Annotated in this window: 59 protein-coding genes; 38 read left to right on the plus strand and 21 right to left on the minus strand. The window is 34.7% G+C overall.

The features are described 5' to 3' along the window. The 12 genes from ACRDEC_RS09080 to ACRDEC_RS09135 form a co-directional block, all read left to right on the plus strand. Nucleotides 1-1,387: non-ribosomal peptide synthetase (locus ACRDEC_RS09080; protein ID WP_431498020.1), on the plus strand; the 1,387-nt coding region annotated here is incomplete at its 5' end. 10 nt (nt 1,388-1,397) lie between these two features. Continuing rightward, complete coding sequence (locus tag ACRDEC_RS09085) at nt 1,398-7,043, plus strand: amino acid adenylation domain-containing protein (protein WP_431498021.1); 5,646 nt, start codon at nt 1,398-1,400, stop codon at nt 7,041-7,043. A 9-nt stretch (nt 7,044-7,052) separates the two neighbouring features. Beyond that, nucleotides 7,053-13,226 carry an amino acid adenylation domain-containing protein gene (locus ACRDEC_RS09090; RefSeq protein WP_431498022.1) on the plus strand — a complete coding sequence of 2,058 codons (6,174 nt, stop codon included), beginning with the start codon at nt 7,053-7,055 and terminating at the stop codon, nt 13,224-13,226. Next, nucleotides 13,227-14,195 carry a hypothetical protein gene (locus ACRDEC_RS09095; RefSeq protein ID WP_431498023.1) on the plus strand — a complete coding sequence of 323 codons (969 nt, stop codon included), beginning with the start codon at nt 13,227-13,229 and terminating at the stop codon, nt 14,193-14,195. A gap of 31 nt (nt 14,196-14,226) precedes the next feature. Continuing rightward, on the plus strand, nt 14,227-14,925 hold the full coding sequence (locus tag ACRDEC_RS09100; protein ID WP_431498024.1) for a thioesterase II family protein: 699 nt from the start codon (nt 14,227-14,229) through the stop codon (nt 14,923-14,925). Nucleotides 14,926-14,947: 22 nt separating this feature from the next. After that, on the plus strand, nt 14,948-16,603 hold the full coding sequence (locus tag ACRDEC_RS09105) for an ATP-binding cassette domain-containing protein (RefSeq protein WP_431498025.1): 1,656 nt from the start codon (nt 14,948-14,950) through the stop codon (nt 16,601-16,603). Nucleotides 16,604-16,615: 12 nt separating this feature from the next. After that, nucleotides 16,616-18,985, plus strand: a complete 2,370-nt coding sequence (locus ACRDEC_RS09110) for a TonB-dependent receptor domain-containing protein (RefSeq protein ID WP_431498026.1) — start codon at nt 16,616-16,618, stop codon at nt 18,983-18,985. A 35-nt stretch (nt 18,986-19,020) separates the two neighbouring features. Next, nucleotides 19,021-23,454, plus strand: a complete 4,434-nt coding sequence (locus ACRDEC_RS09115; protein WP_431498027.1) for an amino acid adenylation domain-containing protein — start codon at nt 19,021-19,023, stop codon at nt 23,452-23,454. Nucleotides 23,455-23,465: 11 nt separating this feature from the next. Next, on the plus strand, nt 23,466-24,101 hold the full coding sequence (locus ACRDEC_RS09120; protein ID WP_431498028.1) for a 4'-phosphopantetheinyl transferase family protein: 636 nt from the start codon (nt 23,466-23,468) through the stop codon (nt 24,099-24,101). A gap of 6 nt (nt 24,102-24,107) precedes the next feature. Then, nucleotides 24,108-26,057 carry an alpha/beta fold hydrolase gene (locus tag ACRDEC_RS09125; RefSeq protein ID WP_431498029.1) on the plus strand — a complete coding sequence of 650 codons (1,950 nt, stop codon included), beginning with the start codon at nt 24,108-24,110 and terminating at the stop codon, nt 26,055-26,057. Between the two features lie 83 nt (nt 26,058-26,140). Then, on the plus strand, nt 26,141-26,326 hold the full coding sequence (locus ACRDEC_RS09130) for a hypothetical protein (protein ID WP_431498030.1): 186 nt from the start codon (nt 26,141-26,143) through the stop codon (nt 26,324-26,326). A 34-nt stretch (nt 26,327-26,360) separates the two neighbouring features. Further along, nucleotides 26,361-27,647 carry an amidohydrolase family protein gene (locus tag ACRDEC_RS09135; RefSeq protein ID WP_431498031.1) on the plus strand — a complete coding sequence of 429 codons (1,287 nt, stop codon included), beginning with the start codon at nt 26,361-26,363 and terminating at the stop codon, nt 27,645-27,647. A gap of 244 nt (nt 27,648-27,891) precedes the next feature. Here the strand turns inward: ACRDEC_RS09135 and ACRDEC_RS09140 are convergent, their stop codons facing one another. Beyond that, on the minus strand, nt 27,892-28,653 hold the full coding sequence (locus tag ACRDEC_RS09140) for a response regulator transcription factor (RefSeq protein ID WP_431498032.1): 762 nt from the start codon (nt 28,651-28,653) through the stop codon (nt 27,892-27,894). A 93-nt stretch (nt 28,654-28,746) separates the two neighbouring features. Here ACRDEC_RS09140 and ACRDEC_RS09145 point away from each other — a divergent pair, with 93 nt between their 5' ends. After that, complete coding sequence (locus ACRDEC_RS09145) at nt 28,747-28,965, plus strand: hypothetical protein (RefSeq protein ID WP_431498033.1); 219 nt, start codon at nt 28,747-28,749, stop codon at nt 28,963-28,965. An 81-nt stretch (nt 28,966-29,046) separates the two neighbouring features. Next, nucleotides 29,047-29,736, plus strand: coding sequence for a DUF3667 domain-containing protein (locus tag ACRDEC_RS09150; protein ID WP_431498034.1), 690 nt, complete (start codon nt 29,047-29,049; stop codon nt 29,734-29,736). An 88-nt stretch (nt 29,737-29,824) separates the two neighbouring features. Here the strand turns inward: ACRDEC_RS09150 and lepB are convergent, their stop codons facing one another. From lepB to ACRDEC_RS09175, 5 genes are all read right to left on the minus strand, one after another. Further along, the gene (gene lepB, locus ACRDEC_RS09155; RefSeq protein WP_431498035.1) at nt 29,825-31,402 is read right to left on the minus strand and encodes a signal peptidase I; all 1,578 of its coding nucleotides are present in this window, start codon (nt 31,400-31,402) and stop codon (nt 29,825-29,827) included. A gap of 244 nt (nt 31,403-31,646) precedes the next feature. Continuing rightward, nucleotides 31,647-31,865 carry a hypothetical protein gene (locus ACRDEC_RS09160; RefSeq protein WP_431498036.1) on the minus strand — a complete coding sequence of 73 codons (219 nt, stop codon included), beginning with the start codon at nt 31,863-31,865 and terminating at the stop codon, nt 31,647-31,649. 35 nt (nt 31,866-31,900) lie between these two features. Then, the gene (locus tag ACRDEC_RS09165) at nt 31,901-33,265 is read right to left on the minus strand and encodes an efflux RND transporter periplasmic adaptor subunit (protein ID WP_431498037.1); all 1,365 of its coding nucleotides are present in this window, start codon (nt 33,263-33,265) and stop codon (nt 31,901-31,903) included. Between the two features lie 23 nt (nt 33,266-33,288). Further along, nucleotides 33,289-37,620, minus strand: coding sequence for a CusA/CzcA family heavy metal efflux RND transporter (locus tag ACRDEC_RS09170; RefSeq protein WP_431498038.1), 4,332 nt, complete (start codon nt 37,618-37,620; stop codon nt 33,289-33,291). 95 nt (nt 37,621-37,715) lie between these two features. Continuing rightward, the gene (locus tag ACRDEC_RS09175; protein ID WP_431498039.1) at nt 37,716-38,042 is read right to left on the minus strand and encodes a DUF6660 family protein; all 327 of its coding nucleotides are present in this window, start codon (nt 38,040-38,042) and stop codon (nt 37,716-37,718) included. Between the two features lie 329 nt (nt 38,043-38,371). Here ACRDEC_RS09175 and ACRDEC_RS09180 point away from each other — a divergent pair, with 329 nt between their 5' ends. Next, nucleotides 38,372-39,247, plus strand: coding sequence for a hypothetical protein (locus tag ACRDEC_RS09180; protein WP_431498040.1), 876 nt, complete (start codon nt 38,372-38,374; stop codon nt 39,245-39,247). 71 nt (nt 39,248-39,318) lie between these two features. On the opposite strand, the gene hutI is transcribed toward ACRDEC_RS09180, so the two are convergent. After that, complete coding sequence (gene hutI, locus ACRDEC_RS09185) at nt 39,319-40,554, minus strand: imidazolonepropionase (protein ID WP_431498041.1); 1,236 nt, start codon at nt 40,552-40,554, stop codon at nt 39,319-39,321. A gap of 69 nt (nt 40,555-40,623) precedes the next feature. Between hutI and corA the strand changes: the two genes are divergently transcribed. From corA to ACRDEC_RS09235, 10 genes are all read left to right on the plus strand, one after another. Then, entirely contained in the window at nt 40,624-41,694 is a 1,071-nt protein-coding gene (gene corA / locus ACRDEC_RS09190) for a magnesium/cobalt transporter CorA (protein WP_431498078.1), read from the plus strand. 17 nt (nt 41,695-41,711) lie between these two features. Beyond that, nucleotides 41,712-42,410 (plus strand): DUF1003 domain-containing protein, encoded by a 699-nt coding sequence (locus tag ACRDEC_RS09195; protein WP_431498042.1) that lies wholly within the window; start codon nt 41,712-41,714, stop codon nt 42,408-42,410. Nucleotides 42,411-42,596: 186 nt separating this feature from the next. Further along, complete coding sequence (locus ACRDEC_RS09200) at nt 42,597-43,082, plus strand: hypothetical protein (protein WP_431498043.1); 486 nt, start codon at nt 42,597-42,599, stop codon at nt 43,080-43,082. Between the two features lie 27 nt (nt 43,083-43,109). Next, nucleotides 43,110-43,451 carry a hypothetical protein gene (locus ACRDEC_RS09205; RefSeq protein WP_431498044.1) on the plus strand — a complete coding sequence of 114 codons (342 nt, stop codon included), beginning with the start codon at nt 43,110-43,112 and terminating at the stop codon, nt 43,449-43,451. A gap of 21 nt (nt 43,452-43,472) precedes the next feature. Next, entirely contained in the window at nt 43,473-44,063 is a 591-nt protein-coding gene (locus ACRDEC_RS09210; protein ID WP_431498045.1) for a Crp/Fnr family transcriptional regulator, read from the plus strand. Between the two features lie 53 nt (nt 44,064-44,116). Then, nucleotides 44,117-44,566 carry a DMT family transporter gene (locus ACRDEC_RS09215; RefSeq protein ID WP_431498046.1) on the plus strand — a complete coding sequence of 150 codons (450 nt, stop codon included), beginning with the start codon at nt 44,117-44,119 and terminating at the stop codon, nt 44,564-44,566. A gap of 7 nt (nt 44,567-44,573) precedes the next feature. Beyond that, nucleotides 44,574-45,308: a GNAT family N-acetyltransferase gene (locus tag ACRDEC_RS09220; RefSeq protein WP_431498047.1), complete on the plus strand. Its 735-nt coding sequence runs from the start codon at nt 44,574-44,576 to the stop codon at nt 45,306-45,308. Between the two features lie 82 nt (nt 45,309-45,390). Beyond that, nucleotides 45,391-46,104: an endonuclease/exonuclease/phosphatase family protein gene (locus ACRDEC_RS09225; protein ID WP_431498048.1), complete on the plus strand. Its 714-nt coding sequence runs from the start codon at nt 45,391-45,393 to the stop codon at nt 46,102-46,104. Nucleotides 46,105-46,225: 121 nt separating this feature from the next. Continuing rightward, nucleotides 46,226-47,164 carry a ketopantoate reductase family protein gene (locus tag ACRDEC_RS09230; protein ID WP_431498049.1) on the plus strand — a complete coding sequence of 313 codons (939 nt, stop codon included), beginning with the start codon at nt 46,226-46,228 and terminating at the stop codon, nt 47,162-47,164. A 27-nt stretch (nt 47,165-47,191) separates the two neighbouring features. After that, nucleotides 47,192-47,704 (plus strand): MepB family protein, encoded by a 513-nt coding sequence (locus tag ACRDEC_RS09235; RefSeq protein WP_431498050.1) that lies wholly within the window; start codon nt 47,192-47,194, stop codon nt 47,702-47,704. Nucleotides 47,705-47,924: 220 nt separating this feature from the next. Here the strand turns inward: ACRDEC_RS09235 and fumC are convergent, their stop codons facing one another. Further along, nucleotides 47,925-49,322 (minus strand): class II fumarate hydratase, encoded by a 1,398-nt coding sequence (fumC, locus tag ACRDEC_RS09240; RefSeq protein ID WP_431498051.1) that lies wholly within the window; start codon nt 49,320-49,322, stop codon nt 47,925-47,927. A gap of 214 nt (nt 49,323-49,536) precedes the next feature. Here fumC and ACRDEC_RS09245 point away from each other — a divergent pair, with 214 nt between their 5' ends. Further along, nucleotides 49,537-49,704 carry a hypothetical protein gene (locus ACRDEC_RS09245; protein ID WP_431498052.1) on the plus strand — a complete coding sequence of 56 codons (168 nt, stop codon included), beginning with the start codon at nt 49,537-49,539 and terminating at the stop codon, nt 49,702-49,704. A gap of 48 nt (nt 49,705-49,752) precedes the next feature. Here the strand turns inward: ACRDEC_RS09245 and ACRDEC_RS09250 are convergent, their stop codons facing one another. Continuing rightward, a complete protein-coding gene (locus tag ACRDEC_RS09250) occupies nt 49,753-52,230 on the minus strand; it encodes a TonB-dependent receptor domain-containing protein (RefSeq protein ID WP_431498053.1) in 2,478 nt (825 codons plus the stop codon). Between the two features lie 74 nt (nt 52,231-52,304). Beyond that, nucleotides 52,305-52,646 carry an arsenate reductase (glutaredoxin) gene (gene arsC / locus ACRDEC_RS09255; RefSeq protein WP_431498054.1) on the minus strand — a complete coding sequence of 114 codons (342 nt, stop codon included), beginning with the start codon at nt 52,644-52,646 and terminating at the stop codon, nt 52,305-52,307. Nucleotides 52,647-52,739: 93 nt separating this feature from the next. On the opposite strand from arsC, the gene ACRDEC_RS09260 reads away from it, so the two are divergent. Next, nucleotides 52,740-53,669: a CPBP family intramembrane glutamic endopeptidase gene (locus ACRDEC_RS09260; protein ID WP_431498055.1), complete on the plus strand. Its 930-nt coding sequence runs from the start codon at nt 52,740-52,742 to the stop codon at nt 53,667-53,669. Nucleotides 53,670-53,676: 7 nt separating this feature from the next. After that, nucleotides 53,677-54,693, plus strand: coding sequence for an AMP-binding protein (locus ACRDEC_RS09265; RefSeq protein ID WP_431498056.1), 1,017 nt, complete (start codon nt 53,677-53,679; stop codon nt 54,691-54,693). Between the two features lie 50 nt (nt 54,694-54,743). Here the strand turns inward: ACRDEC_RS09265 and ACRDEC_RS09270 are convergent, their stop codons facing one another. After that, nucleotides 54,744-56,090, minus strand: a complete 1,347-nt coding sequence (locus ACRDEC_RS09270; protein ID WP_431498057.1) for an inorganic phosphate transporter — start codon at nt 56,088-56,090, stop codon at nt 54,744-54,746. A gap of 30 nt (nt 56,091-56,120) precedes the next feature. Beyond that, nucleotides 56,121-56,765, minus strand: a complete 645-nt coding sequence (locus ACRDEC_RS09275; RefSeq protein WP_431498058.1) for a DUF47 domain-containing protein — start codon at nt 56,763-56,765, stop codon at nt 56,121-56,123. A 178-nt stretch (nt 56,766-56,943) separates the two neighbouring features. Here ACRDEC_RS09275 and ACRDEC_RS09280 point away from each other — a divergent pair, with 178 nt between their 5' ends. From ACRDEC_RS09280 to ACRDEC_RS09300, 5 genes are all read left to right on the plus strand, one after another. Next, entirely contained in the window at nt 56,944-58,572 is a 1,629-nt protein-coding gene (locus ACRDEC_RS09280) for an acyl-CoA carboxylase subunit beta (RefSeq protein ID WP_431498059.1), read from the plus strand. Nucleotides 58,573-58,615: 43 nt separating this feature from the next. Further along, a complete protein-coding gene (locus ACRDEC_RS09285) occupies nt 58,616-60,154 on the plus strand; it encodes a S41 family peptidase (RefSeq protein ID WP_431498060.1) in 1,539 nt (512 codons plus the stop codon). A gap of 190 nt (nt 60,155-60,344) precedes the next feature. Continuing rightward, nucleotides 60,345-60,869 carry a hypothetical protein gene (locus ACRDEC_RS09290; RefSeq protein WP_431498061.1) on the plus strand — a complete coding sequence of 175 codons (525 nt, stop codon included), beginning with the start codon at nt 60,345-60,347 and terminating at the stop codon, nt 60,867-60,869. Nucleotides 60,870-61,081: 212 nt separating this feature from the next. Next, a complete protein-coding gene (locus ACRDEC_RS09295; RefSeq protein ID WP_431498062.1) occupies nt 61,082-62,692 on the plus strand; it encodes a M1 family metallopeptidase in 1,611 nt (536 codons plus the stop codon). A 63-nt stretch (nt 62,693-62,755) separates the two neighbouring features. Continuing rightward, nucleotides 62,756-63,178: a DoxX family protein gene (locus tag ACRDEC_RS09300; RefSeq protein ID WP_431498063.1), complete on the plus strand. Its 423-nt coding sequence runs from the start codon at nt 62,756-62,758 to the stop codon at nt 63,176-63,178. Nucleotides 63,179-63,231: 53 nt separating this feature from the next. Here the strand turns inward: ACRDEC_RS09300 and prfB are convergent. Continuing rightward, nucleotides 63,232-64,330 (minus strand): peptide chain release factor 2 gene (gene prfB, locus ACRDEC_RS09305; protein ID WP_431498064.1). Its coding sequence is split into 2 segments (ribosomal slippage): nt 63,232-64,266 and nt 64,268-64,330, totalling 1,098 coding nucleotides; the frame shifts between segments, so codons are not numbered across the junction. Nucleotides 64,331-64,478: 148 nt separating this feature from the next. Between prfB and ACRDEC_RS09310 the strand changes: the two genes are divergently transcribed. Then, nucleotides 64,479-65,504 (plus strand): threonine aldolase family protein, encoded by a 1,026-nt coding sequence (locus ACRDEC_RS09310; protein ID WP_431498065.1) that lies wholly within the window; start codon nt 64,479-64,481, stop codon nt 65,502-65,504. A 54-nt stretch (nt 65,505-65,558) separates the two neighbouring features. Here the strand turns inward: ACRDEC_RS09310 and ACRDEC_RS09315 are convergent, their stop codons facing one another. Further along, nucleotides 65,559-65,882, minus strand: coding sequence for a YbaB/EbfC family nucleoid-associated protein (locus ACRDEC_RS09315; protein WP_431498066.1), 324 nt, complete (start codon nt 65,880-65,882; stop codon nt 65,559-65,561). Nucleotides 65,883-66,022: 140 nt separating this feature from the next. On the opposite strand from ACRDEC_RS09315, the gene ACRDEC_RS09320 reads away from it, so the two are divergent. Next, complete coding sequence (locus tag ACRDEC_RS09320; RefSeq protein WP_431498067.1) at nt 66,023-68,080, plus strand: S9 family peptidase; 2,058 nt, start codon at nt 66,023-66,025, stop codon at nt 68,078-68,080. Nucleotides 68,081-68,157: 77 nt separating this feature from the next. Further along, the gene (locus ACRDEC_RS09325) at nt 68,158-69,198 is read left to right on the plus strand and encodes a PLP-dependent cysteine synthase family protein (protein WP_431498068.1); all 1,041 of its coding nucleotides are present in this window, start codon (nt 68,158-68,160) and stop codon (nt 69,196-69,198) included. A 65-nt stretch (nt 69,199-69,263) separates the two neighbouring features. Here the strand turns inward: ACRDEC_RS09325 and ACRDEC_RS09330 are convergent, their stop codons facing one another. From ACRDEC_RS09330 to thrA, 6 genes are all read right to left on the minus strand, one after another. After that, on the minus strand, nt 69,264-71,051 hold the full coding sequence (locus tag ACRDEC_RS09330) for an ABC transporter ATP-binding protein (protein WP_431498069.1): 1,788 nt from the start codon (nt 71,049-71,051) through the stop codon (nt 69,264-69,266). A 113-nt stretch (nt 71,052-71,164) separates the two neighbouring features. Next, nucleotides 71,165-71,878 carry a YebC/PmpR family DNA-binding transcriptional regulator gene (locus tag ACRDEC_RS09335; protein WP_431498070.1) on the minus strand — a complete coding sequence of 238 codons (714 nt, stop codon included), beginning with the start codon at nt 71,876-71,878 and terminating at the stop codon, nt 71,165-71,167. A 129-nt stretch (nt 71,879-72,007) separates the two neighbouring features. Then, on the minus strand, nt 72,008-73,093 hold the full coding sequence (gene gcvT, locus ACRDEC_RS09340; protein WP_431498071.1) for a glycine cleavage system aminomethyltransferase GcvT: 1,086 nt from the start codon (nt 73,091-73,093) through the stop codon (nt 72,008-72,010). Between the two features lie 96 nt (nt 73,094-73,189). Then, nucleotides 73,190-74,479, minus strand: a complete 1,290-nt coding sequence (gene thrC, locus ACRDEC_RS09345; protein WP_431498072.1) for a threonine synthase — start codon at nt 74,477-74,479, stop codon at nt 73,190-73,192. Nucleotides 74,480-74,494: 15 nt separating this feature from the next. Next, a complete protein-coding gene (locus ACRDEC_RS09350) occupies nt 74,495-75,418 on the minus strand; it encodes a homoserine kinase (protein ID WP_431498073.1) in 924 nt (307 codons plus the stop codon). A gap of 10 nt (nt 75,419-75,428) precedes the next feature. Beyond that, nucleotides 75,429-77,873, minus strand: a complete 2,445-nt coding sequence (gene thrA / locus ACRDEC_RS09355; RefSeq protein WP_431498074.1) for a bifunctional aspartate kinase/homoserine dehydrogenase I — start codon at nt 77,871-77,873, stop codon at nt 75,429-75,431. Nucleotides 77,874-78,264: 391 nt separating this feature from the next. Between thrA and ACRDEC_RS09360 the strand changes: the two genes are divergently transcribed. Continuing rightward, on the plus strand, nt 78,265-79,116 hold the full coding sequence (locus ACRDEC_RS09360) for an NAD(P)H-hydrate dehydratase (protein WP_431498075.1): 852 nt from the start codon (nt 78,265-78,267) through the stop codon (nt 79,114-79,116). A 54-nt stretch (nt 79,117-79,170) separates the two neighbouring features. Here ACRDEC_RS09360 and ACRDEC_RS09365 read toward each other — a convergent pair whose 3' ends face one another. Next, nucleotides 79,171-80,526 carry a TlpA family protein disulfide reductase gene (locus ACRDEC_RS09365; RefSeq protein ID WP_431498076.1) on the minus strand — a complete coding sequence of 452 codons (1,356 nt, stop codon included), beginning with the start codon at nt 80,524-80,526 and terminating at the stop codon, nt 79,171-79,173. Between the two features lie 124 nt (nt 80,527-80,650). On the opposite strand from ACRDEC_RS09365, the gene hutH reads away from it, so the two are divergent. Continuing rightward, nucleotides 80,651-82,153, plus strand: a complete 1,503-nt coding sequence (hutH, locus tag ACRDEC_RS09370; protein ID WP_431498077.1) for a histidine ammonia-lyase — start codon at nt 80,651-80,653, stop codon at nt 82,151-82,153. Nucleotides 82,154-82,591 lie beyond the last annotated feature (438 nt).

Raw genomic sequence — 82,591 nt, forward strand, 5'->3', positions numbered from 1 at the left:
ACACAATCTTGAAAAAACCAATCAGCCGCAGGATTTAGCCTATGTGATATACACTTCAGGAACTACGGGACATCCTAAAGGTGTAATGGTGGAGCATAGGAATCTTGTAATAAAACTTACAGCGGAAAAGCAAGTAATGAATCTTTCCAACAGTATGAAAAGCTGTTTAATTACTAACTATGTGTTTGATGTATCTATTTTAGAAATTTTATTGCCATTAATGACTGGTGGATGTATTGCTATTCCAAAAACGGATATAATACTGAATTCCAATGAAATAATACAATTTATAAAAGCAAACCAAGTAACAATATTACAAGGAACACCTACCTATTTTAGAAATATATTATTAAGTGGCAATTTAATTGATGCGATTAATTGTGTTGATACCATTTGTTTGGGTGGAGAATCTTTGGATGAAAAAATTGTATTAAAACTTAATCAGGTATTTCCAAACGCAAGTATAAACAACCATTATGGACCTACCGAGACGGTAATTGATGCAACCAGCTATTTAAATATTAAAAGTTTCCCAAAAAACATCATAGGAAAACCAATAGGCAATACCAAAGTTTACATACTTGATAGTCTTAAAAAACTGCAAGCTTCCGGGGTTGTTGGAGAATTATATATCGGAGGAGATTCATTAGCTAAAGGGTATTTAAACAAAAATAATCTGACTCAAGACAGTTTCGTATTTAATCCATACGATTCCGGCAAAAAAATGTATAAAACCGGAGATTTGGGAAGATGGTTGCCTGATGGGAATATAGAGTTTATAGGCCGAAAGGATAATCAAGTCAAAATAAGAGGAAATCGAATCGAATTAGGAGAGATTGAAAAAACAATTTTAAAAAATGCCGCGACTCTAAAGCAAGCAATTGTAGATGTAGTGTATGTAAAAGAAGAAAAATTTTTAGTTGTTTATTTTACTGCGCCTACTTCAATTGACTTTTTTGAGATAAAAAATTCGGTTAGCAGCTACTTGCCTGACTATATGATTCCAACGTATTATGTTCAAGTAAATGAGTTTGTCCTGAATTCCAATGGTAAAATAGATAAAACAAAATTTCCTGAAGTATCGGAGAGAAATCTGATTAAGAATGTTTTAGTACTGCCTGAAAATCCTTTAGAAGAACAGTTATTAAACTTTTGGAAAAAGATATTGGACATAAACGAAATAAGTGTAACAGACAATTTTTTTGATATAGGAGGGAATTCGATTCTGGTTACAAAACTTTACGAATTAATTAAAAAGGAAATAACGGAAGATAGCAGTATCACTCATTTATTTTCTATGACCTCAATCCGTCTTCAGGCGGAACATTTGTCCCAATATATAAATAAGACTATAGACACTAAAGAAATTATAGAAATTGATTTTTAAAAATAAAATAATGAAAGATATTGCTATCATTGGTATTTCAGGTGTTTTTCCTGAAGCAGAGTCAGTAAATGAGTTTTCGAAAAACCTATTGAACGGAAAGTGTTCAATTAATGAGATACACGAAAAAAGGTTATTTGATACTTCTATTTCTGATGATATAAGTTTTTACAAAGCGGGGTATTTAGATGAAATAACCCTTTTTGACAATAATTTTTTTAATATTTCTTTGGGTGAAGCCGAAGAAATGTCTCCAAATCAAAGATTGATTTTACAGGAAGCTTACAAAACATTTGAAAATGCCGGATATCGATTAAAAGATTTAAAAGGTTCCGATACTTCAGTGTATGTTGCTGATACGGAAACTGATTATTACCTGCTTGGTGAAGAATCAACACCTACATTAATTGCCGGAAATACCAGTTCAATAATCGGAAGCAGAATTTCAAGATTCTTCGATTTAAGAGGTTTGTCATTAAATGTGGACACGACCTGTTCTTCTTCATTAACAGCAATAACAATTGCATGTAAAGATTTACTATTAGGAGAAACAAACCTTGCTTTAGTTTGTGGTGTAAACATAAATGTGATACCTCCGCAAAAGGATTCTAAAATAGTGCTTGGAGTTGAATCAGAAAACGGAAGTTGTAATCCTTTTTCTGAAAATGCACAAGGCGCTTTACCAGGTGAAGCAGTAACTTGTGTTTTACTTAAATCTCTGGAACAGGCAGAAATTGATAACGACCAGATTTATGGTGTAATTAAAGGGTTTGCATTAAATCAAGATGGAAATCAATCCTCAAGTATCATGGCACCAAGTAGTGATGCTCAGGCAGATGTAATTCGTCAGGCATTAAAAAAAGCCGGATTGAATCCGGATGATATTACCTTTATAGAAGCGCATGGTACTGGTACAAAGCTTGGAGATCCTATTGAGATTGATGGAATTTCTCAAGTTTTTAAAGACAAGATTGAAAGTGATGAGAAAGTATACATTTCATCTGTAAAGTCTAATATTGGACATGCTGACAGTGCTGCCGGTCTTGTCAGCCTGATTAAAGTAATAGCATCATTTAAGAATAATATTATTTATCCGTCAGTTAATGCACTTCCTCTAAATTCGTATATAGATTTTGTAAAATCGAAGGTTGAAGTAGTTACAGCTCCAATTCATTGGAATGACGTAATGAAAAATAACAGAAAAATTGCTGGAATAAGTTCATTTGGATTAATGGGTACCAATGTGCATTTGATTCTAGAATCATATGAAAAAACAGCATTGCCTGCTGATGAAAATCCAGATGAAGAACATCTTTTTTGTTTCAGCGCAAAGAGTGTAATAAGCTTAGGAAATTATTTAAAAAAGTTCACAAAATATTTGTCTGATACAACAGATACTATATCTGACATCTCTTATACATTGAATAATTGCAGAGAGATATTTCAATATAGATTTGTGGTAAGTGCAAAAAGTAAGGCACAATTATCGGAAATTTTAGCCAATACAAACAGCGATTCGTTTACTGACAGCAGTATGGATAATTTTAATACTAAAATATTATTATTTGATGATTCCATAGCCGTTGATGACTTCGAATTAAAAAGTATTCCGGAGTATACTATTTACAAAACACGCCTTTTAAGCAATGCTCAGAAATCATTATTTATACAATATTCGAGTTACCAATTACTGCTTGGTTCAGGAGTAGTTATTAATGAGATGATTGGGGTTGGTATTGGAAAAACCCTTCTTAAAGTATTAAAAAATGAAATGTCTCTGGATAATGCTCTAGAACTTATAGATACGATTGCTGAACCGGAAAGTACTGTACAGGATTTAGAAGCCCGTACTGAAAAACTATTGGATAAATATTCAGAAGGGCTAAGAATCATTAGCGTTGGATACGAAGGCAAATTAGGAAGTATACTGAGAAAAATTAATAATAGTAAATTATGCTATAATTCAATTGGATGCTGTTTGCCAAAAAATAATAATTTAAAAGTACTCTTTGATTTTAATCACACAATTGATCCTAAAGGGTTTTATTACAACCAGGAATTTACCAAAGTTGAACTGCCTTCTTATTCTTTTGATCTTAAAAGATGCTGGATTAGATTGACAAGTAATCCATATCATCCATTGCACCATCAAGTAGCAGGGTTTACAAAAAGCAATGATATAGAAAATCATGACAATGTGCCCATCCTGGTTCAGCTGACAAAAATGTGGAATGAAATTCTAAAAACCGATGTAGAAAGCAATGGTGATTTTTTTGAATTGGGCGGACACTCTTTAAATGGATCACAGTTGATTAATAAAATTAACGAACGTTTTACAATCGACTTAAACATTGATGATTTATTTGAGAATGGAACACCACTGGAAATGGCTGAATTAGTGGAATCTATTTTAGCAAAAAATACTACACCTGTGATTGGACTGAATGAAATTAAAGTTGTTGATAAACAGGAGCTTTATGACGTTTCATTTGCTCAGAAAAGATTATGGCTGCTGGCAAAAATGTCTAATAATACATCCAGTCTTAATATTCCGGCATCTATTGTTATTGAAGGCGAGCTTAATTTTGTAATGCTGCTTAAAGCCTATAAAATTCTTATTGAAAGACATGAATCTCTAAGAACTACATTTGTTTTTCAGGATGGTAAATTGAAACAAAAGATCCATGAAGCTGATGATCTGGATAATTCTATAAAATTCGAATTAAAAGAAAACATTTCCGAAAATGCCTTAAACGATTATGTGATAAAGTTAGAAGAAATGCCTTTTAATTTAGATAATGAATCATTAATGCGCGCAGTTTTGATTAAAATTCCGGATAATAAGCACGTATTGAATATTACATTACATCATTTAATTTGTGATGGATGGTCAATTGAAATACTTCAAAAAGAACTTTTTTATATTTATAATTCAATTTGTTCAGGAGAAAATCCTGAGTTGAAGGAATTGAAAATTCAATACAAAGATTTCTCTTCGTGGCAGTTGGAAAGATCTCAAACCATTTCTTTTAGCGAAAGTGAGTCGTTTTGGCTCAATCAATTCAAAGAATCACCTAAAACACTGAATCTTCAACTGCAAAAGAGCAGGCCGGAAATAAAAACGTATAACGGAAATATTACCACTTTTACAATTCCGCAGGAATTAACAGATAAGGTAAAAGAATTCCTGAAAGGGGAGGATGCTACTTTAACAATGTTCTTTGGAACAATTTTGAATTTATTTTTGTCTAAATTATCGGGAGAATCCGATATAACTATTGGAATGCCTATTTCAGACAGAAACCATAGAGAATTAGAAAATCAAATAGGTTTGTACCTAAACACAATAGCAATCCGATCAAAATTTGGTGAGAATGCTACTTTTAATTCTTTAATTAAAGAGGTGTCAAACAATTTCAGATCAGCGTATAAGCACCAGATATATCCTTTCGAACTTTTGGTTGAAAACTTACATCTGGAAAAAGATTATAGCCGTTCCCCTTTATTTGACGTTGTATTTACGGTTCAAAATTATTTAAACATAAATATTTTAGATGAGCTGGAAAATTTTGAAAATTCGAGTTTGAAATTGAACTACTTAAAGTTAAATAATTATTCAAGTGCTCAATTCGATTTGGTTTTCAGGTTTGTAGATTTAGAAGACAAATTATTTTACGAATTAGAATATAATACTGATTTATTTTCAAAGGAAACAATAAACAGCTACAATAGTTTTCTGCTTAATTTAATAGAGCAATGCCTTGACCATAAGGAATTGCAGGTTGATGAAATATCATTGTTATCGGATAAAGAAATAACGAATCAAATTCAAATACTTAGCGGTACAGACCAAAAAGTGGAGATTGAGAACAATATAGTGGAACATTTATCCTCGGTTTTTGCATCCTATAAAAACAATACGGCAGTAGCTTACGAAGATGAATCCTATACTTACGAGCAGCTGGACATTATTTCATCAAAATTAGCACATTATCTACTCGTTAATAACAATTTAAATTCGGAGGATAAAGTAATTGTCTCGTGTGAAATTTCACCTCTGCTGATAGCCGCCATATTAGGAGTTTTAAAAGCCGGTTTAGTATATGTTCCGCTGGATAAAAAAATACCAAGTCAGCGTCAGTCTTATATTTTTGATGATGTACAGGCAAAACTAACCATCAATGATCAATGGCTTGCTGAGTTTGTTGCTAATTTAGAGAATATTCCAGTAATCGAATCGAATATTGAAATAAGAAAAGAGCAACTGGCTTATATCATTTATACTTCCGGCTCAACAGGAAAGCCAAAAGGCGTAATGATAACACATCAAAACTTGATGGAGCTTATGTTAAATTGTAAAAACGCTCATTTTGATTTGTCTGATAATGACGTGTGGACATTATATCATAATTATTCTTTTGATTTTTCGATTTGGGAAATTTTCGGGCCTTTATTTTTTGGAGGGAAATTGATTCTTATTGACAGAACTAAAATATTAGATTTTACAGAATATTTTAAAATTATCAAAAAACATAAAGTAACTGTTCTGAATTTTACACCAAAGGTTTTCGCCGAATTTGATAATTTAAGGATTAAAAGAAATGAGCATTTTGAGAGTTTAAGGTATTTGATTTTTGGAGGAGATACTTTATATCCAGGCACTTTCAAAGATTGGTACAACCAGCATCCTTCCTGTAAGATTATAAATATGTATGGAATTACTGAAATTACCGTACATGGCACATTCAAAGAAATCACGCAGGCTGATATTTTTGAAACAGGTGGTGTTAGTAATATAGGAAAGCCTCTTCAAGGATTTAAGTTTTATATTTTAGATGAAAAAGGAAAATTAATTCCTGAAGGCTTTATTGGTGAAATTTTTATAAACGGAAATCAGGTTTCAAAAGGCTATTTCAATAAAACGGAATTAACAGAAGAACGTTTCAAGGAAAGCGATCGATATGAGTTAGGTACCTTATATAGAACAGGAGATTTGGCCCGTTGGCTGCCAAATGCAGAATTGGAGTATATCGGAAGGATAGACAGTCAAATAAAAATTAACGGTTTTAGAATTGAGTTAAATGAAATTGGGAATGTATTGTTAGAACATCAATCGGTTCAGCAAGCTTATGTTACTTCTGTAAGCGAAGAAAACAAAATATATTTATTGGCGTATTATACTTCTGTTATAGAAATTAATTCAGAAGAGTTAAAAAATTTCCTTAAAAAACACCTTCCTCATTACATGATACCGGACTTTATTGTTCCAGTAGATCGTATTGCATTGGATTCAAATGGGAAGATTGACAAATCTAAATTTCCAGATTTGCAGACCATGAAAAAAAGCAATGAAAAGACAGAATCTGCCGTAGAATTTGATGTTGAAGATGATACTCTGGCAAAAATTCACACGCTATTTTGTAAAATTTTAAATTACGAAGAAGTTTCAATCAGTGAAAACTTTTTTGACTTGGGAGGCTCTTCGTTACAGTTGATTCAGCTGCACAGTGAAATTGACTCTTATTGGCCGGGCAAAATGCTGATTTCCGATTTGTTTGAGTTACATACAATCGAAAAAATAGCTTCTTTCCTTGATAGTGAGGCTATCAAATTGTCTTCAGTTGAAGAAAAAAACAAAATTGATTTTTTTGAAATTTAAAGAAATATTATGAATACCGCAATTATTGGGTTAAGTGTACAATGCTCTAAAACCAAAGGCATTGAAGACTTTTTGAACATATTGGAATCTGCCAGGGTTTGCATAGATCAGCCATCGGATGAAAGAATAGCAAATTCAAAAATTGACAAGAAAGAGGTTTTTTACCCTTATGGATATTTGGAAAGAAATGATTATTTTGATTATTCTTTTTTTAATTTATCCAAAGCGGAAGCTGATGCGATGGATCCAATGCATAGGATGCTTCTGCAATCAGTTTGTGAGGCAATTGAAGATAGCGGCTATTCTTTAGACTATATTTCCAAGCAAAATGTAGGCTTATTTATCTCAGCACCAACAGGTGTTTATAATCAGATATACCACTCATCAAGTCCTGAACTTGATTTCATCGGAGGAATATCTGCTATGGGAGCTGGTCGAATAGCGTATTTTCTGAATATAACCGGTACAGTAATGAATATTGATACTGCTTGTTCCTCTTCATTAGTTGCTGTTCACGAAGCGGTTCAAAAAATTAAAAACAATGAATTGGATATTGCTATTGTAGCAGGTGCAAGATTGTTGTACTATTTTAATGAGCAGAATGAATTGAGCAATGATGCTATTATGACTGCTGACGGGCAGTGCCGCGCATTTGATAATAGTGCAGCCGGAACTGCCGGTGGAGAAGGAGTAGCAGCAATTATCTTAAAACGAGCTGATAAAGCGATAAATGATCAGGATAATATCTTATCTATTATAAAAGGATCGGCTGTTAATCATGATGGAAACAGGTCAAATGGGGTTACAGCTCCAAGTCCTGCTGCCCAAACTGTAGTAATTCTGAAAGCATGTGAGAATTCAAAAATTCCTGTTGAAACTATTGGGTACATTGAGACTCATGGTACCGGAACAAAATTGGGCGATCCAATTGAGTATAAAGCGATTAAAGATGCATTTTCTAAAAATGAAGCACCTTATACTGTTCGACTGGGCACATTGAAACCCAATATAGGACATCTTGACAATTTATCAGGTTTGATGGGGATTGTTAAAGCAGCTTTGGTACTAAAAGAAAAAAGATTCTTTCCGTTGGCTAATTTCAATTCATTAAATGAGTTTATCACAGAAGACCCAAATATTATACTAAGTAAAACGGGAAGTGACTGGTTTTCAGATAAAATAAGAAGGGCAGGAGTTAGCTCTTTTGGGTTAAGTGGCACGAATTCACATGTAATATTAGAAGAATATATTCCAGAGCAGAAAAAACAGGAAAGCCTGAATAAAAATGCTAGCTGGCTTAAAATTTCTGCAAAAAGTGTTACCAGTTTAGGAAAATATATTGACTCAGTCTATAATTATCTTTCTGCGAAAGAGGATTTCGAATTAAATAATATTCTCTGTACATTAAATGAACAACGTTCGGATTATAAATATAAGATAGCCATTCCGGGAAAATCAATTTCAGAAATACAAGAATCTCTTTTATTCCAAAAACAAAATATAGAGAAGGTTACAACTGAAAATTATAATAAGATTGCGGTTCTTTTTCTTTCGGATGTTATAAATGAAGTGCCTTGTGCGGATGAATGTCAACATTTTGACCAGCTTTATTACAATGAAAGAAATGCATTAGAGCCTCTTAATTTTATTACATCGGTTAAACAAACCTTAGCTATTCAAGTAGCAGTATATAATTATCTTCTTGATAAAGGGTTTTTAATCAGTCATTTAATAGGTAATGGTTCGCTAGCTAAAGTTTCAAAAGAAATTATCGAAAATCAAGAAATATCGATTGAGAACATAGAATTAGATCAAAAAACCAGTATTGATTTCGATAAATTAAAAATAATTGGAAAGAAGCTAAAAGAAGAAAATACGTTACTGATAATTGTCGGAAATAATGAAGAAGTAAGCAAGCAGATAGAAGCATCATTTCAGGAAAATGAAATTCCGGTCATAGATTTATATAAAAATATTTCTACGGGATGGGGACAATTATGGAGCACTTTGTACAATCATGGCTTACGATTTAATTGGGATAGTTTTTATTCAAAAGAAATATATAAGAGATACAAAGTACCAACGTATCCTTTTGAAGAGAATTCCTGTTGGAATGCGATTATAAATCCCTTACTGATTTCCAATAACGAATCAAAAAAGGAATCTGAACAAATAGTTGATTTGTCAGACGATTTGAGTGTTGATGAAACTGTTACCCGTTTATTACAGGATACTTTAGAGAATAAAACATTTCAACTTTCTGACGATTTTTTTGAATTGGGAGGGAATTCGATAGTTGGTATACAGTTTATTAATCGCATTAATGATTTATATAAAATAAACATTGAGTTTGATGAATTATTCAATTGTTACAGTATCAGTGAAATAATCGATTTAATTAAACTGACTATTGATAATAACAAAAACCTTGTTCAGTCTGAAAAAAATAATAATGCAAGCGTATTAGCCTCTTTTGATCTTTCGAATTCACAAAAAAGAATGTGGGTTGAATCACAAACAAGAGCTTTATCCTTAGCTTATAATATTTGTATGAATTTTGATGTTCAGGGAGTAATAGATCTTGAGATATTTGAAAAAACGCTTCAAATTATTGTTAAAAAACATCAATGTTTACGTGCCATATTTCCAATAAATGAAGATGGCTTGATTCTTCAGAATATAATCCCTTTTGATGTATTTGATACTGCAAAAATTCTGGAATATACACATGTCAGTCAATTAAAATCTTTGGAATCGAAAATCCAGGGAATCCATGAGACGCTGTTTGATTTAGAGAAGGGCCCATTATTTAAGGTACATGTTGTTCAATTAAATGAGAATGATTACAAGCTGATTTTTCTATTTCATCATATTATTTTTGATGGCTGGTCGACAGGTGTCTTTATTTCAGATTTTATTACAACATACAAACAGGTATTAGACAATACGTATGTGTATAAAGAGAAAAAAGAAAATTATGGAGACTACATCATTTGGTTGAAAGAAACGCTGAATACACCGAAGATAGATTCTTACAAACTGTACTGGCAGAATAAATTAAACAATATAAACACAAAATTAAATTTAGGAAATCAAAATATTGGAACTTATAAAGGAAAAAAATTAAACTATATTTTTGATACTGAAGTAGCCAAAAACTTAAATGGAATTGCAAAAGATAACAGAGCCACTTTATTTACGGTACTGCTTGCTTCAGTAAGAATATATTTATATCGTCTGACTCAGGAAAATTGTGTGGTAGGTACGCCGGTTTCCGGAAGGGTAAAAAAAGATTTTGAATCAATAATTGGTCTGTTTGTCAATACAATACCACTTTACACCGAAATTTTAGACGAGAAAAACTTTCAGGATTGTATTGCAAATGAAATGGATTCGGTTGTAAAAGCATTAGAATGTCAGGCATATCCTTTTGATTTATTACTGGAAGATTTAAAAATTGACAAAGAAACATCTCTGTTTGATGTTATGGTTGTTTTACAAAACCAGAATAATCGATCTGACTTAAATTATGATGAAATACCATTTAAAATTCAAAGTGATACCAGTCAGTCTGAGTTATATACCCGATTTAATCTGACATTTACCTTTTTTGAAGTTTTAGATGCAATAGAATTGGAACTGGAATATAATCTTGACGTCTTCGATTCGGCGTTTATAAGTTCTTTTATGGACAATTTTTTACATTTTGTCAACCAATTGATCTCATTTCCGCAAAAAAGTGTTTCTGCTTTGGAACTGGTAAATGATGTTGAGTCAGAAAGGTTATTAATTGAATTCAATAATGATAAGATTACTTACCCTAAAAATAAAACCATAGTTGATCTTATAGAAGATCAAGTTCTAAAGACACCGGATAAAGTTGCGTTGATTTTTGATGATCTCAAAATAACTTATAATGAATTGAATGAAAAATCGAACCAGTTAGCGAATTATTTACTGGAAAAGCATTCAATCGTAAAAGATGATTTTATCGGCATTCAGATGGAAAGAAGCGAGTTGGTTATAATAGCAATTTTAGGAGTGCTTAAATCAGGGGCGGCTTATGTACCTATTGATGTTGATTATCCTCAGGATAGAGTAGATTTCATAAAAAAAGACAGTAAATGTAAATTTATTATAGACGAAAATAGTGTGTTAAATCCTGAAATTTTAACATTTACAAGAACCAAACCCGATACAGTATTAAACACTGAAAACGTATCGTATGTTATCTATACATCAGGATCTACAGGAGTTCCTAAAGGGGTATTAATACAACATGAATCATTAGCGGATTATGTACAAACATTTGTAAATTATTTTGATGTAGATGCTCATGATGCAGTAGTAAGTCAGGCTACAATTGCATTTGATACTTCAATAGAAGAGATTTTCCCAATTTTAACGGTTGGTGGGACATTAGTCATTGCCAAAAACAACAGGGATTTTCATTCTGTTTTTTCTCTTTGTGAGAAACATAAAATCACATTGTTAAGCACAAATCCATATGCAATTCAATACCTGAATTCCAATATCAATAATTATGATCTTAGCTTAAAGACAGTCATAAGCGGAGGAGATGTTTTAAAATCGGAATATATAGATAATTTGTATCAGTATTTGAATGTTTACAATACATACGGACCTACAGAAGCAACAGTTTGTGCAACCTATCATAAGGTAAATAGCTTATCCAATTCTATTTCCATCGGAAAACCCATAACAAATAAAAAAGTATATATACTTCAAGGAGATTCATTGGCTCCCATTGGTGTTAGCGGAGAATTATGCATTGGAGGAAAAGGACTGGCTAAAGGATACTTAAATAATGAAGAATTAAGTAATCAAAAGTTCATTGACAACCCTTTTGCCCAAGATGAAAAGATATATCGAACAGGCGATTTGGCTAAATGGACACATAACGGATCTATAGAATTTCTAGGAAGAATAGATAACCAATTAAAAATAAGAGGACATAGAATTGAATTAGAAGAAATTGAAAAAGTTATTTCAGATTACAGCATTCATATACAACAAATTGTGGTAGATGCTAAAACGGTTAATAATGAAAAGGCCTTAGTAGCCTATATTGTTTCACAATCATCAATTGACAAATCAGTGTTAAGGAATTTTCTTAAAGAAAAATTACCGTCTTACATGATTCCTTCTTTTTATGTGTATTTGGATGAAATACCTCTTACTACTAATGGTAAAATTGATAAAAAGCAATTACCTGAAGTAAGCCCGGATGATATAATCAGAAATGAATTTACTCCTGCTGCTAATGAAGTTGAAGAAAGATTGAAGGTTATTTGGCAGGAAAACCTCAATGTTGACAATATTGGGACAACAGATAATTTTTTTGAACTTGGAGGGCAAAGTATTATTGCCGTAAAAGTGATTGCATTAATCAACCGTGAATTTACAACGGATTATCCGCTTGATATTTTGTTCCATGTCGAGACAATAAAAGAATTATCATCTTATATTATTAACGGCTATGATTTTAAAAAGGATTATTATGAATATGGAAAAATATCTTCTTCAAAAATGGTATTTGCTTTACCGCCTATTTTAGGATATGGAACCGCGTATAAAAACTTATTTAATGACATAGAAGATATTAAAGTCATCGCTTTTAATTTTATCGACAAGACTGAAGATGTTGTTTCTTATTATGCAAATCAGATCAATGAGTTGCAGCAAAGTGGCAGTATAGTCCTTTTTGGTTGGTCTGCAGGTGGTAATCTATCTTATGATATTGCAAATTATCTGGATGTAAAGTTAAATCGAAAAGTCTCTTCTATTGTCATGCTGGACTCCTACGCTATTCCAGTAGAAGATTCCGAAATAGAAGATATTTCGAATATAGATGAGCATATAAAATACGATTTAGATCTACAAAAATTGTATCAAAATGACAATATTTTAGAAAATGCAAAAGCAAAATTGTTCACTTATTTAAAATACATGCATGGTATTGAATACAAGCATAAAATAGTTTCAGATTTATATCTTATAAAAAGTGATGAGCCAATGTCAAGTTATAATTGGGAAGGCTATTTTGATACAATACATTCCATACAAGGAAAAGGTGATCATTATTCGATGCTGCAGGATGAGTGTTTCGTTGAAAACAAATATCTGATTCATGAGGTTTTGTCAAAAGTAAAAAACAATTAAATGGGCGAAACTAATTACATTTTCTACCAAAAGGAAATAGCCAAAGTAGAAGCACACACTATAAATGGTAACTATAAAGAAGCAGTGCTTATTTTTAATAATCTTCTTAGCCAATTTACATTTATTTTCCCCAGAGATGCTTATTTGGCAGCACAGTTGGCCAGTTTCACCGATCAGAAGGAAATAGCCGTAAAATTTTTAATTGAAGCCATAAAAAGCGGAAGCAGTTTTAAAATCTTACTGCAAAACCTGCATATCAGGAATGTAATCAACGATATAGGGATTGTTGAATTTGAGAAAATCTACTTTCAATATAGGAAAAAAGATATTCCGCAAGAGCTGAAGCAGGAAATGTTAAGTCTTTATCATAAAGATAATGAGTATCTGACACGATATAGTAAGATCTACAATATTTTTCACAAAAAAAAGATATTGACAGAATGGGATGAGTTCTCTTTAGTTGCTGGTGTGAAAGTAAGAGAAATTATAAGAAAAACGGGTTTCCCTTCCTATAAAATCTTAGGTACAGAAAATTCAGGCGATTATAAAAAAGGACAATTTAAAGACCTTATTTCATCTCATTTAGCGGTTATACTTCTAGCCCACGACCAGGAAAACAATAAAGAAATAATGATTGTTTTGCTTGAAGAACTAAAAAAGGGAAATATAAACGCGAGGACTTTAGCATTTATCCGAGACATAATTACTTATAAAAGAATTAGAAACGGGGATTTGAAACAGGACGAATATGATCTTTATGCATATGGAGTATTTTCATTTCTGGATAAAAATACTGAAGAAATATCAAGCTATAACAAAGTGCGAAGCGAGATCGGGTTGTGTGATATAGAGATAGAAAAAGAAAAGCATTTTATGAATAAAAAGTACAAGAGCAGTACGCTTTGGTATAAAAAGAACAGAAACTTTAAGCAACCTTTTTTCCATTTTTTTTTAGAAGATATATGTTAATGAACGATAGCAAACAAATAAATTATTACACATGAAATTGATAGTATTGCCTTTTGCTGGTGGAAATAAATACTCTTATTCCTTTTTTAGGAAAACAATGCCAACTGTAGAGATTATTAATCTTGAATATCCGGGCAGAGGAGCAAGAATGAAAGAACCTTTGTTGGATGATATAGACGAAATAGTAGATGACATCCATTTATTGATAAAAAATAATGTAACAAATGAAGAGCCATTTAGTATTTATGGACATAGTATGGGAGGTTTGATAGGTTATCTGGTCAGCATAAAAATGCAAAAAGACAATGAGATTAAACCGAAATGTTTAATTGTTTCAGGAAGATATTCACCTACGATAAATAATAGTGAATCAACGTATGATCTGCCTTCGGAAACATTCTGGCAAAGTGTGTTTGATTTAGAAGGAACTCCAGTGGAGATTGCCAACGAAGAGAAATTAAGATCTCTTTTTGAGCCGATTTTAAGGAATGATTTTAAAGTTATAGAAACCTATTCACCGCGAAATCTACTTTTATTAGAAACCCCGATAGAAGTATTATACGGGCAGAAAGAATCAATAGATCAATTAAGCTTTTTTCATAAATGGAATGAAGTGTCATCTAAGCCTGTTAATTTTCATGAATTTGAAGGCGGACATTTTTTTATTTTGAATAAGCAAAAAGAAGTTTCAGAGTTAATCCAGAATGTTTTGGAAAGAGAAAGTAAATAATAGTTAAAAATTAAAACAGAAAATGAAAATATCAGATTTTATTAAAGTCCCTAAGTCATTTTATTTTATAGTAGCAGGTTTAGGTTTATTAAACAGTTTTTTAAACATAGGAATATTATTGTTTATTAACAGTTACATTCAGGGAAAAGGGTTCCCAATTGCTGGAAAATATGCTCCGGCTGTATTTCTTTCACTTGTCATATCAACATTTTTGATAAACAAGTTTTTCCAGCATTATATAATAAGAATTGTGAACAATTTTATCTATGATTACGAGCTGGAAATCCTGGATAAGCTTAGAAACTCCAATTTATCCGATTTTAATAAAATAGGAGCCGAACGGGTTTATGCCACTATTGAAGATACAAAAGTTTTAATGCATATTCCTCCGGTACTGACAAACACAGTAAATTCAGTTATCTCGATAATAGTTTGCTTATTCTACTTTTTCATAGTCTCTCCAATAGGAGCCTTAGGACTATTGGCTATCATCGTTTCAATAATTGTAGTATACAACAAACGAAATAAATCGGTTTTAGAAGTAAGAAGAAAAGTCAGAGGATTTAATGACGTTTATTTTGGGTTGGTGGGAGACATGCTTTTTGGTTTTAAAGAACTAAAAATGAATTCAAAAAGAAATGGTAAGCTCTTCAAAAAAATACACGAAAATAGAATGCAAGCCAAAGAACTTGATATTCTTACCTCTAAAAAATTCCTGACAAATGGACTAATCGGGCAGTATGGCTGGTATATTATAGTCGCTTTTATCATCTTCGGATTACCTAATATGATAACTATCAGTTCTGCAAGTATAGCTTCTTTGATCATTATTTTCCTATTTATTTTAGGTCCTATCAACATGCTTATGTCGTTAGAATCCTATTTTTCCGAAGTCAGCGTGGCAAAAAATAGAATTGAAAACTTTTTGGCTGATATCAGTTTTATGAGTTATAAAGAAGGCAAAGAAATTACTGAAAGCCTGCCGGACAAGTTTGACCAGATTATTTTCAAAGATGTGATTTATGAGTATTTTGATGAAGACAATCAGAACAGATTTACGCTTGGCCCTATCAATTTGACAATAGAGGAAGGAGAAACAATTTTCATTATTGGCGGAAACGGTAGCGGTAAAAGTACTTTTATGAATCTGTTGTCCGGTCTTACAAAACCTAGTTCAGGGACAATCAACATCAATAACCATGATTTGACCGAAACAGACTATCCTAAATACAGAAATCTTATCTCTGCGATTTTTACAAATCATCATCTTTTCAGTAACAATTATGAGGATTATGAATTAAAGGATAATACTGAGTTTAATAAACTGATTGATTTGATGGAGCTTGAAGATATAATAGATAAGGATAATATTACCGGAATCAGCAAGAAATTATCCAAAGGCCAGGAAAAAAGGCTAGCAATGATTTTTGCTATTATGGAAAAAAGACCAATACTGATTTTGGATGAATGGGCAGCGGAACAAGACCCTTATTTCAAAAAATATTTCTATGAAGAGTTAGTGTTAAAATTTAAGCTGGAAAGAAAAACAATCATTGCTATAACGCATGATGATGCCTATTTTGAGCATTGTGACAGGATAATAAAATTTGAGTATGGAAATGTAATCAAGGATTATTATGTGAAGGAAGCTAAAGAAAAAATTACATTTTATAATTAATATATCAAAATAATGAAGTTGACCTATTTTTTAATTTTCTTACTCCCTTTATTAGGGTATTCTCAAATTACCGTATCAGGTAAAGTGAGTGATGAAAATAATTTACCTATTTCTTTCGCAGATATTATCATTAAACAGGATTCATTAGCGGTTAACCAAGCTATAACTGACAGCTTGGGAAACTATTTACTAAATATAAAAAAAGAAGGTAACTACAATTTCACATATCGTGGAATCAGTACCTCAACCCAAAATATTGCATTAATTATAAGAAAAGACACAATCATAAATGTTAAACTTGAAAATAGTATAAATGAATTGGTTGAGATTGCGATTAGTTCCAAGAGAAAAATAATTGAAAGAAAATCCGATCGATATGTTCTAAATGTAGGTAACAGTGTGACGGCTATGGGAAGTGATGCATTTACTCTCATTAGCAGAACACCTGGGGTCAGAACTTCATCGACTCAAATTAATCTTGTTGGTAAAAGTGATGTTATTGTAACCATAGACGATAAGGTCGTGCAATTAAACGGTGAAGATTTGATAAGTTACCTTAAGACAATACCATCGAGTGAAATTTCTAAAATTGAGGTTATAACAAATCCATCTTCAAAATATGAGGCTCAGGGAAGCAGTGGAATTCTGAACATCATTATGAAAAAGAATTTGAAAGAAGGGTATAGCGGAACAGTTAATGTGGATTATAAAAGGCATAAGTATGATAACTTTGGAGGTAATACAAACCTGACTTTTAATAAAGGAAAGTGGAAAATTAATACCAATCTGGCTGCAGGTTCTGTAAAAGATTCGGAAATACATTCCATTGATACCTATTATCCATTTCAAACATGGTTCTTAAACGGGAAGGCCGGAAGCAAGGATACTAATTTTAATGCGAATGCAGATATTCAATACCTTCTTTCTGATAAAACACAAATCAATCTTTCCCTTTTAAGTGCGAATAAGCAATCCAAAAAAACCAATGATTATAAAATAGATATTTTTGACACTGCTCACAATCTCGATTCGATAAACAGGACTGAAAGCGATATCAACAGGAAAAACAGACAATCTGCAGTGAATCTTCAGCTAAAACACAATTTTGATGGTGAAGGAAAAACATTAACGGTTGAAACAGAATGGATGGGCAGGTTTGAAGACAGTAAGCAGCATTTATTTGGACAAAATTTCGATAGCCAAGGTGTGGAATTACCGGATTCAGCCTTTAAAATTAAAAGTGAAAACACCTCCGATATAGATATTTTCACGGTCAATGGAGGACTAAATATACCATTAGAACATTACGAATTGTCAGTTGGAAGTAAAATCACATTTATCAACTTACAAACGGAGTCAAATTTATTTACAGGTGTAAATGATGATTATACTTTAGATAATGCGCAGTCTCCCGATTCTGATTATAATGAAAACAGACAGGCAGTTTACACGGATTTGAAAAGATCTTTTGATAAATGGAAATTTCAATTGGGCTTGAGATTTGAATATACACAAATCGATGGTACTTCAAAAGCGATAGTACAGGATTCATTCAAGGATAATTACTTTCAGGTTTTTCCTTCGTTGAATGTTACTTTCACTCCAAATGAGACAAATAGTTTTGATTTGACTTACGGAAAGAGAATTAATCGACCGGTTTTCAGATTACTAAATCCATTTCGACTGTATACAAGTGCTTATGACTACTGGCAGGGAAACCCATTTTTAAAACCATCTATTACAAATAATGTCGATGTTTCTTATAGTTATAAAAGTGTTTTTACCAGTACTTTTTCCTATTCTAATACAAAGAATAATTTTGAGCAGATAACTATTTTCCAACCGAACAATGTAATATCTCACCTAGCACTGAATTATATGAATTCCAATACGTATCAGTTAATGTTTACAACTTCGGTAAACAAGTTAAAATGGATGGAATCCAACCTTCAGCTGCAAGGGTTTTATAAAGAGTTCATCACTAAAATCAATACCGTAAATGACAATCATATTTGGGGATGGTATTTTATGGTCAATAATCAATTTCAATTTAATAAATCAAAGACGATTGCCGGTGAAATGAATTTTTGGTACCAATCTAAATCAATTGATTTGGAAGCGGTGTATAAAAGGCAGTTTAACATGGATTTAGGGCTGAAATTCCAGTTATTTCAGAAGAAGCTTAATGTAGGATTAAATGTTTCCGACCTTTTACAATCCAATAAAGAAAAATTTGTGACAAGTGTAAATAACATCAGACAGGATTTTTATAATTATTGGGAGCCAAGATCTTTCAGGATTTCTCTGCAATATAAATTCGGAAATAAAAAGGTGAGCTATTCAGAGCGGGAACAATCCAATACAGAAGACCGTAACAGATAAGATTTGATTTTTATTATATTAAAATGCTTTAGAGTATGAAACTGACACTTCCACAACAAGATATTTATTTTGAGCAATTGTTACATCCTGATGAGCCGATTTACAATATTGGTGCAAAAATCGAAATCAAAGGTAAAATTGATGTCGAATTATTTAAAAAAGCCCATAAGGCTCTGATTGATCAACATGATACTTACAGAAGCAGCTTGGTTAAAGATCAGGAAGAAATAAGAATCAAAACCATAGAAAATCATAATGCTGAATTAGGATTTATTGACTTTTCACAAAGCATCAATTCTGAAGAACAGGCAAATAGCTACATGCAGAAAGAGTTTTTGATTCCTTTTGACATATTGGGAGGCACTTTGCTGCACACGTTCACCTTAGTGAAGGTTGAAGATGATTTTCATTACCTGTTTTCGGTTTATCATCATATTATTACTGATGGATGGGGAACTTCTTTAATGTTCCAGAGACTGGTTCAAAATTATAATGAAATTTCGGACTTTGGCAACGTTATCTCAGAATATCCATATCGTTATGAGGAATTTGCTTCAGATGACAGTGTATACCAGAATTCTGTGTTTTTTGAACAGGATAAGGCCTATTGGAAAGAAAAATTCAACAGTTTACCTTCTAATTTATTTGAAAAATTAGAGAATACTATTGAGATTAATAAAAGTGCCCGGAAAGAATTAATCATTTCAAGAGAATCGTATGATAAGCTGAATCAGTTGGCTACAGCTTATAAAGCAACAACTTTTCATGTAATTTTAGGTCTCTTATATGTTTATTTTGGACGTAAGCACGAAAACAATGATTTTGCCATTGGTCTACCGGTTTTAAACAGAAGTAAAGCTGCCTACAAAAAAACAGTAGGTCTTTTTATGGGCATTTCACCCTTGCGTATTTCTTTGGATTCTGAAGTTGCATTTGAGAGTTTAATTCAAGATATAAAAAATCAATTAAGGCAGGATTACCGTCATCAGCGTCTTCCTCTTGGGAAATTAATCCAGGAACTACAGTTGTTTGGTGAGAAAGAAAGACTATTTAATATAACTCTTTCTTATGAAAAGCAAGATTATGCCAGTAATTTCAAAAATACTCAAACTAAAGTAATCCCCTTAAGTCATTTTTCCGAAAGGGTTGCGTTAGCCATTTATATTAGAGAATTTGATGAATCAGAGGATGTGAAAATTGATTTCGATTACAACCTAAATTACTTTGATGATCATAAGATTAGCCAAGTTGTACGTCATTTTGAAAATTTGATTGATGTCATTTTAACAGATTCAGATCAAAAAATAAAAGCATTGGATTATCTCTCCAAGATAGAAAAGAAACAAATTTTAGAAGAATTCAACGAGACAAAATCGGCTTACCCAAAAGATAAAACAGTAATAGACTTGTTTGTAGAGAAGGTTAGGGAAAACCCTTCTGCAATTGCAGTTGAGGATGATTACAAATCATATTCATATAATGATCTGCATGATTTTTCGAATAAGATTGCGGAGTATCTTACGACTGTTCATGGAGACAATAAAAACCCAATTGCAGTATTGCTGGACAGGTCTGCAGATATGATCGCTGTTTTATTAGGAATTTTAAAATCAGGCAGATCTTATATTCCGCTTGATCCTAATTTTCCCAAAGACAGATTAAAGTACATAGTTCAGGATAGTCAGGTTCAGATTATCATTAGCGGACAGGATTTTACTTTTGATGGAATTGAAGCTGTTTCGGAAATAAAATTAGACCATATACTGGAGGAAATTAAACACTTTGAAGGGAATTCTAAATTCAGTACAATCACGTCTGATACTGCTTATATCATTTATACTTCCGGTTCGACTGGCAATCCTAAAGGAGTTGAAATCGGGCACCAATCCCTGCTGAACTTTTTAACGAGTATGCAGCAAAAACCGGGAATAAGCGCTGAAGATATTTTATTTTCTGTTACAACGTACTCCTTTGATATTTCTATATTGGAATTTTTTACTCCTTTAATTTCAGGTGCAGTATTATATATGGCAAGTCAAGAGGTATTGTCAGATCCTCTTATGATTATCCAAAAATTAGAGGAGATTCAACCTACATTAATCCAAGCCACACCAAGTTTTTATCAGATGTTATTCAATGCTAATTGGCAAGGAGACAAAAAAGTAAAATTATTATGCGGTGGTGATTTGTTAAGCGAAGCTTTAGCAGGAAAAATGATAGATAGCTGTAAGGAAATATGGAATATGTATGGTCCTACTGAAACAACTATATGGTCGAGCTGTAAAAAAATAGAGCAGCCAAAGGATGCTTCAAATATTGGAACACCTATAAATAATACCCAGTTTTATATTTTAGATAGGTTTCTTCATCCGAAACCAATTGGAGCCATTGGAGCCATTTACATTGCAGGAGATGGATTGTCTAAAGGATATTATAAAAACGAAGCACTGACAAATACAAAATTTGTTAAAAACCCATTTGGAAACTTCAGCTTGTTATATGAAACGGGTGATGTTGGAAAATGGAATAAAAATGGTGAAATTGAGTTTCTGGGAAGAAATGATAATCAGGTCAAAATAAGAGGATATAGAATTGAACTTGGCGACATCGAGTCCAGATTAAACCAAATCACCGGCATTAAGAATTCTGTTGTAATTGTAAAAGCAAACGGCCAGCAAGAAGCTTTTCTGTTGGCTTATGTCGTAAAAACGGATAAAGAACTTAGCCCGGAACAAATAATAACGGAACTGAAGATTAATCTTCCGGCTTATATGATTCCGCATACAATAGTCGAATTGGATAAATTTCCATTAACTCCAAACCAAAAAGTAGACAGAAAGTCGCTTCAGCAAAAGGAACTTTTTCAAGATATAAAGGATAAAACTATTAAAGCTCCTGATTCGGAATTAGAAAAAAAATTACTGGAGTATTGGAAAGAAGCGTTAAACAATACAAATGAAATCAGCACCGATGATAATTTTTTTGCTGTTGGAGGACATTCATTAAATGCGGTTAAACTAATTGGTCTAATTGCCAAGCATCTTTCATTTGCTATATCTTTTAAGACGATTTTTGATTTTCCGACAATTGAGTCTTTAGCTTTTTATCTGCAGAAACAAACTACGACAAAGACAATCGAAATACCTGTTGCCGAATCCAAAGAGCTATTCGAACTTACTCCTTCGCAATACAATATTTGGCTGGCTTCGCAGCAGGCCAGCGTTTCGACTGCATATAATATGTTTGCTGCATTTTCTGTTGACGGTCATGTAGATCTTGACAAAATGGTAAACACTGTAAAAGAGTTAATAAAGAAACACGAAATTCTCAGGACAAACTTTGTTGAACGCAACGGGAATGTTTATCAGAAAATTAATGATTTTGAGAACATCAACTTTTCTATTGATGTAAAAAATAGCGCTGCATCAGAAATTGACGCAACAATAAATCAATTTATTAATGAAGAATTTGATCTGCAAAACGGATTATTAATCAAGTTGCAATTGCTTTGTAAAGAGGATGATACGTTTATATTATTGTTCTGTACTCATCACATCATTATAGATGGGATGTCTCTGGAATTATTCGTAAAAGAGTTTACGGGTCTTTATGATACAGGGATTCATGTCGATAAAAACCTTCCAGTATTACAATTTAAAGATTACTCAGAATGGTCAAATCTTAGTTTAAAAGAAAATGTGGCTAAAAATGAATTATTCTGGGGAAAATATCTTCAAAACTACCACTATAAAGACTCTTTTGATAGGGATTTCAATCTGGAAAAAAATCTAAAAAATGGTCAGGAACATTTATTTGAATTGTCAGAAGAAACTACTTCGAATTTAAAAGAAGCAGTACTCCAGCAGAACGTAACATTTTACACGTTTTTAATGGCGGCTTTAAATGTCCTCCTTTACAAGGAATGCAATCACACAGATATTTGTATTGGAACAGTAAATTCCGGGCGAATCCTGCCACAATTGGACAATCAAATCGGGATGTTTGCCAAAACATTGATTCTAAGGACCAAAATGGAACCGGAACAGACTTTTGCTGCCATAGTAAAGAATGTGCAGAGCGACTTATTTGAGATGGAAGCGCATATTGATGTCCCTTTTGATAAAGTTGCAATGCCAATTTTTGATGCCATGCTTGTTTACCAGAATCCTGAGTTTTCTTTTGAAAACATTGAGGACTTTAATAACTTGAAATTAACGCAGTTGCCTATAAATGAAAAATACAGCAGAATGCCTATTGTTTTTAACTTCTATGAATGCATGAACAGGTTGAAATGTGCGATAGATTACAACAACAATCTGTTTGAAGAAGATACAATTGCAGTTATTGCTGAAAAGTTTGAGTTGCTTTTAAATGGCATCGTAGAAAAACCATTTGAAAAAATCGAGTCTTACCAGCTGCAGCTGGAATCCGAAAAGGATAAGGTTAACGATTTTGAGTTTAATTTTTAAAACAGACATCGTTGGTTCATATATTTTATGCTTATATAAATGAAGATAACCATGAAAAGCTAATGACGGACTTTTTACCAAAATTACCCATTACTTTTCAGGATAAAATTAGGAAGTACAGAAGATGGCAGGATGCACAACTATCAATTTTAGGTCGTTTTTTATTGATTGAAGGAATAAAAAAGACATACGACAGGGATTGTATGGTAAGCGTTATTCAATACACAAAATATAAAAAGCCCTATTTTGACGGTTATCCTTTTAAATTCAATATTTCCCATTCGGGTGAAATGGTTGTCTGTGCCTTGTGCAAAGAATTCGAAATAGGAATTGATGTAGAATTAATATCTGATATTAAGATTGAAGATTTCAAACTTCAGATGACAGAGAGCGAATGGAATACCATTGCGATTTCTAATGATAAGAGAGATGCATTTTTTAATTATTGGACTCAAAAGGAGGCTGCCTTAAAAGCAAACTCTCTTGGATTGATGCTGCCATTGAAATCATTTGAAATTCTGCAGAATCAGACTAAAATTAATGGTGAAAAAATATTCCTGAAAGAAATAAAAATAGATAAAAAATACAAATGTCATGTCTCGTTAAAAAAGGAGATAACGGATGTCCATTTAAATAAATTAATTTAAAAGAAAATGAAAACCTTAACAAAGCTTTTTTTGATTTTTTGCTTATTTCCAGCCTGTTTGTTCTCACAGGAAACTACTTTTCAATTAGAAAAAGCGACAACTTTTCATCCTGGCGATGAAGAAATAAACAAAGAGAATATAGAATGGAATTATTTTTATGTGCCGGAGAATTGGGATAAACCGAATGGGAAAACGATTAAAATAGCTGTAGCAATTATTAAATCTCTTTCAAAAAATACCGCTAAAAACGCAGTGATTTATATAGAAGGTGGGCCTGGAGCAGGCAGCATTGAAAGGATTTGGAGCTGGCTGGATCATCCATTGCGGAAAAACAATGATATGATTTTGGTTGATGTAAGAGGTACCGGCTTTTCATTACCTAAATTCTGTCCTGAACTCGGAAATAAATTTTTAGAGATCTTAGCTAAGAATCAAAAGGCAGGAGAAGATGAAAGACAGAAAGTAATGGCTGCTCTTTCCTGCAAGGACGAACTGATTAGTAAGGGGATTGACATCAATTCGTACAACAGTAAATCGATTGCGAAAGATCTGAATGCCTTAAAGAAAGCCTTAAAGTATACGACGTGGAATATATATGGCATTTCGTATGGAACTTATGAAGCACAGGTATATGCAAATGATTTCCCTGAAGATGTAAAGTCCTTAATCTTAGATTCTTCTATTTCAGATATTTCAGAGTATTATAGCCATAATACGGACAATTACATGAGCAGTCTTAAGAAAGTATTCTCAGCTTGTAAAAACGATGCCGAATGCAACAAAAAGTATCCGAATCTGGAAGAAAAATATTTCTCAACAATTGAAAAATTAGATAAAGCCCCAATCACGGTAAACGTAGACAAGAAAATACTCGCAAGCGGTAAGTTTACTTACAATGCGGAAGATTTTAAAGTGGCTATTCAGCAGTCTCTTTATCAGCAGGACTTAATAGCTGTAGTACCTTTATTAATTACAGAATTTCATGCAGGGAATAAAAATACCTTGAGTACATTGGTGAGTGCATTTTCTGCTGGTTTGACTTTTGATTATGGAGCATATTATTGCATTACCTGTAATGAGGTGATCCCTTTTAACTCCATTACTGCTTTTGATGCTAATTCCAGTAAATATAAAGGGTTAAAAGGAGGGTTGTCCTTTTACAGATCGGATTTTTCAGTTTGTAATAAATGGTTGTCAGAAAAGGATAAGTCCGAGAAGGCGTTACATTTGAATCAATTGGAAAACCTTTCTCAACTGACGGCTCCGGTTTTAGTGTTTTCGGGGGAATTTGATCCTATTACACCTCCTTCTAATGGTGCATTTCTTATCAATAAGTTTAAAAAGAATGGTTTTTTAGTTAATGCACCCATTTCAGGGCATGCCCCCAGTTTTTCAAAAATTGGATTTAAAATCTTAAGTGAATTTTTAGGTCATCCTGATAAAACCCCGAATGCGAATGGCTTTACGTCTAATAATAAAGTGAAATTTATTAGTGATGTGGTGCTGAATAGCGGGGTTTCTAATTTTGCCAACAGTCTGGGTGAAATGAATATAGTATTTCTGCTTCCGATAATAGTTGCTTTTATAATGCTGCTCGTTTTACTGGTACGATTTATTTATTTATTCTTCAAAATTAAAGAGGATACTACTCAGAGCAAGGCTATGAAATTGCTAATCGCATTGTCCTCCTTATTGGGTTTATTGATTATTGTATTACTTGTGCTTGCGATAATGGATACCGCAAACGATAACTTTTATATTCTTGCCTTCGGTTTGCAGGACAAGTTTTCTTATTTATTTCTATTCCAGTGGGTTTTTGTTGTACTTACTGCTATTTCAATTCTCTATTTTATCATCAGGTTCAGTCGTATTTCGAGCAAAGGAGCAGTATCTATTTCTTTGTCTGCGCTGATTCTTATTTGTATGTACTTTCAGTATTGGGGTTTTTTACTATAAAAAGGAACAATGGCAGTCATTTCTGAACTGCCATTTTTTAATTTATTACAGTAAAATCAGTAGGAACAGCCAACAGCCTTTCTATGGAAATGGAAGCTGGCTGGTACTTTCATGGCGGTTACAAACAATCCGGTTCTGCAAGCTGTAGCACTTCAATAACACAATTATTCGATACAATATCCATTGCAAAAGAGGAAGAAGAGCATGTGTTTTTTCATTCTTCTTCCGCAACTTATCTACTCTTATATATCCCCAACGTAAACAATTAATTATTTTAAAACCCAACCTACTATGAAACAAAAAATGCTGTATGCAGCTATTTTACTTTTGGTACTAACCGGAAAAATGCACGCACAATCAAAATTGAAAGTGATTAAAGCCGGAAAATTAGTCGATGTGATACATGAAGTCGTCTTAACCAATCAAATTATTCTGATAGACAATGATAAAATTGTCGATATCGGAGCCAATATTCCCATACCCAAAGGAGCAGAAGTGATTGACCTGAGTAAGGCCACGGTATTACCCGGTTTAATGGATTGCCATGCTCATGTTACTTTTCAGCCGGGAGATAATTATTATGAGGATATCTTCAGGAAAACGGCTATTGATTATGCTGTCATAGCCCATATTTACGCCAAAAGGACATTAGAAGCCGGATTTACAATGATACGTGATGTGGGAGCAGATGCGCTGCTTGACGTTTCGCTGCGCAATGCGATTAACGAAGGGCTGATACCCGGTCCGCGTATGCTGGTGTCGACTTTTGTATTATCTCCTACAGGCGGACATGGTGATTTGTCCGGGTTTAACCCATCGATTGACTGGAAAGGAAATAAGGATTACACCGGGATTGCTGATGGTGCTGATGAAATTCGCAAACGGGTCCGCAACAATATCAAATGGGGAGCAGACTGGATTAAGTTTGCAGCTACCGCTGGTGTTCTTAGCGAAGAAGAAAGTGTGGGAGCGCCGCAGTACTCATTGGAAGAAATGAAAGTATTAGTTGAAGAAGCCAACCGCTGGGGTAAAAAAGTGGCCGCTCATGCCCACGGAGCGGAAGGCGCAAAATTAGCGATTCAAGCTGGCGTGGCCAGTATTGAGCATGGCAGTCTGATTGATGAGGAGACCATTCGTATGATGAAGGAAAAAGGGATTTGGCTTGTGTCTGATATCTATAATGATGATTATATACTTAGTGAATTTGCCAAAAAAGGATATCCGGAGAAAATAATTGAAAAAGAAAGATTGGTTGGCCGACTGCAGCGTGAAAACTTTCAAAAGGCGGTAAAAGCAGGAGTGAAGATAGCCTATGGTACTGATTCCGGGGTGTACCCTCATGGCTGGAACGGAAAACAATTTTTTTATATGGTAAAATATGGTTTAACACCCATGCAGGCCATTCAATCTGCTACGATTAACGCTGCGGACTTAATGGACTGGAAAGACAAGACCGGTTCCCTAACGAAGGGCAAATTGGCTGATATTATCGCTGTAGAAACCAATCCTCTGAATGATATTAAAGCACTTGAAAGTGTAAAATTTGTTATGAAAGAGGGTGTTGTGTACAAAAATGAGCTGACCCCATAACTATTTTGAGTTTTGGCACAGCTAAAGTGGGAGTGGAGCGTCTTTTTTTCGCTGTGTACTGAACTATACTATAGATTAAACCCTTTGAACATCATGTTTACAGGGTTTTTTTCTTTTAGTTCCTGATTGTTTTGGATTTGCCCCTTTCTAAAACGATGTTACCCCGTATTATTTAGACATTGCTCCGTATTATTTTGAGTTTGCCCCGGGTTGATTTGATAGTCTTAAAAATAAATTCTAAAAATCAGATAATCTTATTGTCTATGGCAAAAGAAAGGGCTTCGGTAAAGTTCTTTACATCAAAAGCTGCAAAGATTTTTCTTCTGTAATATTTGATTGTATCCGGGGAAACAAACATTTTTTCCGCAATCTGATTGATGGTTAACCCTTGAGCATACAATCGAAGTATTTCCAATTCTCTTTCTTTGAGTTTTGATTTTTCTGTCGCAATCCAGACTTTTTTGGATACATCCAACTTCCATACTTTATCAACTCCTTGCTTATTGATGGTCACATTTCCGGCATTTTGATTGTGTGAAATGGACACGATACACAAGGATTTCCAGACAGCTCCCTTTTCGTTAAGGAAAAGAGGTGTTAATTTATGGTTGATAAGTACGGGTTTGTCGTATTTGCCTTTTAAATGGAAATCATACGAAATGCTGTATAATTTTCTTTCATCGGTATTGGGTAATTGATCATAAAAATCAAACCCGAGGGTATTAATCAGGCTCAATAGTTCCAAATCTTCTTTTGGGACATTGTTAAAATAGAATTCATAGCCCATTTTAAGTACTTCTTCAGAAGAATAACCACATAGAAACAAAGGATTATTTGAAACATACTCAAATTTCATTTCCTCATAATCAATCACATAAACGCTTTGATAGGTTATTTTAGCAAAAGATTGTACGACTTCTAAATAATTGCTAAACTGAAGTTTGTCTTCATTAGATACTGTCTTTATTTTATTTCTGCTGAGTAATGAGTTCTTTTCATTTTCCATCTGATAAAAATAACAAAAACTACACAAAAGTGTAAAACGAGATTAAAAACCTTTGCCGTTTTTTGTATAAGAAATTTTAACTCTCAATTCCTAATGAAGAAAAAAGTACTATCAGACTATCCTTTAGAAGTACTGCTGAAACAGAAAATAGGTTTGAAATCAGCTGTAATTGGTTGGATAATTGTTTTGGCTGTTATGGTAGGTATAGCGAAATATAGCCTGTTTCCGACATTTATCCCGCTTGCCATTACATTGATTGTACCAATTTACATTTCCATGAATGGGACTGATGCTGAAATCAAGAAACGGTAAGAAAGTTAAATGCTATTGTAATCATTAAGATTTTGGAATACACAGACGAATCATGACAAAATCTTGTTTAAACTATTTACTATGAGTGAAAAAATTTGTTCCTATTGCGGAAAATCGGAAAAACCAAAAAGAATCAATAGTTCTTATATTGTTCAGGAAATTGAGCACGTTTTGCATTTTGAAAGGGGTATTTTATATACCATACGGGAATTATTGACCAGACCTGGGCAAAACATCAGGGATTTTATCAGTGAGAACAGGAGCCGACTGGTAAAACCGATTCTTTTTATCATTGTAACGTCATTGATTTATACTTTAATTAACCATTTCTTCCACATTGAAGGAGGCTATGTCAAGATTGAGGATACAAAAGAATCGACAGGAATGGTGATTAATAATTGGATACAGCATCATTATGGTTATGCGAATATTATAATGGGTGTGTTTATTGCTTTTTGGTTAAAACTGTTTTTTAGAAAATATGATTATAATTTCTTTGAGATACTAATTGTATTGTGCTTTGTCATGGGAATGGAGATGCTGCTGTTTTCTGTTTTTGCGCTTATTGAAGGGCTTACGCATTTGCAGCTGATGCCAATTGCAGCAGTAACCGTTTTTATCTATTTTTCCTGGGCCATCGGACAATTTTTCGATAAGACAAAGCCTGTCAATTATGTGAAAGCGCTTGTTTCGTATGTATTGGGCATGCTGACGTTTAGCCTTTCGACAGTTGTATTGATAGTTTTAATTGATTTTGTTGTGAAAAGATAAAAATACCCGAATGGAAAGTGGGCATTAAAGAAAAAGGCTTATTTGTCACATGAACAAATAAGCCTTTTTAGTATTATTTAATAAAAGCTTACGCTTCTGTCTTTTTTCGTTTTTTTACGAAGTATTCAATACCGAAATAAAGCGCCAGGAAGATTAGGAAATATCGGAAGTAAGATTGTGGCTGACCTTCACCGCTAACTGTTGTGAAAACTCTTTCCCAACGTATTTTACTTAAGCCTTTTTTGTTTGGGTCTAAACTCAACCATATGAAAACAGGTTTCCCTACAACGTGATTTTCCGGTGTGTATCCGAAATAACGGGCATCTAACGAATTGTGTCTGTTGTCTCCCATCATCCAATAGTAATTTTGTTTGAATGTATAGGTTGTCGCTTTTTGGTCATTAACATAAATATCATTACCAACTACACTCAGTTTATTTCCTTCGTATTCTGTAATTATTATTTTATAGAAAGGAAGAGATGTTGTATTTAAAGCTACTGTTTTTCCAGCCTCAGGGATATAAATAGGACCATAGTTATCGCAACTCCAATTGTTGTTAACAGAAGGTTTTCCGTCTTTAAAATCAGGGAAAATACCATCTTCAGGGCCTTTGTTTATAATTCTTTCTACAGCAGTAATTCCAGGCGTGTTTTTTAATTTTTCCGCAGCTTCAAAAGTCAGTGCTCTTACGTATAGTGTATCTCTCTTTATATTATCCGAAAAACCCGCCTGCTCAGTAACGTTCAGGCTTTCTAATAGAGTCCCAAAATCAATTGAAGTTTTCCCGTCGTTGGCAATTTTATAAGAGTATTGCGGTTTTGCTCTTTCGGGTAAGATTAATTCTTTTCCATTAATAAAAACAATACCATTTTTTATAGATAAGCTATCGCCAGGAATTCCGACACAACGTTTTACATAATTGGTTTTCTTGTCTACCGGTTTGTCGTATCTTTTATCAGCAGGCAGATACATATTATATAAAGTATCTCTTGGCCAGTTGAATACTACAATATCATTGTTTTTGATTTTTTGGAAACCAGGTAATCTCAGATAAGGCAATTGAGGCCAGTTCAGGTATGATTTTTTGTTCAATAATGGTAAGGTGTCATGCACCATTGGAGCTGCAACAGCAGTCATAGGAGGACGTGCGCCATAATGAAATTTACTTACGAAAAGGAAATCACCAATAAGCAATGATTTTTCCAAAGAAGAAGAAGGGATGTTAAACGGTTGAATTACATATCCATGAACAATAGTTGCGACAACGATTGCGAAAAGCAAAGAGCTGATCGTGTCGGCAGTTTTGTTTTTTGGAGTCAGGCTTCTGTCTGCGATATAATTGAGTTTCTGAGTATAATTGATATAATAAATATAAAACCCAAAAGTTGCGATGACAAGAAAAGTATCCAAAGCAGCGTTTTTTCCGAAGCTTCTGATGGTTTCAACCCAAACAACAGGGAACATAATAAGATTAACAATAGGAATGAAAAGCAATAATGTCCACCAGCTTGGTCGGTTGATTATTTTCATTAAAACGATGGCATTGTAAACAGGAATAGCTGCTTCCCATGATTTTCTGCCTGCTGCTACATATAATTTCCAGGTTCCTAAGAAGTGAATTACCTGAACAATCAAGATGAATAGTAGCCAATGGAATGATGTCATAATGCGTTTTTATTAGTTTGTTTGATTATTTACGGTGTTTCTATTTTTTACAAATATATTTAAAATACTCGTTATGCATAGTTGCATTAATTAATTTTTAAGACGAATCCGGATTGTTATGTTTGTATGGATTGATACGAAGCAAAGAGATATTTCTTTTAATAGAAAATAAAAACCCTTGTAAGCAAAATTGTACAAGGGTTTTTGAAAGGTTAATTGACCTATTCGGAATCGATTTTAAATCTTATCCTTTGTGTTCAAATGATTCACATTCAGGATGTTCTTTGCAATCTTCTGATTTTGCACATTTTTCGTGCGCTTCACATTTAGGATGTTCAGGACAATTTTCGGCCTTAGGGCAATTTTTTGCATGTCCTTCGCAAGCCGTTGTGTCAAGATTTTCTTTGCAGGAAGTTACTGCCATACTTGCAAAAAGTAAAACAGGAATAATTAATTTTCTCATTGTTTTTTATTTATTGTTGCTGAATAGTGAATGATTTAATGTCCACAAGCTTCCATTTGGCCGCCTGTTTTGCTTTTTGATAGTAAATAAAACGCTCCCTTGCTAACGACAGTTGCATCAGTCGGAACCTCATCGATAAAGGCTACTTCAGTGTAACCTAAGTCAGTAACTCCTTTTCTGACTTCTTTCATGGTAAAATAATAAGCCTTAGAATTTTCGACAGCTTTGCATTTTTCATGCGCTTCACACTCAGGATGTTTTGTGCAGGCTTTAGCAAGCGGGCTGTGTTCGTGCTGTTCGCATTTAGGATGTTCAGGGCAATCTTCGGACGGCGCGCAAAATTCATGTGCTGCACAATCTTTATGTATTTTGCAGTCTGTCATTTTATTACGGATGAAAACGAATTGCTTTCCATCGGTTGTAAATACTGCTTCGCTTGGCACAACTGTAGTTTTGTTTTGGCCGACATCAATTAACGCATTTACATACATTCCCGGTATCAGCGCATGATTTTCATTTTTTATGCGAGCATGTACACTGATGGCTTTTGAATCCCCTTCAAACGATTTGTTGACTCCAAAGATTTCACCTTCAATCGCTTTACCTTCATGTTCCCCTTGATGATCCGGCATATTGGTTATTGAGAAATGGATTTTCTGACCCACTTTTACTTTAAAGATGTCTTTTTCATAGACTAACAAATCACAATGAATCTGACTGTTATCGATGATTTCAAAAAGCGGCGTATTGGGTTCAGCATAACCACCGGTATTGGCATTGATATGTCCGATATACCCGGTAATTGGCGCTTTTAGTACAATTGATGAAGTGATTTTTCCTCTGTTCAATTGGTTTATATTAACTGAAAGCACTCTTAATTGGCTGGCAAGTGAATTCAATCTTGATTTAGCCGATTTATAATCCGATTCGGCTCTTTGATAAATTTTTCCTGTACCTGCATCATTATCTGCCAATTCTTTTTGTCTGCTGTATTCTTTTTCAAGAAACGAAAGATTGTTTTTGGCATCTATATAATTTTCCTGCAGTTTGATGAAATCAGGATGTTCCAAAACAGCCAGCGTTTGTCCTTTATTGACTTTACTGCCTTCAAGCACTGCAATTGATTTTACAACCGCACCAACATAGGAAGAAACCTGCGCTTTGTTTTGAGGCGGTACTTCCAGATGTCCGCTTGCTTTTATCGTTGTGGAAATATTTTGCAGTTCAATTTTTCCAAGTTGGATATCTACTGCTTCAAACTGTTCTTTTGTAAGTTCTACAAACGTTACTAATCCTTCTTCTTTTGGGATTTCAGCAGGTTTGGTTTCTTCTTTTTTCTCGTTGCATGCCGTGATTAGAAAACCACAAAGCAAGACAGATAGGATTTTATTTTTGTACATCTTTTTATCTTTTAATATCATAATTACTGTTGGCCTTCACCAGTTAGAAAATTCAGGTTAATGGTGGTCTGATTGAATAGATTCAGAGTATCCAGATAGTCGGACTTGATAGCCAGCGCCTGCGTGAGGTTTTGAATGTATTCGATATAACCGATCTCCCCTTTTTTGTATGAAAATTGCGTTATTCTTAGAATCTGATCTGCTTGTTTCAGACCGGTTGCTTCATAATAATTCAATAAATCAGAAAGCTTTTTATATTCTTGTAACTGTTGGTTAAAATGCGTTTTGAGACCATTTTCATAACTTTCCGCATTACTTTTTGCAATTTCCGTTTGAATTTTTGCCGATTGGACACGTCCGCGCTGACCAGTAAAGAAAATTGGAATACCAACACCAAACTGAAACCCTTGAAATCCGGTTACGCCATCAAGCGATTGATTAAAGTAGCCAACGGATAAATCAGGAAGAAATTTATTTTTCTCTAAGCCCAGTTGGGAAGAGGCAACTGAGATTTTCTGATTGTAATAAGCCAGCATTGGATTTTGCTTGATAGCAGTTGTATCTTTATTTGCTGTCAGTGCTAACTTTTGCAGCTTTGAATCGGCAATACTGACAGGTTCATTTTTACCCAATAACTTTTGAAGTTCCTGCTGGCAAATCTCAATATCAGCTTCAGCCTGTCCTTTTTGCAATTGTACTTCCTGAGACTTGCTGATAGCTGAAAGCTTTTCCAGATTTGATGTTTCGCCGGTTTTGTATTTGAGTTCCGCTATATCAGAAAACTTCTTGTAAATACTGTCTTGAGTAGTCAGTAGTTTTAATTTTTCTTTTCCCAGTAAAAGCTGGTAATATGCAGATTTTACATTTCGGATCAGTTCACTTTGTGTCAGTACCAATGCTTTTTCGCTTAACAGTACATTTTGCTTTTGCACTTTTCCCTGACTAGTATATATAGTAGGAAAGCTAAAATCCTGAGAAACGCCAAAATTATTGTCTTTGTACGTGCTATTGTATTGGCCGTGCATCAAAGTGATATTTGTTTTTGGCAAATCGAAGGCTGTTTTCTTTAGTACATTTTGCTGTTTGACTTCCAATGAAGCTGATTTTAACTGAGGATTATTTTCAATAGCAGTTTTAATAGCATCGTCAAGAGTCAAAGGTGTATTGACTGTTTGTCCGAAAGACTGGGATGAGATTAATAACGCTATGATTCCAATGTGAATTGATTTGATTTTCATTTTTAATTGATTTGAAAATAAGATATACAAGGCAGGCAAAACAATCAACGTAAGCAGCGTAGCTGAAATTAAGCCGCCAATTACTACAGATGCCAAAGGTTTTTGTACCTCGGCTCCGGCGCTGGTTGAAAATGCCATTGGGAAAAATCCAAGTGCAGCTACCGAGGCTGTCATGATTACAGGACGCAACCTGTGTTTTGTACCCAATCGGACACGTTCGTAGATATCTGTTATTCCTTCTTTTTCAAGAGCATTAAACTCACCGATAAGCACAATCCCATTCAGTACAGCCACTCCAAACAAAGCTATAAAACCAACACCTGCTGAAATACTGAAAGGCATATCCCGTAACCAGAGCGCAAAAATACCCCCGATTGCAGATAGCGGGATCGCAGTAAAAATAAGCAGTGTTTGTTTAAGAGAATTGAAAGTGAAATACAATAAGATAAGAATGAATCCCAAAGCAATAGGTACCGAAAGAATCAAACGATCGTTAGCTTCTTTTAAATTCTGGAACTGGCCACCGTAAGTAACATAATACCCGGGAGAAAGTGTAAGATTCTTGTCCAGTTTCTCTTGAATTTCTTCTACCAGACTCTCCACATCACGACCACGGACATTAAATCCTACATAAACCCTGCGTTTTCCATTTTCTCTGGAAACCTGAGCAGGAGCTTCTATTATTTTTACATCTGCCAATTGACTCAGCGGAACTTTGTTGCCGGATGGAAGCGGAACATACAAGTTTTCAATGTTGAGCATATCTTCGCGTAAATCACGTTTGAGCCGGACCACCATATCAAAACGCATTTCATTTTCAAATACAACACCGGCAACATTTCCTGCGAAAGAAGTATTTAATATGGCATTTACGTCGGAAATATTCAAACCATACTGCGCTATTTTGTCCCGATTGTACTGAACGATAATTTGAGGAAGTCCGGTAGTCTTTTCTATAGTAGGCTCAGTGACCCCTTCTATTGGAGCAATAAGGGCTCCAATGCTGTTTGCCTGTTTTTCTAATTCGTCCAAATCGTCTCCGAAAACCTTTATGGCAACATCCTGTCGGATTCCTGTCATTAGTTCATTGAATCTCATTTGCATTGGTTGGGTAACTTCTACATTGATGCCAGGAATTACAGACAAAGCGTCTTCGATTTTTTCCTGCATTTCTTCCCGGGTTTCGGCACTTGTCCAATCTTCTTTCGGTTTCATCTGCAACATCATATCACCACGTTCGATAGGCATAGGATCTGTAGGGATTTCGGCACTGCCTATACGAGTGACTACTTGCTTTATTTCAGGGAATTTCTTTTTAAGGATTGCTTCCGCATTGGTAAACGTTTCTACGGTTTGTGTTAATGATGTTCCCTGCATACCTGCAATTTCAACAGTAAGATCACCTTCTTCGAGTGTTGGGATGAATTCTCCACCAATACTGTTGAACACCAGGAGACTCACAACAAATAATAGGGAGAAAGCCAGTACAATTGATTTTTTAAAATGCAGTGTAAATTCAAGTACAGGATCGTACATCCTTTGAAAGAAATCCATGATTTTATGAGAGATGTTTCTTTTATGCTCCGTTTTTTTGCTAAGACATAGAGCAGACATCATTGGTACATAAGTAAGCGAAAGGATGAAGGCACCAAGAATAGCAAATGCTACTGTTTGCGCCATTGGAATAAACATTTTTCCTTCGATGCCTGCCAGAACTAAGATAGGCAGGTACACAATCATGATAATAATTTCACCAAATGCCGCGCTCGTTCTTATTTTAGATGCTGCAGCATATACTTCGGTATCCATTTGTTCCTGGCTGAGTTTTTCTATTCCCTTATGATGTCTCTGACTTGCAGTTATCCGATGTACAATGGCTTCGACAATAATAACCGCTCCGTCTACTATTAATCCGAAATCAATGGCGCCTAAGCTCATTAAATTTCCAGACACACCAAATAAGCGCATCATGCATAAAGCAAAAAGCATTGCCAACGGAATTACGGATGCAACAACCAGACCCGCTCTAAGGTTTCCAAGCAGTAAAACCAAAACCAATACTACAATCAATCCACCTTCGAGCAAGTTTTTTTCTACAGTGCCAATAGCTCTGCCGACTAATTCAGATCGGTCAATAAATGGTTCAATTACAACACCTTCCGGAAGTGTTTTTTGTATTTGCTCCATTCGTTTCTTAACATTTTTACTGACTTGGTTGAAATTTTCCCCCTTGAGCATCAGTGTAACACCTGCAACAACTTCACCCTTACCATCACGGGTTACGGCACCATATCTTGTAGCGTTTCCAAATTGTACTTCAGCGACATCACGAATGAGCACCGGATGACCGCTGGTATTTTTTACAACAATCTTTTCAATATCTTCCAGTGATTTTACCTGACCCAAGCCTCTGATAAAGTACGCGCTGCTTTGCTGTTCAATATAGGAACCGCCGGTATTTTCGTTGTTTTTTTCCAATGCCTGATAGATATCGGAGATGTTGATGTTCATTGCATTCAGTCTTTCGTTATCTAATGCAATTTCATATTGTTTTACGAATCCGCCCCAGCCGCTGACTTCTGCCAGTCCTTCAACTCCAGCCATTTCACGTTTGACAATCCAGTCTTGGATAGTCCGCAGGTCTGTTGCGGTATATTTATCTTCATATCCGGGTTTAGCGTGAATGGTATAGTGGTATATTTCACCTAATCCTGTGGTAATAGGAGCAAGTATTGGTTCACCCATTCCTTTTGGAATTAGTGTTTCGATTTCTTTCAGTTGTCCGCTTACTTGTTGTCTGGCCCAATAAATATCGGTATTATCCTTAAAAACCAGTGTGATAACTGATAAGCCTGAACGGGAAATAGAGCGTTTTTCGATAACATTGGCTATGTTGCCAGTGACTAATTCGATTGGAGCTGTAATAAATTGCTCCACTTCCTGTGCTCCCAATGATGGAGATAAAGTAATGATTTGTACCTGATTGTTGCTAATATCAGGAATAACATCAATGGGCAATTTTATGGCACTATAGATTCCTGTAATTACAAGTCCTAAAGTCATCATTGCTATGATGGTTTTATTTTTTATGCTGAACGCAATTATCTTGTCTAACATTTTATATACTATATAATGAATGAGATTAACAGGGTGAATGCCCTGAATTTTAATGGAAGTCCATACGCTGTTAACCCGAAATTACTCGGGCATCATTATACTATTTGAGGAGGTTGCCAGATACTTCCGTAAAAATTAGAAATAAAGACAGATTGATAAGAAGGTGATGACGTTTCAATAATTGAGGAAACTATCGGGCAATCGTAGGCAATCGTAGGCTGAAAGCTTAAGAATGTAACACCACAGCAATTGCAATTGCAAAACGGAGAACACATATCGCTGCTTTTTTCGTGATTATGGTTATCATTATCAGCAGTAATATCAATTTTAGAATGGGCCAGACTATTTACTTCCATATCCGCGCAGGGCAGACAGGAAAGTGCTATCAGGTAAATTGATAATATAGTTATAAACCATTTCATTGTTACAAAATTAGATTTTTATTTAAATAATTGTTCAATGCCGGTATTATTTTATGATTTTTTGTTGAATTAAGGATTGGTTTATTTTGAATAATTTCAATAAAAGACATTTTAAATGGAATTGTATAATGCCTTTTTTATATTGAAAATTAGCCTATGGTTAAACCATAACACATGTTAATTTATAATTAATCATTAAATAATATTGTTAATTATTTTGAAATAATTTAAAATAAACGAGTTTATATTGCATTTAAACGATTTTATTTGGTAGTCATTGTTATTGTAACATACCTTTGACCATACCATAATTTCAAAAACAAATTATTATGAAAGTGATTAATGCTACTCCATCGTTTAAGCTTGTGGCTATCTGTTTAGTCGTAGCTTTGGTAAGTTGTTTAGGTTATTCTTTTAAGGTATATCAAAACGCCAAGAATACAAAAAGAGTGTTAAACAACGAAAAGAATATGGTTATTAATGAATTAAGAAAATCGAAGGATTCTCTTGAGTTAGCCATTTCAGAAAATTCGACATTGAAATCAGACTTGATTATTGAAAGACAAAAGGTCACTAACCTTCTGGATGAAATCAGCAGCAGCAATGTAGATTTAGCTTCAATAATTAAATATAAAAACGAAGTTAGCCGCCTTAAAGATGTGATTGCGTCATTAACCAAAGATAAACAGCAGTTGAAACTTTCTAACGACCTGCTTAAAATTCAAAGAGACAGCACTATTCTGGTACTTTCAAGTGCTAAAAGATACAACGATACTTTGTTAGCGATGAATGAAGACCTGAACCGCGTAATTAAAAGAGGATCAAAAATATCCGTAATCAACTTAAAAACAATTACAGGGAAACAGTCTAAATCTGGTGACTTAACACCAACTGACAAAGCCAATAAGGTAAATTTACTCCAAATCAGTTTTATGGTTGTTGGAAATAAAATTGTGAGACCTTGCAGTAAAGAATATTATGTTCAGATAATAGACAGTAAAAATAATATAGTTGGAGACAGAAAAACGATTAAGTTCGGGCCAATGATATTAGATTACAGTTTTGAATCTCCTGTACGATTTAAAAACGAAAGCCTTGAAGTGACTGCCGATCTGGAATTGACAGAAGCAGAGAAAGGAACCTATTATGTAAATATTTTCGACAAAAGTGAATTAGCATCAAAAACTACTTTTGCATTAAGATAAATTTTTTGGTTGTTTTGGTTAGTTATTTTTAAAAGTCTTTCAAATCCCCTCAATTTGAAAGACTTTTTATTTTAGATTACCTGACCTTCAATAATCACCTGATCAATAAGGTTGCTGCCAAAAGCATAAGGCAACTGATAATAAGAAGTAAGCGGTTTTGTAATAATAAGATTAGCGTGTTTCCCTTTAGTAATACTTCCGTGTGTTGCGGAAATTCCCATAGCATAAGCACCATTTATTGTGGCGGCATTAATAGCTTCTTCCGGAGTCATTTTCATTTTGATACAAGCGGTCGCTACTACAAAATTCATATTACCCGATGGAGTTGTTCCCGGATTAAAATCAGTAGCTAACGCCAGAGGCAATCCGGCAGTTATCATTTTACGGGCAGGAGTATAAGGAATACTGATAAAATACGAGCAACTTGGCAAAGCAACCGGCATGGTAATGCTGTTTTTAAGTACTTCAATATCTTCATCTGTTACGATTTCGAGGTGATCTACAGAAAGCGCACCGTGTTTTACGCAGGCTTCTATTCCGTTAATAGCGGTAAACTGGTTGACATGAATTTTTGGAACCAGACCATACTGCTTTCCTGCAATCATAATACGTTCAGTTTCTTCCACTGAGAAATAACCGGTTTCCAGAAAAGCATCAATGTAATCCGCTAGTTTTTCTTCAGCGATTTTAGGAAGCATTTCATTAATAATCAAATCAAGATAAGCGCTGTGGTTTTCTTTGTATTCCATAGGAAAAGCGTGAGCACCAAGAAAAGTAGCTTTGATTTTAATAGGATGATTTTCAGCCAGTTTTTTAATAACGCGGAGCATTTTCAACTCACCATCAACTGTTAATCCGTATCCCGATTTAATTTCAACAGCTCCGGTTCCTTGCTGCATAACCTCTTCCAATCGTATTTTAGATTGATTGTAGATTTCTTCTTCTGAAGTTTCATTCAGTTTTTTGGCCGAATTCAGGATTCCACCACCACGGTTGGCAATTTCTTCATAACTCAAACCATTAATCCGGTCTGCAAATTCCTGAACACGATTTCCCGCATATACAATGTGCGTGTGACTGTCAACCCATGCAGGCAGTACTGTTTTTCCAGTAGCATCAATGTTTAGGTCAACGTCTGGTATAGGACAATTATCCATTGGGCCAAAATCAGCAATCAAATTGTCTTCTATCAATAAGTAAGCGTTGTCAATTTTAGGCAAAACAGCCATTTCAGCTCCGGAAACCTTATCCGTAGTAATATCACGAACCTGAAGCAGTTCTTTTATGTTAGTAATCAGAATTTTCATTCGAATATTTTTTTGTAAAACTACTAAGGAAAATGAAATACTTTTATCTTTATGCAAAAATTATTTGCCGTGCGTAAAATCAGATATAAAAAAGGGAAAAAAGTCACACCATCATTTTTGGAATATACCGGCATTCATAAAGATGTACAAACACAAATGCAGTTGTTTGTGTACGATACGGATGAGCTGACAGAATGTTCGGATACGTCTTTTGATCAATTGGAAGATTCAATCAATCTTTCTAAAATAAACTGGTTAAATATTCACGGGTTAAATAATATTTCGTTGGTAAAACAAGTAGGAGACTTTCTGCAAGCCGATAATTTCATGTTGGGTGATATTCTCAATACAACCAAAAGAACGAGGCTGGATGAATACCATGACGTTTTGTTCTTCAATATTAAATCATTGCTGCCTGTTGAGAATTCTGATAATATAAGTGTTGAGCAAATTAGTTTTTTACTTAAAAATGGTATTCTGACTTCATTTCAGGAGAAAAAAAGTGATTTCTTTTTGCATATCAGAGAAAGAATCAGAACACATTCCGGGATTGTTCGGGAGAAAAAAGCAGATTATCTGTTGTATTTGCTTCTTGATGCCATAATGGAAAATTTCTACATTACGATTGAAGCCGAAGAAGATAAAGTCGAAGAATTGATCAATCTTACCAAAACAAGTACCAAACTGATTTTGTTGGAACAGATTGAAAAACACAGGGATAACTTTAATTTCCTAAAGCGTTCCATTATTCCGTTGCGGGATTCCCTGTATTCGATTAAAAGCATGAAAGATGACAATGTCTTCAATGCCATAGAACATGATAATTATAGTTTTTTTGACAGATTACATCAGAAAAGTCTCGAGCTTTTGGAACAGATTGAATACGATCTGACTTCGCTTGAAGGCGCATCGAGTTACTTCTTTTCGGCGCAAAGCCATAAGATGAATGAAGTGATGAAAACGCTCACCGTCGTTTCTGTGTTTTTTATGCCACTGACTTTTATCGTTGGGGTGTATGGAATGAACTTCGATAATATGCCCGAACTGCACTGGCAATACGGTTATTTCATAATTCTTGGCATTATGTTTTTCCTTTTTATAGGCATGGTGTATTATTTTAAGTGGAAAAAATGGTATTAAAAAATAAGTAGTTCGGTATGGAAACATTTAAAAGTGGTATTTCAGGAAAAGAATTTCCTGTTTCTGAAGGAATTATGGGAAAAAATGTTGGAAAATCAATTTTTGAGATGATTAAAACAGAATATCCTAAATTTGAAGTGACCGATACTATTTCGGCTGATGAATTTGCCTCTTATCGGGATGCCCATTTGTCTAATATCTTACTGAAAGACCTTCGGGAACTGACCAAGAGTGAGCAGACGGTGATGAATTCGCTGCATAAAGGCACTACTATAACAGACAAAGTAGAGGAAGAGGAGGGAAAAGCGGATACTTTCGGTCAGCGTATTGCTGATAAAGTAGCAGAATTCGGCGGAAGCTGGACATTTATTCTCTCATTTATGGGTTTTTTAATTATATGGATTCTGATTAATGTGCTGTTTTTAGCCAGTAAAGGTTTTGATCCCTATCCATTCATATTACTCAATCTGATTTTGTCTTGCATTGCAGCGCTCCAGGCTCCTGTGATTATGATGAGCCAAAACCGCCAGGAGGAAAAGGACAGGGAAAGAGCAAAGAACGATTATATGATTAACTTAAAATCGGAATTGGAAATCAGGATGCTTCATGAAAAAATAGACCATCTGATTATACAACAGGAAGAAGCTTTGATTCAAATGCAGAAAGAACAGATTGAACGACTGGAGAAAATCATCGAACAGACTAGGAAGCAATAAATTAAGCACTAATTTGATAATATAAACACCTGATAATAGGAAAATTGAAAACAGATTTTATATTTGTAACAAATTTGACCAAAACCGCAATTGAAACCGGCAATATTTTAAAGTAAAGAATGTCTAACCATATACCGTGTTACTCCCAAATCACCGTATAGCCAAAAAACACAACCAAACCTACAAATGAAAAGAAAATTACTCCTTATCCTAATTCTTGGGGTATTTTGCAATTGCGAAAACAAAAAAGAAATCTATAAGTACAACGAAAATCTCAAGGTCAAGGACGAAATACAAAAATTAGTGACTGATTTGGCTGTTGGGGCGAACATCTCCGAAAGAGAAACCAATACTGCAGTCAATAAAGAATTTCAGGAATTGCTGGATATCGCCTCAGATAAAGATTTAGTCGATTTGACAGACCATAAAGACCCAACTATCCGCTGTTATGCTTTCAGGGGATTGGCAGAAAGAAATTATCCAAAAGTGAAAGAGATTTTTATAAACCACATCAATGATTTGGCTATTGTTACCCGTTCTTATTTCAATACTTCCACTACAATGGATGTCCGGTCATATTATTTGGAACATTTGCATCCTGCCTTAAAGCAGAAATACAAATTCACTATGGAAGAATATGTGGATATGATTAAGCAATTGAATATTGAATAAAAAGGTTCAATCATAAATTCATAAAGTATGTTTTTCAAATTTGAAGGCAGAGGAATGCTAGTTCCTGTTTATGTTGTAGTATCAGTTGTGGCAGTTGCTTTAGTGAGTGGACTGCTACAATACGTTGGACTGTATTTAAAATATGACTTTCCTATTGTTATTGGAATAGGAATTATTTTATCAGGAATCTGGATACATGCAACAAGTGATGATTATATAACAGTAAATGGTAAAAAAGAAAAAATATATTTAAATAATCACCTGTATTTTTTGCCCCTAAAAACATGGAGCTATATTTTACTATATACAGGCTCTCTGATTTTTATAAGCGGTATACTGTCTACTTTAGAAAAACTGAAATTGTTATAACTATAAAAATATCTTTTATAAGTGACATCTTATCTAAACGCTTTTAAAACGACCTTCCTAGGTTATTATCCGGTTTCCCAGGAGTCGTTTTCATTAATAGAATCCCTGATCCAATTTCAGGAGCTCAAAAAGGATGAGGTTTTATTACATGAGGGAGAAGTAGCAAAGAACATTCATTTTGTCTGTAAAGGGGCTATGATTGCGTATTTCAGCGATGCCGAAGGGAATACATACAACAAGAATATATTCCTCGAAAACCAATTCGCGGGATCAACGGTTTCCATGCTGTTAAAAGTACCTTCACAATTTACGCTTCAGGCGATTGAAGATTGTATTATTATTACCATCAATTACAGAAGATACAAAGAGTTGATTTATCAGCATGATGATGTAAAGAATTTCTATATTGCTTACCTTGAAAGGAATTGGATTATCGAAAAAGAGCAGCGGGAAATCTCCATTGTCATGGAAAATGCTGCTGTCCGATACCTGAAACTGCTCAAAACCCATCCTGATATCGATAAAAGAATTCCATTGCAGCACATTGCTTCCCATCTGGGGATTACGCCCACGCAATTAAGCCGCATCCGAAAAGAATTGAAAGAAAAATAGCCCAATCAACATATGTAAAGTGACAGGTCAAAACTTCACTATACTTTTGCCTTATGAATCAATCATTAGTATCCATATTGGCATTTTCAGGTGGCGTTTTCCTGGCTATTCAGGCGGGTTTTAATTCTCAGTTGGGCGTTTTGCTCAAAAAACCGTTATTGGCAGCTATTTCCACCTCTGTCAGCAGTGCGGTATTTGCATTGCTCTTTATTTTGCTTTTCACTAAAGAAATCCCTAACCTGCATACGGCAAAACAGGTGCCTTGGTATTTATGGTGTATTGGAGGATTATTCAGCGTCATTGGCATCTCGTTGTATTATTATACGATTCCCAAGCTGGGGATTTCCAGAATGATGTCTCTGGGTTTGTGTGGCCAGTTGATTTTCTCCCTCGCTGCAAGTCATTATGGCTGGATGAACCTGCCTTTGGAACCCACCACAATAAAAAAAGGCATTGGCGTTACAGTCATGATTATCGGAATTATATGCATCAACTCTAAATAATTTTTTTATGAAAGATATAGCACACGAAAACATCAAAAATTTAACCTCGCTTTGGGAAAAAGTAAGCGCTTCGTTCGAAGGTTTCAATACAAAAGATGAATTCAATTATACTTTGGTTCCTAACTCAGATTGGCCTCAGAAATTATGGTTTACCCAACAGCCAAATGAGGATTCATTGAGTGAAGCATTAAAAACCCTAAAGGCCTCAGCCAATGATTTATCCTTTTCGTATTGGGATGATTTCAATAGTCCAAATTACCAAATGATAGAAACATCCGGGTTTAGTAAAAAATCAGAACAGGTAGGTATGTTACTTCAATTTAATCAAAAGATAGAATCATCAAACAGGCTGGATTTCAAAAGAGTAAGTGATAAAAAAGAAGCTCATATTTGGGCTGAAATTTATCCGCAATCTTTCGGATATACCATTAGTTCTGAAATTTTAAACAGAACAAAAACCGAGATCGAATATTATCTGGCCTATTTTGAAGGAAAGGCTATCGGAACCGCTATGGTATTACTCACAGGCAATGTTATTGGAATTCACGGCGTGGGTGTCATTCCTGAAATGCGAAAAAAAGGATTTGCTGAAGAAATCATGCAATTTATCATTAACAGTGCTGTCGACAGGAACATCGGATTAGCTACTTTGCAATCTTCTCCAATGGGAAAAAACATCTACTTAAAAATGGGTTTTTCTGAGGATTTTTTAATGGTAAATTATAAAGTACCTATTGTATAATTAAAAGGAATCGGAATCCTAAAACAATACATTTGGACATACACGGAAAATAACCGACTTTTGAGTATAGTAACAATGTACAATGAAAATAATCACGTGGAATTGCAATATGGCTTTCCGGAAAAAAGCGGCATCCATCCTAACTCAAAACCCGGATATCTTAGTCGTTCCCGAATGCGAAAACCCGGAAAAACTTATGTTTCCTGATGAGGTGCCATTGCCTTCAGCAGTGCTTTGGTACGGAGAAAATCCAAATAAGGGACTTGGTGTCTTTTCATACGGCAGTTATAAATTGAAGTTAATGGATTGCCACAACCCGGATTTCAAGAATATTTTACCAATAGAGGTAACAGGAGGCAAAGTTAATTTTACGCTGTTTGCTATTTGGGCCAACAACCCAAAAGATAAAGATGGTGCTTATGTTACTCAGGTCTGGAAAGCGATTCATTATTACGAAAGCCTGTTATCGAAAACGAAAATTATTCTGATTGGGGATTTTAACAGCAATACTATTTGGGACAGGCCCAGAAGGGAAGGAAACCATTCTGCTGTAGTGGAAAAACTCGCTGCAAATAAAATCTTCAGTACGTATCATGTATTTCACCGGCAACAGCAGGGAAAAGAAGCGCATCCTACGCAATTTATGTACCGTCACGAGGACAAACCGTACCATTTGGATTACTGTTTCGCTTCTTCTTATTTTATAAAAAAAATGACAAATGTCGAAATAGGGCAGTACCATGATTGGAAGTCCTATAGCGATCATAAACCAGTTTCTGTTACCTTCGATTTGTAAAAAAATGCAAATACAAACCTGTCAATAGTATTTGTTCTACTCAATTTTACATAAATTTGTTTGATTCCGAATTGATAATTCAAATTCGTTGCTGTAATAAAAAATACCAGTAAAAAATAAAATGAAAGCAAAAAATATAACGGTTATAGGATTGGGCGGTGTAGGAGGCTATTTTGGGTTTAAACTGGCTCAACAGAATAAAAACAATCCGGAGAATCAAATTACATTTGTCGCCAGGGGAGAAACTTACGAAACCGTAAAAAATAATGGATTGACATTGCTTTCTGAGGAACATTCGGAAGCGACAGTGCAACCGGACAGACTGATTGATAATTTATCGGATATTGAAGAACTGGCAGATTTGATTTTTATCTGCGTAAAAGAATATGATCTGGAGAATGTCTGTCATCAGATTAAGAATAAGGTGACTGATACTACGATTCTGGTAGCATTGATGAATGGTGCTGATATTTATGACAGAATACGAAAAATAATAACAGCAGGAACTATTTTACCTGCTTGTGTTTATGTAGCTTCACATAATAAGGCCAAAGGAATTGTTGAACACAAAGGATCCACCGGTAAAATAATAATAGGAAAAGATCCGCATCATAAGAATACAGATATTGATTGGGTTATTTCTCTTCTGAAGGACAGCAAAGCAGATATTACTTATAAGGATGATAATTTTGCAGATATCTGGACAAAATTCTTTTTCATCGCAAGTTTCGGGATGGTTTCTGCAAGATATAATAAATCTATCGGGCAAATTTGTGAAGAAGGACCGTTAAAACAAAGAGCCACAAAAATCATGGAAGAAATAAAAGCTATAACGGATGGTTTGAGTATTGGGGTTCCGCCGGATATCATTGAGAAGACTTTCGAAAAAGCTGCCAGTTTTCCACCTGCTACGCCAACGTCATTACAACTGGATGTTAATGCCGGAAAGGAAAATAACGAACTGGATTTGTTTGCCGGGGCCATCATCAGCTACGGAACAAAATTAAATACAGATACTTCAGAAACACAACTGATTTCAACCGAAATAAAGAACCTTTAAATAGACAGGGAAACAAAAAAAATAATTATGAATACAGCATTACTTCCCAATGGGTTGAAAGAAATTAGAGTATTGGTTTTTGATTCTTTCGGTTTTGAATTTTCTAATCTGTTCTTAGAAAAGGAAAGTACAGAATACGAGGCCTGCCAGTTTGAACTCAACGGTAAGAAAGTACTTTTTCGCTCGGCTAAAATCACCCCGACAAAGACAGGTTTGTTTGTTACTATTTGGAAAAGAGAAGGGAAGGGACCCATTGCACCATTTGAGGATGCTGATCCAATCGATTTATTTGTCATCAGTACCAAAAAAGAAGGCAGATTAGGGCATTTTGTATTTCCAAAGGAAGTGCTTGCCAAAAAAGGAATTGTGACAACAGGCCTTAAAGAAGGGAAAAGAGGAATTCGTGTTTATCCGCCCTGGGATACGGATCTGAACAAGCAGGCACAGAAAACCCAGCAATGGCAATTGGATTATTTTTTAGAAATTCCTTCAGACAAAGTTGTTGATGCTGTAAGGATAAAACAATTGTATAATCTCTGATAAAATGGTTGCTATACTATAAATGCCTTGTTTTATTCCGGAGTGGAAACTAGCCCCGATTGAACCGATATCCTCGCGTAGTGCAACGAAGCGAGATAAAGGGGAAAGCGGGAAATAGCTCCTGATAAAAAGGGGTTCAAAAATAATCGCTTCAAAATTTTTCCTTGCTGTGTCTAAAAACAAAAACCTGCAATGGTGTTCGCAGGTTTTGATGTAAATTTTATTTTAATGCTCCTACCATATTTTCAGGTTTTACCCAAGCATCGAAATCTTCAGGAGAAACATAACCCAATCGAACAGCTTCTTCTTTAAGTGTTGTTCCGTTTTTGTGGGCAGTTTGCGCGATTTCAGCGGCTTTATAATAACCTATTTTTGTGTTTAAAGCCGTAACCAGCATAAGGGAATTGTCTACCAGTTCTTTAATTCTTGCGTAATTTGGTTCGATTCCCTGAGCGCAATGCTCATCAAATGAAACACAGGCATTGCCTAACAATCGGGCTGATTGCAGGAAATTTGCTGCCATAACCGGTTTAAATACATTTAGTTCATAGTGGCCTTGCATTCCGCCAATCGAAATGGCAACATCATTGCCCATGACCTGTGCACAAACCATAGTTAACGCTTCGCATTGCGTTGGATTTACTTTCCCCGGCATAATAGACGAACCTGGCTCGTTTTCCGGAATCAGGATTTCACCAATCCCGGACCGCGGACCGGATGCCAGCATACGAATATCGTTTGCTATTTTGTTTAAAGAAACGGACAATTGTTTTAAGGCTCCGTGTGCTTCAACAATAGCATCATGTGAAGCCAAAGCCTCAAATTTGTTTGGAGCTGTAACAAAAGGATGTCCGGTAAATTGGGCAATATATTCCGCTACTTTAGTATCGTATCCTGCCGGTGCATTCAGTCCTGTTCCTACTGCTGTTCCGCCTAATGCGACTTCGGAAAGGTGGGATAATGTGTTTTTAAGTGCTTTTAATCCGTAACTTAATTGTGCTGCATAACCGGAAATTTCCTGCCCTAATGTTAACGGAGTAGCATCCATAAGGTGTGTACGGCCAATTTTGACAACGTTCATAAATTCATGAGCTTTCGCCTGAAGCGTGTCTCTCAGTTTTTCAACACCTGGAATTGTAATTTCTATTGCTGATTTATAGGCTGCAATGTGCATTCCTGTTGGGAAAGTATCGTTTGAAGACTGGGATTTGTTTACGTCATCATTGGCTTTGATAAAAGGTTCTCCTTCTCCAATTTTATTTCCTGCCAAAACCTGAGCACGATTAGCAATGACTTCATTTACGTTCATGTTACTTTGTGTCCCGGAGCCTGTTTGCCAGATGACCAGCGGAAATTGATCGTCCAGTTTTCCTGCCAGTATTTCATCGCATACTGCTGCAATAGCATCACGTTTTTCAATGGGAAGGACACCCAGATCGCAATTTGCATAAGCTGCTGCTTTTTTTAAATAAGCAAAACCTTCTATAATTTCTTTGGGCATAGAGGCTTCAGCACCAATTTTGAAATTGTTTCTGGAACGTTCGGTTTGAGCTCCCCAATATTTATCGGCAGGGACTTTAACTTCGCCCATGGTGTCTTTTTCAATTCTGTATTCCATTTTATTATTGATTTATATTGTAATTACTTGATTCTTTTGTTTTTACTCCTGATTATCTCGTTTATTTCCTGATTTTGAGGAAATTTACCACCATAAAATTAATCATTATAAGAAGGGAAAAAAAGCGCTTTATAAAATAAATACATAATAAGTATTGGTTAACCCGATAATTACATTTACATTTGTGGAGTATTCAAAAAAAATTCCGGAAAACATGTTTGAATTTCAACAGTATTTAGGCTTCTTACTTTTCTTAACCGTATTAACCATGGGTTTTTGGTTGATGTTTTTCCTTGTAACCTTTGTTCAATATTGGATTGGCGGAGCATTATGGGAATTATATAAAGAGAAAAGAGCAAAGAAACAAGAACAATCTAACTAAGATTGTCTTCCAATAAAAAAAGGTACGCATTGCGTACCTTTTTTTATTTTATCCCATGAACTCCGGATCACCATTGCTATCATTTTGCTGTTTTGTCTTGGTATCTTTTTCCGATTTCTTTTTATTGAATCTGTAGGTGAAAGAAACTGTTATCAGCCTTGTTCTCCATTGTGCTTCACTGTTTGTATTTACAGTAGGTAATTGAATTTCCTGAATTCTTTTTCTGGAATTGAAAACGTCGCTTACATTTAATGAAATAGTTCCCATATCTTTTAGGATATCTTTACTGAAAGCAAGGTTAGCGGCAGCTATTCCCTTATTTATACCTTGTCCTGTTTTTTGAGGGCCATTGTAAGTAGCATTTGTTTGCCATTCTATTTTGTAAGGCAAAGTAACTTTAGACGTTATTCTAGTGAACCAAGAGCTGGCATTTCTGTCAAAACTTTGTGTAATTACCTGATTATTGATATTGGTATAGGTATAACTTCCTGAGTTTTTGCTGTTGAAGAAATTGAAATTTCCATTCAGTTTCCACCATTTTTTGAAATTGTAGTTCAGTGTAAATTCAAAACCTAATCTGTCATTTTTACCTAAATTAAATGGAGTGCTGACAATTTCAGGGATTCCATCAATTACCTTACCGGTTTCTTTCTTTACTGTTTCAAAAGCATCAGTGGTATGGTTAAAATACAAAGAAGTGTTTAACGTTAGTTTTTCCCATTTTCTTAAATAACCTAAATCGAAAGCATCGCTCAAAGCAGGATTAAGATCCGGATTTCCTTTGTATAGGTTTACATTACTCGTATAAGAAGCAAAAGGATTGATAAAACGATCACGCGGTCTTGAAATACGCTTGCTGTAATTTAAAGAAATACTGCTGTTTTCTGTAAACTCGTAAGTAAGGAATACACTTGGAAATAAGTTGTTGTATTTTTTAGTTTTGAAAATCGCTGTAGTCAATTGGTTGACATCAATTTTTGAATCTTCAAAACGAAGTCCTAATAAATAAGAAAACTTGTTGATTTTAGAACCAAATTGAGTATACAAAGCATTTACGTTTTCCTTGTATTCCAATTTATTGGTAAACTCAGTTATATCAGTAAAAGGACTGTCGATGGTTATTCTTTCCTGAACCTGATAATCGGCCAGCATTGTTGTATAATTTCCTCTGAAACCAGCTTCAAACTGTGCATTTTTACCAAGTGGTAATACATAATCCGTTTGGAATAAATTTCGGGTTTGTTTGTTATTATTTCTTGCTGTTTCATCTGAAATGAAATCGCCATTATCTATATTAGTTCCTTTAATCTTGGAAAAATCATTGTCTTTATTTAATGAAAAGGAAGCGTCAAAAGATAATTTATGTCCTTCTTTTTTGAAATTCTTGATAAAATTTGAACTGTATTCTACGTTTTGACTATTAGAAACCAAATCGTTATAACGCTGTTTGGTGTTTAAATACTCTCTGTTGCTGTCATAATTGTAATACAATACATTTTCTTTATTTCCGCCGTTGTTATCTCTGAAATTCAAACTGTTGGTCCATGAAGTGGATTTGTCCAATAGCAATTCAATACCAAAATTTACATTCAGTCCTTCACCAAACCGTTCGTTTTTCCTGCGCTCATTAAGAACGGATTCCAAACTTCCGTCAGGTTTAAATTTTTCCTGATCGATTTTTGTATTTCCGGGATTGTTTCTGTTATTGTAACCAATGTTTGTAAAGATATTTGACATCTCCTGCTTGAAGTTCAAATTAGCGGAAAGACCTGTATTTCTTGGGTCTCCGGCAGAAGCAACAAAAGTTCCGTTGATTCCCTGATTTTTCCCTTTCTTAAGTATGATATTTAAGATTCCGCCGCCGCCTTCTGCATCATAACGCGCCGAAGGATTGGTTACTACTTCCACTTTGTCTATGGCTTCAGCCGGAATAAGACGCAGTGCATCATTGATGTTTCCTGCGTTGGAAGGTTTTCCGTCAATTAAAATCCGAACACTTTCGTTACCACGTAATGCGACAGTACCTTCTGAATCTACAGTAACTGAAGGAATATTGTCAAGAACATCACTGACAGTTCCGCCACGAACCATAATGTCTTTACCTACTGAGTATACTTTTTTATCTAATTTAATATCGACAGATGTTTTATCGACACGAATTTCAACGGCATCCAGTTGTTGTGCTTCATCCGCCAGAGAAATAGTTCCCAGATTGGTGTTATCTGAAAATTTTTTCTCTTTAACCTCAATAGTTTTAAATGAAATATACTCGTATTTTATATTGTATGTTCCGGGATTGATGTCAATTTTAAATTCTCCTTTTGAATCTGTAATTCCTCCTGAAACAACTTTATTTGTTGCAGGAACCGTTAAAGTAACAGTTGCGTATTCAAGTGGTAATGAGCTTGATTTTTCAATTATTTTTCCTGAAATGGAAATTTTTTTGGCTTCACTCTTTTGTTGCCCAAAAAGAGAAGTAAAACCAAACAATAAGATAAAAAATGTGAATTTTTTTACTGAAATCATAGTTAATTTTTTGCTCCAGCAAAAATAATATGCACTTTGTTTATTTTTGCCAAAGTATTGTTAAATGGGAATGTTTATAATATTTCGCTGATTCTTTCTATAGGTCTTGCAATTACGGCTTTGTTGCCGTTTACAACGATAGGACGTTCAATTAATATTGGATTTTTCACCATAATCTGAATGATTTCATCATCACTTAAGTCTTTATCTTTGTAATTTTCAACCCAAACTGTTTCTTTTTTCCGAACTAATTCGATTGGAGTCATTTTTAATTTTTTAAGCAAGGCTTTTAATTTTGCTTTCGTTGGCGTATTTTCCAGATAATTGATGGTTTCAAAGGGTTGTTGTGCATTTTCAAGGAAGCAAACGCCGTCTCTTGATTTTGAGCAGCGGGAATTATGGTAAATGGTAATCATTAAATAATAGGTTGAAGTATTAAATCGATTTAAAAACTGTAACAAATTTACTGTAAATACAACTTACTTGAGTAATCAGAAATTAATTTAACTATGTTTATTGAACAAATCAGGAATAAAAATTTCAATATTTCTTTATATATAATTCTTATTGGCGGTTTTTTGGCATTGATGTCCATAAATTATTTTATGTCGCAGGGTGTAAATACAAATGATATGATCAGTCAATTAATAGATCAGGTCGGAACCAATTTAACCTTTGTGTTTATTATTGCTCCGTTATCTTTTATGTGTTTAGGATTATTGTTTTGGGTAAAGGTTGTTCACAGGCAAAGTATTACAAGTTTAACGACTTCAAGACAAAAAATTGACTGGAAAAGAGTGTTTTTTTCTTTCGGTTTATGGACAACAATTACAATCAGTTTAACGGTAGCTGCTTACTATATTGAGCCGGAAAGCTTTGTTTTTAATTTTAAACCAATTCCTTTTTTTATATTTTTAGTTTTAGCAGTTATCCTAATTCCTTTGCAAACAAGCTTTGAGGAATATTTTTTCAGAGGGTATATGATGCAGGGACTTGGAGTCGTTACCCGAAGCAGGTTGATTCCTTTTCTGGTTACTTCAATTTTATTCGGATTATTGCACATTTCAAATCCTGAAGTTGAAAAAATGGGTTATATAACTTTGGTTTATTATATTGGAACCGGATTTTTCCTCGGAATCTTAACCTTAATGGATGACGGTTTAGAGTTATCATTAGGATTTCATGCCGCCAATAACCTGATTGGTGCTTTGTTGGTAACTTCAGATTGGTCCGTTTTTCAAACACATTCGATTTTAAAAGATATTTCTGAACCAGCTGCAGGTTTTGATATCATTTTTCCAGTAGTAATTATTTTCCCAATCCTTTTATTTATCTTTAGTAAAAAATACAAATGGTCTAATTGGAAAGAAAAACTAACAGGAAAACTGAAAGAAATTCCAGAAGAAAATAATAAGAATGACGCGACTCACGTATCATAATTTACATATGAATTTCAAGCTAAACGGCTTGTCTTACAATAAAGAATATTTAGTTCAGATAGCACATGTTTCTATAAAAAACGGATTAGAATTCGAACAGGATTTCGGAAACTTTATTTTGGATTGGTTTGATGATAAATCATATGTTGAAGTGCAGACTTCAGGAACGACAGGTAAACCTAAAATCATTAAAGTAGAAAAACAGTCGATGGTTAATTCGGCAATCGCCACAGGCGTTTTTTTTGATTTAAAATCAGGAGATAAAGTGTTTTGCTGTTTACCGATTAAATATATTGCCGGCAAAATGATGCTTGTTCGGGCCTTTGTTTTAGGTTTTGATATGGATTTTGTCGCGCCAAGTTCCAATCCATTGAATCAAAATAGAAATACCTATGACTTCGCGGCGATGGTACCGCTTCAGGTAGAAAATTCTTTAGAACATTTACATCAAATCAAGAAGTTGATTATTGGCGGAGCTCAGGTAAACCCAAGGTTAGAAGAAAAATTGATTCTTAATCCTTGTCAGTCATTCGAAACATATAGCATGACAGAAACGGTTACTCATATTGCTGCAAAAAGGGTTGGAGAAAAGGTTTTTACAATTTTACCTAATGTTACTATTTCGCAAGATGAAAGACAATGTTTGGTAATTTCTGCTCCCAATCTGAATGTAAAAAATATTGTAACCAATGACATAGTTGCTATAGTTTCAGAAAATCAGTTTTGCTGGCTTGGACGTTATGATAATGTGATTAATAGTGGAGGAATAAAACTCATTCCGGAACAAATTGAAGAAAAACTTTCCTATAAAATAACCAATCGTTTTTTTGTTTGTGGTTTGCCAGATGAAAGGTTAGGACAAAAATTAATTCTGATTATTGAAGGCAGTCCGTACAATCTGGAAGATTCTGTTTTCTCTGAGTTAAGTAAATATGAAAAGCCTAAAGCAGTTTATTTTATGTCAAAATTTGCCGAAACAGAAACCGGAAAAATAAAAAGGAACGAAATAATGAAGTCAGTATAATTAAAAAGACCTGCAATTTGCAGGTCTTTTTGTATGATATGATCTATATTTTAAATAAAGATTGAAACAACGTAATAGATTAATCCGGCTAACAGAGCTGATACTGGAATTGTCAGAACCCAAGCCCAAATCAGACTTACGGTAATACCCCAACGCACAGCAGATATACGTTTTGTTAATCCAACACCAATAATAGAACCAGTAATGGTGTGAGTTGTACTTACTGGGATTTTTAAATGCTCAGTAAAATATAAAGTCAAGGCTCCGGCTGTTTCGGCTGCAACACCTTCAAATGAGGTTACTTTAGTGATTTTTGATCCCATTGTTTTTACAATTTTCCAACCGCCGCTTAACGTTCCGGCTGCAATTGCAGTATAACAGGCTAAAGGAATCCAACCCGGCATTTTTCCTGAACTGTCACCTTCCGGTAAAACAACATCCAGCCAATCCGGTAATGTAGCTTGAGCAACACCACTGGTGTGAATGTAAACCGCTACGGCAGCTGCAATAATACCCATTACTTTTTGTGAATCATTACCTCCGTGACCTAAACTAAAGGAAGCAGAAGATAATAATTGCATTTTTCTTAACCATGAATCCGATTGACTGTGACTCAAGCTACTGAAAATTAAACAAAAAGTACTGATGGATAAAACAATAAATGCAACAATAAACCATTTGATATTGTGTGATTCAAATACAACACTCCAAAAAACAGAGTCAAATCTCGGTTTTTCTATTTCACTGTAATATTTCAATTGACTTTCTACAAACCAAACGGTTGCAATCATTAAAAGACAGGTGAATATTTTAGGATAAATGCTCTTTTTTGAAGCATTCAGCAACCAGATTGATATCAGATAAGAAACCAAAGCACCCAACAATGGAGCTAACACAATAAAAGCAATGATGATAGTAACTCCGGTTGGCATTCCGCCATCTTTTCCTGCTTTATACCAGCTCACGATATTATACCAATGTCTGGTTACATTTTTTCCTTCTTCTACTATAGTGTATCCCTCAAAACCATGAACGGCTATGGCATGTGCAATGGCTGCTCCTGCAAAACCACCAATTAAGGTATGTGAGGAACTGGAAGGAATTCCCTGCCACCAGGTAAATAAATTCCAAATGATGGCTGCAATAACACCTGACAAGATTACTACAAGGTTAATTTCCATGGTATGAGCGGTTTTGGCAACAGTATCTGCAACTCCAAAACCAAAAACCCAATAAGCTAAGAAATTAAAAAATGCAGCCCAAACCACTGCTTGAAACGGTGAAAGTACTTTTGTTGCAACGATTGTTGCGATAGCATTGGCTGCATCATGAAAACCATTAATATAGTCAAATATTAAGGCAAGAACAATAATTACTATAAGTAAGGTAAATTCCATAATTATAATGGCTTAAAAGCTTTAATAGATTTAAGAATGTTTTACAGAAATTTGTTCTAAAATGTTAGAAACGGCTTTACATTTATCTGTTGCTTGTTCAAGAGATGAAAGTACTTCTTTGTATCGGATAATATTTTTTACATCAGATTCGTTCTCAAAAATATCGGCAACGGCTTTGTCAAAAACGACATCGGCTTTGCTTTCCAATTTGTTGATACGCTTGCATACATCTGAAATTTTCTTAGGTGTCTTTAAATCTTCCACCTGAGCAACACCGATTTTAATTAATTGACAAGATTCAAGCGTTATCTCAGTAAGTTTTCGGATAGATTTTGTAATCTTTTCAATTTGATATAAACGCATTCTGCTCGCTGCTCCTTGTAAGTTGTCAGCAACAGCATCAATTGATTTTATTAAAGTGTGAATATCCTCTCTGTCAAAAGGAGTGATAAAGTTTCGGCTTAATTCCAAATGAGTCTGGTGATTGATTTCTTCAATCTGTGCTTCAAGCTCATCTATCTTTTTAAGATATTCTTCTCTTTGGTCTTTTGGAACATTCACTGCTTCGTGTAATGTTTCTGCAAGAAGTACAAGTTTGTGTGTAGCTTGTTCAAATAATGGGAAGAATTTTTTATCCTTTGGAACAAGAAATTGAAAAATGTTATTTATAGACATATTGTATGTTTTTAATGGTGCAAAAGTATTGGGACAACGTTAAGTTATTGTTAAGTTAACAACAATTGATGTTTAATAAATTAACATTGGACAGACTTGAAATCTTTGTTTCAGAAAAGGAAAAGGTTTTGTATTTTAGCGTCCGAAATTACAATTTTACAGTCAAATACAACTAAAAATGGACATTAACTTCAATAAAAACGAAGACCACAACAAACTTTTACTTTCAGATTTGAAACAAAGATTCGCCAAAGTTAAACTTGGAGGAGGAGAAAAAAGAATTGCAAAACTGCATGGAGAAGGCAAAATGACAGCTCGGGAACGAATTGATTATTTGCTGGATGATAAGGAAAATTGTATCGAAATAGGTGCTTTCGTTGGTGAAGGTATGTATAAAGAACATGGAGGTTGCCCATCGGGTGGAGTAGTCGTTAAAATTGGGTATGTCAGCGGAAAACAATGTATTGTTGTTGCTAATGATGCTACTGTAAAAGCAGGGGCATGGTTTCCAATTACTGCTAAGAAAAACCTTAGGGCTCAGGAAATCGCTATGGAAAATAGACTACCTATTATATACTTAGTTGATTCTGCGGGTGTTTATTTGCCTATGCAAGACGAAATTTTCCCGGATAAAGAGCATTTCGGACGCATATTCAGAAATAATGCCATCATGAGCAGTATGGGTATTACTCAAATTTCAGCAGTTATGGGAAGTTGTGTTGCCGGAGGTGCTTATTTGCCTATCATGAGCGATGAAGCCTTAATTGTAGATAAAACCGGAAGTATTTTCTTAGCCGGAAGTTATTTGGTAAAAGCAGCTATTGGGGAAACTATCGATAACGAAACGCTTGGTGGAGCTACAACGCACTGTGAAATCTCAGGAGTAACAGATTTTAAGGCTAAAGACGATGCGGCTGCCTTAGACAGAATTAAGAGTATTGTAGGTAAAATAGGCGATTATGAAAAAGCGGGTTATAACCGTATTAAAGCAGAAAAGCCAAAATCAGATCCAAATGAAATCTTTGGAATCCTGCCAAAAGCAAGAAACGAACAATATGATATGATGGAAATTATCAGCCGTTTGGTTGATAATTCTGAATTTGACGAATACAAAGCAGGTTACGGTCAAACTATTATTACCGGTTATGCCCGAATTGATGGTTGGGCTGTAGGGATTGTTGCCAACCAACGTAAAGTGGTGAAAACTAAAAATGGTGAAATGCAGTTTGGAGGTGTAATTTATTCTGATTCTGCAGATAAGGCTACCCGTTTTATTGCTAATTGTAACCAAAAGAAAATTCCATTGGTTTTTGTACAGGATGTAACCGGATTTATGGTGGGTTCCAAATCGGAGCACGGAGGAATTATTAAGGATGGTGCCAAAATGGTCAATGCAGTTTCTAATTCTGTTGTGCCAAAATTTACCGTAATCGTAGGAAATTCGTATGGGGCTGGAAATTATGCAATGTGTGGAAAAGCATATGATCCACGATTGATTTTTGCCTGGCCAAGTGCAGAGTTAGCCGTAATGGGCGGAACTCAGGCAGCAAAAGTACTGGCACAAATTGAAGCTTCTTCGCTAAAAGCTAAAGGAGAGGAAATTACTCCTGAAAAAGAAGCCGAACTATTTGATAAAATTAAGGCTCGTTATGATGAGCAGGTTTCTCCTTATTATGCTGCAGCGCATTTATGGACGGATGCCATTATTGATCCTTTAGATACCAGAACATGGATTTCAATGGGAATTGAAGCGGCTAATCATGCGCCAATTGAAAAGAAATTCAATTTGGGTGTGATTCAGGTTTAATTAAAAGTAAAATTCACAAATAGTCCTTATCGAATAACATTTCATGAGAAAAACAATAATCCTTTGCATTACCGCACTGCTTTTGATACAATGCGCTTCTATAGAAAAGCATAACAGACATGTTAATGATATGATTCCTGTGGAAGATATCAGAAGTGATATTGATTTTGTGTATCTGAAAATGCAAAAAATGCATCCGGATTTGTATTGGTATATTTCAAAAAAAGAACTGGACCATAAGTTTGACAGCTTAAAAACGACTGTCACCAAACCCATGACAGCTTTGGATTTTTATAAAAAACTAAGCCCAGTTACGAGTGCAGTCGGGCAAGGACATTTGATAGTGTCTCCAAACCAAAGGAAGTACACTAAAAAGGAAATAAAAGCAATTGCAAAGAAAGGAATTGACCCGATTTCGCAGTTTGATTTTGAAATTTTTAATGATAAATTATACATCATCAAAAATAAATCAAACCATAAGAATATAGGAGTCGGTACAGAAGTACTTGCTATGAACAACCAGTCTCCAAAAGATTTTATTAAGGAATACAACAATTGGTTTGCCTCCGACGGTTTTAATACTACATTTAAAAAGAACAGGATTGCTAAATCGCTCAAGATGTTTTATACTTTCGAGCACGGTTTAACGGACAGTATTGTTTATAATTTGAAATTCCATGATACGGTAAATTCAATTTGCATCAAAAGGGATACAATTGCAAGAAAGAAAGAACCAAAAGTGACGCTGACCAAGGAAGCCAAAAGAGCACTTAGCAATAAGAGGTTTGTTGAAGGTTATGAAAAGGAGACAAAGACTTATATGAGGAACCTTAAGTTTATCGAAAAAGACAGCAGCGTAGCTGTGATGACGATTAAAGGGTTTAAAAACGGAGACTACAGCACTTTTTACAAAGAGTCTTTCAAAAAAATAAAAGAATACAAAGCGACTTCTTTAATTATTGATTTAAGAAACAATACCGGTGGGAGGATGAGTGAAATAGCAAATCTGTATGCCTATCTCGCCGATACTTCTTTTGTTTTTACTCAAGATTATAAAGTAGCTTCCAAAACAAGTCTGTTTCGTGCTGAATATTTCAAAAGCGGCGGTATAGGAGGTAAAATTGCTAAAGGAATTGCTTCTCCTATCTATTATGGTTTTATGTTTTTTAAAGTCAGAAAAGGCGAGGACGGTTTGTATTATTACCATACTTCCCGCTCCAAAATGAAAGAACCTAGAGAGAATGCTTTTTTCGGTAAAATATATGTATTGATTAATGGTGGCAGTTTTTCCGCTTCAAGTATTATTTCTTCAGATTTAAAAGGCTCTAAGAGGGCTTATTTCGTTGGAGAAGAAACCGGAGGCGCTTACAATGGTTCCGTGGCAGGTTTTATGCCGCTTGTTACATTACCAAAATCCAAAGTCAAGGCACGTATCGGTTTAATGGCTGTGAGGCCTTATTATCAAAGTAACGTTGAAGGAAGGGGTATTTTTCCTGATAGGGAAATCATTCCTACGCTGGAAGACAGGATTAATAGCGTCGATCCGGAAATGGATTGGATTCTGAAAGACATTAAGAAGTAGTTCTAATGACGTAATTTCTACTGTTTAAATTTCATATTTTTATTGTTTGTCTTCCTTGGTGTTTTTCTGATTTGGAAATACAAAAGAACTGCTAGGTAAAAATTTGTAGTATTTTTCTCTTTTATTGATTGGGAATAGTTATTTTTATACTCGAAAAAAATAAACCTAACCTAATTAAAACCTACTAAAAATGAAAAAAATAGCGATTTTACTCCTGCTAATTCTTTCTTCTGCCTCAATTCAAGCTCAAAATAAAAGTGAAAATCTAAAAGTTATCTGGCCGGAAGAATACAAATGGAAAGTCGGCGCAAATCAGGAAAGTGAGGCGTCTCATTTTACAGAATTGATTCCTGAAAAAGAAACATTGGACAACTGGACAATTATCGGAACCATGATGTCTTTGAAAAATGTAACGAATATCCCTATGGATAAAGCGATGAATCTTTTTTATTCGAAAACAAAAAATACCGCTCCGGAAGCTAAATTAACGCTGATTGAAAAAAATGAAGGCGGTAAGAATTCATGGATTTTATTTAAAGTTGAAGCACCAAAATATTTAAATGGTTCAAATCCGGAATCACAGGTGTATTATATTATTCAAGGGAATTCGTCTTTATATGTAAGTATTGTTGGCATTAAAGAGAAAACAATTTCAAAATCATTTGAAGAAAAATGGGGCAAAATTTTTAAATCAAGTCAGATTGTTTTAGAATAAAAATCTCCTCAATATATTTTATCGTCGCATCCGACATACACACACCTGATTGATTATATTCTGTCAGGTGTGTGTGTTAATTACTAAAGTTCTAAAGATTTCTGAAGTAACAGCATGGGTATTTCTTTCCGTTAAATAAAACTTAAATTAATTAACAAAATAAAATCTACGGCTAACTTTACTGAGTAATTTTTTTATTTTAAATTAACACTATGAAAAATACCCTATTTACTTCTCTTTTTCTGATTGTAATCCAACAGCTTTCGGCTCAAAATACTACCCGTCGGGATTCGCTTCAAGGAGGTTTAAGACTGGAAAGAACATGTTTTGATGTACAACGTTATGATTTGAATATTAAAATTAATCCGGAGGATAAATCGATTGTAGGTTATAATGATGTTACTTTTAAGGTAGTTGAAAATACACGTAAAATTCAATTGGATTTATTCGAAAATATGCAAATTGACAGTATTGTTTTAAATGCTAAAAAACTGAATTTTGTCAGAGAAGAAATTGCTGTTTTTATTTCATTTCCAAATGAACTGGCCAAGGATTCAGAACAGAAACTACGTTTTTACTATTCAGGAAAGCCGATCATTGCAAAAAGAGCACCTTGGGATGGCGGATTTGTTTTCACTCAGGATTCAAAGGGGAAACCATGGATTGGTGTTGCCGTACAAGGAACTGGAGCAAGCTTGTGGTATCCTGTAAAAGATTCTCAAAGCGATGAGCCGGATTTTGGCGCCAGCATTAAAATTGCCGTTCCTAACGGATTGATGAATGTTTCCAATGGGCGGTTTATGGGAAGTGAGGATTTAAAAAACGGTTACACCCGTTGGGACTGGGAAGTTAAAAATCCAATTAATACTTATGATATAACAGCTAATATTGCTGATTATGCACACATCCATGATAATCACAAAGGGCTTGACTTAGATTATTATGTGCTGCGTGAAAATGAAGATAAAGCCCGTAAACATTTTGAAGAAGTAAAACCGATGATGGATTGTTTTCAGTCAAAATTCGGAACGTATCCTTTTTCTGAAGACGGTTATAAATTGGTTGAAACACCTTATCTCGGCATGGAGCACCAAAGCGCCGTTGCTTACGGAAACCACTATTTGCAAGGATATTTGGGAAATGATTTGTCAAATACAGGAATTGGATTGTTGTTTGATTTCATTACGATACATGAAAGTGGTCACGAATGGTTCGGAAACAGTATTACCAGTAAAGATATCGCTGATATGTGGATCCACGAAGGGTTTACACAATACTCTGAAATTGTTTTTGTAGAATGCCAGTTTGGGTATCAAAAAGCGATGCAATACGCGAATGGTTTGAAAGATAACGTAAATAATGACCAGCCAATCATAGGCCAATATGGAGTAAATAAAGAAGGATCGGGTGATATGTATCCAAAAGGCGCGCTGATGCTCAACACTATCAGACACATTGTAAACGATGATGCAAAATGGTGGAAAATGCTTTTGAAATATTCAGAAACGTACAGAAAGAAAATTATTGATACTAAAACAGTGGTTGATTTCTTCAATACTGAATCCGGAATTAATCTGACTCCAGTCTTCAATCAGTATCTGCGCTATACTACCATTCCTGAATTGGAATTCAGAAAAGAAAAGAGCGGCATCGAATTCCGATGGAAAACAGATGAACCTGGTTTTGTAATGCCAGTTGATGTTATGATTAAAGATAAAAAGGTGAGACTTAACGGTACAAACGACTGGAAAAAATTGGAAGAAAAAGTAAAATCAATTGACAATATCAAAGTACTGAAAAATAATTTTTTTATAAAAAGCTGATTTTAAGTAGGTTATTTCTATCAGATTTAGTAAATTAGTTTAAGTAATTTAAAACTAATTAATATGGGAACTGTTAAGAGCTTAAACAAATGGGCTAATGCCCACACGTATTATCCAATAGATATTTTACGGATTATTGTCGGTATATTTTTGTTTACCAAAGGGGTTTCATTTATTACAGATACAGAATATTACACGCAATTGGTTCAGCCAATTAAAAATATAGGAGGAGGAATGCTTTTTGTGCATTATATCATTGCTGCTCACATGGTAGGTGGGATTATGATTGTTTTCGGATTGCTTACCAGATGGGCGATAATGGCACAGCTTCCTATTTTACTGGCGGCATTTTTAATCAATTTTATAGGAGAAATGCACATCGGTAATTTAATACTTTCCTTACTTCTTTTTGTCATTTGCGTTTTCTTCCTATTTTATGGAAGCGGAAAAAATTCAGCAGATTATTACTTCAAAATGCAACAATAAACGAATCATATTTCAAAGAAAAAGGCCTAAACATCATTTGTTCAGGCCTTATTTTATTTCTCTTCTTTTTGTCCCATCATCATCAGGTAGGCTTTCAGGAATTCATCTAAATTCCCATTCATCACACCATCAACATCACTGGTTTCAAACTGAGTTCGTACATCTTTAATCAGTTTATACGGATGCAAAACATAATTACGGATTTGTGAACCCCATTCGATTTTCATTTTTCCAGCTTCGATATCAGCACGCTGTTCCATTTGCTTTTTCAGTTCAATCTCATACAACTGGGATCGTAACATCTGCATGGCGCGGTTTCGGTTGTCATGCTGTGAGCGCGTTTCAGAACATTGGATCTGGATTCCCGTTGGCTTGTGCAATAACTGGACTTTGGTTTCCACTTTATTTACATTTTGTCCACCAGCACCACTGGATCTTGCAGTCGTAATTTCAATATCTGCAGGGCTAATCTCAATCTCAATGGTATCATCTACTAAAGGATACACATACACAGAAGCAAACGAAGTATGGCGTTTCGCGTTACTGTCAAATGGTGAAATTCGTACCAATCGATGAACACCGTTTTCACCTTTCAGATAGCCAAAAGAATAATCACCTTCAAACTCCAGCGTAACGGTTTTTATACCTGCTACATCACCTTCCTGAAAGTTCAGTTCTTTAATCTTATAACCATTTTTTTCGCCCCACATCATATACATCCGCATCAGCATTGAAGCCCAGTCACAACTTTCGGTACCACCGGCACCGGCTGTAATTTGTAAAACGGCACTCATGCTGTCACCTTCTTCCGAAAGCATGTTTTTAAACTCAATGTTCTCTATATGATTGTTTGTTATTTCATACAGTTCATCAAGTTCTGCTTCGGAAAGTTCACCTTCTTTATAAAAATCGTAGGCAATCTGAAGTTCATCTCTTAAGTTGATGGCTTTTTCATAATCCTCAACCCATTTTTTCTTTGAGCGTAAATTCCTGACAATGATTTCGGCTTCTTTTGCATTGTTCCAAAAATCGGGAGCAAAAGTCTTCTCTTCTTCGTTAGTAATTTCTATTAATTTGGCATCAATGTCAAAGATACCTCCTCAACGCACCAAGGCGCTCTACAATACCTTTTATTTGTTCGGTATTTGTCATAAATAATATTATTTTTGATAAATTTTTATTGGAAGCTATTTCCCGCTTTCCCCTTTATCTCGCTTCGTTGCACTACGCGAGGATATCGGTTCAATCGGGGCTAGTTTCACCTTTAGAATAAAACAAAAGTACTATTCATTTTATAATTATGGAAATAAATTTAGTTAGCGATACAGTAACGAAGCCCACGCAGGAAATGTTACAAGCCATGTTCCAGGCAAAAGTAGGGGACGACGTTTACAAGCAAGACCCTACGGTAAACGCCTTAGAAGAGAAAGTAGCCAATATGTTCGGAATGGAAGCCGCTTTGTTTTTTCCTTCAGGAACCATGGCGAACCAAACAGCTATAAAATTGCATACCAATCCCGGCGAACAGATAATCTGCGATAAATGGTCTCATATTTACCATTATGAAGGAGGAGGAGCGTCATTTAATAGCGGTGTTTCCTGTAATTTGGTAGATGGAAACCGAGGAATGATTACAGCAGATCAGGTTAAGAATGCAATCAATGATCCTGAATTTTACCATGCTCCGTTAACCAGTCTGATAAGCATCGAAAATACAACAAACAAAGGTGGTGGTGCTTGTTATGAGATAGAAACTTTAAAAGAAATCAAACAGGTTTGTGTTCAGAATAAATTAAAATACCATTTAGACGGAGCCCGGCTATGGAATGCGTTGATAGCTAAAAAGCAATCCCCAAGACAATTTGGAGAATTGTTCGATACTATTTCCGTTTGTTTTTCAAAAGGTTTGGGAGCTCCTGTAGGATCGGTTTTAGTTTCAGATGCGGCAACAATAAAAAGAGCATTGCGTGTCCGCAAGATTTTTGGAGGAGGAATGCGTCAGGCCGGTTATTTGGCTGCAGCCGGAATTTATGCGCTGGACAATCATTTAGAACGTTTGGCAGACGATCACAGACGCGCAAAGGAATTAGGAAGTGTACTTCAACAATTACCTTGGGTAGCCTCAATTGAACCTTTGGAAACCAATATTTTAATATTCTCAATCCAACCTTACTTAAGTGAGAAAAACATTATCGAGAAATTGAAAGAAAAAGGAATTCACATCAGTTCAATGGGTCAAGGAAAATTACGTATCGTAACGCATTTAGATTACCGTCAGGTGATGCATGAATATGTATTGGAAGTATTGCCTAAAGTTGTGATGTAAAAGTTATAGTATATATAGTATAAAAAAGCAGGGAACTAATTCCCTGCTTTTTTATTATTTAAACATATCCATTCCGGGAATATTAGGCATTCCGTCTTTAGCGGCAGCGGCTAATTCGGCTTCATTTATATTGGATGCTTTTACAATAGCTTTGTTTAAAATAAGAAGCAGATAATCCTCTAATTGCTCCTTGTCATTCAAAAGGGAATCGTCTATTGTAATCGATTTTATTTTTCTATTGGCTGTTACTGTTGCTTTAAGTAAGCCGTCATTGCTTTGTTCGTCTATTAAAACAAAATCCAGTCTTTTTTTAGTTTCTTCAATTTTCTGCTGGGCTTCTTTTAGTTTTCCCATCATTCCCATCATATCTCCAAACATTTTTTTATTTTTTAAAATTAGCCGTAAAATTACCAAATTATAACAAACAGAGACAACTTATTTATTATAAAAAACTACTTCTATTTGGGTTTTTATATAGTATTTTTGCACAAACATTTAACATTAGAACTGCCTGAAAAATGACTAAAATAATACCTCCTGTTGCTAAAATTATTCCGCATATTCTTGAAAAACATAACGACGTCAGAATAGATAATTATTATTGGCTAAACGATAGGGAGAACCCGGAAGTCATTGATTATTTGAATAAAGAGAACAAATATTACAATGAAATGACAGCTCATACAAAAGATTTTCAAAAATCTTTGTTTGAAGAAATGAAATCCCGTATCAAAGAAGACGATGAGTCGGTTCCTTACTTATACAATGGCTATTATTACATCACTCGCTTTGAAATAGGGCAGGATTATCCTATTCATTCCCGTAAGAAAGGTAGTTTAGAGGCTCCTGAGGAAATTATGTTCGATTGTAATGAAATGGCTAAAGGAAATGCTTATTTTCAATTAGGAGGCGTGAGCGTAAGTCCAGACAATCAATTTGCCACTTTTGCAGTTGATAAAAAAGGAAGAAGAATTTATACTATTCAAATTAAAAACCTGATTACAGGAGAAATTCTTTCGGATAAAATAGAAAACACGAGTGGAGGTTCGGTTTGGGCTAATGATAATCAGACAATTCTGTACACACATCAGGATAAAAAAACATTGCGTTCTGATAAAATTTTCAAACACAAATTTGGAACAGATTCAAAAGAAGATGTACTGGTTTTTCACGAAAAAGACGATACTTTCAGTGTGTATGTTTACAAAGAAAAATCTAAAAAATACCTTGTTATCGGATCTTCAAGTACTTTGACATCTGAATACCAAATTTTAAATGCGAATACACCAGATGAAGAATTTACAGTATTCCAGCCTCGTGTTCGCGGATTAGAATACACCATTTCACATTTTGAGGATGCTTTTTATGTTTTGACCAATAAAGATGAAGCAACTAATTTTAAATTGATGAAAACGCCGGAAGCGGCAACATTAAAGAAGAATTGGGCCGATGTAATTCCGCATCGTGAAGACGTGCTCTTAGAAGATATTGAAATTTTCAAAGATTATCTGGTTGTCGAAGAGCGAAATAACGGCTTGACAAAACTTCGTATTATGCCTTGGAGTGGGACAGAAGAGTATTATCTTCCGTTTGAAAGTGAAACTTATAGTGCTTACACTTCTACAAACGTTGATTTCGACACTAATATCCTTCGTTATGGATACCAGTCACTGACAACTCCTTCTTCGGTTATTGATTTTAATATGAAAGCTAAAACCAAAGAAATTAAAAAAGAACAGCAAGTTTTAGGCGGAAATTTTGATAAATCCAATTATGTGGAAAAAAGAATTTGGGTGATAGCTCAGGATGGGGCCAAAGTGCCTATTTCTATGATTCACAGAAAAGAAATCACGCAAAACGGTAAAAATCCATTGTTGCAATATGCTTACGGATCTTACGGATATTCTATGGACTGTACGTTTTCAACCACAAGATTAAGCTTACTTGACAGAGGGTTTATTTTTGCAATTGCCCATATTCGAGGCGGTGAGGATTTAGGAAGACCGTGGTATGAAAACGGGAAATTGTTAAAAAAGAAAAATACTTTCAGCGATTTCATCGATTGCTCTAAATTTTTGATTTCATCCAATTATACTTCGGCCGAACATTTATATGCTGAAGGAGGTTCTGCGGGAGGATTATTGATGGGAGCTGTCATCAACACTGCACCGGAATTATACAACGGTGTAATTGCTCAAGTGCCTTTTGTGGATGTAATTACTACTATGTTAGATGATTCCATTCCGTTAACTACCGGAGAATATGATGAATGGGGTAATCCGAATGAAAAAGAATATTATGATTATATGCTTTCTTATTCGCCTTATGACAACGTAAAAAAACAAAAATACCCTAATATGTTAATTACTACAGGATTACATGATTCTCAAGTACAATACTGGGAACCGGCGAAATGGATAGCAAAATTAAGAACATTAAAAACTGACACAAATCTATTGTATTTGAATACTAATATGGATGCTGGTCATGGTGGGGCTTCAGGGCGTTTTGAAGCACTTAAAGAGATAGCTAAGGAATTTAGTTTTTTATTAGATTTAGAAGGAATTCAAAAGTAATTGAAAATTTTTTTATAGATTTGCAGAGTTTTGGGTATATTTATAATTCAAAATTTAATGCCACGATTTACTATTATATGGGAAAAGATATTATAGCTTACAATAATGTATTGGAACTGATTGGTAATACACCACTTATTAAAATCAATAAAATTACTGAAAGTTTAAAAGGTAAATTTTATGCTAAAGTGGAAGCCTTTAATCCGGGTCATTCTACTAAAGACAGAATTGCTTTATACATTATTGAAGAAGCTGAAAGGCAAGGCATACTAAAACCTGGAGATACTATTATAGAAACCACTTCTGGTAATACAGGATTCAGTTTGGCTATGGTTAGTATTATTAAAGGATACGAATGCATTCTTGCCGTAAGTTCAAAATCTTCTGCTGATAAAATAGATATGTTGCGTAGCATGGGTGCTAAAGTTTATGTTTGCCCGGCTCACGTATCTGCTGATGATGAACGTTCATACTACAATGTAGCAAAGCGTTTGCATGAAGAAACAAAAGGTTCGGTATATATTAATCAGTATTTTAATGATTTAAATATTGAAGCACATTATAGAACTACCGGTCCTGAAATCTGGGAACAGACAAATGGAAAAATCACGCATTTAATTGCTTGTACGGGTACCGGAGGAACACTTTCCGGAGCTGCAAAATACTTAAAGGAACAAAATCCAAATATTAGGATTTTAGGCGTTGATGCTTTTGGTTCGGTAATTAAGAAATACCATGAAACCAAAGAGTTTGACAACGATGAGATTTATCCATACAGAATTGAAGGATTAGGTAAGAACTTGATTCCTACTGCAACAGATTTCGATATTATTGATAAGTTTGTTAAAGTGACCGATGAAGAAAGCGCTCACATGACAAGAAATATTGCTAAAACAGAAGGTCTTTTTGTAGGATATACTTCAGGAGCTGTAATGCAGGCGGTTAAGCAATATGCAGAAGAAGGAGAATTTGACGAAAACAGTAATGTTATTGCTATTTTTCCTGATCATGGATCAAGATATATGAGTAAAGTATTCAGTGATGAATGGATGAATGCACAAGGTTTCTTTGATAGCGTAAATGCTGAGGAAGCTCAAAAAATTGAATTTATCAAGTAAGTAATAATTCCAAAGTTTCGGAATGACATAAAAAAACTCCAGATTTTTCTGGAGTTTTTTTATGATTAAAAATCACTGAATTGGAGGTTACTTAAGTTTTTATAAAGTCCATTTTCCATTTTTAACAGCTCTTTATGCGTTCCTTTTTCGGTAATAACTCCTTTGTCAAGCACCAGAATAGTATCGGCGTTTCTAATGGTTGATAATCGATGGGCGATGATAATGCTTGTTCGTCCTTCCATTAGGATTTCTAATGCCTCCTGTACTAATTTTTCACTTTCACTATCTAACGATGATGTAGCTTCGTCTAATATCAAAATACTTGGGTTTTTCAATAAAGCTCTGGCGATGGCTATTCTTTGACGTTGACCACCCGAAAGTTTGATACCTCTTTCACCAACTAAAGTTTCAAATTTTTCAGGGAAACCATTCACAAAATCTAGTGCATTGGCTTGTTTTGCGGCCATGAATATTTCTTCGTCAGTCGCATCAGGCTTTCCGTAAGCAATATTTTCCCGAATACTTCCGCCAAAAAGAATAACATCCTGTGGTACAATACTCATATTACCGCGCAATTGTTCTAAATCGTAGTCGTAAATATTCTTGTCATCAATTAAAATTGAACCACTTTCAATATCATAAAAACGAAGTAATAATGATGAAATAGTAGATTTTCCTGCGCCACTTGGTCCTACAATTGCAATTTTTTGACCAAAACCAGCAGTAAAACTGACACCTCTTAGTACCTGAATCTCTTTTCTTGAAGGATAACTGAAAGCTACGTTTTTGAATGTCACATTGCCTTTGATTTTGTCTCTTAACCTATTTCCGGTGCTGTTTATTTTTTCCGGAGTTTCATCCAAAAGTTCAAAAACCCTTTCGGTTGACCCAATAGCTTTTTGGATTTGAGCATACAATTCGGCAATACCTCCAAATGAAGCACCAATAAAAGTAGAATATAATACGAAAGAGATTAATTCTCCAACACCTTTAATTTCTCCATTAATACACAAATTGACACCATACCAAACCACAGCTACAATGGCTCCAAACAGACAGAAAATGATAAACGAGGCAAAATAACCTCTGTATTTTCCGCCTTTGATTGCCAGTTTTACAACTTCTGAAATTTTACCCTCATATCGGGCAATTTCATACCATTCGTTAGCAAATGCTTTTACATTACTTATCCCTTGTAGGGTTTCTTCAACGATAACTTGACTTTCGGCAACCTGATCCTGCACTCTTTTTGAATATTTTCTGATGAACCTTCCAAAAATTACTGCTGCAACGGCTACTACAGGAACTATGGAAAGCATCATTAAAGTTAGCTTAAGACTAATGGTTGCTAAAAAAATGACACCACCAATAATTAGAATAAACTGACGTAAAAATTCAGCAATTGTTGTTGTTAATGTATCCTGAATCTGAGAAATATCAGAACTGATTCTGCTGTTTAATTCGCCAACGCGCTTTTGTGAAAAGAAAGACATAGGCAATTTTATCAAATTACTGTACAAAGCCAAACGAATATTGGCCAAAGTATTTTCGGTAAAATTGATGAACAATGACAAACGGAAAAAAGAGAAGAAGGATTGTAAAAACAGGATTCCCATAAGGATTAAGGCAATGTTTCTAGCCTCTGCTAAATCTTTTGCGTTAACACAATCTACCAACATTCCCATTAATTTAGGAAATGCGAGAGCAGTTGCTCCTGTCATTAACAGAAAAACCAAACCAACATAGAATTTCCATTTGTGGTTCCCGGCATATTTGAATATAAGTAAGGATTTATTAAGAGTCGCCTTATTAAGTTTTGCTTTTGGCAAATCATTTTCTTTGAATCTGGCCATGTTTTTTATTGTAAAAGTAAATAATGCAGAATGATTTCGTATGTATTTTTTATGCAAAAAACTCCATCTTGTTAAAAAACGAGACGGAGTTTTAATAGTGTATTTATTGAAGCTTATAGTTCGACCATAGTATGATATACGTTCATCACGTCATCATCCTCTTCGATTTTTTCCAATAATTTTTCAACATCTGCCACTTGGTCAGGCGTTAATTCTTTAGTAATTTGCGGAATTCGTTCAAAACCGGAAGATAAAATTTCCATATTCCTGTTTTCTAATTCTTTTTGGATAGCACCAAAACTTTCAAAAGGAGCGTACATTAAAATTCCATCTTCGTCAGCGAAAATTTCTTCTACACCAAAGTCAATCATTTCCAGTTCCAGTTCTTCAACATCTTGTCCTTCAGCCGGAATTCGGAAATTACACGTATGATCAAACATGAATTCTACTGAGCCCTGAGTACCCATTGTTCCGTTACATTTGTTAAAATAACTTCTGATATTGGCTACAGTTCTGTTGTTGTTGTCTGTTGCTGTTTCAATCAGAATTGCTATTCCGTGCGGTGCGTACCCTTCAAATAAGACTTCCTTAAAGTTAGCCGTGTCTTTGTCAGATGCTTTTTTGATAGCGCGTTCAACGTTATCTTTTGGCATATTTGCCGACTTTGCATTTTGGATAACTGCTCTTAATCTTGAGTTTGTCTCAGGATTTGGACCACCTTCCTTAACAGCCATTACAATATCTTTTCCTATTCTTGTAAACGTTTTTGCCATTGCTGACCAACGTTTCATCTTTCTTGCTTTTCTAAATTCGAATGCTCTTCCCATTTCTATATGAGTTTATTTTATTTAAAAGTTTGCTTTGCCTGTTCGTTATTATTGGAAACAGATTCAAGCTGCAAAATTAAATTTTTATACTAACGAAAAACTTTGCCGCTTTGGTACACATTAACTTTGTTACTGCTTTTTGTAAAAAGGTAATTTAACTACTTTAGCAGGAACATCATTTTTTCTGATTCGGATAAAAATCTCACTGTCAACAGCGGCTAAAGAGATAGGCACATAACCCAAACCAATCCCAACATTCATAGAAGGCGACATAGTTCCAGAAGTTACAACTCCAATTACGTTTCCAGATGCGTCAACAATTTCGTAATCATGACGAGGCACGGCACGCTCCTGCATTTCAAAAGCCACTAATTTTTTAGATACGCCTTCTTCTTTTTGCTTTTTCAAATTAGCTGAATTGGTGAATTCTTTATCGAATTTGGTAATCCATCCTAAACCAGCCTCAAGTGGCGATGTAGTGTCATTAATGTCGTTTCCGTACAAACAGAATCCCATTTCCAAACGCAATGTATCACGAGCAGCCAATCCGATAGGTTTAATACCGAAGGCAGCTCCAGCTTCAAAAACTTTATTCCAGATAGTTTCAGCATCTTCATTTTTGAAATAAATCTCAAATCCGCCTGAACCTGTATAGCCTGTTGCAGAAATGGTTACTTCTTTTACACCCGCAAATTCGCCAATCTGAAAAGAATAATATGGCATATTTACTAAATCGATAGAAGTTAGTGTTTGCATTGCTTCAGCTGCTTTTGGTCCCTGAATAGCTAACAAAGAGTATCCGTCAGACAAATTTTGCATATCTACACCCAAATCATTATGAGATGAAATCCAGTTCCAGTCTTTTTCAATATTAGAAGCGTTTACAACCAGCATATAGTGGTTATCGGCTATTTTATAAACGATCAAATCGTCAACAATTCCACCTTCATTATTTGGAAGACAAGAATATTGAGCCTTTCCGTCTACTAATTTTGAAGCGTCGTTTGAAGTTATTTTTTGAATTAAAGCCAACGCATTTTCGCCTTTCAAGAAAAATTCTCCCATGTGGGAAACATCAAAAACACCGACACCGTTACGAACTGTTTCGTGTTCTGCGTTTACTCCTTCATATTGCACAGGCATATTGTAACCTGCAAACGGAACCATTTTAGCTCCTAAACTTTCGTGAACCTGCGTTAATGCTGTATTTTTCATTTAGTAATGTTATAAAATTTGAAGTGGCTAATTTATTCTTTTTATTTTGAGTATCAAAGTATCGGCAAGGCAATTTATTGGCTCAATAATAGCAGGTTAATTATTCAGAATATTTTTTAGCTCATCATAAGTTTCAATTTTATGGCTGATTTTCTTTTTGTCCAAAACACTTTGAATTTGTTGAGGAATTGGAAGTTGTATGTTTAAACTGGATTCTACAATTTCAGAAAATTTAATCGGATGTGCCGTTTCAAGAAAAATTCCAATGCTGTCTTGGTGCTTTTCTAATTCCTTTTTTAAACCCAAATAACCAATTGCTCCATGAGGTTCGGTAATGTAGTGTTGTTGTTTGTATATGTTCTGTAAAGCGTCTTTTGTTTCTTCATCGGTAAACGAAAAGGCAGAAAAATCTTTTTTAAACAATTCTAAATCATCATTGTACAATTCTCTTATTCGAACAAAATTACTCGGATCGCTTACATCCATTGCGTTTGACAATGTTGCTATCGTTGGATTTGGTTCGTATTTTCCTTTTTCTATAAATCGGGGAACAGTATCATTTGCATTGGTCGAAGCCACAAAATGGGCGATAGGCAGTCCGAGACGTTTGGCCATGATACCGGCGCAGATATTTCCGAAATTACCGCTGGGACATGATAGTACAATAGATTTGTTGTGTTTTTTTAATTCTTTGTAGGCAAAGAAAAAGTAAAACATCTGCGGCAACCATCGGGCAATGTTTATAGAGTTGGCAGAAGTAAGATTCTTTGCTTTAAAATCAGGATCTAAAAAAGCTTTCTTTACCATAGCCTGGCAATCATCGAAAGTTCCGTTCACTTCCAATGCCTTGATATTTTTACCCAATGTGGTGAGTTGAAGTTCTTGAAAATGACTCACTTTTCCACTTGGATACAGTATAATAACATCAACATTTTTTACTTCCAGAAAGCCACTGGCAACAGCACCTCCGGTATCACCTGATGTAGCTACAAGTACAGTTACTTTTTTGTCGTTATTCCGATTGAAATAGCTCAGACAGCGTGACATAAATCGGGCGCCAACATCTTTAAAAGCCATTGTCGGACCATGATAGAGTTCCAAAGAGAAAATGGTTGGTGAAACAGGAATGACTGGAAAATCAAAATTCAATGTCTCTTTGATGATTTGTTTTAATTCCATCTCAGGTATTTCTTCTCCTGTAAATTGCCGGATTACCTGAAAAGCAATTTCTTCATTACTTAAATCTTCAATGGTATTGTAAAAAGAGGAGGGAAGCGGTGTTATCGTTTCAGGAAAATACAAACCACTGTCTGGAGCTAATCCATTAACAACGGCTTCCTTAAAATTGACTTTATGATTTTTAGTAGTAAGACTGTAATATATCATTTCTAAAAAGTTTTATTAATTGATTATTTTTATTCCTTCAGAATTTATTTTAGATACATGGATTTCAAATGGAATTCCAGTATCCAGATACGCTTTATTTATTTCAAATGCGACTTTTTCAGCAGTTTCTAAACCTTTACTTAAAGCATAAATTGATGGCCCTGAGCCTGAAATTCCAGCACCTAAAGCACCACTTTTTAGTGCAATTCCTTTAATAAGCTCAAATTTAGGAATAAATTTTCCTCTCAAAGGTTCAACAATTTCATCATGTAACGAACGATGAATCAGGTCATAATCACTGGTATACAATCCGGCGATTAATCCACCAAGGTTCCCCCACTGTTTGATGGCGCTTTTTAAAGAAACCAATGGTTCTAAAACAGCCCTCATTTCAGATGTTTTTAATTCAATTTGTGGATGAATCACTGTGGCAAACAATTCAGAAGGACTGTCTATTTTTATAATATCCAGTGGATCATAACCTCTGACTAGGGTAAACCCGCCTACAAGTGCCGGGGCAACATTGTCAGCATGTTCACTTCCGCTGGCTAAAGCTTCTCCTTTCATGGCAAATCGAACGAGTTCTTTTCTTGAAAAGGGTTTGCCCATCAATTCATTAATTCCAAAAACGGCTCCTGCTGCGCTTGCTGCTGAACTTCCAATACCGCTTCCAGCTTTTATTTTTTTATGGATATCAATCTCAATTCCAAAATCAGGCTGTATTTCGTCGAGCATAGCCATGGCAGCAACTCCGGCAACATTGTTTATTGTTTCCAAAGGCAAGTCAGCTCCGGTTATTTTTGTAATTCTGATTCCCTTGTTAGCGGTTTTACTCACAATCATTTCATCGCCAATCGTATCAAGACACAAGCCAAGAACATCAAATCCGCAAGATAGGTTCGCAATTGTAGCTGGGCAAAAAAGTTTTATTTGTTCCATTTTTTCTGTTTTAAATAGTACCAATTCGGATTACATCTGCAAAAATTCCTGAAGCGGTAACAGCAGCTCCTGCGCCGGCTCCTTTGATTAACAATGGTTGTTCAGCATACCTGTCAGTGTAAAAGAGCACAATATTGTCTTTTCCTTCGAGATTGTAAAAAGGATGTTCTTTTTCAATATACTGCAATCCGACGCTTGCTTTGCCATTTTCAAATTGTGCTACGTATTTTAAACGACACTCATTTTGTGTGGCCCTTTTAAAAATACTTTCAAAATGAGGAGCATTTGTTTTTAAGGAATTGAAAAAATCAGTGATAGACTCTGCTTCCAAGGATTCCTTTGGCAGGAATGACTCGTTGTTAATTTCGTCAATTTCCATTTGATAGCCGCTTTCACGGATAAGAATCAGTATTTTCCGCATGACATCAACACCACTTAAATCAATTTTTGGATCGGGTTCTGTGTAGCCTTCTTCTTTCGCCTGGCTGACTACACTGTAAAAACTGTTGTCATCGTTAAAATTATTAAAGATAAAATTGAGACTGCCGGATAGTACCGCTTGGATTTTATGAACTTTATCCCCAGAAGCAATTAGGTTTTTTAATGTGTCGATAATAGGTAATCCTGCACCAACATTCGTTTCAAACAAAAAGGGAGCATTGTATTTTTTAGATAGTATTTTTAAATTTTGATACTTTTCAAATTCGGAAGAACAGGCGATTTTATTACAGGTCACAACAGCTACATTCTGCTTTAAGAATTGATCGTAAATGCTGGCAATCGTTGCATTGGCTGTGTTGTCAACAAAAATGCTGTTGCGCAGGTTGAGTTTTTCCACTCTTGAAATAAACTCAGTGATGCAGCTACTGTCTCCATTTTCCAATAATTCTTCCCAATGGTTCAAATGAATGCCTTCCTCATCAAAATACATTTTTTTGGAGTTGGCTATTGCGATTACCCGGATATTGATCTTTAAATTTTCTTTCAGGTATTTTTTTTGCTGATTGATCTGATCTATAAATTTTCCGCCAACATTTCCGACTCCGCTGATAAAGAGGTTTAACTGTTTTGTATTGTCTTCAAAGAATTTTTCATGCAAAGTGTTCAGGGCTTTTTTAACGTCTTTTTTATCAATGACTGCCGAAATATTCCGTTCAGAAGCTCCTTGTGCAATGGCTCTTATATTGACATTGTTTTTGCCGAGTGTGCTGAACATTTTTCCACTTAAACCCTGGTGGCTTTTCATGCTTTCACCTACCAAAGCTATGATGCTGAGATTTTCCTCTACAACCGAAGGATTGATTTTAAATTGTTTTATTTCATATTGGAATTCAGCATCAATGGCCTGTTTGGCCTTTCTTGCCTGATTTTCAGATATGCCAATACATATAGAATGCTCTGAAGAAGCCTGTGTAATGAAAATAATATTGATGGCTTCTTTGGCAATGGCTCCAAAAAGTCTTTTAGAAGCTCCTAAAATACCAATAAGACCGGAGCCTTCCAAAGTAATTAAAGCTATATCTTCAATATGACTTATCCCTTTAATCGGATTATTATTTTCAGGATTAATTTTATTTGAAATTAAAGTGCCTGATGCCAAAGGATCGAACGTATTTCGGATATAAACAGGGATTTGCTTGTTTAAAACCGGCTGAATGGTTGGTGCATATAATACTTTGGCACCAAAATGAGAAAGTTCCATTGCTTCGCTGTATGTGATGTATGGAATTGGAATTGCCTGCTTTACGATTTTTGGGTTTGCAGTAAACATTCCGCTCACATCTGTCCAAATTTCAAGCTGCTCAGCATCTAACGCCGCTGCTATTATTGCGGCAGTGTAATCTGACCCACCACGTCCTAGAGTAGTGATATGTCCATCAGAAGATTCGGCTATAAACCCTGGCATGATGGTAATTTCTGCCTGATTTTTATCAAAATAATATTGAATTAAAAAATCAGCAGTTTCAAAATTGACAGCTGCATTGCCATAGTTTGCATCTGTTTTAATCAAATCCCGGCTGTCTGCATAAGCGATTTTATGAGCTGACAGTTTCAGTTTTTCATATAGGATGCGGGAAGAGAGTAATTCGCCATAAGACATGACAACATCAGTTGCTTTACCTGACAATTCTCCTAAGAGGAAACAGCCTGATAATAAGGATTCTAAATGAGTAAAACAGTCGTCTATATAATGTGTTATAGTATTTAGATTTTCTTTTGGCAGCAACTCTTTAACTGTTTCCAGATGTCTGTTTTTGATTTCCTGAAGACTGGATTTATAACTGTCATCTTTAACTTTAGCTTTGTTTATAATGGCAACTAAAGTGTCTGTAACACCACCTAAAGCAGATACTACAACTACTTTTTTACCTTTTTTTTCTGTTATTATAGCTATTGACTTTACTATATTCTGACTGTTGGCTACGGAAGAGCCTCCAAATTTTAAAACGTTCATGATATGTCGGTTTTAAAAGCCACAACATTGGTCCTTATAATGTATAGGAACAATTGAATTGACTTTGATTTATTAAAATGAAATGAAAAATGAGTTGTCTGAAACAACCTGGGCAGTGTTATAAAAATAACACGAGGGCCTAATGGATTATATGTAAAGTGTATACCCCGAAGGGGTAGTTGTTGTAGTTGATGTTGAAACAACAGAAGAAGCAACCGAAAGTCCGGTTGTTACAGAAAGCATATATGTGCTATTGTTGTTTAACATTAAAACAAATATACTTTTTTTTAATTAAAAAGGATACTATAGTTAAAATAATCTTTTAAGTGTAATTTTTGACTTTAAAAGAGGTAAATTTTGTAAATTTAAGTGTTGTTTTAAAAAAATCAGCATGGAACATTTTCTGAAAATTGATCGGACAGAAATCCTCAAACGCTTCAAACCTATGGATAAATTTACTCATAAAGGTATTCAGGGCCATGCATTGATTATTGGTGGAAGTTATGGTAAAGCGGGCTCCGTATGTTTAGCATCGAAAGCGTGCCTGAAATCGGGTGCGGGATTGGTAACGGCCTATATTCCAAAATGCAGTTATGCCATCGTTCAGACGGCTGTTCCTGAAGTTATGGTTATTACAGATGATTATATGGAACATATTGTTTCTATACATTTCAGTATACTGCCTCAAGCAATCGGAATTGGAATAGGAATGGGGCAGCATCCGGATACACAGCATGCCTTTTTTAATTTTATAAAAATGAATAAAATACGATTGGTCATTGATGCTGATGGACTGAATATACTTTCGCAAAACAAAGAATGGTTAGGTTTGTTACCGGAAAAGACCATTTTAACTCCTCATTTGAAAGAGTTGGAAAGATTGATAGGAGCATGGGATTCGCCAGAAGACAGGATGGAAAAAGTGAAATTATTTTCTGCCCAATTTAATGTGATTGTTGTTATAAAAGGAGCTCACACACAGATTGTAGATAAAACAATGGTTTATGAAAATACCACGGGAAATCAATCCTTGGCCACAGCAGGTAGTGGTGATGTACTAACTGGAATAATTACCGGCTTATCGGCCCAGGATTATAGTCCTATTGATGCGGCGATTCTTGGTGTTTACCTTCATGGATTAGCGGCTGACATTGCTCTTCCGGAAACCGGTTATCATTCTTTTATTGCTTCTGACTGTATTGCTTTTTTAGGAAAAGCTTTTTTGAGTTTAGAATACATTTAAATAACAAAAAAGGCTGCCATTCAGACAACCTTTTATATATAAATTACGGAAATATTATATCCCCAATTCCTTAAATTTCTCGATTAATTTAGGATCTGATGGGCGAGGAGCATCTGCTGTGACGATATTTCCATTAGGATCTATTAAAATAAATCTTGGGATACCTTCAATGGCATAATCGGTAACGAATTTTGAGTTCCAATCGTTATCTGCAAATAACTGGATTCCGCCTAATTTTTTTTCTTCTACAAATTTTCTCCATTTTTCGTAATCTTTTTTGGAATCAATAGAAAGACTCACGAATTCAATATTTTTTCCTTTATATTCTTCTTCTACTTTTTGAAGACTTGGGATTTCGCGACGGCAAGGTCCGCACCAGGTAGCCCAAACATCAATGTAAACATATTTTCCTTTCAGGCTTTCCAAAGATGTTTTTCCGCCTTTAAAATTTTCATAATCAAATTTTGGAGAAACACTTCCTGAAATCAAAGTCTTGATCTTATTGAATTTAGTCGTCAGGTCTTCTTTAAATTTTGCATCTGTTGAAAGTGCCATTAACTCATTGTAAAGCGTTATTGCATTCGGATTTCCGGCTCCAACTTCATATGCTACATTTTGAATACGGGCATTTTTTATAGCAACGCTTTTTATTTTCTTTATTTCAGGAATGGCAAAAGTTGCTGTATATTCTGCATCTTCACCTGCTTTACTTTCAATATTCTGACTGAATTTCATTTCGACAATCTGCTTGTAAGTATTTGAAAATAAGAAATCTGCTTCGTTGTCTAAGCTGATGGATTCATCAAATTTCGGAAAAGTTTCAGAAACTTTGAAGTCTTGAATTTTTGCATAATGCACGTGGTAACTCGGGTAATTTATGATTTGAAGCTGCTCTAAATAGTTAATATTATTCGCCTCTTTCCCTTTAAAATAAGAATCCGAAAATTTAGTGTTTTTGTAAACCGCAGTAATCGAAGCTTTTATTTCAGCAATTTTCTTCAGAAAAGGATCTTCATCCAATTTATAAAGTTCTTCATTGGCTACAGCCATAACAATTTTTGATTTTTCAACCATGTATTTATTTTCAACACTTCCTTTACCTGTGAAAACTAAGGTATTGCTGAAATTTTTATCGTCAGCTGAAATATTCAATTTGCATCCTTGTCCTAAATAGATTCCGCCACGGTTATTTTTAGTCGAAAGGGAATAAAAACCTTGATAATCAATAGTGAAAGTTTCTGAAAAAGTCCCATCAGCATTAAGCTTAATTTCTTTTTCAAAAGCTTCACCTCTTAATTTAATTTTTCCGTCTTCCGTATTTGTAATCTTACCGGAAAGCGTAACTGTTTCTTTTGGAGTAGTAAACGAGGCCAGCAATACTACTAACAGCAAATAAAGTGTGTGTTTCATGTTAAGTTTTTTTTAGTTGTCCAAATATAGAAAATATGAGTAACAAATTGTCATAACGAAATACTAATAATAAATCTTGCATTTTAATAATTGTTTACGGAATTTTGAAGTCTAAAAAATAAAAATGAATCCAACACATTATATCACCTCAGATGTTATTTCTATTGAAGAAATTAACCAGATTGTTAACGAAGGAAAAGAAATCGCTCTTTCAGAAGAAGCCAAATTAAATATCGAAAAATGCCGTGCTTATCTTGACGCTAAAATGCTTCATAATGAAACACCTATTTACGGAATAAATACAGGTTTCGGGTCGCTTTATAATGTGACTATTTCCAATGAAAATTTAACTAAGCTTCAGGAAAATTTAGTCAAATCACATGCTTGCGGAACCGGTGATGAAGTGCCACAGGAAATAGTTAAACTGATGTTATTGCTTAAGATCCAATCGTTGAGTTACGGAAATTCAGGAGTACAATTAGTCACAGTAGAACGTTTGGTTGATTTCTATAATAATGATGTTTTACCTGTAATTTATACACAAGGTTCTCTTGGAGCCTCTGGTGATTTAGCTCCTTTAGCTCATTTGTCATTGCCATTGTTAGGAGAAGGAGAAGTATATTTTGAAGGATTCAGACAACCAGCCCAAAAAGTTCTAGACAAAATGGGATGGAAGCCTATCGTTTTGCAATCCAAAGAAGGTTTGGCTTTACTGAATGGAACGCAGTTTATGAGTGCTTATGGAGTATACTCACTATTGAAAATCTCAAGATTATCGTACTTGGCTGATGTTATTGGAGCCATTTCTTTAGAAGGTTTCGATGGACGTATAGAACCTTTCAATGAGCTGATCCACATGGTGCGTCCACACAAAGGACAAATCAATACAGCAAAACGTTTCCAGGAATTATTGGAAGACAGTGAAATTATTGCACAGCCTAAAAAACACGTTCAGGATCCGTATTCTTTCCGTTGTATTCCTCAAGTACACGGAGCATCAAAAGACGCTATTGATTATGCTAAAAAAGTATTTAAGACCGAAATCAATTCGGTTACTGACAATCCAAATATTTTTATAGAAAGCGATATTATTATTTCAGGTGGAAATTTTCACGGGCAACCTTTAGCTTTAGCTTTGGATTTCATGGGAATAGCCATAGCAGAATTAGGAAGTATTTCTGAAAGAAGAACGTATCAGTTAATCTCAGGATTAAGAGAATTGCCTGCGTTTTTGGTAAGCAATCCAGGACTTAATTCTGGGTTTATGATCCCTCAATATACTGCAGCAAGCATTGTGAGCCAAAATAAACAATTGGCTACTCCGGCAAGTATTGACAGTATTGTTTCGTCAAACGGACAGGAAGATCACGTAAGTATGGGGGCTAATGCTGCTACAAAAACACTAAAAATTGTTGAAAATTTAGAACGTATATTAGCTATCGAATTGATGAATGCTTCTCAGGCTATCGAATTCAGAAGGCCTTTAAAATCAAGTGATTTTATTGAAATGTTCCTGAAATCATACCGCGAGGAAGTGCCATTGGTAACAGAAGACAGAATTTTGCATTATGATATCGAAAAATCTATTGCTTTCCTAAACAGTATCCAGATTGATGATTTGGAATAAGACGAAAATATCCGATAAATAAACAAGGCAGCCTGTATGATATAAAACATACAGGCTGTTTCTTTTAAAATTGTTACAGTTCTATTCTAAAACAGAGAAATTTATTTTTAAACTATTGAAGTTTTGTTTCAAGTTGAAGAATATTCGTTTCAAGTTAGAGAATATTTGTTTTAAACAGAAGTTATTTTGTTTTAAGTTGAAGACTATTTGTTTCAAGTTAGAGAATGTTTATTTTAAATAGAAGCTACTTTGTTTTAAGTTGAAGACTATTTGTTTCAAGTTAGAGAGTGTTTATTCTAAATGGAAGCTATTTTGTTTTAAGTTCAAACTATTTTGTTTTAAATTGAAGACTATTTGTTTCAAGTTAGAGGATGTTTATTCTAAATGGAAGCTATTTTGTTTTAAGTTGAAGACTATTTGTTTCAAGTTAGAGGATGT

The organism is Flavobacterium sp. (assembly GCF_050696275.1).
Taxonomy (GTDB): Bacteria; Bacteroidota; Bacteroidia; order Flavobacteriales; family Flavobacteriaceae; genus Flavobacterium.

Excerpts from the sequence above, each read along its gene's own strand:
- ACRDEC_RS09085 (WP_431498021.1), top strand. The coding sequence starts at position 1,398 with ATGAAAGATATTGCTATCATTGGTATTTCAGGTGTTTTTCCTGAAGCA.
- ACRDEC_RS09090 (WP_431498022.1), top strand. The coding sequence starts at position 7,053 with ATGAATACCGCAATTATTGGGTTAAGTGTACAATGCTCTAAAACCAAA.
- ACRDEC_RS09095 (WP_431498023.1), top strand. The coding sequence starts at position 13,227 with ATGGGCGAAACTAATTACATTTTCTACCAAAAGGAAATAGCCAAAGTA.
- ACRDEC_RS09100 (WP_431498024.1), top strand. The coding sequence starts at position 14,227 with ATGAAATTGATAGTATTGCCTTTTGCTGGTGGAAATAAATACTCTTAT.
- ACRDEC_RS09105 (WP_431498025.1), top strand. The coding sequence starts at position 14,948 with ATGAAAATATCAGATTTTATTAAAGTCCCTAAGTCATTTTATTTTATA.
- ACRDEC_RS09110 (WP_431498026.1), top strand. The coding sequence starts at position 16,616 with ATGAAGTTGACCTATTTTTTAATTTTCTTACTCCCTTTATTAGGGTAT.
- ACRDEC_RS09115 (WP_431498027.1), top strand. The coding sequence starts at position 19,021 with ATGAAACTGACACTTCCACAACAAGATATTTATTTTGAGCAATTGTTA.
- ACRDEC_RS09125 (WP_431498029.1), top strand. The coding sequence starts at position 24,108 with ATGAAAACCTTAACAAAGCTTTTTTTGATTTTTTGCTTATTTCCAGCC.
- ACRDEC_RS09130 (WP_431498030.1), top strand. The coding sequence starts at position 26,141 with ATGGAAATGGAAGCTGGCTGGTACTTTCATGGCGGTTACAAACAATCC.
- ACRDEC_RS09135 (WP_431498031.1), top strand. The coding sequence starts at position 26,361 with ATGCTGTATGCAGCTATTTTACTTTTGGTACTAACCGGAAAAATGCAC.
- ACRDEC_RS09140 (WP_431498032.1), bottom strand. The coding sequence starts at position 28,653 with ATGGAAAATGAAAAGAACTCATTACTCAGCAGAAATAAAATAAAGACA.
- ACRDEC_RS09145 (WP_431498033.1), top strand. The coding sequence starts at position 28,747 with ATGAAGAAAAAAGTACTATCAGACTATCCTTTAGAAGTACTGCTGAAA.
- ACRDEC_RS09150 (WP_431498034.1), top strand. The coding sequence starts at position 29,047 with ATGAGTGAAAAAATTTGTTCCTATTGCGGAAAATCGGAAAAACCAAAA.
- lepB (WP_431498035.1), bottom strand. The coding sequence starts at position 31,402 with ATGACATCATTCCATTGGCTACTATTCATCTTGATTGTTCAGGTAATT.
- ACRDEC_RS09160 (WP_431498036.1), bottom strand. The coding sequence starts at position 31,865 with ATGAGAAAATTAATTATTCCTGTTTTACTTTTTGCAAGTATGGCAGTA.
- ACRDEC_RS09165 (WP_431498037.1), bottom strand. The coding sequence starts at position 33,265 with ATGTACAAAAATAAAATCCTATCTGTCTTGCTTTGTGGTTTTCTAATC.
- ACRDEC_RS09170 (WP_431498038.1), bottom strand. The coding sequence starts at position 37,620 with ATGTTAGACAAGATAATTGCGTTCAGCATAAAAAATAAAACCATCATA.
- ACRDEC_RS09175 (WP_431498039.1), bottom strand. The coding sequence starts at position 38,042 with ATGAAATGGTTTATAACTATATTATCAATTTACCTGATAGCACTTTCC.
- ACRDEC_RS09180 (WP_431498040.1), top strand. The coding sequence starts at position 38,372 with ATGAAAGTGATTAATGCTACTCCATCGTTTAAGCTTGTGGCTATCTGT.
- hutI (WP_431498041.1), bottom strand. The coding sequence starts at position 40,554 with ATGAAAATTCTGATTACTAACATAAAAGAACTGCTTCAGGTTCGTGAT.
- ACRDEC_RS09195 (WP_431498042.1), top strand. The coding sequence starts at position 41,712 with ATGGAAACATTTAAAAGTGGTATTTCAGGAAAAGAATTTCCTGTTTCT.
- ACRDEC_RS09200 (WP_431498043.1), top strand. The coding sequence starts at position 42,597 with ATGAAAAGAAAATTACTCCTTATCCTAATTCTTGGGGTATTTTGCAAT.
- ACRDEC_RS09205 (WP_431498044.1), top strand. The coding sequence starts at position 43,110 with ATGTTTTTCAAATTTGAAGGCAGAGGAATGCTAGTTCCTGTTTATGTT.
- ACRDEC_RS09215 (WP_431498046.1), top strand. The coding sequence starts at position 44,117 with ATGAATCAATCATTAGTATCCATATTGGCATTTTCAGGTGGCGTTTTC.
- ACRDEC_RS09220 (WP_431498047.1), top strand. The coding sequence starts at position 44,574 with ATGAAAGATATAGCACACGAAAACATCAAAAATTTAACCTCGCTTTGG.
- ACRDEC_RS09225 (WP_431498048.1), top strand. The coding sequence starts at position 45,391 with ATGAAAATAATCACGTGGAATTGCAATATGGCTTTCCGGAAAAAAGCG.
- ACRDEC_RS09230 (WP_431498049.1), top strand. The coding sequence starts at position 46,226 with ATGAAAGCAAAAAATATAACGGTTATAGGATTGGGCGGTGTAGGAGGC.
- ACRDEC_RS09235 (WP_431498050.1), top strand. The coding sequence starts at position 47,192 with ATGAATACAGCATTACTTCCCAATGGGTTGAAAGAAATTAGAGTATTG.
- fumC (WP_431498051.1), bottom strand. The coding sequence starts at position 49,322 with ATGGAATACAGAATTGAAAAAGACACCATGGGCGAAGTTAAAGTCCCT.
- ACRDEC_RS09245 (WP_431498052.1), top strand. The coding sequence starts at position 49,537 with ATGTTTGAATTTCAACAGTATTTAGGCTTCTTACTTTTCTTAACCGTA.
- ACRDEC_RS09250 (WP_431498053.1), bottom strand. The coding sequence starts at position 52,230 with ATGATTTCAGTAAAAAAATTCACATTTTTTATCTTATTGTTTGGTTTT.
- arsC (WP_431498054.1), bottom strand. The coding sequence starts at position 52,646 with ATGATTACCATTTACCATAATTCCCGCTGCTCAAAATCAAGAGACGGC.
- ACRDEC_RS09260 (WP_431498055.1), top strand. The coding sequence starts at position 52,740 with ATGTTTATTGAACAAATCAGGAATAAAAATTTCAATATTTCTTTATAT.
- ACRDEC_RS09265 (WP_431498056.1), top strand. The coding sequence starts at position 53,677 with ATGAATTTCAAGCTAAACGGCTTGTCTTACAATAAAGAATATTTAGTT.
- ACRDEC_RS09270 (WP_431498057.1), bottom strand. The coding sequence starts at position 56,090 with ATGGAATTTACCTTACTTATAGTAATTATTGTTCTTGCCTTAATATTT.
- ACRDEC_RS09275 (WP_431498058.1), bottom strand. The coding sequence starts at position 56,765 with ATGTCTATAAATAACATTTTTCAATTTCTTGTTCCAAAGGATAAAAAA.
- ACRDEC_RS09280 (WP_431498059.1), top strand. The coding sequence starts at position 56,944 with ATGGACATTAACTTCAATAAAAACGAAGACCACAACAAACTTTTACTT.
- ACRDEC_RS09285 (WP_431498060.1), top strand. The coding sequence starts at position 58,616 with ATGAGAAAAACAATAATCCTTTGCATTACCGCACTGCTTTTGATACAA.
- ACRDEC_RS09290 (WP_431498061.1), top strand. The coding sequence starts at position 60,345 with ATGAAAAAAATAGCGATTTTACTCCTGCTAATTCTTTCTTCTGCCTCA.
- ACRDEC_RS09295 (WP_431498062.1), top strand. The coding sequence starts at position 61,082 with ATGAAAAATACCCTATTTACTTCTCTTTTTCTGATTGTAATCCAACAG.
- ACRDEC_RS09300 (WP_431498063.1), top strand. The coding sequence starts at position 62,756 with ATGGGAACTGTTAAGAGCTTAAACAAATGGGCTAATGCCCACACGTAT.
- ACRDEC_RS09310 (WP_431498065.1), top strand. The coding sequence starts at position 64,479 with ATGGAAATAAATTTAGTTAGCGATACAGTAACGAAGCCCACGCAGGAA.
- ACRDEC_RS09315 (WP_431498066.1), bottom strand. The coding sequence starts at position 65,882 with ATGTTTGGAGATATGATGGGAATGATGGGAAAACTAAAAGAAGCCCAG.
- ACRDEC_RS09320 (WP_431498067.1), top strand. The coding sequence starts at position 66,023 with ATGACTAAAATAATACCTCCTGTTGCTAAAATTATTCCGCATATTCTT.
- ACRDEC_RS09325 (WP_431498068.1), top strand. The coding sequence starts at position 68,158 with ATGGGAAAAGATATTATAGCTTACAATAATGTATTGGAACTGATTGGT.
- ACRDEC_RS09330 (WP_431498069.1), bottom strand. The coding sequence starts at position 71,051 with ATGGCCAGATTCAAAGAAAATGATTTGCCAAAAGCAAAACTTAATAAG.
- ACRDEC_RS09335 (WP_431498070.1), bottom strand. The coding sequence starts at position 71,878 with ATGGGAAGAGCATTCGAATTTAGAAAAGCAAGAAAGATGAAACGTTGG.
- gcvT (WP_431498071.1), bottom strand. The coding sequence starts at position 73,093 with ATGAAAAATACAGCATTAACGCAGGTTCACGAAAGTTTAGGAGCTAAA.
- thrC (WP_431498072.1), bottom strand. The coding sequence starts at position 74,479 with ATGATATATTACAGTCTTACTACTAAAAATCATAAAGTCAATTTTAAG.
- ACRDEC_RS09350 (WP_431498073.1), bottom strand. The coding sequence starts at position 75,418 with ATGGAACAAATAAAACTTTTTTGCCCAGCTACAATTGCGAACCTATCT.
- thrA (WP_431498074.1), bottom strand. The coding sequence starts at position 77,873 with ATGAACGTTTTAAAATTTGGAGGCTCTTCCGTAGCCAACAGTCAGAAT.
- ACRDEC_RS09360 (WP_431498075.1), top strand. The coding sequence starts at position 78,265 with ATGGAACATTTTCTGAAAATTGATCGGACAGAAATCCTCAAACGCTTC.
- ACRDEC_RS09365 (WP_431498076.1), bottom strand. The coding sequence starts at position 80,526 with ATGAAACACACACTTTATTTGCTGTTAGTAGTATTGCTGGCCTCGTTT.
- hutH (WP_431498077.1), top strand. The coding sequence starts at position 80,651 with ATGAATCCAACACATTATATCACCTCAGATGTTATTTCTATTGAAGAA.